Source organism: Bradyrhizobium sp. AUGA SZCCT0176, assembly GCF_018130145.1.
GTDB lineage: Bacteria > Pseudomonadota > Alphaproteobacteria > Rhizobiales > Xanthobacteraceae > Bradyrhizobium.
Window position 1 is genome coordinate 286,465 of sequence record NZ_JAFCMB010000004.1, and the last position, 113,771, is coordinate 400,235.

Here is a 113,771-nt window from a genome sequence, read left to right on the forward strand (position 1 = left end):
AAGGCCGATTGGCCCGCGAAAGTGCGCGGCGCTCTGGCGATGGTCGGCCTCGCCGGTTACGAGGAACGCGGCGTGGCGCAGCTCTCCGGCGGCCAGCGCCAGCGCGTGGCACTGGCTCGCGCGATGATCTTCGAGCCGCGTTTGATCCTGATGGACGAGCCGCTTTCCGCACTCGACAAGCAGCTGCGGGAATCGATGCAGATCGAGCTGCGCCAGCTCCACAAGCGTATCGGCGCCACCATCATCTACGTTACCCACGACCAGCGCGAAGCGCTGACGATGAGCGACCGCGTCGCCATTCTCAAAGACGGCCGCCTGATCCAGATCGACCAGCCCGCGCGGCTGCACGATCATCCCGCGGATTCCTTCGTCGCGAGTTTCATCGGCGAGGCAAGCCTGTTGCCGGTCCGGCGCATCGATTCCGGCAGCGTTGCGCTAGGCCCCTCCACCCTGCGCAGCGCGAGGGCGATCCCGAATGGCGAGGCGCTGATGCTGGCGGTGCACAGCGAAAAACTGCTGATCGACGACGGCGCTGGTGATGCCGCGCTCAACCGGCTGACGGGCACCGTCACCGACGTCGTCTACCAGGGCGAAAGCCTGCGCATTTTTATCGCCCTGCCGGACGGTACCGCGCTGAGCCTGCGCCAGCCCAGCCATCACGAAGCCTATCGCCGCATCCCGCCGGTCGGCGGCCCCCTCACCGTGACCCTCCACCCCGAGGACACGATCATCGTGCCGAAAGCACCGGAATGAACGTCCACCACCAACGCAGTTCCAACACCAGAGAAGAAACGCCCATGTCGTTCAGCAATTTCAAGGTTCTCACTTTCGATGTCGTCGGCACCCTGATCGACTTCGAAACCGGCGTGCTCGACGCCGTCCGCAAGATATCCGGAAGGAGCGCCGCTGAACTCAGCGACGACAAGATCTTTGCCTCCTACAAGCGCGGCCGCGATGCGCATCCGGAGCGGTCCAGCGAAGTGATGTTCGACGTCTATCGCTATCTCGCCAAGGAACTCGGTCTGCCGGCTGATGATGCAGCCTGCGATTCCTTCCAGCTCGCCGTGCTGCGCTGGCAGCCGTTTTCGGATTCGGTCGAGGCGCTGAAGCGGCTGCGCACAAAGTTCCGGCTGGTGGCGATGACCAATGCCGACCGCGTCGCACTGTCCTGCTACGCCCACGCGCTCGGCGACCCCTTCGATGACAGCGTCTGCGCCGACGAGACCGGCGTCGCCAAGCCGAATCCGGAATTCTTCGCCTATAATAAAGGACGGCAATCGGCCTTCGGCTACAAGCAGTCCGACATCCTGCATGTGGCGCAGAGCCAGCACCATGATATCGGGATCGCACGCAAGCTCGGCTATAAAGTGTGCTGGATCGAGCGCCGCCAGGGTATGGCCGGATTCGGCGGCACGCCCGAAGTGCCCGTTCTGACAAAACCCGATTTTCATTTCGCCACCATGAAGGCCTTCGCCGACGCGGCGGTCGGGCACTGAGAGGCACGCGGATGGCTGAGGTCTGGACCCCAATGGCATCGGCGAACTCGCTATGGGCGAGCACGGCGACGCCGTTGCGGACCTTTCCTGTGCTGTCGGGCGAGGCTCAGGCCGACGTCGTGATCATCGGCGCCGGCTATACCGGACTCTCCGCCGCGCATCACATCGCCAAGAGCGGCCTCGTGCCTGTCGTGCTCGAAGCCAACCGTCCCGGCTGGGGCGCGAGCGGCCGCAATGGTGGCGTCATCACCGCAAAGTTCCGGCAGTCGTTCCGCGGCATCGATGCGGCCCATGGCCGCGCGATGGCCAAGCGCATGTACGAGATCGCGTATGAATCGACCGAGATCGTCGAGGAACTGGTTTCGGAATTCGGCATCACCGCCGCACGGCTGACGCGGACCGGGCAGGTCAAGGCCGCGCATAACCACGCGACGCTGAAAGCTGCGATCGATGAAGCCGAATGGATGAAGCGCGAGATGGGCGATGCGGATGTTCGCATCCTTGACGCCCATGAAGTACGCGAGGAAACCGGTTCGCAGGCGTTCGTCGGCGGCGTGCTCAATCCGGGCTCCGGCGGCATCCATCCGCTGAACTATCTGCATGGCCTCGCCGAAGGCTTGGCGCAGCGCGGCGTCAGCATCTTCCAGGAGAGCCCTGCACTTCGGCTACGGCGGGAGAATGAGCGCGCTGTCGTTGAGACACCTGCAGGCGCGGTGCGCGCGCGGCAAGTCATCATCGCCACCAACAGCTATTCCGACCTGACCGACGCAACGCGCCATATGCAGCACACTTTGGTGCCGTTCCGCAGCGCCATCATCGCCACCGACCGGCTGCCGCATAACCTCGCGGGCAGCCTGATGCCGACCGGGCGAACCTATACCGAGACCAAGCGCATGATGCGCTGGTTCCGCATGGTCGACGATCGCGTGATCTTCGGCGGCCGCGGCGCCTTCGGCAAACAGGATTCGGAAGCCGCCTTCGACGCGCTGCGCAAGGCCATGGTGGGCATCTTCCCGGAACTGAACGACACGCCGCTGGGGTTCAAATGGTCGGGCCTCGTCGGCATGACGCTGGATTCCATGCCGCATATCGGCCGGCTCGACGACCACACCCTGTTCTCGATGGGCTACAACGGCGCCGGTGTCGCGATGTCGAGCCTGATGGGGCGTTACCTCGCGGCCTTCGTGCGCGGCGAGCAGCCGGATGTCGGCCTGCTCGATGCCAGCCGCCTCAAGGTCATTCCATTTTATCCGCTGCGCGAACCGGCCGTCCGAATGGTGGCCGGCTGGTATCAGTTTTTGGACGCGATCGGGCAATAGCAAGGACTAAGCCCGGTCATAACAGGAGGGAACGGAAGATGGCAGTTGCATCCAACACAGGACTAGGACGCGCGTTGTTCGGCGCAGCGCTCGGGCTCTTCGCGTCAACCAGCATCGCGGCCAACGCCGCCGAGCAGATCACCTTCGTGTCACAGGGCGGCGCCTATCAGAAGGCGCAGACGGTTGCGATCCTCGATCCCTCGGCCAAGAAGCTCGGCATCACCATCAACCAGGACAGCATTCCCGACGCCTGGCCGGTGATCAAATCGCAGGTCGCCAGCGGCAAGCCGATCTGGGACGTGGTTGACGTTCCGACCGGCTATTGCCTGCGCGGCGGCGAACAGGGGCTGATCGAAAAACTCGATTTCTCCAAGATCCCCAATGCCGCCGCCATGCCTGAAGCCTATCGCAATCCGTATTCGGTGGCGTACGAGTTCTATTCCAGCGTTCTGGCCTACAGCCAGAAGAAATATCCTGAAGGCGCCACGCCGAACAGCTGGGCCGACTTCTGGGACGTGAAGAAATTCCCCGGCCGCCGCGCGCTGCGCAACCACCCCATTGCAACGCTGGAAGCAGCGCTAATGGCCGACGGCGTCGCACCGGACAAGCTCTATCCGCTCGACGTCGACCGCGCCTTCAAGAAGCTCGAGGAGATCAAGCCCAACATCACGGTGTGGTGGACCTCGGGCGCGCAATCCGCGCAGCTCCTGAACGACGGCGAGGTCGACATGGTGATGGCCTGGAACGGCCGCGTCAGCGCGCTCACCAAGGAAGGCGCCAAGGTCGCCTATACCTATAATCAGGGCATCCTGCAGAGCACGTCCCTCTGCATCCTCAAGGGCGCGCCGAATCTGGCGACGGCGGTCAAGTTCCTCAACGAGGCCGTCGATCCCGTCCATCAAGCCAATCTGCCGCTGCACATCGACTACGGCCCGGCGAACCCGAAGGCGTTCGATACCGGCGTGGTCAAGCCGGAGCGCGTCGCGCAGCTGCCGAGCGCGCCCGACAACGCCAAAAAGCAGGCGCTGATGTCCTATGCGTGGTGGGCGTCGCCGGACGGCGAAGCCGCCGAGAAGCGCTGGGTCTCGTTCGTGCAGAAATAGACGGAATCAACTGGAGCGGGGTTCGACCGGCGCGCCCCGCTCCAGCCATCCGGCAATGACAGGAAAACGGCATTGACCCATTCCACACCAGACCTCTCGTTGCGTCACCATCGCCGCGAACAGGGCCTGATGCTGGCATTGGCGTCGCCGGCGCTGCTGGTGATCCTGCTGCTGATCGTGCTCCCGGTAGGCTGGCTCGCCTGGCAATCGATCTATCATGACGGCTTCACGCTGGAGAACTACCGCCGCATCTTCAGCGAAGCCATCTACTGGCGCAGCTTCTCGCTGACCTTCCAGATCAGCCTGCTGGTGACGCTGCTGGCGCTGCTGCTCGGCTATCCCATCGCCTATGCCGCCAGCGTGGTGCCGAAGGGATGGAGCGTATTGATTCTGGCGCTGGTGATCCTGCCGTTCTGGACCAGCGTGCTGGTGCGGGCCTATGCCTGGCTGGCGCTGCTGCAGCGGACCGGGGTGATCAACCAGTTCCTGCAATATTTGGGGATTATCGACGAGCCGCTGGCGCTGGTGCACAACACGTTCGGCACTGTGGTGGCGACCGTGCATATCCTGCTGCCGTTCATGGTGCTGCCGCTCTACGCCACCATGCAGAAGATCCCGCACGATTTGATGCAGGCGGGCGCCAGCTTAGGGGGCAGTCCTTCGCATACATTCTGGCGGATCTTCCTGCCGCTGTCGCTGCCCGGCGTGCTCGCGGGCACCACGCTGGTGTTCGTGCTGTGCCTCGGCTTCTACATTACGCCCGAACTGCTCGGCGGCGGTCGTACCGTGATGGTGTCGCTGCTGGTCAGCCGCAACGTCGAGCTCTATGACCAATGGGGCGCCGCAAGCGCCGTCGGCGTGGTGCTGCTGCTCGGCGTTCTCGTCATTTTCCTCATCGTCGGCCGGTTCATTCCGCTCGACCGAATCTTGGGGCAAAAATGAAGACGTTCTCGCTTGGCCGCATCGTCTTCGTCGTGTTCTGCGCGCTGGTGCTGCTGTATCTGATCCTGCCGGTGCTGATCATCGTGCCGATGTCGTTTTCGAGCACGCGTTTCCTGACTTTCCCGCCGCCGGCGCTGTCGCTGCGCTGGTATGAGGAATATATCGGCAATGCCGCCTGGATGCAGGCGACCCGCGTCACCTTTGCGGTGGCCACCCTCACCGTCCTGATCGCAACGCCGCTCGGCGTCGCCGCGGCCTACGCCATCAGCAATTCGAAAATGCGCCTCATGCGCATCGTCCACATGATGCTGATGCTGCCTTTGGTGGTGCCGATCATCATCACGGCGGTCGGCATCTTCTTTGTCTATGCCAAGGTCGGGCTGGTTGCGACGATGTCGGGACTGGTGCTCGCCAATGTCATGCTCGGCCTGCCCTATGTCATCACGTCAGTGGTGGCGGGCCTGCAGAGTTTCGACCCGGCACAGGAGATGGTGGCGCGCAGCCTCGGCATGAACCGCTTGCGCAGCTTCTTCGCCGTCACGCTGCCGCAGATCAAGGCCAGCGTGCTCACGGGCGCCATCTTCGCCTTCATTTCGGCAATGGACGAGACGGTCGTCGGCCTGTTCATATCAGGCGGCCAGTATCAGCCGCTGACAAAACGGATGTTCACCGCGCTGCGCGACGAGATCGATCCGACGATCGCCGCGATCAGCACGCTGATGACGGCGGCCTCGTTCCTGCTGGTGCTGATCGCCAGCACCCGGCAGAAGAAGAGCGGCTGACGGCGTTCTGTTACTTCTCCAGGCCGAAGGGGTCGTCGACCGAATGGGCCGGCTGGGTGAACCAGCGCGCGCCGGTTTCCGTGATGACCATGTGGTCCTCGAGCCGCACGCCGAATTCGCCGTAGATGCAGATGGTCGGCTCGTTGGAGAAGGTCATGCCGGGCTTCAGTACGGTCTTGTCGCCCTTCACGAGATAGGGCCATTCGTGCACGTCGAGGCCAATGCCGTGGCCGGTGCGGTGCGGCAGGCCCGGCGTGGCATAGCCGGGGCCGAAACCGGCGCCGTTGATGACGCCGCGCGCGGCGATGTCGATATCCTCGCATCGGTTGCCCGGCTTGGCGGCGGCAAAGCCGGCGGCCTGCGCCTCCTTCTCCAGGTTCCAGACGTCGCGCTGGCGCTTGCTCGGTTCGCCGAACACGTAGGAGCGCGTGATGTCGGAGAGATAGCCATCGACCGGCGCGCCGGTGTCGATCAGGATCATGTCGCCCTCCTTCAGCGTCTGCGGATAGGGCACGCCGTGCGGATATGCCGTCGCCTCGCCGAACAGCACCGCGTTGAACGGCGGATCGCCTTCCGAGCCGAGCTTGCGGTGCGCGGCGGTGAGGAAGGCCTGCACTTCGGTGGTGGTGATGCCTTCGCGCATGATGCGGGCAGTCAGCCTGTGGGCTTCGAGCGTGATGTTCTTGGCCGTCTGCATCAGCGCGAGCTCCTGCTCGGACTTGATCATGCGGCATCCGGCGGTCACGTCGATCGAATTGATGAAGGTGTAGGCGTTGCCGGCGCGGCGCAGCCCGTCAAAGGTGAAAAACGGCGTCGCTTCATCGACCGCGATGGTGCCGGAGGGATAGCCGAGTGAACGCACGGTCTCGGTGACGGTGGCGGTCGGGTCCTCGTCCTCCTCCCAGACCGCGATCTTTTCGCCGAACGTAGTCATGGTTTTGAGTTTCTCGACCTCGAAGGCCGGCGAGATATAGACGATCTCGCCCCTGGCCGGCAGCACCGCGCTGTGCATGCGCTCGGTGCGGCGGAACTTCAATCCGGTGAAATAGGTCATGCTCGAGGAGACATCGAGATAGAGCGCGTCGATGCCCTTCTCGCGCATGATGGCCTGGGCGCGGGCGATGCGCTGCAGCCGCTCCTCGACGCCGATCGGCGGCACGTCGCCGCGCATGTTCTTGATGGCGGCGAGTTCCGCCTCCGCAGTCGAACCGCCAACACCAATTGTCATGCCAAGTCCCCTTCAGTCTTCATCGCCGAAACCGGCGCTGTATCAGGATATTTGCCGCCGCCGTCAATCCGAGGGTAGCCGTCATCAGGACGAACGCGACGGACGCGCCGAACGGCCAGTTGTTGAGCTGAAACTGTCCGTACACCAGCGGCGCCATCATCTTGAATTTGGGGCCGCCGAGCAGCACCGGCGTCGCATAGGCATTCATGCCGAGGATGAAGGTCAGGATCGTGCCGGCGAGGATGCCCGGCAGCGACAGCGGCAGCAGCACGCGGCGAAACATCGTCGCCGGCCCGGCGCCGAGGCTGAAGGCCGCCTCCTCCACATTGCGGTTGATGCCCTCGATCACGCTCGAGAGCGTCAGCACCATGTAGGGCAGATTGACGGCAATGATGCCGGCAATGACGGCGCCCTCGGTAAACATGATCTGCAGCGGTTGGGTAATGATTCCGATCTGCATCAGGGTGACGTTGAGAAAGCCCTTGGAACCGAACAGGGTCATCCAGCCGGCGGCGCGCACCGCATTGCCGACGAACAGCGGCAGCACCACCAGCATGATCAGCACGTTCTTGTACCGCGACTGGGTGCGCGCCAGCACATAGGCCAGCGGCAGGCCCATGGCGAGGCAGATGACGGTGCAAAGCGCGGCCACCCGCAATGTCGTCGCCAGCACGCCGGTGTAATAGGGGTCAGAGAAGAACTTGACGTAATTATCGAACGAGAACGTATCGATCATGATGCGCCGCGCGTCGACCTTGTCGAAGCTGTAGCGGAACAGGATCGCCAGCGGCAGCAGCAGACCGGCGACCACGAACACCGTCGCTGGCCCAATCAATGTCGTCGCCGAGAGCACCGACGTTGGCTTCTCGTCGGACTGGAACTGTGCTGCAGCGGTCGTGGCCATCGGCTGCTTCGCTAATGCCCGCTCAGCCCTTCAGTTCCTTGTCCCACCATTCCTTGAGCGCGACGTCGTTCTTGTTGAGATAGTTGTAGTCGAGATCGACCAGTTTCTTGACCTCGTCCGGGGTGAAGCCGATGCGCTTGTTGAGATCGGGCGCGACCACGGCGTTGCTGACCGTGGGATTGTAACCCATGTCGACGGCGAAGGCCTCCTGCGCGCTCTTGTCCAGCATGGCGTCGAGATAGGCGTAGGCACCTTCCTTGTTGGGCGAGTTTTTCGGGATGACGAAGCCTGAGACATAGGCCAGTGCGCCTTCGGTCGGGGTCATTGACGTCACTGAAATACCCGCGTTCTGCCATTGCACGACGCGCGCTTTCCACATCACTCCGAGACCGAATTCCTCCGACTTCAGACCTTGGGCAAACGCCTCGTTGGTCGGATAGATCCGCATACCGGCCTTCTTGCACTCCAGCAGCAGTTTCTTGGCGGGCTCGAGATCATCGACCTTGCCGCCGGCGGCGAGCGCCGCGCAGACCAACGTGTACTGATACTGGATGTCGATGATGCCGAGCTTGTTGCCTTGCTTGGGATCGAACACGTCCTTGTAACTGACCGGTGCTGTTGTGATCACCTTCGGATTGTAGACGCCGACCTTGCCCGAATAGATATGGCCGACGCCGTAGGGATATTTCATCCCCGGCAGCAGATTGCCGGCATTCTTGAGCTTGCCGTAGTCGATCGGCAGCACACTGCCGGCGTCGTGCATCTGGAACATGTTGATGGCCGATAGACCCTGCACATCAGTCGTGCCGCGCGGCAGCCGCATCTCGGCGAGCATCTTCGAGCGCCGCTCGGGATCGCCGGCCTGGTCCTGCACCACCTCCCAGCCATCCTTGATCAGGATCGGCGCCTCGATATTCTTGTTGAGCAGGCGGGCGTAGTCGCCGCCCCAGGTACCGACAACGATGCGGCCTTTGGCCTGCGCCGACGCCATGCGTGGCAGGCTGGCGGTACCGGCAAGGGCTGCGGCACCGAGCAGGACTTCACGGCGGGATTTCGAGCTGGTCATGGTGGATGCCTCCGGGATGTTTATTGGCAGAGATATTATGATTGAAATACGCGGCCTGTCGATTTGCTCCAGCCGATACGGACCTGTTCTCCGATCACCGGTAGCGGCTGTTCCGGCCGGTTCTGGATCTGCACGATGACACGTTCCTTGGGCGACAGGCGGACATGCAGATCCACCTGCGAGCCGAGATAGGAGATGAACTCCACGGAGCCTGGAAAACTGTTGTCCATCGCAGGCGCCGCAGCCGACATCAGTGCAAGCCGTTCGGGGCGCAGCGCCAGCGAGGCGCTGCCGGTAGCGGTCCCTTCGCAGGTGACGACGAGGCCGCCGGCCGAGACGAAGCGCCCGGGGCCGTCCATACGGCCATCGATGAAGGTGGAACGGCCGACGAAATCCGCGACGAATTTTTCCGAAGGCCGCTCATAGAGATCCTGCTGCGAGCCGATCTGGCGGATGCGGCCCTCGCTCATGACGACGAGGCGGTCGGCCATGGTGAGCGCCTCCTCCTGGTCGTGGGTGACCATGACGGTGGTCAGGCCGAGCTTGCGCTGCAGTTCGCGGATTTCGACGCGCACGTCCTGGCGCAGCTTGGCGTCGAGATTGGACAATGGTTCGTCGAGCAGCAGCACATCGGGGTGGAACACCAGCGCCCGGGCCAGCGCCACGCGCTGCTGCTGGCCGCCGGACAATTGCCGCGGCAGCCGGTCGCTGAGATGATCGAGCCGCACCAGGCGCAAGGCTTCCGTGATCTTCGGCGCCATCTCCGCCTTCGGTATCTTGCGCATCTCGAGCCCGAACGCGACGTTCTCGGCCACCGTCATATGCGGAAACAGCGCATAACTCTGGAACACGAGGCCGGTGTTGCGCTTCCATGGCGGCAGCGAAGTAACATCGCGATCGCCCACGCGCACGCTGCCCGATGTCGGCTCGATGAAGCCGGCAATGATGCGCAAGGTCGTGGTCTTGCCGCAGCCGGACGGGCCGAGCAGAACCAGGAACTCGCCATCGGCGATGTCGAGCGAGACGTCATCGGCGGCCTTGAAGTCGCCATAGCGCTTGGTGATGCCGGTTAATTGCAGACGCGCCATGGTCAGACCACACGACCGATCTTGACGAAGCGATCGGTCAGCAGCATGGCCCCGCCGATAAACAGGATCTGCAGCACCGATACCGCGGCAATCGTCGGATCGATCTTCCATTCGAGATACTGCAGGATCGCGATCGGCAGCGTGGTGCGGCCGGGGCCGACCAGGAACAGACTCATTTCCAGATTCCCGAACGAGGCGATGAATCCGAACAGTGCCGCCGCAACAATGCCCGGCAAAATGCCGGGCAGCGTGATGCGCCGGAACGTGGTCAGGCGGTCGGCGCCGAGGCTCTGCGCGGCTTCCTCGACGGCGCGATCCATCCCGACGAGGCTCGCGGTGATCAGGCGCACCGTCCAGGGGATCGCGATCAGGACGTGACCGGCGACCAGGCCGCCGAGCGAACCGAGGATCGGCCAGCCGGTCACGATCTCGGTTTCGACATGGAAGACGTAAAGCGCGATGCCGAGCACGATGCCCGGCACGATCAGCGGCAGCAACAGCAGATTGTTCACCGCCTCACGCCCGGCAAAACGCCCGCGCACCAGGCAGACGGCGGCAGGAACGCCGATCGCCAAACCGATCGACGTGGCGAGCACGGCGACCTGCAGACTAAGGAAGAATCCCTTGACGAACCTGTCATTGCCGGGAACAGCGCGAAACCATTTCAGCGAATAGCCTTCCGGGGGAAATGACGGAATTTCCTGTGCGAAGAATGCCAGCCAGATCACGAAGAACATCGGCAGCAGGATATATGCAAGCGACACGCCAGCCGCCGTCCCGAGCGCCATCCGGCCGACAACGCGTGATGAGGTCCATCGGGGTACGACGGTCAAGATCGCCTCTTTATGGGAGCCTTCGATTAGTTCAGCCGGTTCTTATGCAAAATGCCGGCCTTCATGATCAGGGAGAGATGTTTGCCTTGATCGCCAAGCAGCGCAAGGTCTTTCAGCGGATTGCCGTCGACCAGGATGGCGTCGGAGAAGGCACCTGCCTGCAACGTACCCACCCTGCCCGGCATGCGCAGCACGTCGGCGCCGATCGTGGTCGCCGAACGGATGATCTCGATCGGCGAGACCACCTCCTGGCGGATGGTGAACTCCTTGGACTGGTCCCAGTGCAGCTCGCCCAGGAGGTCGCTGCCATAGGCGACGGGAATGTTGTGGCGCTTGCAGATCTCCAGCGATTTCAGCCCGCCCTGCAGCACGATTTCGTTTTTGGCGAGGCTTTCGCCGATCATGCCGAACTGTTTTGCGCGATCCTTCATGGCATAATAAGTGACGAGGTTGGCCACCAGGAACATGCCTTTTTCGGCCATCAGCTTGGCGGAAGCATCATCGATCAGATTGCCATGCTCGATGGTGCGGACGCCGAGGCGCGCGGCGCGGGTGATGGATTCGGCGGAATAGGCATGCGCGCAGACGTAGCGGCCGAAGGCGGTCGCCTCCTCCACCGCCGCGCTGACCTCGCCATCCGAGAATTGCTGGCTGTCGAGCGGATCGTAAGGTGACGCGACGCCGCCGGACATCATGATCTTCACATGGTCGGCGCCCTGGCGCATCTGCTCGCGCGCGGATTTGCGGACCTCGTCAACGCCATCGGCGATCGCGGACTTGAACTGCAGGCCGTTGCAGCAGACGCACTCGTTGTTGCTGCTGTTGAAGCGGTTGGTGCGCCGGCGCGAATCCGAATGGCCGCCGGTGGGGCCGATCGACTGGCCGGCGATGTAGAGCCGTGGGCCGGTGATATGCCCGGTTTCGATCGCGGTCTTGATGCCCCAATCGGCGCCGCCGGTGTCGCGCACGGTGGTGAAGCCGCGGTCGAGCATGGCGCGAAGCCGCGTCGCCGCACGCGCGGTGACCAGCGTCAGCGGTAACGCCTCCATGAAGCGGACATTGACTTCGCTATGGATGGCGTGGACGTGGCAGTCGATCAGTCCCGGCATCAAGGTGCGCTTGCCGCAGTCGATCACCGTAGCCTCGGCCGCCTTAATCGGCGTTGTGCTGAGTTCCTTGATGGTATCGCCCTCGACCAGCAGCTGATAGCCGCCGCGGAGCTCGCCGAACGAAGGCTCGAGTAACTCAAAATTCTTGAACAGGATTTGTTGGGACACTGGCAGGCTCACTGCAGCCGGTTCTTGTGGAAGCGCCCTGCCTTCATGATGATTGAAAGGTGCCGGCCTTCCTCCCCGAACAGTTTCAGGTTCTTCAAGGGATCGCCGTCGACGACGAGCAGGTCGGCAAACGCACCCGGCTTCAGGCAGCCGATCTTGCCCTCCATGCGGGTGACCTGGGCGCCGATCGTGGTCGCGGAGCGGATGATCTCCGCCGGCGACAGCACCTGCGCCCGTAGCGAAAACTCCTCCGACTGCGCGACCTGCAATTCGCCGAGCAGATCGGTGCCGTAGGCGACCGGGACGCCGTGGCGCTTGCAGATTTCGAGCGATTTTAGAGCGCCATCGATCACGAGGTCGTTCTTGGCCAGCATGTCCGAATTCATGCCGTACTCTGCCGCATGCTTCTTCATCTCGAAGTAAGTGACGAGATTGGCGACCAGGAACATGCCCTTCTCGGCCATCAGCTTTGCCGAGGCATCGTCGATCAGATTGCCGTGCTCGATGGTGCGAACCCCGGCATGCGCCGCGCGCGTAATCGCTTCAGGCGTATAGGCGTGCGCACAGACATAGCGGCCAAAGGCGTGCGCTTCCTGCACGGCGGCCTCGACCTCGCCGACCGAGAACTGCAGGCTGTCGAGCGGATCGTAGGGTGACGCCACGCCGCCGGACATCATGATCTTGACCTGGTCGCAGCCCTGGCGCATTTCCTCGCGCACGGCGCGGCGGACCTCGGTGATACCGTCCGCGACGCCCATGGAAAACGACATGGCGTTGCAGCAATGGCAGCGCGAACCGAAATCGGTGCGACGACGTGCATCGCTATGGCCACCGGTCGGACCGATCGCACGCCCGGCGATAAACAGCCGCGGCCCTGGTATCAGCCCCTTGTCCGTCGCCTCCTTCAGGCCCCAATCGGCGCCGCCGGTGTCGCGCACACTGGTGAAGCCGCGGTCGAGCATCCTGTGCATCAAACGGGCCGCGCGCGCCGTCATCAACGTCAGGGGTACACTTTCCATGTTGCGGATCACGACCTCGGACAGCACCACATGGACATGGCTGTCAATCAGGCCGGGCATCAGCGTGCGCCCGCCGCAGTCGATCACGCTGGCGTTTTCGAGCTTGACCGGTTTGGCCGAGACTTCCCGGATCGTGTCGCCTTCGACCACCAGTTCATGGCCACCGCGTAACTCCCCGACCTCCGGGTCGAGCATTTCGAAATTCTTGAAATGGGTGACGTTCATGGCCGGCTTCCGATCGCTCGCACGTTGATCGGAATGTCCTATGCCGACTTGCCGGCGTCAATGGGCAAGCCATGCGCTCACGTGGTGAGCGCTGTGCCTTGGGCGATGTGGCTTTCCGGCGAATCGTGACCGCTGACGAAAGCAAGCGCGTCGTGATGCAAATTCACGCGCCAACGTTCGCGAAGTCACGATCATGAATCATGCCGTCCGCGCGCTTCAGCGCTTGGGCGGGTGCGAAAAGACGAACGACATATCCTCGAACTCCTCGATCGGGAGCTTGTTCGCGGCAGTCGAAAGGGAACGTTGCTGCGATGACGCCAGGCCGGTTGTCCCGGCGCGATGGCCCCAAAGCGAGTGCGACGGCAACATAGTGATGGTAACGGCAAGCAGAGCGACCGCAATGAATCCAGAGATCATCAAACGGTTCATGGGAAACCTCCGTTCGGAGAAGCCCACCCCGTGTGTGCCTTAGCGTGAAGCCCGGCGCGCGGATGTGAACTGCGTCACAGACGGCGTTCACGCTTTCTCTAGCGCTTCGTGGCGCGCTCCAGGAACTGCACCAAATCGGCACGGTCCTGTTCGGAACCGATGCGCTGCACTGGTTCCTGTTGCCGTCAGCGCCAAGGCAGACTTCACTGAGGGACGAGATCACGGCTCCGGCCTTGTTGCCAAACAAGGATCCAGAAGTACGTGATCGGCATCGCGCCGTCGGTATCCGCCTTTCACGATAATCCTGTCACCCGTCTCCATGCCATTGGACTGGTAGGTCACGCACATAATCCGGACATCGGGTGGAGAACACAGCACGAGATACCACAACACTCCATCTGTCTTCACCGCCGTGAGACTGCCAGCCACGGAAAGATCGATCCGGTAGTCGAGTTCCGGAATGCCATCCGACATCGGCCTCACCTCTCTGCACTCGGCGGCCATCCGCACAGGCTGGTCCGCCTCCGAGAACGCGGGCCGCTTGGCGAACATCCCGTTCGAGGCAAGCGATGGAACCGAACTCGGCATCACAAGGCATACGGCGACGACGGCTATCGATAGTGCGCCGGTCGTTTTCGCTGAAGGATTTGCCGCCATTCCGCACCTAGCCCAGTCTCATCGCCGCGACGGCGCGCGCGATCGAGGCGATGGTGGCGTTTTGTTGCGCGCTGGGAATGCTGGCGCCCGTCAGATAGGCCGCGACGATGACAGGGGCGCCGTCGGGAGGCCACACCACGGCAACGTCATTGTTCGTGCCATGGTCACCGGCGCCGGTCTTGTCACCGACACGCCAGCCTTTCGCAAACCCTGCGCGCAATCGTGTGTCGCCCGTCTTGTTGGCAACTAACCATGCCGTCAATTGCTCGCGCGATGCCGCCGACAGCGCCCCAGTCCCAAGGACGAGTGCCTGGAAATCCGAAGCCATCGCATTCGGTGTCGTGGTATCGCGGAGATCGTCGGGCAGTGCCTGGTTGAGCGACGGTTCATCCCGGTCCAGCCGCGTGACCTGATCGCCGAGCCCTCGCGCGAAGGCCGTCAGCCCCGGAGGTCCGCCGATACTGGCGAGCAGCAGGTTGCCCGCAGTGTTGTCGCTCCGTGTCATCGCCGCGTCGCAAATTTCAGCGAGCGTCATGCCATCGCCCCCGGCGTGCTTTTCAGTTACCGGCGAATTCACCACGATTGCTGATGCGTCGAAGGTTATGCGCCGCGTCAATTGCTCCTTCCTGGCATCCACCCGCGCCAGCACCGCCGCTGTCGCCAGCGCCTTGAAGGTGCTGCACATCGGGAAACGCTCGTCGCCCCGGTGGACATGACGCGCGCCGGTTGCCGTCTCCAGCACACAAACGCCGAGCCGGCCACCGCTCTCGCTCTCCAGACGCTTGATCTCGGCGATCAGTCGTTGATCCGCGGCCGCAGCGCGAGCCGTTTTTGGCAGACCGCTCAGATCAGCGGCTATCAGTGCTGCGCCGAAACCAAGGTGAAATTGTCTCCTGCTGATCATTTCGAATCCCTCCGGGTTGCGGGCAGGAACGTGCCCAGAAGGCCCTGTCTTGACAAACGATCAGTTTTGAATGCAGGCATTAGAAAAACTAGGGTCGAACGAATGCGCCGCAGGACGAAGCTTTCCCACCTTCCGCTGAATGCATTACGGGCCTTTGAGGCGACGGCGCGCAACCTGAGTTTCACCCGTGCCGGCCTTGAACTCCGCGTTACGCAGGCCGCCGTCAGTCAGCAAGTGAAAGCACTGGAGGACAGGCTTGGCGCGCAGCTGTTTCGCCGGCTACCGCGCGGCGTCGCGCTGACCGACGAAGGACAAGCACTGCTGCCCAGCATCGTCGAAGCTTTCGGGCGGCTCAACGAAGCGGTCAATCGTTTTGAAGACGGTCGCTACCAGGACGTCATCACGATCGGCGTAGTCGGCACCTTCGCGTCGGGATGGCTGCTGCCGCGGCTCGACACTTTCAAGAAGGCGTATCCGCGGATCGACTTGCGTCTGTTCGCCAATAATAATCGCGTCGACATAGCGGGCGAAGGCCTCGATTACGCCATCAGGTTTGGCGACGGCCTCTGGCACGGTACGGACGCCACCCGCCTGATGGGGGCGTCGTTTACTCCGTTCTGCGCGCCGGCACTGGCCCGCAGGCTGAGCCGGCCGGCCGATCTCAAACGCGAGGTGCTGCTGCGTTCCTATCGACAGGACGAATGGTCGCGCTGGTTTGCCGCGGCGGGACTGCTTAGTCCCGTTATCAAGGGAATGGTGTTCGACTCATCGATCACGATCGCAAGCGTTGCAGCGCGCGGTACCGGCGTTGCGTTGTTGCCGGCGGAGATGTTTCAGGACGAGATCCGTCAACGGCGACTGGTACGCCCGTTCAAGACTGAAGTGACGCTCGGCGACTACTGGATTACGTCGCTGCATTCGCGGCAACCATCATCTGCGATGCTCTCGTTCAAGAACTGGTTGCTTGAAACGATCGCAGCGAAAGCAGAAGCTCCGGCTCGGAATACACGTAGCCGATAGCCGTGCGAACGCCGCCACTTGGCCCTGCAGCCGCGGTCGGCGGGCAAGGCGCGATAGAGTGTTCTCTAGCGCTTCGTGGCGCGCTCCAGGAACTGCACCAAAGCGGCACGGTCCTGTTCGGAGCCGATGCGCTGCTCGGGCATCTTGGTGCCCGGCGTGTAGGCCGCAGGCCCGATCTCGAACAATTTCGAAACCGTTTCCGGCGTCCAGACGATATCGAGCCGCTTGAGCGCGTCGGAAAAATCATATCCCGGCAAGGTCGCGATGCGCCGGCCGAACAGGCCGGCCAGTGTCGGCCCTGCCCGGTTGGCCTGATCGGCGCCGAGCGTGTGGCAGGCGACGCAGGCACGAAAAATATCCGCGCCGCGGTCGCCGGCATACGCGGCCAGCGGGTCTGCCGTGTGTTCAAACAGCAAGGGATCGACGGGATCTCCGGTCACCGCGTTCCAGCGGCGGATGGTGCTGTCAGCACCGCCGGTGAGCAGCGTGCGACTATCCGGCAGAAACGCCACCGACCAGACCGGCAGCCCGGGACCTACCAATGTGCGCGCGAGATTGCGCGTCTTGCGATCGATCACCGCGACAGCGCCGCCAATGCCGGCGGCCGCGACCCACGCGCCGTCGGGCGAGATCGCCATCGAGATCACGGGCCTCGGTCCGGCTTCAACGTCACCGGCGCGCGCACCGTCGCTGCCCAGAAAATACAGTCTGCCGTCGGCGCCTCCGGCCGCGATTTCGCCATCACGGCCAATCGCGACGGCGTTGAGCGGGGTCGGCATCGCAATGACTGACGGCGGCGACGTGCCCGCCAGCGGCCAGATGCGAACGCTCTGATCATAGCTGACGCTGACCAGCGTGCGGCCGTCGGGCGAAAAAGCGACGCCATTGACGTTCTGGGTATGCCCTTCCAGCACGCGCGGCGCGCCGCCCGCGAGCGGCCACAGGCGCACGGTTTGATCCCACGACACGGAGGCCAATGTTGCGCCATCGGGCGAAACCACAAGGGCTGCGATCGGCGCGGTATGGCCTTCCAGCACCGCGTCAGGCCGGGTGTTGCCGGCGGTCCAGATCGCAATGCGGCCATCGGCGCCCGCGGTCGCGGCCCGTCCATCCCGGAGCAATGCCACCGCGTTGACGGCGTCGGCGTGGAAACGAAGCACCTGCTCGGCCGCATTTGATGTCAGCGACCAGCGGATCGCGGTTGAATCGAAGCTGCCTGAAATGGCGCTCGCACCGTCAGGTGAAATCGCCAAGGCCCGCACCGGCCCGCCATGGCCGCGCAACTGCGCGTGGGCGGCGCTGGTTCCAAGCGCCGTCAGGACCAGCAAAGCGATCCAGGTCAGCGCTACGAGGCGGCGGATGGTATGAGCACGGAGCATTCGCGGCGATCGTTTCGTCGGTTCGTGTCGCCGTCAAGGCAGAGGAAGAAGGATCAGCGCATGCCCGGTTTGTCGCGATCGAGGGCCTTGGCCTGGAGCTCGTCGAGATAATCCTGAAAACGCCGCTCGGCGTTGCTGCCGAGATCGTGCAGGAACGCCCAGGAATAGATGCCGGTATTGTGCATGTCGTCGAAGCCGAGCCGCACGGCGTAATTGCCGACGGGATCGACGGAGAGAATGGTCACGTTGCGCTTGCCGCCGACCGTCTTGCGCTGCGCTTCGGAATGCCCCTGCACCTCGGCGGACGGACTGGTCACCCGGAGCAGTTCGGCCGACAGGTTGAAATCCGCACCGTCGTCAAAGGTGACGTGAAGGGCGCGGCGGTCCTTCACCAGCCGGATTTCCACCGGCCACGCCGCAACTGCCTTAACTTGCTTGGGCGCGCTCAACATCCGATCCAGAAATCAGTTCGGCCCGATCAGATTCTTGCCGGGATCGCCGACCCTCGCCCCGGTGGTGGTGTAGGCAACCGAACTCGACTGCTGAATGGTGTCGAGCACGGACGACACACAGAACGCGGCGATCGCCGCAAACGCCAAAGCCGCCAGAAAGCTCTTCATCGTATTTCCCTCGAACTGTTCTGTACTCGCATCGTCATTCGGCCGCCACGGCGTGCGTGCCATCTTTCGACGGCGCGCGGCCCTTGGCCTGCTCCTCCGCGACCCAGAGCGCGTGATGCTCCTTGGCCCAGTTGAGGTCGACCTCGCCGGTGCCCATCGCATCGAACGCGCCCTCCATCCCGACCGAACCGATATAGATGTGGGCCAGCATGACCGCGATGAAGAGCATCGCGATCACGGCATGGATCACGGTCCAGAACTGCAACGCCGTGACGTTGGCCGGAAGATACGGGAACAGCATGAACCAGCCCGACACCGACATCAGCACGCCGCCGATGATGACGATCCAGAAAATGCCTTTCTGACCGGCGTTGAATCGTTTGGCCGGCGGATGTTTGCCGTTGGGCAGGATGCCGCCACCCTGCTTAATCCATTGCCAGTCGAGCTTCCCTGGGATGTTATCCTTGATCCAGATCAGGAACATGATCGCGAGGCCAAGCATGAACGGAAACGCCAGGTAATCGTGCGCGATCTTGGCCCAGCCCGACATGGTCGCAAATGCCTGGGCGCCGAACAGCGGCATGATCAGGACCCGCCCGAAGCTGATGTTGAGGCCCGACAGCGCCAGCACGACGAAACAGCTCGCCGTCAGCCAATGGGTGAAGCGTTCGAAGCTCGCAAAACGCAGGATCTTGGTGCCGGAAAAACCGTGATCGACGCGAATCCGGCCGCGCACCATCAGGAAGATCGCCAGCAGCGCGATCATTCCAAGGATGGCGACGCCGCCGATGATCGGCAGCTTGCTGCGTTGAAAATCGCGCCAGTCGCGGCCCGCGGGCTGGATCAGGCTGGAGGCCATGGTATCCGGGATCGATATCCGCCCGGTGATCTTGTCGCCCTCCTTCAGCGCGTTCAGGAGTTTGTCTTCCTGAACCGCTTCGGCGGTCGGCTTGAACGTCAGCTGCGCGGCGGCGGGATGCGCGAACACAAACAGCAGCGCGATGGCGGCGCATAGCGCCCGGAGGTGTGAAAGAGAGCTTGGCATAGGCCCGTGACCTTCCCGTTTCTCGTGACATGTGCGCCGCCGCGCGCCGCGCGACGGCCAAGGCATCAGCCGGTCGGTGAATCCGCGTAAGCCGTTTTCCAGCCCCACATGCCCGAACCGTAACCGCGCTTCATCACGCGCTCCTTGTAGATTTCGGCGATGATGGCGCCGTCGCCGGCGAGCAGCGACTTGGTCGAGCACATCTCTGCGCAAATCGGCAGCTTGCCCTCGGCCAGACGATTGGCGCCGTATTTGGCGTATTCGGCCGGGCTGGAGTCCGCTTCCGGCCCGCCCGCGCAATAGGTGCACTTGTCCATCTTGCCGCGCGAGCCGAAATTGCCGACTTTCGGATATTGCGGCGCGCCGAACGGACACGCGTAGAAGCAGTAGCCGCAGCCGATGCACAGGTCCTTGGAGTGGAGCACCACGCCGTCGGCGGTGGTGTAGAAGCACGACACCGGACAAACCGCGGCGCATGGCGCATCGGTGCAATGCATGCAGGCCATCGACACCGAGCGTTCGCCGGGCTTGCCGTCATTGATGGTGACGACGCGGCGGCGATTGATGCCCCACGGCACTTCATGTTCGTTCTTGCAGGCCGTCACGCAGGCGTTGCACTCAATGCAACGGTCGGCATCACAGAGAAATTTGACGCGAGCCATGATCTATTCTCCCCTCACGCCGATTGAATCTGGCACAGGGTCACCTTGCCCTCGTGCATGCCGGTGACCGGATCGTAGCCGTAGCTCGTGATCGAGTTCACGCTTTCGCCGAGCACGATCGGATCGCTGCCCTTTGGATATTTGCTGCGCTGGTCGACGCCCTGGAACCAGCCGGAGAAGTGGAACGGCATGAATGCGACGCCCTTGCCGACGCGGTCGGTGACGAGCGCCTTGACCCGAGCCTTCGATGAGTTCTCCGGGCCATAGACCCAGACCCAGCCGCCATCCTTGATGCCGCGTTCGGCAGCATCTGATGTGTTGACCTCGACGAACATGTCCTGCTGCAATTCGGCAAGCCATTTGTTCGACCGGGTTTCCTCGCCGCCGCCTTCATATTCGACGAGACGACCCGACGTGAGGATGATCGGGAATTGCTTGGCAAGCCCCTTGTCCACCGCGGCCTTTTGAACCGAAAAGCCGAGATTGGCCATCCGGAACTGGCGGCCGTCCGGACGCGTCGGGTATTTGGCGACGAGTTCGGGGCGAGAGGTGTAGATCGGCTCGCGATGAACCGGCACCGGATCCGGCAGGTTCCACGCCACCGCGCGTGCCTTGCCGTTGCCATAGGCCATCACGCCGTGTTCGAGCGTAACGCGGATGATGCCGCCCGACAGGTCGACGGCCCAGCCGACGCCGTCGGGATTGTTGCCGCCGATCTTGTTGATCGTCGCCAGTTCGGCCGCGGTGAGGTCCTTGTCCCAGCCGAGCTTCTTCAGCACGCCGTAGGTAAACTCCGGATAGCCATCGGTGAGTTCCGAACCCTTGCTGTAGGAACCTTCCGACAGCAGGTTGACGTTCTTCACCGAACCGTCCGGCTGCTTCTCTTCATAGACGACGCCGAACCGCGCCCGGAACGTGCCGCCGCCGTCCTTGACGTGCAGGTTGGTGTTGTAGAGCGTATGCGTTCCCGGATGCTTGATCTCCGGCGTGCCCCAGCACGGCCACGGCAGGCCGTAATAGTCGCCGCCGATTTCGGGCTCGTCGGCCTTGGCGCGCAGGGTCACGAGGTCGAACTTGCCCTGGTTCTTCATGTGCGCCTTCAGCCGCTCCGGCGACTGGCCGGAATAGCCGGTCGAGAATCCGCCGCGGTTGATTTCGCGCAGCAGCTCTTCCGGCGACGGACGGTTGTTCTCCACCTTGAGGTTCTTGAACATCGGATCGGCGAAGCCGAGCTTCTTGGAAAGCAGGTAGATGATCTCGTAATCGTCCTTGGATTCGAAGATCGGCTTGACGACCTGCTCGCCCCACTGCAGCGAGCGGTTGGAAGCGGTGCGCGAGCCCGAGGTTTCGAACTGGGTGCAGGCCGGCAACAGATAGGTGCCGTTCTTGCGCTCCGAGATCGCCGCGAACGTGGTCGGATGCGGATCGGCAACCACAAGCAGTTCGAGCTTCTCGAGACCCTTCACCATCTCGGTCATGCGCGGGATGGTATTGCCGCCATGCCCCATGATGAGCACGCCCTTGATGGTGTCGCGTTGATCGACATCATCAGGATTGGCCAGCGTCGCATCGAACCAGCGGGTCCACGGGATGCCCGGCAATTCCATGTTCTGCTTGCGGGTGCGGGCCGGACGGCCCGCCTTGGCCGGCACTTCGTCGAAGCGCGCCTGCAGATAATCGTATTCGACCTCCCAGACCCGCGCCCAGTGCTTCCAGGCGCCTTCGACCAGGCCGTAATAGAGCGGCAGCGTCACGATATCGAGGCCGATATCGGTGGCGCCCTGCACGTTGCAATGGCCGCGGAAAATGTTGGCGCCGCCGCCGAAGGTGCCGACATTGCCGGTCGCCAGCAGCAGCGTGCAATAGGCGCGGACGTTGGCGGTGCCGACGGTGTGCTGGGTGCCGCCCATGCACCAGACAAAGGCCGACGGCTTCTGCTTGGCGAAGGTCTCGGCGACCTTCTTCAACTGCTCGCCGGGAATCCCCGACACGCGCTCGACCTCTTCCGGCGTCCACTTCGCGACTTCGGCGCGGATCTGGTCCATGCCGTAAACGCGCTGCTTGATGTATTCCTTGTCTTCCCAGCCATTGTTGAAGATGTGGTGCAGCATGCCCCAGATCACCGCGATGTCGGTGCCGCTGCGGAAGCGCACATATTCGGTGGCGTGGGCCGCGGTCCGGGTGAAGCGCGGATCGAGCACGAATACGTTGGCGCGGTTGATCTCCTTGCCGGTCAGGATGTGCTGCAGCGACACCGGATGCGCTTCGGCGGCATTCGAACCCATGAAGATAACGGTCTTCGAGTTGCGCATGTCGTTGTAGGAATTGGTCATCGCGCCGTAGCCCCAGGTATTGGCGACGCCGGCGACGGTGGTGGAGTGGCAGATGCGGGCCTGGTGGTCGATGGAGTTGGTGCCCCAGAACGCCGCGAATTTGCGGAACAGATAGCCACCCTCATTGGAGAATTTCGCGGAACCGAGCAGATAGACGGAATCGGCGCCCGACTTGGCGCGGATCTCCAGCATCTTGTCGCCGATCTCGTTGATGGCGACGTCCCACGATATTTTCTGCCACTCGCCGTTGACGAGCTTCATCGGGTATTTCAGGCGGCGATCGCCATGCACGAGCTCGCGCACTGACGCACCCTTGGCGCAATGCGAGCCGCGGTTGATCGGGCTGTCCCAGGCCGGCTCCTGGCCGACCCAGACGCCGTTCTGCACTTCGGCGATCACGGTGCAGCCGACCGAACAATGCGTGCAGATGTTCTTTTTGATTTCCGTCGGCGCGCCGACGATTTTCGGACCGGCCTCCGCCTTGCGCACCGAGCCGAGCGGCATCAAGCCGAGCGCGGCGCCGGCGCCTGCAGCCAGACCGGACCGGCGCAGGAACGTGCGGCGGTCGAGAACCCCTGAAGCCAGGCCGGCGGCGACACCTTGCAAACGCGCCTTGCCTGCGGATCCGTCTTTTCGCTTCATCAACATGTGCGTGTTCCCATCAATAGCGGTTGACGCGGTAGAAATTCTTGACGTGATCGGTTTCCTTGTAGCGGGCCTTGACGCGCTCGGCCTGCGACTCGTCCGCGACCGCCTCGCCGCCCGCCAGCGGCACCACGGCGGCTGCAGCGACTGCCGATCCGCCCATCATGAACAAACGGCGGCGATCGAGCCCCTTGGCATCGAGCGGCTTGTCGGCCGGCGCCTTGTTGGATGGTTTGCTCATCGCGGTCTCCTCCACTTCAAACTTTCGATTACCTTTGCGCGTCACTCGGACAGCGTGAAGGCCTCGGCTTCCAGTTCCATAAACACGCGGCCGACGCGGCCGACGGCACGGTAGAATTTGGCTGTCCCGGACATCTCCAGATCAGCGAACATCCGCGCCGCCCACGGCTTGAGATGCCGGTCGAAGAAGCGCGCCTGTTCGGCGAATGGAGCCACAAAGTCGCCGCGCGCCAGACCCGCCATCACCTCAAGCAGAATCGCGATGTGGTCTTCCGGCTCGCGCGAGGGGCCGGCACGCTCGATGCCGAGCAGGTCCAGATCCTCGCGGACGCGCGCCAGCGGGCGCTCGTGCAGGAAGCCGGTCAGGTAATAGGAGGCATAGGGCAGCAGCTCGCCGCGCCCGAGCCCGATGAACAGGTCGAAGAATTCCTTGCTGGCGGCGCGGTCGTCCATAGCTGACGCAGCCACAGCGAGCTCGACATGCGCCATGCCGAGATCGGAAGCGTCGCCCTTCAACTGCGCGACGCGCGCCAGCGTGCCCGCGTCCGGCGCCTTGCCGAGCAGCAACGACAGCAAGCCGTATTCCGCGGCGCGCAGCTGATCGATCTCGTCGAGTTCCGGTTTCGCTGACACGTTGGACGACACCTGGGATGACACCTGAGCCTCGGATGATCCGTAGAGATCGGGGCGAAGCACGGAACGCTCGACGCGCGTCAAGGCCTCGACCGCGAGAACCCGCTCGGCGGGAATCCGCGACCATGATGAAACCGAAGGCTGCGCAATGCCGATCGCTCGCGCTAACGATGCGACGCCACCCGCTGCCCTGATTGCCTGTTCCAGTCCGGCGTCACGCATGGTGAACCCGACTTCTCCCCAGCCTCGCGCCCAGTGTCCCGTATCCTGTGTCCGATGCCTCTTAATCGGGCATACAAATTAGAACTGGAATTATTCCAGTCCTAAATTTGTATCATAGGCTTTGCCTATGTCTCGAAAACTTTTGTCTAAACAAGAGGTTTTGCCGAGCCATGGCGTCGCACCGGCTGCTGCGGTGCAACAGAATCGGAAGGCACGGAGACTGATTCCTGCACTGGTTCGAGGCCGGCTTCCGCGTCGCCGCCCGCAGGATTCGGCTCTATTGCCGCCGGCTGGCCGCTCAATCTCAGCGGTTGATCCGGCAGATCAGGCTTTGGCTGGCCGGAAGATTCAGGGTCGTTCGCGATCTCTGTCGGGACCTCGGCGGCCGCAATCGGCGGCTCGGACGGGGGTTCGCCGGTGCCCATGATCTGGTTGACCATCCGGGCGATATCGATGCCCGCGCCGAGTTCGCTGTTGCCCGGCACGCCGCCCGGCGTGTTCCAGTCATAAGCGTATTCGAGCGCGGGGTTGACGTAGTTGCGGATCGCGGGATCCAGCGCCCAGGATTTTCTCAAAGCCGCATTGCGCAGATGTTCGGGAACGCCCTTGCGCAGAAAGCCGGTGATATCCGTCTCCGAGGTCAATTCTTCGAGCGATGGCAGGCTGGAGAGATCGAACTCCGGCGCAGCCTCCGTCTCAGCCTCGGCCTCGGTCGCCGGAGCAGCAGCGATTTCGGCGTCGGCAACGGGCGCTTCGCGCTCGGGCTGCTTTATCTCTTCCTTGGCCTCCTGTTTGCGCTGCGACCATCGCGCCAAAAAGCCTTTGTCGTCGCCCTGGTCCTGACCACTCATGCGCGCCCTGTCCCTTCGTCCGGGCCGCGATCCTTCGGTCCACGCGGGCGGTCGCCGCCGGCACGATCGCGCTTGCGTTTGTGGAACACCCGCTCGACATGAAACTCGTCGACAAAGGCGGCGATCCAGGCCGCGATCTCCGGCGACATCGGAACCGTGCCGATGACGTCGCAACCGCTTTCGAAGATCGCCTCCCCTTCGGTCGGATCGGCCGTCACCTTGGTCAGTTCAAGTTCGGATCCGCCAGCCTGTCGCCGCAGCGCGATCCAGATGCGCGGTTCGCCGTCGGCGAGATTGTCGCGGTAATTGGCGGTGTCGGAACTGAACAGGTCGATGCTGGCGGCGCCCGCGTAATACATCGTCGCATCCGACTCCGTGGACAGCACGGTCCATGGCGCGGTTGCCGGCACCTCGTCGAGCACCATCGCCGGCGACCACATATGATCGATCCATGGATTATCGACGGCGCGGCGCCGCACCACCACACCCACTTCGCGGGATGCGGTCATCGCCATGCGCGATCCTCCGTGCACCGGCCGATCATGCCACATTCGCCTTTGGCGCGAGCGGCAGCCCGGCGACCAGGTTTTGCGGCTTCAGCCGCACGACCTTGTCCGCGCCCATCGCCAGGATGAGGTAAACCGGTTTGCTGCCGACGCGCTCATCCACCAGCCGCGTATCCGCGATGGTCAGGCGCATCAGCGCGACGATGCGCTCGGCGGCGTTGGCGTCCACCGACGTGCCGTTCCACAGCGCATTGCCGATTTTAGTGCCCTCGCTGTCGAGACCGACAAACCAGCGCCAATCGCGGTCTTCGATACTGGGAACCGTCTCGACGCTGACGGTTACATCGAGCAGATGGGCGATCCATCGTTCGATCACCCGGCAAAGCCCGGCGCGCGCCTTCGGATTGCCGCCGATGTTCATGACCATCGCATGCGCATCCGAACGCGACCAATAGGTCCAGGCGTTCTCGTCGTCCATCACATCCATCTCGCCGAACGCCTTAGGCGGCGCCAGCATCGCCGTCAGCGGCGACGCATGCAGGTCATGTTCGGCCTGTTGCTGCGCCTCGACGATTTCGGCGTCCGCAAGCAACAGCGTACCCTCGTGAAACGCCGCCTGCTGGCTGCGATAGAACAGTTCGGCCGCGCGCAGCATGTAAGGGTCGTCGCAACCCTCAAGCGCGTTGCGCAGGATCAGATGGCAGAGCTGCGAGACAAAAATCGGCGGCAGGTCGCCGGCGCCATTGCGGGCCAGGTTGATATAGACCGCCTCGAGTGACGGAGCCGCGACCAGCCGCTCGCGAAAATTCATCATAAAGGTCCAGTTCTCGCGCGCATCGGGATCGGCGAGCGCCGCGATATCGGCTTTGGAAACCGAACGGAGCGGATCGGCCAACAGGCCCGCGTGCAGGTTCCGCTCGGCCTCGCAGGCGTCCTCCGGCGGCATCAATTCGGGCCGCGCCAGATAGGCCATGATCAGTTCGGGTGTCGCGATCAACCCGCCGTGATCGGCGCGCCGTGTCAGATGATGGCCGGACGCTACCCAGAATTCTCTCATTTGCGATTTCCGGTTTTCTGTTCAGTTCCCATCAAACCCAGCAGATCGACCTCCTCGGCAGGTTCATCGTCGCCTTCGATCTCATGAAAGGTAAAGGCGCTGGCATGCGCGTGCAACCGGTCGGCATCGCCTGCGGCTTCGCGCGGCTTGAGGGTGCGAAAGCGCTCGCGGATTTCACCATCCTCGATGCTGCGTTGCACGGCGAGCAAGGTCTGCGCCGGGTGATCGCACAGCGAGGCCGCAAACGCGACCTCTTCTTCGGCGGCGCCGCGCGCGGCTCTAAGATCCGGCGCGCCGAATTTTTCCAGCAATTGTGCAGCAAGCCGATCGACCGCGGCTTGCCGCTCCGCGTCCGTCGCCTCGGTCACGATCGCAAGCGTCGACCAGCCCAGACTTTCGACCCCGAGAAATCCGGACCGCAGCGCCACGCGCTGCTTCTGCGCCAGCGTCGCCGGATCCTGGTTCCAGAACACGAACGCGCCGGAAACCGCCCATTCCCCGGGTTCCGCGGCACGCTCGAATACGAACGTATCCGATGGGTCGAGCCTGATGGTTCGCGGCAGCTTCAGCATGTCAGCCTCATCCGAACTTTGGACCGCGCGATTGCGGATCATACCAGTCCGCTTTCGCCAGCGCATCCACGAGGCTGGATCGATCGGGCGGCCCGCTGCCGGCCGGCAGCTTGATCAGGAGATCGCCGTTGACGTCGATGGCCCTGATCTCGCCGGCCTTGCGCCTCGGAAGCCGTTCCAGATAATCTCGGGCGATGGCCTCAAAACCGCGCTCGTTCCAGCGATCGAACGCGGTCATCAGATGGCGGGCGAAGCTGCCGATGATCGCGTCGGTATCGACCATCTCAAAGCCTGCGCCCAGCATCGAAACGCCGGACGCGGCCTGCACCTCGTCGAGATGCACCATGTCGGCGGCGCGCAGGATCACAGCGAAGACCAGCCAGTTCGGCACGTCGGTCTCCGCGCAATCGGCGGGCCAGCCGAGCCGCGCGCCGCCCAGCAATCCCGCGTCGAACCGGATCGTATCGGGCCAGTCGAAACTGACATCCCGCTCGGGCGGACAATGGGCGGCAATCGCGTCCGCCAGCGCGTTCATGCCGGCGAACAGCGCCCGGCGCGCCGAGTTCAAGGGTTCGTCGGGTTCGAGCACCACGGCGAATTCGACCAGGTCGTAGCGCCGCACCCAGACCAGCGTTCCGGCACCCGCTTCGGCCGCGATCTCGCATCCATGGGCAAACGCGTCGCCGAGTTCGCGTAACGCGACCAAAGTATAACCGGGGGGCAGATCGGGTGCCTGATCCACTTCCCCGCGACGCGACATCATCGAAAAGCTCATCCTGCGTTGCTTTGCTAAATTGCTTTGCAATCCGCCGGTGTATGCTATCCCCGTCGGGCTCGCAACGCGAGCGGAACCAGAAAAACGAGCCGTGCGATGTGCGCGCCGGTTCAGGAAGTTAACGATGGCTACGGCGTCTCATCTTCTGATTTGCAGCTGCGAGAAGACCATGCCGCTCGACGTGCCGGCGATCAGCCGTGGCTGCGCCGGGAAGATCACGCAAGCCAACCAGCTCTGCGGCCTCGAACTCGACCGCTTCAAGCAAGCGCTTGCCGACGGCGCGCCGATCACGGTGGCCTGCACGCAGGAAGCGCCGCTGTTCCGCGAAGTCGCCGAAGATTTCCCGCAAGCCCAGCTCACCTTTGCCAACATCCGCGAAGCGGGCGGCTGGTCGAATGATGCGGCTGCGGCCGGTCCGAAAGCTGCGGCGCTGATCGCAGCCGCCCAGGAAGACATGCCGCCGATTTCGCTGGTGACGATGGAGAGCAGCGGCGTCGCGCTGATCTATGGAAGCGACGAACTCGCCATCGACGCCGCGCAGCGCCTCGCCGACCGTCTCGACATCACCGTGCTGCTCAGCAAGCCCGGCGACGTCATGCCGCGCCGGAGCAATGAGTTTCCGGTGCTCAAGGGCACCATCCGCAACGCGCGCGGTCATCTCGGCGCGTTTGAGCTTGCGGTCGACGACTACGCGCTGCCGCTGCCGTCTTCGCGCGCCAAGCTCCTGTTCGGCCCCGCACGCAACGGCGCGACGTCGACCTGCGATTTGATCCTCGATCTCAGCGGCGGTACGCCGCTGTTTCCCGCACACGAACTGCGTCCGGGATATCTGCGCGCCGATCCGCGCGACCGCGGCGCCGTCGAGCGCGCGATCGCGGATGCGGGCAATCTGGTCGGCACCTTCGACAAGCCGCGCTTCATACAGTTCGAGGAAGCGCTGTGCGCCCATTCGCGCTCCGGCATTACCGGATGCACGCGCTGCCTCGATCTCTGTCCGACCGGGGCGATCACGCCGAACGGAAAGGCCGTCGCGATCGACGCCAACGTATGCGCCGGCTGCGGCGCCTGCGCCTCGGTGTGTCCGACCGGTGCGGCTTCATATGCACTGCCCAGTGCAGACGCGCTGATGCGGCGATTGCGCACGCTGCTGCAGACCTATCGTAAAGCCGGCGGCAACAACGCGATCGTGCTGTTCCACGACGGCGAGCACGGCGACGCGCTGATCGACGCGTTGGCAAGGTTCGGCGCCGGACTGCCGGCCCATGTGCTGCCGCTGCGCGTCAATGAAGTGACGCAACTCGGACCGGAGAGTATCGCGGCGGTGTTCGCCTATGGCGGCAGTGGTGTCGCGATCCTGACGCGGGCCAAACCCAGGCACGATATTACCGGACTGCGCCGGACCGCCGGAACATCCGACACCGTGGTTGCCGCGCTCGGCTTCGGCGCAGGCTTGGTGCGTATCCTCGAGATCGACGATCCGGACCAGCTGCGCGCAATGCTCGATGCGGCGCCAGGCGGCGTCGCGACGCCAAAGCCGGCCGGCTTCGTGCCGCGCGGCGCCAAACGCGGCGTGCTCGAAACGACGTTTCGCGAACTTCACCTCGCGGCACCCGCGCCGGTCGATAGCGTACCGCTTGCGCCGGGCGCACCATTCGGCGGCGTCAATCTCAATGTCGAAGGCTGCACGCTCTGTCACGCCTGCGTCACCGCCTGCCCGACCGGCGCGCTATCGGACAATCCTGATCGTGCCATGCTGCGCTTCACCGAAAGCCTGTGCGTACAGTGCGGGCTTTGCGAAGCGACCTGCCCGGAAAAAGTCATCACACTCGAGCCGCGGCTGGATTTTGCAGCATGGAATGCGCCGCTGCGCGTTCTGAAGGAGGAAGAACCGTTCAACTGCATCGCCTGCGGCAAGCCGTTCGGGACCAAAAGTTCGATAGAACGCGTACTGGCAAAACTCGGCGAGAAGCACTGGATGTTCCAGGGCGCCAACGCCAAACGGATCGATGTCATCAAGATGTGCGCGGATTGCCGCGTCGAAGCCGTGGTCAATGAGGGTTTTGACCCGCACGGGGCGCCGCAGCGGCCGCCGGTGATGTCGACGGAAGATTATTTGCGCGCGCGCGATGGCAAGAAGGGCGATCCCGTTGGATCGTAAGGAGCCCGCCGTGTCCGCCACCCAGCCTGCCCCTGCAGCCCGCGCGACGTCGCGCGCGTCAGGCATTCCCGGCGTCAAGCACGTCATCGCCGTCGCGTCCGGCAAGGGCGGCGTCGGCAAGTCCACCACCGCGTGCAATCTCGCGCTCGGCTTTGCCGCCCTCGGGCTGAAAGCCGGCATTCTCGACGCCGATATTTATGGCCCATCGCAGCCAAAACTATTCGGGCTGCGCGGCAAGCCGCGCCAGGTCGGCCCGCGCATGCTGGAGCCGCTGGAGCGGTTTGGCGTCAAGGTGATGTCGATCGGCTTTCTGGTCGAGGAAGACCTCGCGATGATCTGGCGCGGGGCGATGGTGATCTCGGCGATCACGCAATTGCTGCGCGAGGTGGCGTGGGGCGATCTCGATATTTTGGTCATCGACCTGCCGCCGGGCACCGGAGACGCGCAGCTCACGATGGCCCAGCAGGCGCCGCTGGCCGGAGCGGTGATCGTCTCCACGCCGCAGGACATCGCGCTGATCGACGCGCGGCGCGGCATCGCGATGTTCGAGAAGGTGAACATCCCGATCCTGGGTCTGATCGAAAACATGTCGGCGTTCTGCTGCCCGGCCTGCCAGAAGCTCACGCCGATCTTCGGCCATGGCGGCGCACGCCAGGAGGCCGAACGGCGCGGGATTCCGTATCTCGGCGAGATACCGCTCGATATCAAGATTCGCGAGACCTCAGACGATGGCCGCCCGGTGGTGGCGACCGAACCGGACGGCGTTCATGCGCGCCACTACATCGCGATCGCCCGCGAAGTCTGGACGACGATCACCTCCGGCGCGGCAAGCCGGCCGCCACCTCGCATTATCATTGAGTGAACGAGTTCATTGCATCGCAGCGAAGCTGCGGGATCGCCACGCGATTGTGCCGCCCGGATTTTCGAGATACGAGAGAGTCATAATTTTTTCTTCAAAGCATTTAGGGGAGCAAATCGTGCGCATATTGAGACATCTGGGATTAATGACCGCGATCCTCATGTTCGCTGTGACGGCCCACGCACCCGCAGCCCATGCCGACAGCTTGAAGGAAGCCACGGCCGCGTTTGCGAAAAAGCAGTATGCGGCGGCGATCAAGCTGTTCCGGCCGCTCGCGGAAAAAGGCAACGCCATCGCGCAATACAAGGTCGCGGTGATGCACAGGATGGGTCTCGGCGTTCCCAAGAGCGAAAAGGAAGCGCGGAAGTGGAGCCGGCTCGCCGCCAAGCAAGGCAACCCCCAAGCCCAGACGTTGCTCGGCAGCCTCTACTACAAGGCCAGCGGCGAGGAATCGCCCGACACCGTTCGTGCCTACATGTGGTATGAAGTGGCGGCTGCGCAGGGCAATGCCGAGGCCAAGAAGGATCTCGCTTTGCTCACCAAGGAGCTGACCCCGCAACAGGTCACGGAAGCGCGCGAGAAGGCGCAGAAATGCAAATCGTCCGGCTACGAGCAGTGCGATTGATCGAACGTACTTCTCACGACAGGCAGGCCGGCATCATCCTCGCGCCGACTCTTTAGCGAAGGCAGAACGAACATTCGCAAGGCGCGTCGATGCGCTCATCCCTTCGGTTTGGAATCCGGCGGGCAGTCCTTTCGGACCACCAGGGGCTTGCCGCCGCTCTGCACGGTGGGCGCGGCCGAATCGGCGCCGCCGGCGTCGGGCAGGATCGCGCTCTTTTCCACGGCCATCGAATTCGACGTCTTTTCGTCGCCGTGTCCCGAGGTCGCGGACCCGCTTGTCGTGCAACTGGTCTCCGGCTTTTCGCTCGACGGCGTCGTCGATTGCGCGGCCGCAGGTCCAATGACCAACGATCCCACGAGAATTGCTGCGGCAGCACGAATCATTTTGCTCTCCCGTGAAAAAAACAGGCTTTCGAAATTCGGAAGACAAACGTTCTGCGGCAGCGATGGTTCCCGGCCCCCTCTCAGAATGGCAGCGCGACGTCGCACTTGATCTCCTTGAGGATGACGTTGGTCCGGACGTGACGGATGCCCGGAATCTTGAACATGAATTCGTCGAGAAACCGGTTGTAGGCGGCCATGTCGGCGACGACGACGCGCAGGTGATAATCGGCATCCCCCGTCGTCGCAAAACACTCGAGCACCTCGGGGCGCCGTTTCACGCGCGCGACGAACTGGGTGACGAAAGTGGCGTCGTGGCGATCGAGCGACACATGCAGAATGGCTGAAGTCAGGAAGCCGGCCCGCTCGCGGTCGACCAGCGCCGCATAGCCGGTAATGACGCCGGACTCTTCGAGCGCCCGCACCCGGCGCCAGCACGCCGAAGACGACATGCCGACATCGTCAGCCAGATCCTGGTTGCTGCGGCGGCCATCTTTCTGGAGGTGGGTCAGCAATCGTCGATCCTGTCCTTCAATCATGATGAGCCTTTCCTGGACTGCCGTGGCAGATCATACCGAATGATACGTCACTGCTGGTAATTTCTACCATAACAGACGGAAATACCGAACAATTAGAACAGCTCTTCCACCCGATCGGGTCGACACTTTCACCGACCTGATACGGCGGGAGGCCGACATGACCCTGACCCTGACGACAGGCAGAGACCTCGACGATTACGCCTTGATGGACCGATACACGCGCCAGACCGGGCGTGTGCTGCTGACGGGCACGCAGGCGCTGGTGCGCATCCTGCTCGACCAGCGCGACCGCGATTCTGCCGACGGCATCAACTCGGCCGGATTCGTCTCCGGTTATCGCGGCTCGCCGCTCGGCGGCGTCGATCTGGAACTCTGGCGCGCCAAAAAACTCCTGAGCCAACGGCGCATCGAATTCCTGCCCGCCGTCAACGAAGACCTCGCCGCCACCGCCGTGCTGGGATCGCAGCAGGTCGAAACCAACCCGGCGCGCGAAGTCGATGGCGTGTTCGGCCTCTGGTACGGCAAGGGCCCCGGCGTCGATCGATCCGGCGATGCCTTGAAGCACGGCAACGCCTACGGCTCCTCGCCGCATGGCGGCGTGCTGGTCGTTGCCGGCGACGATCATGGCTGCGTGTCGTCATCGATGCCGCATCAGTCGGACGTCGCCTTCATGGCATGGTTCATGCCGACGCTTAGCCCGTCGAGCGTGGCCGAATATCTTTCCTTCGGCGAATATGGTTACGCGCTGAGCCGCTTTTCCGGCATGTGGGTCGGCTTCAAGGCGATATCGGAAACGGTCGAGTCCTGCGCCTCGGTCGAACTGCCGCCGCGCCGCCTGTTCAACCCGCCGGCATTCGAACCGCCCGCGGGCGGCCTGCACTACCGCTGGCCGGACCTTCCCGGGCCGCAGATCGAGCAGCGGCTGGAAGCCAAGAAGAACGCAGTGCTCGCCTTTGCCGCCGCCAACCCGATCGATCGCCGGATTTACGACATCCCCGACGCCACCTACGGCATCGTCACGACAGGCAAGGCTCATCTCGACCTGATGGAGGCCTTGCAACTCCTGGGCTTAACCGAATTCGAATGCCGGCGGATTGGCATCGATATCTACAAGGTCGGGATGGTGTGGCCGCTGGCGCATCACGACGCACTGGAATTCGTCCGGGAGAAGCGCGAGATCCTCGTGATCGAGGAAAAACGCGGCATCATCGAAAGCCAGTTCAAGGAATATTTCTACGACTATCCCGGCCACAAGCCCGAACACATGGCCGGCAAGAGCGATGAAAACAATGATCCGCTGGTGCCCTGGGTCGGCGAGTTGTCGCCGCGGCTGCTGGCGCCGATCGTCGCCAAGCGGCTTGACCTGATTTTCCCCGGCCTCGACCTCACATCGCGCGCCGAAAAACTGCTCCGCCCAAGTGCGGAGATCATCAACATATCAGGCGCAACGCGCACACCCTATTTTTGCTCGGGCTGTCCGCACAACACGTCAACGAAGGTGCCTGCGGGATCGCAGGCGCTGGCCGGCATCGGCTGTCATTTCATGGCGAGCTGGATGGACCGCGATACGAGTTCGCTGATCCAGATGGGCGGCGAAGGCGTCAACTGGATCGCCTCCTCGCGCTTTACCGGCGGCAAGCACGTGTTCCAGAATCTCGGCGAAGGCACCTACTATCATTCCGGATCGATGGCGATCCGCCAGGCCGTGGCCGCCAAGGCCAACATCACCTACAAGATTCTGTTCAACGATGCGGTCGCCATGACCGGCGGCCAGCCCGTCGACGGGCCGATCAGCGTCACCGCCATCGCCCACGAAGTTCGTGCCAACGGCGTGGCGCGGATTGCGATCGTGTCCGACGCGCCCGATCAATTGCACGAAAGCGATTTCCCCAAAGGCGTAACGATCCATCCCCGCGCGCAGCTGGATGCCGTGCAGCGCGAACTGCGGCAGATCATCGGCGTATCCGTCCTGATTTATGAACAGGAATGCGCCACCGAGCGGCGACGCAAGCGCAAGCGCGGCCAGGCGCCCGAGCTGAAGAAGTTCGCCGTCATCAATGATCTCGTCTGCGAAGGCTGCGGCGATTGTTCGGTCGAGTCCAACTGTCTGAGCGTCGAGCCAAAGGAGACGCCGTTCGGCCGCAAGCGCCAGATCAATCTCTCGACCTGCAACCAGGACTTTTCCTGCGTCAACGGCTTTTGCCCGAGCTTTGTCACTGTCGAAGGCGCGACCCGCCGCAACAAACGGGGAGCCGGCATCGATGCGATGGCGCGTACGACGGCGCTGCCCGAGCCAAACTTCGTTTCCCTCGAAAAACCGTTCAACCTGCTGGTGACCGGCGTCGGCGGCACCGGCGTCATCACCGTCGGCGCGTTGATCACGATGGCGGCGCATCTGGAGGGCAAGGGTGCGTCGGTGCTCGACTTCACCGGCTTCGCGCAGAAATTCGGCCCGGTGCTGAGTTTCATCCGGCTCTCGAACAGGCCCGACGATATCCATCAGGTCCGGATTGATCAGGGTGCGGCGAACGCGCTGATCGGATGCGACATCGTGGTGAGTTCCTCGCCGAAGGCGTCCGGCACCTATGGACCGGGCATGCGCGCTGTCGTCAACACGGCCGAGATGCCGACCGGCGACATCGTGCGCAATCGCGACGCCAGCCTGGAGGCGGTGGCGAGACTTCGGCACCTCGAACGTGTTGTCGGGTTGGACAATATGAGCAGCCTCGACGCAAACCGGCTGGCCGACGCCCTGTTCGGCGACACGGTTTTTGCCAATGTGATCATGCTCGGAGCGGCGTGGCAGCAGGGCCTGGTGCCGGTGAGTTCGGAAGCGCTGATGCGCGCGATCGAGTTGAATGGCGTTGCGATCGAACAGAACAAGCAGGCTTTTGCCAGCGGACGCCTCGCCGCATCGGATCGTGATTTTGTGACGTCGCTATTAGGGCAGGCCAAAAAGGAAGAGACGCTGGACGAAGTCATCTCTCGCCGTGTCGAGTCCCTCACCGCCTATCAGGATGCAGCCTATGCCGATCGTTACCTCAAATTCGTAGGTCAAGTCCGCGCCGCCGAGGAACGCCACGTACCCGGCTCGCAGGCGCTAACGACCGCCGTCGCTCGGTCCCTCTTCAAGCTGATGGCCTACAAGGACGAGTACGAGGTGGCGCGGCTGCACATGGAGACCGGGTTTCAGGAAAAGCTGCGGCAGGAGTTCGAGGGCGACTTCGCGATCATGTATCATCTGGCGCCGCCGGTCCTGTCGTCCGGAAAGGACGCCCGCGGCCGGCCGCTCAAGCGTCAATTCGGGCAATGGATACAGACACCATTCCGGATTCTGGCGCGGCTCAAATTCCTGCGCGGCACCGCGTTGGACGTGTTCGGCTATACGCACGAGCGCCAGATGGAGCGCGGCCTGATCGACTGGTACGAAAGGCTCGTGACCGATCTCACGCCGTGGATTTCACCTGACACCATCGAACGCTTGGCCAAGATCGCGGCCGCACCGATGGACATTCGCGGCTATGGCCCGGTGAAGCTGGAAGCGGTGGCGAAAGTACAAAAGGAGACGGAAGATTTATTCCGTCTCCTGAAGTCGTCGATATCGGAAAGGCGCGCGGCCTAGCGGGCTTCTTCGAAGCCGGCGAGAACGGATGTCAGGTTGGCGCCTAGAATGTCGGAGAGGTATCCGCCCTCCTGAACGAACACGGTCGGGAGCCCGAGCCGCGCGATGGCGGCGCCAATGCGCCGGAAGCCGGGCGTGGTCACGGCGAGGCCTGCCAACGGATCATGCTCCGATGCGTCGAGGCCAAGTGCAACGACCAGCGCGCCGGGCGCGAAGGCATCGATGGCTTTCTTTGCAACGCCAAGCCCGCCCATGTAGCCGTCATCGCCGGTGCCGATCGGCAAAGGAATATTGAGGTTGGCGCCGAGGCCGGGACCCGCGCCGCGCTCATGCGCATAACCCCAGACGAACGGATAATACGACGTGGGATCGGCATGGATCGAAACCGTAAACACGTCGGGTTGTTCGTAGAAAATGCCCTGCGTACCGTTGCCGTGGTGGACATCGACATCGAGTATGACAACACGTTCATGGCGCTGGCGCAGATGCGCAGCCGCGATCGCGCTGTTGTTGAAGAAGCAGAAGCCGCCCGCCATATCGCGGTAGGCGTGATGACCGGGCGGACGGCAGAGCGCATAGGTCGCGTCTTCGCCGTCGAGGACAAGCTGGGCCGCCGTCGTCGCCACATCCGTTGCCGCGCAAGCCGCAGCAAAGGTACCCGGACCGATCGGAGCGGCAGTATCGGCGGTATGCCAGCCGAGCCGGCCGACGATATGGGTCGGGTAGGTCGCGGCGTGGCGCACCGGATGGATGTTGGCGATCATTTCCGGACCGGCATTGCCGAGCGCGGACCAGGCCTCCCAGGCTTCGGCGAGAAAGCCGAGATATTCCGGACTGTGAATCCTTGCACGCGGGCCCTGCCCGAACATGGTGGGCGCAACCAGTTCGTGCTTGCCGGCCTTCAATCCCGCGAGCAGCCGGTCGGCGCGTTCGGGCTGTTCGGTGGTGCGCTGGATGATACCGCGCACCAGAAAGAATTGCGGATCGTGACTGCGGTGCAGTTCAGTGTAGACGGCCTTCACGCGAATACTCCTGTTTTCTGTAAATGAAATCTGGCGCGCCAGCTTGCGTCGCCGGCTAAGCGGGAATCTCCCGCACGAGTTTTCCGACTTCGCGCCACGCATGACCGATGTGATAGTCGATATGCGCCACGATACGTTCGGGATGGCCTTGTTCGATGGCCGCGAGCACGGGTTCGTGTGTCCGGGCGATTTCATGCGGATCGTCGTACAGCCGGCCGATCAGGCCGATCACCATGCGCATTTCCGACGCGAGATCGTCGAACAACCGCAACAGCCGCCGGTTCGCCGCGATCTCGCAGATCAGGCGGTGAAAGCGGTAGTCCTCCTCGACCTGCCTTGCGGGATCTTCGAGATCAGCGGTCTGGTGCAGCACGTCGATCTGCCGCCGCAGCATGTCGCGCGTCTCCGGTGTGAGATTGCGCGCGGCGAGCACGGCCGCGTGCCGCTCGACGCACAGCCGCAAGTCATAGATGTCGTCGATATCGTCGGCGGCGAATTTGCGCACGAAGAAGCCGCGGCGCGGACTGGCCACCAGAAGCCCCTGCTGTTCCAAGAGCCGCGCGGCCTCGCGCACCGGCGCCCGGCTCACGCCAAGCTCCCGCGCGATCCCCGCTTCCACGACTTTGGAACCCGGCGCCAGCCGGCCTTCGACCACCGCCTGGGTCAGAAGACGGGCGACCTGGCCGACGAGATCGGTGTCGGCGAGGGCGGGCAATCCGACCGGCGGGGACAATGTGCGCATCAAAATGGGTCCATTTTGGCCGATTCTTACCGATTTTAGCCGATTTTACCACTTGTACATAATTTAAGCGTCGATTGTCGACAGTTTAGTCTTGTCATGAGCCTGGTTGCGATGCAACCCTTAGACCTGTTCAAAAAGGGTGCATTCCAATAATGACAGCGCACGTACCGCCTCCGGCCATCAAGGACGGAACCCGGCAAGCCCGAATCGATCTCGCCGCCGCCTACCGGCTGATTCACCGGCTCGGCCTCGACGACAGCATCTACACCCATATCTCGGCCCGGCTGCCGGGCGCCCATGACCGTTTTCTGATCAACCCGTACGGCCTGCGGTTTGAAGAGGTCACCGCGTCCAATCTGGTCACCGTCGATATCGACGGCAACGTCATCGACGACCCGATGAACCTCGGCATCAACCCGGCCGGATTCACCATTCACAGCGCCGTGCATGCGGCGCGAACGGATGCTGCCTGCGTACTGCACACCCACACCGTCGCCGGCGTCGCGGTGTCCTGCCAGAAGCAGGGACTGCTGCCGCTCAATCAATGGTCGATGCAGTTCACCGATCGCCTCGCCTATCACGACTACGAAGGCATCGCGCTCGATCTGGATGAGCGCGAGCGGCTGGTCGCCGACCTCGGCGACAAGTTCGTCATGGTTTTGCGCAACCACGGCATGCTCACCTGCGGACGTTCCGTCGCCGAGGCGTTCAAGCTGATGCACAATCTGGAACGCTCGTGCCGCGCCCAGCTCGCGATCCAGGGCGCCAATGCCGAGATCGTGCCGCTCTCGGCAAGCGTCGCCCGCAAGACCGCGGGTCAATATGGGACCTTCTATGACAGCATCGAACTCAACGGTGTTCCCGATATCGAATGGGTCGCCTTCAAGCGGATGCTGGAACGGTCAGATCCGGATTTCATGAACTAGCCGCACACTCAAACTTCAACGCAACGCGCGCCGCTCAGGCGATCAAGAGAGAGATGTCATGCTAAAGCAATTTGTTATGGGTCTTGCTGTGGTAGGCGGCCTTTCCGGAGGCGCCCTTGCGCTCTTCGGCGCAGCCCTTTCGAGCACAGCCTTTACCAGCACAGCCTTTGCGCAAGAGCCGAAGGCAGGCGGCGTCGTCAATGCCGTAATCCAGCCCGAACCGCCGGGCCTGATGATGGGCATCGTGCAGAACGGCCCGACCCAGATGGTATCAGGCAATATTTACGAAGGCCTGCTGCGCTATAGCCCGAAGCTGGAGCCGCAGCCGGGTCTGGCCGAGAGCTGGAGCGTCAGCGAAGACGGCAAGGTCTACTCGTTCAAGCTCAGGAAGGGTGTCACCTGGCATGACGGCAAACCGTTCACGTCGGCCGACGTGGCGTTCTCGATCGAATTCCTCAAGCAGACCCATCCGCGTGGGCGCAACAATCTGGTCCAGGTCGACAAGGTCGAAACACCAGACGAATCCACCGTCGTGTTCACGCTGAAGCAGCCGTTCGGGCCGTTCCTCGGTATCTTCGAAGTCGGCTCGATGCCGATGATTCCGAAGCACATCTATGAAGGAACCGATTTCAAGACCAACCCGGCCAACAACACGCCCATCGGCACCGGCCCCTTCATGTTCAAGGAATGGCAGAAGGGCTCCTTCATCCGGCTGGTCAAGAACCCGAACTACTACATCAAGGGCAAGCCCAACCTCGACGAAATCTACTGGCACGTCATTCCCGACGCCGCGGCGCGATCGGTGGCGTTCGAAACCGGCAAGGTCGACGTGCTGCCGGGCGGCTCGGTCGAGAATTTCGACGTTCCGCGCCTGAGCAAACTCAAGAACGTGTGCGTCACCGGCGCTGGCTGGGAATTCTTCAGCCCGCATTCCTGGCTGTGGCTCAACAACCGCTCCGGCCCGACCGCCAACAAGAAATTCCGTCAGGCCGTGATGTTCGCGATCGACCGCAATTTTGCAAAGGACGTGATCTGGAACGGTCTCGGCAAGGTCGCCACCGGGCCATCCGGCTCTTCGATCAAGTACTACACGGACGCGGTGACGAAATACGATTTCAATCCGACGAAGGCGAAGGCACTGCTGAAGGAGGCCGGCTACAATGGCGAGAAGGTTCGCCTGCTGCCGCTGCCTTATGGAGAAACCTGGCAGCGTTGGGCCGAGGCCGTGAAGCAAAATCTGCAGGACGTCGGCATCAATATCGAAATGGTGGCGACCGATGTCCCCGGCTGGAATCAGAAAACCGCCGACTGGGACTACGATATCGCCTTCACCTATCTGTACCAGTACGGCGACCCCGCGCTCGGCGTCGGCCGCAATTACGTCTCGAGCCAGATAACGAAGGGCTCGCCGTTCAACAACGTCGAGGGCTATTCGAATCCGGAGATCGATCAACTGTTCGCGGACGGCGCCGTCGCCTTCCCGGATTCTAAGCGCCAGGAGATCTACACCAAGGCGCAGAAGATCCTGACCGACGACGTGCCGGTGGCATGGCTGCTCGAACTGCAGTTCCCCACCATCACCCGCTGCAACGTCAAGAACCTCGTCACGACCGCGATCGGCGTCAATGACGGCTTCCGGGACGCGTGGATCGAAAAGTAACTCCGTAACATCCAGATCGCGGCGGCGGCGCTCCGGCGTCTCGCCGCGATCGGAAATTCCAACACCACGCCTCGAACGCAGCGGAAATTCACACGATGCTCGCATTCATTGCCCAGCGCATTGGCAAGGCCGTCATCGTCCTGCTGGCAATCGTCGTCCTCAACTTTTTCCTGATCCGGCTGGCGCCGGGCGATCCAGCGCTGGTGATGGCCGGTGAAGCCGGCGCCGGCGACCAGATCTTCCTGGCGCAGCTCCGCGAAAAATTCGGCCTCGACCAGCCTCTGCCGGTGCAACTGTTTCTCTACGTCAAGGGCATCGTCAGTCTCGATCTCGGCTTTTCGTTCCGCCAGCAAATGCCGGTTTCAAAGCTGATCCTCGACCGGCTTCCCGCCACCCTGCTGCTGACCGGCACCGCGTTTGCGATCTCGCTCGCGTTCGGCGTCCTGTTCGGAACGCTGGCGGCGCGCCGCGCCGGCAGCTGGACCGACACCCTTATCACGGTGCTGGCGCTGATCTTCTACGCCACGCCGCTGTTCTGGGTCGCGCTGATGGCGATCCTGCTGTTCTCGGTGACGATGGATTGGCTGCCGAGCTTTGGCTACGAGACGGTGGGTGCTGGTTACACCGGGCTCGCTCACGTGCTGGATGTCGGCGCCCACCTGATCATGCCGGCGACCACGATCGGCCTGTTCTTCATGGCCACCTACGCCCGCATGACCCGCGCCTCGATGCTCGAGGTCAAGCGTCTCGACTTCGTCAAGACCGCGCGCGCCAAGGGGTTGCGCGATGCCGTGATCCAGCGCCGTCACGTGCTGCGCAACGCGCTGCTGCCGGTGGTGACGCTGGCGGGATTGCAGGCGGGCACGCTGGTCGGCGGCGCCGTGCTGACCGAAACCGTGTTCGCCTGGCCCGGCATCGGCCGGCTGATGTACGAGGCGCTACTGCAGCGCGACTATAATCTGCTGCTGGGCGTATTCGTGGTCTGTTCGGCGATGGTACTGGCGTTCAACCTGATCACCGACCTGATCTACCGTTCGGTCGATCCCCGCATCGAGTTTGCCGCATGAGACAGTTCTGGAGATTGATGCTCCGCAATCCCGGTGGCCTGATCGGCCTCGTGATCCTGACGGTCGCGATCGTAATTGCTGTGTTCGGTCCCCTGCTGTTTCCGACCTCGCCCTGGCGCATGGTGCAGCGGCCGTTCCTGCCGCCGTTCACGCTGGCCGGCCTGCCGCTCGGCACCGACGCGCTCGGTCGCGACGTGATGGCGGGCATCATCTATGGCGCCCGCGTCTCGCTGCTGGTCGGTCTCGTCTCGACGCTGGCGGCGCTAGCGGTCGGCATTCCCGTGGGCGCTGCGGCCGGCTATTTCGGCGGCCGGATCGGTGACGCCCTGATGCGCTTCACCGAATTCTTCCAGACCGTGCCGAGCTTTGCGCTCGCGATCGTGCTGGTCGCCGTGCTGCAGCCGTCGATCGTCTCGATCGTGATCGCGATTGCCATCGTCAGCTGGCCGCCGGTGGCGCGCCTCGTCCGCGGCGAGGTGCTGTCACTGCGCACCCGTGAATATGTCCAGGCCGCGATCGTGACCGGGCAGACCAATAGCTGGATCATCTGGCGCGAGATCCTGCCCAACGCCCTCTCCCCGGTGATCGTATTGGCGTCGTTGATGGTTGCCACCGCGATCCTGCTCGAATCCTCGCTGTCGTTTCTCGGCCTTGGCGATCCCAATCTGATGTCGTGGGGCTACATGGTCGGCGCCGGCCGCACCGTCATTCGCCAGGCCTGGTGGATCACGGTGTTTCCCGGCGTCGCCATCCTGATCTCGGTGCTGGCGCTGAACCTGATCGGCGAAGGCCTCAACGATGCGCTCAACCCGCGTCTCAACAAGGACGGGCGCTGAGCATGTCTGAAGCCGCTGTAGTCATCAAGGACCTCAAGCTGGCGCTACCGCCCGGCAGCGACCGCGCTTACGCCGTGGATGGCGTGTCGTTCGAGCTCACCGCCGGCAAGATCCTTTGCGTCGTCGGCGAATCCGGCTCGGGCAAGTCGATGTGCGCGCATGCCCTGATGGGTCTGCTGCCCGACACCGTGATCGCCGAGGCCGGCGAAATCACCTTTGGCGGCCAAAACCTGCTGACCCTCGACGCGGATGGCTGGCTCGGTCTGCGCGGCCGCCGCGTTGCGATGGTCTTCCAGGAGCCGATGACGGCGCTCAACCCTTTGATGCGGATCGGCGACCAGATCGCCGAGATGTTCGAGGCGCATGGCCTGCTAACGCCGAAAGAACGGAAGCAAAAGGCCCTCGGCCTGCTGCGCGAAGTCGGCCTGCCCGACCCCGAACGCAGCGTGCGGGCCTATCCGCACCAGCTCTCGGGCGGCCAGCGGCAACGCGCGATGATCGCGATGGCGCTGGCGCTCGAACCGGCGGTGCTGGTGGCTGATGAACCGACGACCGCACTCGACGTCACCACGCAGGCACAGATCCTCAAACTGATCCGCGACCTGCAACGCAGCCGCAACATGGCGGTGATGTTCATCACCCATGATTTCGGCGTCGTCACCGATATCGCCGATCGCGTTGTCGTGCTCCAGCACGGCAAGGTGGTCGAACAGGGCGCAGCCGACGACGTGCTGCAGCGTCCGCAACATCCCTATACAAGGGCGCTGCTGGCCGCCGTACCAAAACTGCAGCCGCCGGCGCGCGTTTCCCGGCTCGATCGGCCGAAAGTGGTCGAGGTAATCGGTATCGAAAAAACCTATGTCAGCGGCGGCGGCTGGTTTCAGCCGACCCGCAGCGTCCAGGCCGCCAAGGAAGTCAGCTTTGACATTTTTCAGGGCGAGACGCTTGGCCTGGTCGGCGAATCCGGGTCCGGCAAATCTTCCATCGCGCGCCTGATCATGCGGCTGATCGAGCCGGATGGCGGCACCGTGCGGCTCGGTGTAACCGACCTGACGCGCATCAATGGAAAGGCGTTGCGCGAACAGCGCAAGCGCATCCAGATGGTGTTTCAGGATCCATTCGCTTCGCTCAATCCGCGCCGCAAGGTCGGCAACATCATCACCGATGGCCCGATCGCGCACGGTGCGGACCCGGCGGCCGCACGAAAGCGGGCGCATGAATTGCTGGGTCTGGTGGGCCTCAATGCAAGTGCCATGGAACGTTTTCCGCACGAATTCTCCGGTGGCCAGCGGCAGCGGATCGGAATCGCGCGAGCGCTGGCGCTCGACCCCGAAATCCTGGTGGCGGATGAAGCCGTCTCCGCGCTCGACGTCTCCGTGCAGGCGCAGGTTCTGAACCTGCTCGAAGACCTCAAGACGCGTCTGGGCCTGTCGATGTTGTTCATTACCCATGATTTGCGGGTGGCAGCGCAGATCTGCGATCGCATCGCGGTGATGCAGCGCGGCTCGATCGTCGAGCTCAGGCCTGCCGCGGCGCTGTTCTCCGCTCCCGAGCACCCCTATACGCGCGAACTTCTTGCCGCGGTGCCCGGCCAGATATCATCTTCCAAGGCGGCGTGAACGATGCGTTGTGCGCTTGTCAGCAGCAGCCTCGATATCAGAGGCTACCTCGGTGCGGAGTTCGCGCGCATAGCCGACCGTATCGAAATCGTCGATCATCGCCGCAATGGGTCGGACGCGGACATCAGCCTTGCGATCGCGTGGCACCCGCCGGCTGACGCCTTCGAGCGTTACCCGAACCTGAAGGCGGTCTGTTCGCTCGGCGCCGGCGTCGACAATATTGTCGCCTGCCCGAGCCTGCGGCCGGATATCGACGTCGTTCGCATCGTCGATCCCCTGCAGGCGCAGACGATGTCAGGCTTTGTCATCTGGCATGTGATCTCGCACCAGCGACGTTTTGCAACTTATCTGGCCCAGCAGCGTGGCAGAATCTGGAAGCGCCTCCCGCAGCGTGCCGCACAGGACGTGCCGGTCGGCATCCTCGGTTACGGCGAAATCGGCCAGCGCGTTGCCGCCGACCTTGCGCAGCTCGGTTTCCCCGTCATGGCGTGGAGCCGGACGGCGAAGCCGACGCCCGCCTCCGTTCGGGGATTCCATGGCCCCGCCGGCCTTGGCGCCATGCTTGGTGAAAGCGAGGTGCTGGTGAACCTGCTGCCGTTGACGCAGGAGACTCAGGGCATTCTCAACGCGGAACTGTTCGCCCGCATGCGCCGCGGCGGCTACCTCATCCAGGTCGGACGCGGCGAACATCTGGTCGATGCGGACCTGCTAGCTGCGCTGGAGAGCGGTCAGCTCGACGGCGCCGCGCTCGACGTGTTCGCGGCCGAACCGCTGGCGCCGGCGCACCCGTTCTGGCATCATCCCAAAATCGTCGTGACGCCACACGACGCCTGCGAAGTCCGGGTCGAGGCCGTTGCGACCACGGTCGTCGCAACCGCCGACGCGATACAAACCGGCCGACGGCCGCCGAACGCCATCGACCGCCAACGCGGCTATTGACCGGTCGTACGCCCCCAAAGGATCACGGCCTAAAGGACACTGCGGTGCCAGACTCCTCTCCCGCGATTGACGCGGCACATCCGATCGATGGCCTGCGCGCCGCATCAAGCATTCCGGAATCGCTTGCCAAGGAACTGGCGGCCGAACATTACGGCCTGCCCGTCACGGTGCGTCGCCTCGACAGCGAGCGCGATCAGAATCTCCGGCTGCGGACGCCGGATGGCCGCGAATATGTGCTGAAGATCGCGAACCCCACGGAGGATCGCGCGGTCACGAATCTGCAGACCGAAGCCCTGGTTCAGCTGGCCGCCGCCGACCCCGGCCTGCCGGTGCCGCGCATCTTCCCCGCGTTGAACGGCGCAACGGAACTCGAGATCGGCTTCGACGACGGCTCGACGCGGGTCGTGCGTCTCTTGTCGTTTCTTGCCGGAACACCATTCCACACCGTCGAGAGTTCAGCGGCGCTGCGGCGCGACCTCGGTCAGTGCGCGGCACGGATGGCACGGGGGCTTCGCGACTTCCGGCATCCCGGCGCCAACCACAAGCTGCTGTGGGATCTTCAGCACGCCGCCGAATTGCGTCCATTGATCGACGCCGTCCCGGCCGACCGACGCACTCTCGTCGAGCGCACCCTCGACCGGTTCGAGACGCACGCCCTTCCCGTGCTCTCGAGCCTGCCCAAACAGCCGCTTCACAACGATCTCAACCCGCACAACATCGTCGTCGATTCCGCCAACAGCGAGCGCATCGCGGGAATCATCGACTTCGGCGACATGACGTCGACCGCCCGGGTCGTCGACCTTGCCGTGACCGCGGCGTACCAGGTCGTCGATGGCGACGATCCGCTCGCGCCCGCCTGCGATATGATCGCGGCTTACCATGCGGTCACGCCGCTCGACGGAATCGAGTTCGAGATCTTGTTCGACCTGATCGCGACGCGCATGGTGATGACCATCGTGATCAGCAGCTGGCGGGCCATCCGCTATCCCGGGAATCGGGATTATATTCTACGCAACAATCCGGCGGCCTGGGGCAGACTGCAGCGAATCGCTGGTATCCCCCGGGCACAGGCCCGGCAGCAGATTCAGTCTGCCTGCAATTCGGAGTAAAACAGATGTCCACCAACCATGAGGCTGCTTCGGCCAACGACTTGATCGCACGGCGCAAGCGGCTGCTCGGTCCGGCCTACCGTCTGTTCTACGAACAACCGGTGCAATTTGTCCGCGGCGAAGGCGTGTGGCTCTACGATCCCGCCGGCAATGCCTATCTGGACGCCTATAACAATGTCGCGTCGGTCGGACACTCGCATCCCCGCGTCGTGCAGGCGATCGCACGGCAGGCCGCGGTGCTGAACACCCATACGCGCTATCTGCACGAGACCGTGCTCGACTATGCCGAAAAACTGCTAGCCACCTTCCCGGCCGAGATCAGCCAGATCATGTTCACCTGCACCGGCAGCGAGGCCAACGACCTCGCGCTGCGTGTGGCCCGCACCTGCACCGGCGGCACCGGCTTCATCGTGACGGAAACCGCCTATCACGGCGTCACCAGCGCGCTGGCCGAGCTGTCGCCTTCGCTCGGGCTGCCGCTGGCAAAGGACAGCCACGCCCGGTTGGTGCCGGCGCCGCGTTCTGCCGGCGACGATACCGGCGAGACCTTTGCGCGGCACGTTCGCGGCGCGCTCGACGACATGCGCAAAAACGGAATTCGTCCGGCCGGACTGTTGGTCGACACGATCTTCTCCAGCGACGGGGTGTTCGCGGACCCTGCGGGCTTCCTGCGCCCCGCCGTCGAAGCGGTGCGTGCGGCCGGCGGCATCTTTATCGCCGACGAGGTGCAGCCAGGCTTCGGGCGCACCGGCGAGCAGATGTGGGGTTTTGCCCGCCACGGTCTCATTCCCGATCTGGTCACGATGGGCAAGCCGATGGGCAATGGCCATCCAGTCGCCGGAATGGCGGCGCGTCCGGAAGTGCTGGCCGAATTCGGCGCGCGGTCACGCTATTTCAACACCTTTGGCGGCAATCCCGTCTCGGCGGCGGCCGGAATAGCCGTGCTTGAAGTGATCGAGTCCGAAGGCTTGCTTGCGAATGCACAGCGCGTCGGCGCCTATCTGCGTGAACAGTTTCGGCAGCTGCAGGCGCGCCATCCATTGATATCAGAGGTGCGCGGCGCCGGATTGTTCTTTGGCGTGGAGCTGCGGCACGGCGGTCCCACCGGAACGCCGGCCGCCAGCGAAACAGCAGCCATCGTCAATATGCTGCGCGAGCGGCACGTGCTGATCAGCGCCGCCGGACCGCAAGCCAACGTTCTCAAGATCCGGCCGCAGCTGGTGTTCACCACTGCGCATGCGGACGTGCTGGTGGAGAAACTCGATCAGGTTTTGCAGGCGCTGAAATAGCCGCAAAGCAACTAGGTAAGCGCGCGGACGGCCTTGAAGCCGTGCGAGGCCGCCTCCAGCGCCGCGTCGATATCGGCGGCCTGATGGGCCGACGACAGGAACATGTTGTGCACGGGATGAAAGAACGCGCCGTGGCGCTAAGCCGCTGAACAGAACGCCCGGCCCTTCTTCACATCCGGATCGGCGTCGAACAGCATCAGCGGCATCTGCGGCGGGCCACTCTGCCGGATCGCGACGCCGTACTGGTTCGCCAGCGACGCCAGCCCCTCGCGCAGCCGCAAGCCCATGGTGCGGAGTTGCCCGGGCACATCGGTTTCACGCGCGATCCGCAGCGTCGTCCGAGCCGCTGCCATCGCCACGGTGCCGCACCAGAACGAGCCGGTCACGAACACCTTTGTTGCCGCCTCGCGGAATTTGTCATTGCCGGTCACGGCCGCCAGCGCGTAGCCGTTGGCGATTGCCTTGCTCCAGGCGGCCAGATCCGGCCGCACCCCGAGCGCCTCCCAGCTTCCCCTGATATCGAGCCGCAGCCCGGTGCGCACCTCGTCGAGAATGAGCGCGGCGTCAGCGGCGTCGCACGCGGCGCGTGCAGCGGCGGCGAATTCGCGCGTCGGCAATTCGAGATCGCGGGCGATGTCATGCCGGAAGCCGGTGACCAGGATCGCCGCAAGATCCTTTCCCGCTTCATCGACCGCCGCCTGCAGGCTCGCGACGTCGTTGTATTCGAAGTGCAGCAGATGCGCGCGGTCTTCGCTGGTGACGCCGGCCACGCTCGGCGAGCACCAGGGCAGCGCGCCGTGATAGCTGCCCTTGGCGACCAGCACCTTGCGCCGACCGGTGCCGGCCCGCGCGATGGTCACGCAAGCCGTGGTGGCGTCACCGCCGTTCTTCTGGAACATCGCCCAATCCGCATGCGGCACCATCGCAACGAAATCTTCGGCCAGATCCACCATCACCTCGCCCGGGCCGTTCAGACAATCGCCCAGGGCAGCCTGCGCCTCGGCCGCGGCCTGCACTTCGGGGTGGCGATGGCCGAGCAGCACCGGTCCCCAGCTGCACATGAAGTCGATATATTCGCGCCCGTCGACGTCGCGCACCCGGCATCCCTCGGCGGAGGCGAAGAACTGCGGATAGCCTTCCGGCAGCCGCGCGGCGTTGAGATGTCCCCACATGCCGCCGGGCACCACGCGCTGGGCTCGCGCCCGCAACATCGCATCCGCGCTCTGTGTTTCACTCAATACCGCTGCCTGCTTGTTCATGGGCGTCCTCTTGGTGTGCGCTTATTGTTTTTCTCGCGTGCCGCAGACGTGGTAGCTCCCCGCTTCGATGAAGAGGGAGGCTCCATCCCGCCATCAAAGCATCGCACGCGAACAACGGCAAGATGCCGACGAAATGCGAGCCCGTTCCGGCGCAGCTATCAGGCATGGCTTTGCATGCGCGCTTGCGTATGATGCCTCCGCCGCAAGAACAACAAATCAGAAAAACTCGGGAGCGCCCTTTGACCGCAACCACCACCCGGATCAACCCAGCCGATCACCTGCCGGACTATGTCAGCCCGGCGCAGGTGAAGGGGCTGCTCGGCCATGTCGACATCTGGCGCGACGCGTGGGGCATCCCGCATGTCCGCGCCGGCACCTATCAGGATGCGTTCGCCGGGCTTGGATTTGCGCAGGCGCAAGACCGGCTCTGGCAGATGGAGGCGTTGTTGCGGCGTGGCACCGGCCGCTATGCCGAATGGCTCGGCGCCCGCGCTGTTGCCGGCGATGTGATTGCCCGGCAGATGAATGGCGACGCCGCCTCGCGCCGTGACTACGCCCTGCTCGGCGACGAGGCCAAGGCGATGCTGGTGGCGTACGCGCGCGGCGTCAACGCGTTCATCGCGCTGCGCCGATGGCCGGTCGAATACAAAATCCTCGGCTGCGAACCGATGGCCTGGGAGCCCTGGCATTCCATCGCTGTCATGCGGCAGATCGGATTCCTGATGGGATCGGTGTGGTGGAAGCTCTGGCGGGCCGCGGCGCTGCCGATCGTCGGCGCCGACAACATCGCAAAGCTGCGCTTCGATGATGGCGGCAGCGATCTGCTGTGCGTGCCGCCGGGCGTCGAAGGCAAGCGGCTCGCGGCAGCCCTTGCCGATCTCAAGCCCGGCATCTCTGCGCTGCTGGCGACCGCACAGGAGCAGATGGGCGCCGAACTCGACGGCGGCAGCAACAATTGGGCGATCTCCGCCGAGCGTACATCGACCGGCCGGGCGATCGTCGCCGGCGATCCGCATCGCGTACTGGAAATGCCGAACATGTACGCGCAGGCGCATCTCACCTGCGACGAGTTCGACGTCATCGGCCTCACCGTGCCCGGCGTGCCCGGCTTCCCGCATTTCGGGCACACGGCCAATGTCGCCTGGTGCGTGACGCATGCCTTTGTCGACATCCACGATCTCTATGTCGAGCAATTCGACGCCGACGCCCGCCACTATCGCTTCAAAGGAGAGATGCTGCCGGCGACGCATCGCCCCGAGACCATCAAGGTGCGCAACGGCAAGGACGTCGCGATCAACGTGGTCGAAACCCAGCATGGTCCCGTCATCGCGGGCGACCCGACAAAGGGCACCGCGCTGGCGCTCAAGTCTGTGCAGTTCGCGGTGCCCGACGCCTCATTCGATTGCATGGTGCGGATGCTGCGCGCCAAATCGGTCGAGCAACTATACGAGGCGACGCGCGGCTTTGCGCTGTTGGATCACAATGTCGTCGCCGGCGACACATCAGGCAAAATCGGCCATCGTGTGCGCGCCTTGGTGCCGAAGCGGCCGCGCTCCAATGGCTGGTTGCCGGTGCCGGGCTGGACCGGCGAGCACGAATGGGACGGCATGGTGCCGTTCGAAGACATGCCGCATACGATCGCGCCGGATAAGGGGATGATCGTGACCGCCAACAACCGCGTGGTGGAGCCCGAGCGCGAACCATATCTCTCGACCGACCCGATGCCGCCGCACCGCACCCGCCGCATCTGGCTGCGGCTCAAGGAACTGAAGCGGCCCTCGCCCGAGCAGATGCCGGCCATTCACCGCGACCTCCTGAGCATTCCCGCCATCGAAATCCGCGAACGCCTACGCGCGGTCGGGCTGCCGGCGGAGACGAAGCATTTGTGCGACCTGATCCTCGGCTGGGACGGCGAGATGCGCGGCGATTCGGTCGCGGCCGCGGCCTATTCCGCCGTTCGGCTGGAATTGACAAAGCTCGCGCTTCGCCGATCGGGCCTCGACAAGACCGCCGACAGCGATTTCACCAAGGTGGCACCGGGACTGTTTCCGGAAGTCCAATTCTGGTGGACGCTGCCGCAACTGCTGCGCAGCAATGACGAGAGCCTCTTGAACGGCGCGACATGGAATGAGCTGCTGCGCGAGGCCGTTGTCACGGTGGCGAAGAATGCGCCGACCGCCGATTGGGGCACGCTGCATACACCGAAGCTCAAGCACGCGCTCTCGGTCGCTTTCCCCGACTATGCCGGTCAGCTCGACAAGGACTGCGCCAAGATTTCCGGCGACAATGATTGCGTGTTCATGGCGGGATATTCGATGAAGTTTGGCTTCCAGGCCACCTCGTCCGCATTGTCCCGTTACGTCTTCGACGTCGGCGCATGGAACAACTGCCGGTGGATCGTCTTCCATGGCGCGTCGGGCCATCCGGCCAGTCCGCATTACGCGAACCAGAACGCGACATGGGCAAAAGGCGAAATGGTGCCGATGCTCTACGATTGGGAGGCGATCAAGCGCGGGGCGAGTTCACACCAGACGCTCAGCAGGTGAGTTACCTCGGCACCACGGCGGTCGCCTCGATCTCGACCCGTGCGGCCTTCTCGACAAGCCGCACCACCTGCACCAGCGCCATCGCCGGATAATGCGCGCCAAAAGTTTCGCGATAGACTTTTCCGAGCGCTTTCAGGTTCGCCAGATATTCCTCGATGTCGACGACGTACCAGGTCAGCCGCACGAGGTGTTCGGGCTTCGCGCCGCCCTCGCTAAGGATCGCGGCTATGTTCTCCAGCGTCTGGCGCACCTGCGCGATGAAGCCATCGGCCAGAACGTTGCTGGCGTCCCAGCCGATCACGCCGCCGGTCACCACCAGCCGGCCGTCGGCGGCCATGCCGTTGGCGTAACCTTTCGGCACCGGCCAGCCGCTCGGCTGCAGGATCTGCAAGCCCGAGGCCGGCACCTCATCCTTCGCCACCGGCAACACCGCCAGCGTGGGCCCTTTTTGCGTGCTCACAAAAATCTCTCCATCACTTCCAAATTGTTGTTTGACGCGTTTTCTTTACGCGAACCGGTATCCACTTCGCTCGAAAACGCTATGCGCTTCATTCCGCAGCCATGCCGGCCGAGGCCGAACCGGTCTGCGCCATCTGCCGCAAGGCGAACCGCCGCAACTTGCCGGTCTCGGTCTTGGGCAGTTGCGCGACGAATTCGATCGCGCGCGGATATTTGTAGGGCGCGATCTCGCGCTTGACGTGCTCCTGCAACGCGGTCACCAGCGCCGCATCGGCGTCGATGCCGGAGGCGACCACGATGTAAGCCTTGACGATCATGCCGCGCGCCTCGTCGGGCGCGCCGACGACGCCGCACTCGGCGACCGCCGGATGCGTCAGCAGTGCGGCCTCGATCTCGGGGCCCGCGATGTTGTAGCCGGAGGAGACAATCATATCGTCCGACCGCGCCACGAACGACAAGCGTCCCGTCTCGTCGCGGACGAAGGAATCGCCGGTCAGGTTCCAGCCGTCGCGGACGTAATTCGATTGCCTGCTATCCGCGAGATAGCGGCATCCGGTCGGGCCGCGAACCGCGAGCTTGCCGACCGTGCCCGCCGGCAACTCGTTCATGTCATCGTCAACGATCTTGGCCTCGTAACCTGAGACCGGGAGCCCGGTCGTTCCCGCGACGGCCTCTCCAACCCGGTTGGTGATGAAGATATGCAGCAATTCGGTGCTGCCTATGCCGTCGAGAATTGGCTTTCCGGTCTTGCGGGTCCAGCTGTCGAACACCGGCGCAGGCAAGGTCTCGCCGGCCGACACCGCCAGCCGCAACGACGACAGATCCGCGCCCTTGTCCATCGCGGCCAGCATCGCGCGATATGCCGTCGGCGAGGTAAAGCAGATCGTGGCTTTGTAGGTCTCGATGATCTTGACCATCTCGGGAGGTGAAGCGTTTTCCAGCAAAGTCGCCGTCGCGCCGAACCGCAGCGGAAAGATCGCAAGGCCGCCGAGGCCGAACGTAAAGGCCAGCGGCGGCGAGCCGACGAACACGTCGTCTTTGGTGACGTTGAGGACTTCGCGCGCATAGCCATCGGCCACGATCAGGAGATCGCGATGGAAATGCATCGTCGCCTTCGGCTCGCCCGTGGTGCCCGAGGTAAATCCCAGCAGCGCAACATCATCCCGTCCGGTCTTGACGGCGTCGAAGCGGACCGGCTTGTTGAGCGCCACCCGGTCGAGCTCGGCGTCATGGTTCGACGTACCGTCGAAATTCACCACCTGCCTGAGAAACTTGCTGGTCTTGGCGCAGGCAACCAGTTCGTCGGCGATGCGGCTGTCGGTCAGCGCCAGCGCGATCTCAGCCTTGTCGACGATTTTGGACAACTCGCCGGCACGCAGCATCGGCATGGTGTTGACGACAACGGCGCCCGCTTTGGTCGCCGCGAGCCATGCCGCCACCAGCGCGGGATTGTTGCCGGAGCGGATCAGCACGCGGTTGCCGGGCTTGACGCCGTAATTCTCCACCAGCGCATGCGCCAGGCGGTTCGACCAATCGGCGAGTTCCTTGTAGGTCCGCTGGCGGCCATTGCCGATCAGCGCCGTGCGGTCACCGAAGCCCTTCTCTACGATCCGGTCGGTCAGCTCGACCGCGGCGTTGAGATATTCGGGGTATTGAAATTCCGGTCGGTCGAGAACCAGTTCCGGCCATTGCTCCGGCGGCGGCAGGTTGCGCCGCGCAAAATCATCGACGTGACCCGATGGGCCAAGGTCTAAATTTCTACCTGACATTTCCATCGCCCTCGCGTTCGGGATGAAAGGCTTGTGAAGACCGTCCGGCAGTGCTCCATTGGCAATCATTTTATACTTAAAGTAATTTGGCGCAAGGGCCCAGATCAGGGCCGTTCCACTCTTTTTTGGAAGCCGGCGCGCCGGCAGGTCCAGGCTGCGCCTACGCCGTCCGCGCCTTCGCGGATTTCTGCGCCGATGCTTTGGTCTTGGCCAGGAGCCGCATCAGTTCGCGGACATCCTTCGGTGTCAAATCCCCGAAGATGTCGGCGATCCACAACTCATGCTCGGCAGCCATCTTGCGGAACTCGACACGGCCGGCCTTGGTCAGGCGGATCACCTGGACGCGGCGGTCGGCATCCGAGGTGCGCCGGTCGAGATGGCCGGATTCGACGAGGCGCTCGACCAGTCCGGTGACGTTGCCGTTCGACACCATCATCCGCTTCGAAACGTCTGATAGCGTCATGCCGTCGGGCACCTTGTCGAGCTGGGCCATCAGGTCGAAGCGCGGCAGCGTCACATCGAAGCGTTCGCGCAGCCGGCTGCGAACCTCGCCCTCGATCAGGGTGGTACAGGTCAGAAGGCGGAGCCACAGCCTGATTTCATCCCCGTGATCCTCGGGGAGTTCGACAGCCTTGGTCTCTGAATCAAGCATCATGACGCCAATTTGTCTGATTTGCGCGTGCGGGGAATCGAGCAGACCGCAGCTTGCTATCATGGTCCAGATTTCTTTAGGGTTCAAGCATTTGGCGCGCAGCTTGCATGGCTTTCTTACATGGATTCTTATTTGCGGGCTTGTTGCTTGCGGCCGAAGTCATCCTCAGAATAAGCTGGATCTGAGGATTTGGTGGGTTGGTTTCGGCTGCGGCCGAATGAAGGAGTTGGTGATGATGCAGCCGTTGAAATTGGCGGGACCTAAGTTAGCCTTGCTTGCGGTCTTGCTGAGTGCCGCCGCAGGACAAGCCGCGGCACAGGAGAAGATCAAAATCGGCGTCATCGTGACGTTGTCCGGCCCTCCGGCGGCACTCGGCCAGCAGGTCCGCGACGGTTTCGCACTCGCGGTCAAGGACCTCGGCGGCAAGATGGCAGGCAAGGACGTCGAACTCGTCGTGGTCGATGACGAGCTCAAGCCGGACGGGGCCGTGACCAAGGTCAAGGGCCTCCTGGAACGCGAAAAGGTCGATTTTGTCGTAGGCCCGATCTTCTCCAACATCCTCCAGGCCATCCACAGGCCGGTCACAGAAAACAAGACGTTCCTGATCAGCCCTAACGCGGGTCCGTCGACCTATGCCGGCAAGGAGTGCAGCCCGTTTTTCTACGTCACCTCCTACCAGAACGATCAGGTCCATCAGGTCCTCGGCAAGGTTGCCCAGGATCGCGGCTACAAGCGTGTCTATGTGCTGGTGCCGAACTATCAGGCCGGCAAGGATTCCGCCGCCGGATTCAAGATCGACTACAAGGGCGAGATCGTCGAGGAAAGCTACTTGCCGCTGAACACCTCCGATTTCCAGGTTGAGCTGACCAAGATCTCCTCCTCGAAGCCCGACGCGCTGTTCACCTTCATGCCGGGTGGCCTCGGTGTCGGCCTTGTCAAGCAATACCGGCAGGCCGGCCTTGCCGATCGCATTCCCGTGCTGTCCGCCTTCACCGTCGATGAATCGACGCTGCCGGCACAGCAGGACGCCGCCGTCGGCATGTTCGGCGGTTCCAACTGGGCGCCCAATCTCGACAATCCGCAGAACAAGAAATTCGTGGCCGGCTATGAAGCGGCCTACAACATCGTGCCCGGCACCTACGCCTTCCAGGCCTATGATGCGGCGATGCTGATCGACAGCGCCGTCAAGGCGGTGAAGGGCGATCTCGCCAACAAGGACGCGGTGTCGGCGGCGCTGAAGAAGGCCGACTTCACCTCGCTGCGCGGCGACTTCAAGTTCAACGTCAACGGCTATCCGATCCAGAATTTCTACCTGACCAAGGTGGCAAAACGCCCGGACGGCAAGTTCCAGACCGAGATCGTCGAAAAGGTCTTTTCGAATTACGGCGACCGCTACGCCAAGGATTGCGCATCCGGCAAATAACCGGGCGAAGAAGACGCTGGCAAGAAAATCTGGGAGGAAACAACACAATGAAAACTGAAATCGCCGGCATCACGCGCGCCAATGAAGGCATCCAGGGAATCTCCTGGAGCATCCTTGGCCAAACCTATGTGCCGAAAAGCGTCACCGAGCATTCCTTCTCATGGCACGCGACCTTCCCGCCCGACACCTTCGTGCCGCCGCACATCCACCCCGACCAGGACGAATATCTCTACATCCTGGAAGGCAAGCTCGACTTCTTCCTCGACGGTGCCGAGACGCAGGCCTCGCCGGGCGATCTGGTGCGCCTGCCGATGGGCAAGCCGCACGGCATCTTCAACAAATCGGGCCGGACCTCGAAGGTGCTGTTCTGGGTCTCGCCGACGCGGCGGCTCTATGACCTGTTCTGGGGCATCCACAACATGAAAGAGCAGACGCCCGACGCCGTCGTGGCGCTGGCGGCCGAGCACAACATCCACTTCCTGCCGCCGCCCCCGGGAGCGTGAGGTTGTCATGCCCCGCCACCGGGTCGGCCGAATGGCCGCCCGATGACAGGCTCCAGCGGGGCATCCAGTACGCCGCGGCTTCTCGATTCAACCACTGACGTCTCTGGAATACTGGATCGCCCGCTTTCGCGGGCGATGACAGTTTAGCGTGTGGCGCTTACGCTGGCCCTACCGCACGGCCGCCAATGACGGCGCGGCAAAACCGGCCTTTGACGCATAGCCGCGTACGATGGCTTCGCGCTGGCCGTAGCTCAGCACCTTCTCGATATCAGTAAAACCATCCGGCGCCAGTTGCTCGACCGCGTCGATGACGCCCTCGGGACCGCCGCGGCGGTTCGCGCGCACGATCTCCGCCGTCATCGGCAGCCGCTTCTGCTCGTAGGCCAGCAGCGCCTGGCGCGGATGCTCGGCATGGGCCAGCGAATCCGCAAGCGCCCGCGCATCGAGGATCGCCTGCGAGGCGCCGTTGGAGCCGACCGGATACATCGGATGCGCGGCGTCGCCGAGCAGCGTCACCCGCCCCCAGGTCCAGTATGGCAGGGGATCGCGATCGCAGCAGGGGTATTCATAAAATTCCGGCGTCGCCGAGATCAGGTTGCGGACGTCGACATGCGGCACCGAGAAGCGTGCCACATGCGGCATCAATTCCTCGCGCTTGCCCGGCCGCGACCAATCCTCGCGGCGCGGCGGCGGCGCATTGCCTTCGCCAACCCGCACCATCACGGCCCAATTGGTCAGCCGGCTGGCGGGGCTCGATCCCTCCGCGATCGGATAGACCACAACCTTGGCATTGAGCCCACCGGCCACGATCATCGAACTGCCGGTCAGGAACATCGGCCAGTCGCGCGCGCCGCGCCACAGCATCAACCCGTTCCAGCATGGCGGCCCCTCGTCCGGAAACAGCATTTCGCGCACGCGCGAATGGATGCCGTCGGCTCCGATCAGGACATCGCCGCGTGCGGTCTTGATATGCGCGCCTGTGCGGTCGAAGAAATGCGCGATCACGCCGCCTTCGTGCTGCGCGAATGCGCCAAGCCGGCAGCCGGTGTGGATCGCCTCCTTGCCGAGCCGCTCCTCGACGGCGCGATGGATGACGCTCTGCAGGCGGCCGCGATGAACCGAGAATTGCGGAACGTCGTGACCGGCGCCGAGGCCGCGCGGTTCGCGCCAGACTTCCTGGCCGTGACGGTTCAGATAATACAAATCATCGGTACGAACAGCGGCCGCATCCAGCCGGTCCAACAGGCCAAGGCCAGCGAGTTCGCGGATCGCATGCGGCAGCGTGTTGATGCCGACGCCGAGCTCGCGAATGCTGTCGGCCTGTTCGAACAATTCGCAGTCGATGCCTCGGGCGCGCAGCATCAGCGCGGTGGTGAGGCCTCCGATGCCGCCTCCGACGATGATCGCCTTCATCCGCTCAAACTCCACTCAACTGTCTTCCCCTCTCCCCGCAAGGGCGGGGCGAGGGAGAGATAGAGCGTGCCATCCAGCCTATTCGGCCGCAAGCGGCTTTGTCGCCTCGGCCTTGAGCTCGGCGCGGGTTTTCGGCTTACCCTTAATTTTGAGGTCGTCGAAATCCTGCCGGTCGCGGACAGAGTTGCGGAAAATCTGCTCTTTTCCGGGAAGATATTGCGGCGGACAGGCGATATCGGAGGCGCCATACCAGGCCGCCGCCCGCATGGTGAAGGAAGGATCAACCAGATGCGGACGGCCCAGCGCCACCAGGTCGGCGCGGCCGGCGGCCAAGATCGTATTGACCTGATCTGACGTCGTGATGTTCCCGACGCACATGGTCGCAACCCTTGCCTCGTTGCGGACCTGTTCGGAGAACGGCGTCTGGAACATGCGGCCGTAAATCGGCTGCGCGTCGCGCACGGTCTGTCCGGTGGAGACGTCCACGAGATCGACGCCGGCCTCGCCGAACGCGCGGGCAATCGCCACCGCATCGTCGCCGGTGACGCCGCCTTCGGCCCAGTCGGTGGCGGAGATGCGCACCGACATCGGCTTGTGCGCCGGCCACGCCGCGCGCATCGCCTCGAATATTTCGAGCGGATAACGCAACCGGTTCTCGAGCGTGCCGCCATATTCATCCGTCCGGGTGTTGGTCAGCGGCGAGATGAAACTTGCGAGCAGATAACCGTGGGCGCAGTGCAGCTCCAGCATGTCGAAGCCGCAGGCGTCGCCGCGCTGCGCGGAGGCCACGAATTCGGCCTTGACGCGATCCATCGCTGATCGGTCCATCTCGCGCGGCACCTGGCTGTCCGGGAAGTAGGGAATCGGCGACGCCGACAGCGTGTCCCAGCCGCCCTGCTCCAGCGGACGGTCCATGCCATCCCACATCAGCTTGGTGGCGCCCTTGCGCCCGGCATGGCCGAGCTGCAGGCAGATCTTGGCGGCCGAATTGGTGTGCACGAAATCCACGATCCGCGTCCATGCGGCCTGCTGCGTGTCGTTCCACAGTCCGGTGCAACCCGGCGTGATCCGGGCGTCGCGGCCGACGCAGGTCATTTCGGTGAAGATCAGACCTGCGCCGCCGATCGCGCGCGAGCCGTAATGCACCAGATGGAAATCGCCGGGCACGCCCTCCTCGGCCGAATACATGCACATCGGCGACACCACCGCGCGGTTGGCCACCACCATCTCGCGCAGTTTGAACGGCTGGAACATCGGCGCGACAGGTTTTTCGATGTCGACGTCAAACCCTTTGGTACGGACGGTCTTCGCAAACGCCTTGTCGACCTCGCTGACAAAGCCCGGCGCGCGCAGCGTAAGGTTATCGTAGGTGATCGCCTTGGCGCGGGTCATGACGCCGAACGCGAACTGCACGGGATCGAAATCCCAGAAGCGGTCGACATGCTCGAACCAGACAAGCGACACGTCGGCGGCGTGCTGGGTCTTCTCGACCTCCTCGCGCCGTCCCTGCTCGTAGGTCTGCAAGGCTGCATCTACTGTCGGCGCCTGCGCCATCGCTTCGGCGAGCGCGATGGCGTCCTCCATCGCGAGCTTGGTGCCGGAGCCGATCGAGAAATGCGCGGTCGCCTTGGCGTCGCCAAGCAGCACCATGTTGTCCTTGACCCAGCGCTCGCTGCGGATCATCGGAAAATTCCGCCACATCGAACGGTTGATCAGCAGCTTGTGCTCGCCGAGGAACCATCCGAAGATTTCCGCCATGCGATCGGCGGATTGCTGCTCGCTCAGGCCTTCCAGGCCGGCGCGCGCAAAGGTCTCGGCATCGGTCTCGAATATCCAGGTCGAGCGGCCGGCTTCATATTGGTAGGCGTGGGCGATGAACGGTCCCCACTCCGTCTCCTGGAAGATGAAGGTGAAGGCGTCGAGCGGCCGGGTCGAGCCCATCCAGGTGAACTTGTTGGAGCGTAGATCGATCTCGGGGCGGAAATGCCCGATATGTTTGTCGCGAAAACGGCTGTTGATGCCGTCGGCGAGCACGATCAGATCGGCATCGGCAAAACGGGTCTCGTCGTCGACATCGGTTTCGAACAGCAGCGTGACGCCGAGTTCGCGGGCGCGTTCCTGAAGGATCAGCAGCAGCATGCGGCGCGAACAGCCGCAAAAGCCGTTGCCGCCCACCCGGTGCACGGTGCCGCGGAAATGCACCGCGATATCGTCCCAATAGGCGAATTCCTGGGTGATGCGGCGGTAGCTCGGCGGGTCGTACTTTTCGAAGTTGTCCAGCGTCGCGTCGGAGAACACCACGCCGAAGCCGAACGTGTCGTCGGCGCGGTTGCGCTCGTACACCGTGATCTCGGCCTGCGGCCGCTGCTTCTTCAAAAGGATCGCGGCATAGAGACCCGCCGGTCCCCCGCCGATTATCGCCACCTTCATCAGCGCCTCCGAAGCAAGCTAACGGGCCATCCGGAAATTACTTTAAACCTAAAGCAATTTTCCCGCAAGGGCCACCTGTAGCCCGGATGAGCGGAGCGACATCCGGGATCGGGCTGAACGGAGAATTCCCCGGGTATCGCTGCGCTCACCCGGGCTACATCCTTGCCTAATTCCCCTGGAACACCGGTGACCGCTTGTTGGAAAACGCCTCGAACGCCCGGGCAAAATCCTCCGTGGTCATGCACAGTGCCTGGGCGACGGCTTCCGCCTCGATCGCCTCCTCCACCGACATCGCCCATTCCATCGCCAGCATCCGCTTGGTCATGGTGTTGGCGTAGGTCGGCCCGTCGGACACCTGTTTCGCCAGCGCTTGCGCCTGCGCCAGCACCTGGTCGGCGGCCACGATCCGGCTGAAGAAGCCCCAGCGTTCGCCCTCCTCCGCGGTCATGAAGCGGCCGGTGTAGAGCAGTTCCGACGCCCGCGACTGACCGATGATGCGCGGCAGGATCGCACAGGCGCCCATGTCGCAGCCGGAGAGCCCGACCTTGTTGAAGAGGAAGGCGACCTTGGCGCCGGGCGCTGCCAGGCGCATATCCGAGGCCATCGCGATGATCGCGCCGGCACCGGCGCAGATGCCGTCGACAGCGGCGATGATGGGTTGCGGGCAAGCGCGCATCGCCTTCACGAGATCGCCGGTCATCCGCGTGAAGGCGGTGAGGCCCTTGGTGTCCATCTGCACCAGCGGACCGATGATCTCGAAGACGTCGCCGCCCGAAGAGAAGTTCCCGCCAGCGCCTGACACCACGATGGTCTTGACTTCATCATCCATCGCGCAGGCGCGGAAGAAATCCGTCAGTTCGCGGTAGCTGTCGAAGGTCAGCGGATTTTTCCGCTCCGGACGGTTCAGCGTCACGGTGGCGATCTTGCCGTCAACGGCGAGCAAGAAATGCTTCGGCGAATATTCTGATAGCGGCAGCGTGACGGGGTTGGCGGGTCTGCTCATGGGATCTCCCTTGTCTTGCTATTCGTCATTGCGAGCGCAGCGAAGCAATCCATTCTTTCTTTTTGCGGCGAGATGGATTGCTTCGCTTCGCTCGCAATGACGGTTTCAATTTCAAACTTCGCCGCCGGCGACCGCGACCGCCTGTCCGGTAATGGCGCCGGCGCCCGCGCCGCACAACCACAGCACGGCATCGGCGACTTCCGACGGCGCAACGAGGCGGCCCTGCGGATTGTGCTTCGAGAGCTCGGCGACCGCCTGCTCGCGGCTGCGCCCGGTCTTCTTGATGATGTTGTCGATCGAGCCTTCGAGCAGATCGGTCTCGGTGAATCCGGGACATACCGCATTGACGGTGACGCCGCTCTTGGCCGTTTCCAGCGCCAGCGAACGGACCAGACCAATCACCGCGTGTTTTGCAGCGCTGTAGGCGCTGACATAGGCGTAGCCCTTCAGGCCGGCGGTAGAGGCGATCGCGACCACCCGCCCCTGGCGGCGCTCCAGCATCCCCGGCAACACAGCCTGCGTGGCATGCACCACGCCCATGAAATTGACGTCCATCATGCGCTGGAACAGCGCAGCGTCGGAGCGGCCGAACGGCGCGGATTCCGCAGCGCCCGCATTCGCGATCAGGATATCGATCGGTTGCCGGCCCGCGGCCTCCGCAACGGCTGATTTCACGGAAGCTGCATCGGCGACATCTGCTGTAACAGCAAATTGCGCGGCGCCTGACGCAACGGCTTCATCCAGCGTGGCGCGATTGCGGCCGAGCACGGTGACGACAGCGCCGGCGTCGGACAGTGCTGCGGCGACTGCGCGGCCAATGCCACGCCCGCCGCCGGTGACGAGCGCATGCTGGGAATGCAACGGTTTGGACATCGGTCGGCCTCCCGGAACTGACCTCCGACATTTATTTTAAACTTCAAGCTTTTGCAAGGAAGCAAGTTGCGGAAGCGTTCGCGTGCCTGCCACACCCGCTTGACAGAAGGCCGGCCGGGGGTAGCGTCGTCGCGACAGCCAAAGAGGGGTCAACAACATGGCGGCGCTCGAAAAAGGCATCACGCAGAACGGCACCGGCTATTCCGGCAAGACCTGGAACATCCTCGGACAGGTATACTTCCCAAAGGCCGTGACGGATTCGACCTTTGCGTTCGAAACCAACAGTGATCCCGGCCAGTTCGTACCGGTCCACATCCACCCCACGCAGGACGAATTCATCCTGGTGCAGGACGGCATGCTCGATCTGAAGCTCGATGGCGTCTGGGTGCAGGCCAAGGCCGGCGACCTGGTGCGGTTGCCGCGCGGGATCCCGCACGGCTATTTCAACAAGTCGGACAAACCGGCGCGGGCGCTGTTCTGGGTTTCACCGACCCAGAAGCTGGAAGCACTTTTCAACCAGCTGCACAATCTGAGCGATGTCGCCGAGATCGTGCGCATCTCGGCCGAGCATGAAGTGAATTTTCTGCCGCCGGAAGCCAATGACTAAAACTCTTCGCGAAATTTAGCTGAGCCCGCGCGCAATGTGCCGCGCGGGCGACGATGGCAAAGCTCTGAGGCTGCGCGAAAGTATTTACGCCAGACATAGCGCGACAAACCCGGTATCCGCGAACCGCAGGTTCGCGCGATGACGAGCTTTCGATGTTCAAATTGACGTAAGCGGCCTTAAGCCCCGGCAGCCGGCAGGCTGGCAGCGGCAATCGCGACGATCTGGGCCAGGCGACGTCCGATCCGGGACGGCGCGTTGCGCAGAAATGTACCTACCTGTCGCATTTCATCTTCCATCGTGCCCGGCGGAACGGTTGTTCCCAGAAACGGGGCGCACTACGGAAAATGGTCGTAACGGGCTAACTAGTCGAGATGCCTACGAAAATAGCAATGCGCGCGTCGTCCGGGCGCCCTTTGGCAGTGGAATTATTGCCATGATCGCGCCCGCCGCGGGGGAAATTTTCTCCGCAGATTTGAGCCGCACTTTCGGCACTGAACCCGCCCCGGAGAGGACGGGTTCCAGGCCGCCTCGCCCTACTTCGGCATCACGATCCAGGACGTGCCGTCAAAGCGCGCCAGCCGCATCTGCTTGATGGGGAAAAAATCCTTGGCACTGGTGCTGAGGTCTATGCCCGGCAGCAGCATCGGAAGCTCCAGATCCTTCATGGAAGCCGCCTGCTGCATGACGTTCTCGCGCGTCAGCACGTCGCCGCATTGCCTGAGGACTTGGACGATGGTCTGGGCCATGGAGTAGCCATAGACATTGCTGCCGTCGATCAGGCTCCCGCGCGGATACCATTGCTTCATGAAGGCGAGCCAGTCCTGAAAGCCCTTGTCGCTTTCCCACACCTTGTCGGTGGGATCCTTCATATAGGCCGCCGTCACGGCGCCGATCGATTTCTCCAGACCGGCCGGAGCCAGAGCCGCGCCGACCGACGCGCCAACGCTCGGCAGGATGATCGCGGGCTTCCAGGTCAGCTCAAACGTCCGGCGGATCGCCTGGGCGACGAATCTCGGATTCGCGTGCAGGAAAAACACGTCGGCGCCGGCAGTCTTCAACGTGATGACTTGCGAGTCGACCGTAGGATCCGACAATTCATACGAGGTCTCGGCCACGATCAGCTTGGCGGCGTCACCGAGGCCCGCCTTGAAACCCTTGATGTAATCCTTTCCGGAATCATCGTTCTGATACAGCACGCCGATTTTTGCCGTCGGATACGTGGCAGCCGTGTAACGACCGAGAATGGCGCCTTCGATCTGGTAGCTGGGCTGCCATCCCATGGTCCACGGAAAATGTTCCGGATCGCCCCACCGCGTCGCGCCGGTCGCGACGAAAAGCTGCGGCACCTTTTTGATGTTCAGATATTTCTGAACCGCGGCGTTCGGCGCCGTGCCGAGCGAGCCGGCGATGAACAGAACATCATCCTGCTCGACCAGCTTGCGCGTGGCTTCCACCGTCTTGGACGAAACAAACCCGTCGTCTTGCGACAGCAGCGTGATCTTGCGGCCGTTGACGCCGCCCTCCGCATTGATCTTGTCAAAATAGGCCTTCATCACAAGGCCGATCGTTGCATAGGACGAAGCCGGCCCGCTGTACGGCATGGTCTGGCCGATCTTGATCTCGGTGTCGGATGCGCCGGGATCGTATTTCTTCTGTGCGGACGCTGCTCCCGTCCAGACGATGGCACTGACTACACCGGCAACAAGGGCCGGCCACAACGACTTGCTCAACATACGCTCACTCCCCTGTTTTCACTTTTCTTTCCGGCACGAGAAGAGCCGGCTATTGATTGACCCGTTGCCTCGCCGTGCTCAAAGCCCGGTGATGCCGCTGTCGACCGCCAGCGTCTGCGCGTTGACGTAAACGCTCTCGTCGGACATGAAGAACAGCGCGGCGTAGGCGATCTCCCACCCCGTCGCCATCCGCCCGAACGGCGCGCCGGACGCACTGCGCGACGGCCGGCCGGCGCTGGTGTGGCGGCCAAGCGGCGTATCGACCAGTCCGGGGCAGATGATGTTGGCGCGGATGCCGCGGCGCGCGCCTTCCTTGGCGACGTTGCGCATCAGGCCGCCAAGCGCCGCCTTCGACGTGTCATAGGCAATCAGCCGCGAGCCCGAGCGAAGCCCGGCGATCGACGAGATGAACACGATCGACGCCCCATCGGCGATATGCTTCAGCGCCTTGCGGCAACAGAGCATTGGACCGGTCAAATTGACCGCGAACGTGTCATTCCACTCCTTGAGATCGACACCGTCGAGCCCCAGCGCCCCGACGCCGATGCCGACATTGAGCACCATGCCGTCGAGTCCACCGAGACCGTCAACGGCCTCGTCGATCATCCTGTTCACATCGGCCTCGCGCGCAATATCCGCCTTGATCGAAAAAGCGAGACCGCCCTCGCCGGCAATGCGCTTTACGGTGTCATCGGCGCTGGCGCGGTGCAGGTCGGCGACCGCGACATGGGCGCCTTCCCTGGCAAACAGCATGGACATGGCCCGGCCGTTTCCGACCGGATCGGTCGCGGCGTCGAACGTCCGCTGACCGCCACCGACGACCAGGATCCTGCGGCCCCGAAGCCGGCCGCGGCCCGGAGCCTGACCTTCGGACGCCGCGCTAAGCTGGCGGACATAGCGCATTTTCTCTGTCATCTTTACCTCGACCCGTGTTGGCGCGCCGAGCCATTGCCGACCCGCATCGCCGGGATCACGCCGGCTTCGGCGTGCGCCATTATTTGAAAGATGCTCGGCTTGACCGCCATCCGGTCAAAGGATGCGCGGATGTCTCCGATCGTCGCGTCCGGATCAATCAGGGATAACCTTGCCACGCACTTCTCCCTTAGCTTTTCGTTTTTTTGTATTTGTTGGGTCTGCGACGTCGCTGATGGCGATCAACGAGAAGAAGAAACCGAGAAACCGCTCGATGGCTTCCATCACCTTGTCGCGCGGTGACGACTGCGCGCCCATCACATAGTGCTCGAGGCGGATGTAGATCAGGCCGGCCGCGAACAGCCGCGCCGTCTCGCGCGGATCCGGTGTCTTGACGAGACCGGCCAGCGTGAAACCGCGGAAATAGTCCGTCATCAGGCGCTGCTCGCGCGCATAGAACTGATCGGCGAATTTCGCGCGAATACCCGGGACACGGTTTCGTTCCGCCGTGATGACCTTCTGGAATTGATGCTCGCGCGGGTCCGACCATTGGTCGACGAGGTCGAGGGCAAACTGCCGGCAAAACGCCGCGGGCTGGTCGCGCAACTGGCGATAGCGCGGCTGCTCGAGGCGGCTCGCCGAACTCGCCGGCCCGTGCTCGCTGACGATCGCTTCCAGGATCGCCGCCTTGCCCGGGAAGTGGTTGTAAAGGCTGCTTTCACGGACACCGACCCGGCGCGCCAGTTCGCGCATCGAGGAGCCGCCATAGCCGCTCTCGGCAAACAGGCTGAGCGCTTCGGCAAGAATGCGCTCGCGGGTGGAGGTCGCGACCGTTTCGGCCGCACTGGAAGCAGAGGAAATCATGCACATTGACTAACGAACGATCGTTCGATAGTCAACCAAACGAACGATCGTTCGTACGCCGAACGACCGGAAAGCCCGCCCGAAGAGGCGGGAAAACTGGGAGGAGTTACAAAGTGCGCCGTTTTCCTGGATCCCGACTTCACGCCCTCGGCATCGCCCTGTCGGTGCTGGCGGCCATCCCCGCGCAGGCGCAAGGCGCCGCGAAATACGACACGGGCGCTGACGACAAGACGATCAAGATCGGCACCACGGCCCCCCTCAGCGGGCCGGTTTCCGCCTTCGCGCAGATCGCGAAATCCGCCGAAGCCTATTTTCGCAAGATCAATGACGAAGGCGGCGTCAACGGGCGACGGATCCAGATGATCATCGCGGACGACGCCTACAGTCCCCCAAAGACCGTCGAACAGACCCGCCGCCTGGTCGAAAGCGATGAGGTGCTGTTGATCTTCGGCGGCGTCGGAACGCCGACCAACAACGCCGTGCACAAATATCTCAACGACAAGAAGGTGCCGCAACTCTTCCTCGGCTCCGGCGCCGCGAAGTGGGACGATCCGAAGAGTTTCCCGTGGACGGTCGGCTGGCAGCCGACCTATCGCGACGAGGCTCTCGCCTATTCCAAATACATCAGGGACAGCCACCCGAGGGCAAAGATCGGCGTTCTCTATCAAAACGACGATCTAGGAAAAGACTATCTGAAGGCGCTGGAGGAAGGTCTCGGCGGCAGCGATCAGATCGTCTCCAAGGCGCCCTATGAAACCACCTCCCCCACCATCGATACCCAGATACTGCTCTTGAAGAGCAGCGGCGCCGATGTCGTACTGGTGGCGGCCACACCGAAATTCGCCGCGCAAGCGATCCGGAAGATCGCCGAGATCGGATGGAAGCCGACCACGATTATTTCAAACGTATCTGCCTCCATCAGCGGCGTGCTCGAACCGGCGGGGCGCGAGAATTCGGTCGGCGTCGTCTCCAGCCAGTATCTGAAAGACAGCACCGATCCCGGCCTGAAGGACGACCCTGGCTACGAGGAATGGCTGGCCTTCATGGAGAAATATCTGCCGGACGCCAACAAGAGCGACTGGCTGAACGTGTATGGCTACACCATCGCCCAGACATTGGTAACGACGCTCAAGGCCGCCGGTAACGATCTGACCCGCGCCAATGTGATGAAGCAGGCGACCAACCTGAAAGACGTTCGCCTGCCGATGCTGATCAACGGCACCGCGGTGAGTAATTCGCCGGAACGCTATACGCCGATGACGAGCATGCGGCTGATCCGCTATGACGGAACACGCTGGGTGCCGTTCGGCGATTTGTTGCGGAACTGACAAACCCGGCATGGAGACGTTGAAAATTGGCAGCATGCGGATCGACCGGCTGGTCGAGATTGCCAGCCTGCCGTTTGAAAAGACCTGGTTGTTCGCCAACGTCGATGACGAGGTGATCGCGGCCAATCGCGGCTGGCTGGACGAGCGATACATCGAGCCCGACACCGGGCGGATGATCCTCAGCCACCACTCCTATGTGGTCCGCACCGAGCGATGGACAGCCCTGGTCGACACCTGCTGCGGCAATCACAAGCCGCGGCCGCGCGTCCCGGTATGGAACCAGCTCAACCAGCCTTATCTGGAAAACATGCAAGCACTCGGCGTTCGTCCCGAAGACGTCGACTTCGTGATGTGCACCCATCTGCACGTCGATCACGTCGGCTGGAACACGCGGCTCATCGACGGTCGCTGGGTCCCGACCTTCCCGAACGCACGCTACCTGATGGGCCGCGCCGAGTATCGCCATTGGGAGCAGGCACACGCCACCAACCCCACAAATCCGGTCAATCACGGATCCTTCGCAGATTCGGTGTTGCCGGTGGTTGCCGCCGGACAGGCGGAATTCGTGGAAACCGACCATCTGCTGTTCGACGATCGAAACGCGATGGTGCACTTTGAGCCCGCCCCCGGCCATACGATCGGCAATATGCAGATCCATTTGAATGGCAGGCATGATCACGCGGTGATGTCCGGCGACATCATCCATCATCCGATCCAGTGCGCGGCGCCCTGGCTGTCGAACGCGGCGGATTTCGATCGGGAGGCCGCGCGGGCCACCCGTATCAAACTGCTCGAGCGGCTCGCGGACACGCCGAGCATCCTGCTTGCGGCGCACTTTCCGGCACCGACCGCCGGCCGCGTGGTATCGAAGGGATCCGCCTTCCGGTTCGTTTTCCTGTAGGCCTATTTCGGCGCAAACCCAAACGTCTTCTCGAAGCGCTTGGCATAGGCCGGCCAGACCTCGGGATTGACGATACGCGGCGGCCGCTTGCCGTCGAGCGCGTCGAGGATCTGTTCGGCGGCGATCCTGCCCATGTTGACGCGGGCTTCCCTGGTGACACCAGCGGTATGTGGGCTCGCCAGCACATTGTCGAACTGCAGCAGCGGGTGGTCCGGCGGCGGCGGCTCCTTGTCCCAGACGTCGAGCCCGGCACCGGCGATCCGCTTGTCGCGCAGCGCGTTGTACAACGCGGCCTCGTCGTGAATGAAGCCGCGCGCGGTGGTGATGAAGAACGCATGCGGCTGCATCAGCGCGAACTGTTTTGCGCCGATCATACGGCGATTGTCTTTTGTCAGTGGGCAGGAAATCGAAACGAAGTCCGAGCGGCGCATCAGATCGTCGAGCTCCACCTTCTCGGCGCCCCGCGCCGCGATTTCCTCCGCCGTCAGATAGGGATCATAGGCGATCACCTTCATGTGCAGCAGGCCCTTGCAGAGCTCGGCGATGCGACGGCCGACATTGCCTATCCCGACAACGCCGATGGTCTTGCCCTGCGCTTCGTTGCCGATCAGCGCATTGCGATTGACATTGGCCTCGCGCCGCAATGCGCGGTCGGATTCCAGAATGCGCTTCGACAGCGTCAGCAGCATGCCAAGCGCGTGCTCAGCCACGGAATTGGCGTTGCCACCGGTCTGGTTGACCACCAGCACGCCGGCCGCGGTGCAGGCGTCGACATCAACGGGGTCAAAGCCCGCGCCGTTGCTGGAGACGATGAGCAAATTCGGCGCCCGCTTCAGAAGATCTGCATGGGCATGGAAATGCGGCGCCAGTTCATCGCGCGCTGCCCCGATCTGATAGGCGTGCGCCGCGGCCAGAATCGGCGCCGCGACGGATTCAGGGCTCTCGTTTTCCAGCTTGTCGAGCCGCACATCGGCCCTGGCCTTCAGGATCTCGGTGTAGATCTCGTGGGCGAGATATTTGACGTAGAACACGCGCTTGTTGTTGACGGTCATCTTGTTGTGCAACTTTCAGTTCGGGAAGTCATAGAGTTTGGCGGGATTGGTGACGAGGATGCGCTGCTGCGTTGCCTTATCAGGCGTCCACATCTGAAACAATTCGAGAAGGTGTCCGGCGTCCGGCATTTCGCCCTCGACCCGCGGATGCGGCCAGTCGCCGCCCCAGACCAGGCGCTCCGGATTCATCTTGACCAGCATCTCGTGGAACGGCCGCGCTTCGGGATAGTCAGGCGCGTTTTGGCTCAGCCGATGCGCGCCCGACAATTTCGCCCAGCACCAGCCCTCGCCGACCGCACGCAACAGGCTCTGGAAACCTTCGGTGCCTGTGCCGGCGCGCGCATCGGTGCGGCCCATGTGATCGATCACGACAGGCAGGCCGAGTTTTTTGAGGATCGGAATCGTCTGCGGCAGATCCTTGACATCGATCCAGAGCTGCAGGTGCCAGCCAAGCTCGGCCATGACAGGCGCAAGCTTCTCGGCCTTCGTCAACGGCACGCCGCCGCGATAGTGCAACTGACCATCACGAAAGAAGTGATTGAAGCGCAGGCCTCGGACGCCGGCGCCGTGCCACGCGCGCAGTTCGTCAGGCGAGACATTGGCGTCGGCCACCGCGACGCCGCGCAGGCGGCCGGGCTCTCGCCGCAGCGCATCGAGCATCGCCGCATTGTCGCGGCCGTGCGCACTGCCCTGCACCAGCACGCCGCGCGCAAAGCCGAGCGTGTCGAGCATGCCGAGATATTTTTCCAGCGGCGCATCCGGCGGGGTGTAGCTGCGATCATCCGCATAGGGAAAGCGATCCGATGGGCCGAATACATGGGCATGGGTATCGCAGGCGCCAGGCGGCAACGGCACCTTGGGACGGCTGACAGGTCGGGGCGGAAGGCAGGCTGGAATCATCGGAGGCACCACATCGTTATTCCGCCTTCATCCCGGAAGCTTTGATGATCGGCTCCCATTTTTCGTAATCGGCACGGATCCTGGCGTCGAATTGTTGCGGTGAGCTGCCGATCGGCTGCGCGCCGAGCTTGCCGAGGCGCTCCTTCACGGCCTCCGTGTTCAAGGCCGCGACGAAATCATGTGAGAGTTTTGTGAGTATCTCGGGCGGCATGCCGGCCGGTCCAAGCAGGCCCCACCACACGCCGGTGTCATAGCCCGGTACGGCTTCCGACATGCTCGGGACGTTGGGCAGGAGCGGCGCGCGATCGGCCGTGGTGACGGCGAGCGCACGAAGCGTGCCGGCTTGAAGCTGCCCGACCGATTCCGGGCCGTTGTTGAACGACATCGGAATTTGCCCGCCGAGCAGATCGTTGATCGCGGGTGCCCCACCCTTGTACGGAATGGCGTTGAGATCGACTTTCGCGAGATTCTTCAGGAGTTCGCCAGCCAGATGCGTCGACGTGCCGGTGCCGGCATGGGCAAATGACAGACTGCCCGGCTTTGCCTTCGCCGCCGCGATCACATCGGCCACCGCCTTGAACGGAGAATCCGCACGCACCAGCAGGATATTGGGCGACGACCCGAGTAGCGAAATCGGCGTGAAGTCCTTGAAGGTGTCGTAGGGAATTTTGGGATACAGCAACGGATTGGTGGCATGACCGCTCGCCACCATGATCAGCGTGTAGCCGTCAGGCGGCGAGGTCACGACCGCCTGCGAGGCAATGACGCCGCCGGCGCCCGGACGGTTCTCGACCACGACCGACTGGCCCCATTGCTTGGACACCACCTCACCCAGCGTGCGCGTCAGGACATCGACGCCGCCGCCGGCGGGATAGGGCACGAAAATACGCACGGGCTTTGAAGGGAACGATTGCGCGGATGCCGCGCCCACCGCAGCGAGCATCAATGCCGCAACCGCAGCCATCCGGAACCAAACTCCCACGGCAGCCCTCCCGATGTTCTCGTTATCTCACATTGTCGCATGCCGGCGCGTTGAAGCCATCGCCAAGTCTGCAGATCACGGTAACGATGAAGGCATGTTGACAATCCCGCCCACGGCGTCAAGTTTCGGCGCAGCAAAATGCTGCGCGAAGGCACCACGTCGCGAACGCGAATTTTTCGGAAGATCGAGGGAGAAGACAGTATGGCGGTTGCGGAGGAAAAAACCTCGCCCGAGATCTCGCAGGAGAAGAGCTGGCACGGCATCGTGCTGCAATCTCTCAAGCGCAACGATATCAGTCTGGTGCCCTATGTGCCCGATCGCATCCTGACGACGCTGATCAAGAACCTGCATGCCGATCCGTTTTTCACGACCTTTCCGACCGCGCGCGAGGAAGAAGCCGTCGGCATCGTCTCCGGCGCCTGGATGGGCGGGCGGCGGGGCGCGGTGCTGATGCAGACGTCGGGCTTTGCAACGCTCGCCAACGTGCTGGCCTCACTGGCGATGCCCTACCAGATCCCGCTGATCTTGTTCGTGACCGAACGCGGCACGCTCGGCGAGTTCAACTACGGCCAGTCGCTGGTATGCCGCACCATGCGCCCGGTGCTGGATTCGCTGGCGATGGAGCATCACACCTGCACACGCCTCGACGAGTTCGAATTCATCTGCGACCGCTCGATCAAGCAGGCCATCACCACGCAGGCGCCGGTGGCGCTGATCCTTTCGCCGCTTTTGACCGGCGGCAAGACCTTCGACAAGTGAGCGATGTCATGAACAACACCCCTGCCCGCAATACCAAGGTCATGAACCGCTTCGATCTCACCTCGCGGCTGGTCGCCAAGCTGAAGAACGAGGAAGCCGTGGTCGGCGGTATCGGCAACACCAATTTCGACCTGTGGGCCGCCGGCCACCGGCCGCAGAACTTTTACATGCTCGGCAGCATGGGTCTCGCCTTTCCGATCGCGCTCGGCGTCGCACTGGCGCAACCGAAGCGCCGCATCTTCGCGCTCGAAGGCGACGGCTCGCTGTTGATGCAACTGGGCGCGCTGTCGACGATCGCGACCCTAGCGCCGAAGAATCTTACGATGGTGGTGATGGACAACGGCGTCTACCAGATCACCGGCGCGCAGCCGACGCCAGGCGCTGTTGTGGCCGACATCGTTGCGATCGCGATCGCCAGCGGTCTCGGCAACAGCGCCTGGGCCGCCGACGAGGACGATTTCGAGCGCCTGATCGATCAATCCATGTCCACCGCGGGGCCGACCCTGATCGGCGTGCGGATCGACGACAAACCGGGCGTCGGCATCACCCGGCGCGATCCCGTGCAGATCAGGGAACGGTTCATGCACGGGCTGGGTGTGCGGGAACCGCTCTAGCTTTTTGTTTTGACGCGTTTTCTTCACGCGAACCGGGCTCCATCCCGCATCAAGTGCGGGACAGGCTTTCGCTCGAAAACGCTCTAGTATTAGGCATTAACCACACGACATCGTGGCTGTTCGCAGGTGCAATATTCGCGTCCTGAACATGCTAAGCCGGGCTCATGTCAATTGCCCTCAAGCTCTTCGCCTGGTGTCTTGCCGCAGCCGTCGCATTCGCAACCCTGGGGCCGCCGGGTTATCGGCCGCACGCCAGTATTCTCGGACAGGACGGCGAACATGCGCTCGCCTTCGTATTGCTTGGCCTCGCGTTCGGCCTGGCCTACACGCGAAACCGTTTGTTTACGGCGGCCACCGGCGTCGGCCTGACCGGCGTGATCGAGATCCTGCAATTCTGGGCGCCGGGGCGGCACGCGCGGCTGGAGGATTTTCTGGTCGACGCGTTTGCAGTCTGCGTTGGCCTCGCCGCTGCGGCGGCCTTCGATCTGGTCGTCAAGCGAACGCAACGATCGAGCGCCGGCGCGTCGTGACGGCCGGTGCGTCCTGACGCAACAATCCCCGCGGGAGGATTGCCCCCGCGAGGATCAATTGCAAGCTGTGCGCTTAGTCGATGATCTTGATGACCCGGCGCGTGCGCGGCTCCACAATCACGCGGCGATCATTGACGATCGCATAGCGATATTCGGTGTGGCTCGGCACCGTGCGCAATTCGACGGTCGCCGGCAGCGGCTCGCCCACGACGACCCGCTCACGCACCACGACCGACGGCCCGCGCTCGGCCTGGATCGACGTGATCACGGCATTCGGAATTTCCAATCCAAGGCCTACGGCCGCACCCACGGTGCCGCCAACGACCTCGCCGACCGGACCTCCGACCTGACCACCCGCTCGGGCGCCGTCCTGCGCGCCCTGAACGGTGGTGGATTGGGCAAACGCCGCGCCCGAAGTCAGCAGCGAAGCGGCAATCAGCGAAACAGCTAAACGATTGTTCATCATGTCCTCCAGTGAATTGATGGTGCGTTTCAACCATCGGAGGCATCGGATGTTCCGGTTCCACGCGCGCCAATAAAGGGCACATGGAACAGGAAGTTCCGCATCAGGTTCCGCGTTCGATCAAGTCTTTCCAATCTCGTGGTTAGCCATCATCTCCAGCGCCTTCACCATGCCGGAATGATCCCACGCCTTGCCGCCATGCGCCGCGCAGGAACTGAACAGCTGCTGTGCGATCGCCGTGTTCGGCAAGGATATGCCGAGCGAGCGCGCGCCTTCGAGGGCGAGGTTGAGATCCTTCTGATGCAGCTCGATGCGGAAACCCGGATCGAAATTGCGCTTGATCATGCGCTCGCCATGCACCTCGAGAATCCGCGACGACGCAAAGCCGCCCATCAGCGCCTGCCGCACCAGGGCCGGATCGGCACCGGCCTTCGATGCGAACAACAGCGCTTCGCCGACCGCCTCGATCGTCAGCGCGACGATGATCTGGTTGGCGACCTTGGTGGTCTGGCCGTCGCCATTGCCGCCGACCAGCGTGACGTTCTTGCCCATCTTGTCGAACACCGGCTTCATGGTGTTGAACGCGCGCTCGGGTCCACCCACCATGATGGTCAGGCTCGCCGCCTTGGCGCCGACCTCGCCGCCGGAAACCGGGGCATCGAGATAATCGGCGCCGAGCGCCTCGATCTTTTTGGCGAATTCTTTCGTGGCAAGCGGCGAGATCGAACTCATGTCGACCACGATCTGGCCCTTTGAAATCCCCTGCGCGACGCCGCCCTCGGAGAACAACACCGCTTCGACATGCGGCGTGTCCGGCACCATGATGATGACGACGTCGGATTTTTCCGCGACCTCCTTGCCCGATTTGCAGGCCACCCCACCCTCAGCAACAAGCTCGGGCGGGATCGGCGCAACGTCGTGCAGGAACAGGCGATGGCCGGCAGTCTGGAGATGCTTCGCCATCGGGCGACCCATGGTGCCGAGGCCGATAAAGCCGATATCGATCATTTGGATTTTCCCTTGTTATTGACCAATCAGGTATCGAGCGTCAGGGCCGCGTGCCAGCCGAGGCCGTCGACGGTCGTCGTCCTCGGTTTATACTCGCATCCGACCCAGCCGCGATAGCCGATCGCGTCGAGATGCCGGAACAGGAACGGATAATTGATTTCACCGGTGCCGGGCTCGTTGCGGCCGGGGTTGTCGGCGAGCTGGACATGAGCGATGCGCGGCAGATGCTTCTGCAGGCTGCGCGCGATGTCCCCTTCCATGATCTGCATGTGGTAGATGTCGTACTGCACGAACAGGTTGCTCGATCGCACGTCTGATATGAGCTGGATCGCCTGTTTGGTACCGCTCAGGAAAAAGCCCGGAATGTCTGTTGTGTTGATCGGCTCGACCAGAAGCCTGATCCGTTCCTTGGCCAGCGCGTCGGCGGCAAAGCGCAAATTTCCGATCAGTACCTTGTTCAGTTCGTGCGCATCGGCGCCATCAGGCGCGATGCCGACCAGGCAATTGAGCTGACGGCAATCCAGCGCCTTGGCGTAATCGATGGCGCGCGCGACGCCGTCGCGGAATTCCTCGACCCGGTCAGGAAAAATCGCGATGCCGCGCTCGCCCGTCGCCCAGTTGCCGGCGGGCAGATTGTGCAGCACCTGGGTCAATCCGTGCTTCTGCAATTGCTCGCTGAGCTCGGCCTTGTCGAAATCATAGGGAAACAGATATTCGACGCCGCTGAAGCCGGCGGCCTTGGCCGCCGCAAAGCGATCTGGGAATGGCAGTTCGCCGAACAGCATGGTGAGGTTGGCGGCAAATTTGGGCATCGTCGATCTCCCCCTAAGCCGGCAACAATGTGCCAGATGTGTTCGACTTCGCCGGCGCATCGTCCAGCGGCAGATCGAGCACTTCCTCGAACTCGATGATGTTGTCGATCTCGGTGCCCATGGAGATGTTGGTGACGCGCTCGAGGATGAACTCGACCACCACAGGCACCTTGTGCTCCGCCATCCATTCGCGCGCGGTCGCGAACGCCGCCTGCGCGTCGTGCGGATCGGTGACGCGGATCGCCTTGCAGCCGAGGCCTTGCGCGACCGCGACGTGGTCGACGCCGTAGGCGCCAAGCTCCGGCGCGTTGATATTCTCGAACGACAACTGCACCTGATAGTCCATCTCGAATCCGCGCTGCGCCTGACGGATCAGGCCGAGATAGGAGTTGTTCACGACGACGTGGATGTAGGGCAGCTTGAACTGCGCGCCGACCGCGAGCTCCTCGATCAGGAACTGGAAGTCATAGTCGCCCGACAGCGCCACGATCTCGCGGGTCGGATCGGCGGCGCGCACGCCGAGCGCCGCGGGCAGCGTCCAGCCGAGCGGACCGGCCTGCCCGGCATTGATCCAGTTGCGCGGACCGTAGACGCCGAGGAATTGCGCGCCGGCGATCTGCGACAGGCCGATTACGCTGACGTAACAGGTGTCGCGGCCAAACGCGCGGCTCATCTCCTCGTAGACCCGCTGCGGCTTGATCGGGATGTCGTCAAAGCGGCTCCGGCGCAGCATGGTCCGCTTGCGGTCCTGGCAGGCGGCCGGCCAAGCCTGACGCTCTTTGAGTTTGCCGGTCTTGCGCCACTCCTTTGCAACGGTGACGAACAGTTCCAGTGCCGCCTTGGCGTCGGACACGATGCCGAAATCCGGGTTGAAGACACGGCCGATCTGCGTCGGCTCGATGTCGACATGCACGAAGGTGCGGCCCTTGGTGTAGGTCTCGATCGAGCCGGTGTGGCGGTTGGCCCAGCGATTGCCGATCCCGAGCACGAAGTCGGATTGCAGCATGGTGGCGTTGCCGTAGCGGTGGCTGGTCTGCAGCCCGACCATGCCCGCCATCAGCACGTGGTCATCGGGGATGGCGCCCCACCCCATCAGCGTCGGCACCACGGGAACGTTGACAGCCTCGGCAAACGCCACCAGCAATTCGGATGCGTCGGCATTGATGACGCCGCCGCCCGCCACGATCAGCGGACGCTCCGCGGCGTTGAGCATCGCCAGCGCCTTCTCGATCTGCCTGCGCGTCGCTGATGGTTTGTAGACCGGCAGCGGCTCATAGGTCTCGTCGTCGAACTCGATCTCGGCCAGCTGCACGTCGAGCGGCAGGTCGATCAGCACAGGCCCGGGACGGCCCGAACGCATGATGTGAAAGGCCTGGCTGAACACGCGCGGTACCAGCGCGGGCTCGCGCACCGTGACAGCCCATTTCGTCACAGGCTTTGCGATCGATTCAATATCGACCGCCTGGAAGTCTTCCTTGTAGAGCCGCGCGCGCGGCGCCTGCCCGGTGATGCACAGGATCGGGATCGAATCCGCAATCGCCGAATAAAGCCCGGTGATCATGTCGGTGCCGGCAGGACCTGACGTGCCGATGCAGACGCCGATATTGCCGGCTTTGGCGCGGGTATAGCCCTCGGCCATGTGGGACGCGCCCTCGACATGGCGCGCCAGGATGTGGCTGATCGAACCGCGCCGCTTCAGCGCGGAGTAAAGCGGGTTGATCGCCGCACCGGGAACCCCGAAAGCGGTCACCACGCCCTCCTTTTCGAGGATACGTACCGCGGCATCGATTGCGCGCATCTTCGCCATTCTGCACCTCGTTTGACCGTGTTGCTCTGGCGCGATCATCACGGCTGCCACCTTCGATCTCAACGACGTCGCATTTGTTTCCCGCGATGTGGGAGGAATTGGGAAAAGCACGGTGGATCATGTGGTTGGATGGAAGGATCGGTGAAACGATGAGATCGGCGAACGAGAGTCGAAGCTCTATCAGCCGTCGTCCCGGCCTAGTGCGCAATTGCGCACGGGGGCTGGGACCCATAACCACCAGCGATCATTGTTTTGCACGCTGGTCGTCATCTTCCTTTTTTAGCAACGGAGGCCGCGGCGTATGGGTCCCGGCCTTCGCCGGGACGACGCAAACACACCTTCGCGATCTCGCGGCGCGATGCGCCCGAGGTTTGCCAGAACTTCCTTGCCCTCTCATAGAGAGGGCGCAGGGAAGACCGGGTGCGCGCTGCACCCGCGGTCTCGCGTGCGGTTTGCACTAAAAAGGCTGCACACGAGCATACAGGGCAGCGGAGAACACCCGGCCTTCCCTGCGCAATGGCTTTACGGCTTATGCCGTGATCTCCCCGGAGACGAGTTCTTGGTTGACTCCGTCACCGCCGGTTCAGCTTGCGCTTAGCCGACGGCTTGACGCCAGCAACGGGCGCCAGGACCACACGGTTTTGCCGTACGCCCGTCCACGCCGTCGTCTCAGCGCAAACCAGCGTCCACCGCAACCCGCCCAACGTCCGTGACGACGGCCGACGCCCTTCTGAGTAGGACGGGATGGCCAAACACATACCCCTGATTTGTATTCTGGTAAACAGAAATATTTTTTATTTCAGGACTTGACACACTTTCCGAAAATCGGAACTGATTTGCCCGTCGGGCAGCCCCCACGGCAAGCGAACACGACGCAGTAAGATCCTAGATCATCCGGTAGCCCCTGTAAGCTACTCCACCGTCGCCCAAATAACCCGTCCCAACGGGGGCAATCCATGCTTCCCTTGCGCGGCGCGATGGATTGTTTCGCGGAGCCTGTCATCGGGCGCGCATTCGCGCGACCCGGTGGCTCGCAATCCGGTGGCTCGCAATGACGAGGAAATGGCTTCGCATCCCGCAGCGCGATGCACCGAGCTGTGAATGGTTTGACCCGCACCTTCCACAAGCCTGCAACTACAGATACACTGCACCGGCGCTACCGAGAGTGGAAAGGACGTACGATGGCCGATGTCACCGTCAACGCCGGCACCCCGTCAAGCAGCGTCGAACCTAGCCTTCACAGGGTCATGGGCCCCTGGCTGCTCCTCCTGTTTATCGTCGGCGACATTCTCGGCACCGGGATCTATGCGCTGACGGGCCAGGTCGCCAAGCAGGTAGGCGGGGTGGTCTGGCTGCCCTTCGTGGTGGCATTCGTGGTCGCGCTGGTGACCGCGTTCAGCTATCTCGAACTGGTCACGAAATATCCGAAAGCGGCGGGCGCCGCCCTCTATACCCACAAGGCTTTCGGCATCCATTTCATCACGTTCATCGTCGCGTTTGCGGTGATGTGCTCGGGGATCACCTCGGCATCGACGGCTTCCCGGGCGTTCGCTGCGAACATGTCGCATGCGATGGGGCTCGGTCTGACGGGGTTTGGCATCACCGTCACGGGTCTTGCTTTCATGGCGGTCGTTGCAGCGGTCAATTTCCGTGGCGTCGGCGAAAGCGTGAAAGCCAATGTGGTGCTCACCTGCGTCGAGCTGACCGGACTGCTGATCATTATCGTCATCGGCCTTTGGGCCATCGGCCTCGGCCAGGGCGATGTGTCGCGCGTGATGCAGTTTCGCTCAACCCCGGACGGCGGCATGTTCTGGCCGGTGGTCGCAGCGACCACGCTCGCGTTCTTTGCCATGGTGGGCTTTGAGGATTCGGTCAACATGGCCGAGGAATGCAAGGATCCAACCCGCCACTTCCCAAAAGTGCTGCTTGCGGGCCTTGCGATTACCGGTGTCATCTATGTTCTGGTCTCGATTTCCGCGATCACGCTGGTGGCTCCGGAGCAATTGGGCGAAGGCGAGACCCCTCTTCTGCAAGTGGTTCAAAAAGGCGCGCCCGGTTTCCCGCTCTGGATCTTCGGCTTCATCACCATGTTCGCGGTGGCGAACAGCGCGCTCATCAACATGCTGATGGCCAGCCGCCTTGTGTATGGCATGAGCCGCGAGCATGTGCTTCCGCCCACCCTCGGCAAGGTGCACCAGACGCGGCGCACGCCCTATGTCGCGATTGGCTTCACGACGCTCCTGGCATTCGGACTGATCACCTTTGTCGGCGAGGTGCCGGCGCTCGGAGGCACCACGGCGCTGCTTTTGTTGTGCGTGTTCACGGTGGTCAATGTTGCGGTGCTGGTGCTTCGGCGCGACCCTGTCGATCATCAGCATTTCCGCACGCCGACCATTCTGCCGATCCTGGGGGCGGTGTTCTGCGCCTTCCTGACCGGTCCCTGGACCGGCCGTGACCCTGTGCAGTACCGCATCGCCGGCGTTCTGCTCGCGGTCGGCGTCGTTCTCTGGTTCGTCACGGTCATGGTCAACCGCGCGACCGGGGTGAAGCGCGCGGACCCGGATGTGGAAAATCTGGGTCGCGGCGGGCCCGTCAACTAAGCGGCGAGCGCCATCGACGATTTGCGGATCCGGCCGCTGCCGCAGGCCGGAACTGGCCTCGCCGACCACGCCGGGCATTCAGGTTCCAACGCCTGGAAAGAAGGCATTCGCACGCCTACATTGGCGGTGACCAGATCGAAATGAAGGATGACCCGATGTCGGCGGTGCCGGAAGTAAAATCCGCGGACGCAAGCATCCAGGCAACCGTCATCAGCACCATCGTGCTCGGCTTTGCAGCCGACCCGATGACGCGCTGGGTTTGGCCCGACCCGTCCGAATACCTCAAGGTGATGCCGCGATTCGTCAAAGCCTTTGGCGGCCGCGCATTCGACCATGGCACAGCCGACATCACGGAGCACGCTCGCGCCGCCGCTTTATGGCTGCCGCCGGGCGTCGAGCCCGACGAAGCGGCGATGGACGCGGCCATGGAAGGGGCGCTGCGCCCGGAGATCGCCGAGGATGTTGGCGCCGTGATGAAGGCCATGGCCGAGCATCATCCGCACGAGCCGCATTGGTACCTGCCGCTTTTTGCCGCCGATCCGAAATGGATCGGGCAAGGGCTCGGCGCGCTACTGATGAAACACGCGCTTCGACGCTGCGACGAGCAGGGCACCGCCGCCTACCTCGAAAGCTCGAACCCGCGCAACATTTCCCTGTACGAACGCCACGGCTTCAAGATCATCGGCAGGATACAGAGCGGCTCGTCCCCCGCATTGACGCCGATGCTGCGGGCGCGGCGGTGAGCCACAGGGCTGATTGGTTCAACGGATCCGCGCACACCCTGCAGAGTTCGTGACGTGGATCACACCCTCGGCTGAGCGCCCGTTCTAGCCTCCCCGGCACGGTGGATGAGGCGTCCATCGCTTGAGAGGAGATCACGGATGCAAAACGATCAAGAGTTGAACATCGAGGAGCTGTCCGCGGTGTACGGAGGCATGGCTACGTCAAAGGACGGCACGATGCCCTATCCAAAGCCTTCGCCGATGGATCAGCTCATCAAGTGGATTCTCGGCATGTTCAAATGACAACGGTCCGCGGAGCGGACTGAATCAACAGTCCGCCCTGCGGCCCTTGGCCGGCTTCACGGCGTCATTCCGTCGATCGCTGGTTGGGCTGCCGGTTGCGGCGGCCCATTTCCTGTTTCCCCAACGACGCTTTTGCACATTCAGCGCGATAGTGATCACCGCCCCTGTCCACGGTGGCGCGGCAGCGTGCTAGCCTTGCTCCGGCATCGCTGGAAACTGTCGGAGGAAACCCTTGATGGGCAAGCGGATCAGTCGCTGCATCGAACTGCTGGAGCAGGATCAGGCGATCTATTATGACGGCCCGCACAGCGGCCATGTGCTGACCCATGCGCAGGGCCGCATCGATGCCGGGACCTGGGCCGACTACATGAATGTCGGCATGGAGCACGGCGCATTCGATATGACCGGCCTTGCCGAGTACATGCGCGGCATGATCGATGCCGGGCCGACACGTTCGGGGCACCGCACGCCGACTGTCATTGTCGAGGCGCCGGTGAATGGCATCGACGCCGCACATGTGCGTTACAACGCCTGGCAGTTCCGCCAGATCCTCGGCCGCGGCGTGCATGGCATCCTGCTGTGCCAGGCGGAAACCGCCGACGCGGTGCGGGCCTTCGTTGAATCCTGCCGCTATCCGCACAACACTGATGGCGTCGATCCCGAAATCCCCTCGCCGCTGGCACGGATGGCGGGAGCGATACGCGCAAAAGACGGCGGCACCGACGCCGCCGGTCGCAAGCTGCTCGGCATCGGCACACGGGGGCGCGGATCGGAGACAACGGCCGCCCCGGTCTGGGGCCTGACCACCGAGGAATATATGGCGCGCTGCGATCCCTGGCCGCTCAATCCGAAAGGTGAGTTGCTGCTGGGCGTGAAGCTGGAAAGCCCCGAGGGCGTCGCCAATTGCGAGGAGATCCTTGGCGTGCCCGGACTGGGATTTGCCGAGATCGGTCCGGGCGACCTCAGTCTTTCGCTCGGCTATCGCGAGATTCCTCGCGAGCCCTTTCCGCGGGAAATGCAGGCGGCGCGGAATCGCATTCTGGCGGCCTGCCGCAACAACGGCGTCGCATTCCTGCAAGGCTGCACGGCTGACAACATCACGACACGGATTGACGAGGGCGTGCGCGTGATCGCGGGGCATAGCGAGGCCGCCGCCATCAAGGGCCGGGCACACCAGGGGCGGAGGCTGCCGGTGTAGCCGGAGCGGATTAGGGCGGGCCCTGGATCACGCCGGAGGGCGGGCTTTCGGCAATGGCCCCATGCGCGCAAGCACCTCGTTCGGCACCCCGTAGAGCTTGATCACGTGGTCGATCTTGTTGAGACCGCAGGCCTCGCGCTGCACGACGAAGAGCCAGAGCGCATACCCCGCCTGTTCGACGAGACCATCGCGGATTTTCCGATCGGGATTCGCCGTCCGCGGACATGCGGCAAGTTCCGTCAGCGCGGCCTCGAGCCGCCGTCCAAGTCGTCCGAGCGCTGACGCCCTTTCCTCGGCGATCTCGTACTGGAGAGTTGCGAATCCGGATTGAAGTAAATTCAACGCCATATCGGCTCGCTCCGAAACATGGCCTGCCAACTATATTTTATTGGCCAGTACCGGCATGTTCAAGACAAGCCCGCCCCTAATCCTCGTTCGCCTTGAACCGGCCCAGCCCCTGCATCACGAACGGCGCTACCAGCGCGATCAGCGCGATGCCGAGCAGCGTCGCCGACATCGGGCTTTGCAGCAGCGCCATGGGATCGCCGAGGCTGATCGACATCGCGCGGCGCAACTGGCTTTCGGCGATCGGCCCCAGGATCAGACCAACGACGACAGGCGCGATCGGAAAATCGAACCGGCGCATCAGGAAGCCCATCACGCCGAAACCCGCCAGCATCGACAGTTCGACCACCGACGGTTTTGCTGCGATGGTGCCGGTGGTCGCAAACACCAGAATGCCGGCGTAAAGCCACGGCTGCGGGATCGCGAGCAGTTTCACCCACAGGCCGACCAGCGGCAGGTTGAGCACCAGCAGCATGACGTTGGCGATGAACAGGCTGGCGATCAGGCCCCACACCAGATCGGGCCGCTCGGCGAACAGCAGCGGTCCCGGGTTCAGGCCGTATTGCTGAAAGCCCGCCAGCATCATCGCGGCGGTAGCCGAGGTCGGAAGCCCCAGCGTCAAGAGCGGCACGAGGGTGCCGGCGGCGGAAGCGTTGTTGGCGGCTTCCGGCCCGGCGACGCCTTCGATCGCGCCCTTGCCGAATTCCTCGGGGTGTTTCGACAGCCTCTTTTCAGTTGAATAAGACAGAAAAGTTGGAATCTCCGCGCCGCCGGCGGGCAGCGCGCCGATCGGAAAACCGAACATGGTGCCGCGCAGCCACGGTTTCCACGACCGTTGCCAGTCCTCTTTGGTCATCCATAGCGAGCCGCGCACCGGCTCGAGCTTTTCTTCGGAGTGATGACGGCGCGAGACGACGTAGAGCGCCTCCCCCACCGCGAACAGGCCGACCGCCAGCGTCGTCACTTCGACGCCGTCGAGCAGTTCGGGGATGCCGAAGGCGAGCCGGGGCTGGCCGGTGAGCTTGTCGATGCCGACGAGCCCGAGCGTCAGCCCGATGAACAGGCTGGTCAGTCCGCGAATCGGCGAACTTCCGAAGGTTGCCGACACTGTGACGAAAGCCACGCACATCAACGCAAAATAATCTTCCGGCCCGAAGTGCACCGCGAAGTCGACCAGCCAAGGCGCCAGAAAGGCGAGACCAATGGTGGCGATGGTGCCGGCGACAAACGAGCCGATGGCGGCGGTCGCCAGTGCAGGCCCGCCGCGGCCGGCCTTGGCCATCTTGTTGCCCTCCAGCGCGGTCGCCATCGATGCGCTCTCGCCGGGCGTGTTGATGAGGATGGCGGTAGTGGATCCGCCATACATGCCACCGTAATAGATGCCGGCGAACATGATCAGCGAACCGCCGGGATCGAGCTTGTAGGTCACCGGCAGCAGCAAGGCGACGGTGAGCGCAGGCCCTATGCCGGGCAACACGCCAACCGCGGTGCCGAGCAGCACGCCGATCAGCGCATAGAGCATGTTCATGGGCTGGATGGCGACAGCCATGCCGTTGGCGAGCGCGACGAAGGCGTCCATCAAAACAGCCTTTCCAGGGGGCCGGCGGGAAGGCTCAACGTCAGCAGCCGACTGAAGGCGACATAGATCAGGGTGGTCATTACGAAGCCGATGGCGAGATCGGCGAGAATGGCACGCCGCCCGAAGGCCGTCGCCGTGGCGACGAACAATGCCGTGGTCGCCGGGATAAAGCCGCCGCCAAGACCGATGATGGCGATCAGCAGCGCCAACCCGCCGAGAATCAGCCACACCGCTTTGGCATCGGCACTCTCGCGTGCCGGCAGATTGCCGCGCAACGCCTCGACCAGATTGCCTATCGCGAGAATGCCGAGCCCCACGGCGATGACAACAGGCATCACGTGAGGCCCCATGCCGTAGGGATTGTTGGATTGCAGCTGGCTCGCGTCCCACACCAGCACCGCTGCCAGGCCTGCGAGCGCGAGCGCAATGACAACGCCCGCGGAATCGATGCGCCGCTCCGCCGCCCCCTGCGGAAGGTCGCTCATGATTTGACCAGGCCGACCGACTTCAGCACGTCGGTGACGCGAACCGTTTCCTTCTTCAGGAAATCCGCGAACGCGTCGCCGGAAAGATAGGCGTTATCCCAGCCCTTCTGCTTGAGAACCTCTTTCCAGGCGTCGGACTTGACCATCTTCTCCACCGCATCGCTCAGCGTCTTCTTCTGTTCCGCCGTGATACCGGGAGGCGCCATCACCGCGCGCCAGTTGGCCAGCACGAGGTCAATGCCCTGCTCCTTGAAGGTCGGAATATCGCTGCCGGGAAGACGCTTTTCCGAGGTCACGCCGATCGCGCGCAGTTTGCCGGACTTGATCTGACCGTCGTATTCGCTCATTCCCGAAATGCCCGCGGTGACCTTCCCGCCAAGGATGGCCGCCAGTGACTCGCCGCCTCCGGAAAACGGGATGTAGTTGACCTTCTTGGCGTCGGCGCCGACGGCGCCCGCGAACAGTGCCGCCATCACATGGTCGACGCCGCCGGCCGAGCCGCCGGCAAAGGTGACCTTGGCGATATCGGCCTTGAGCGCGGCGGCCAGATCCTGTGCCGTCTTGATCGGCGAATTCGCCGGCACGACGATGACCTGGATTTCCTCGGTGAGGCGCGCAATCGGCGTCACCTGTTCGAGCGTGACCGGCGATTTGTTCATGGCGAGCGCGCCGACCATGACGAAGCCGTTCACCATCATCTGGTTACCGTCACCCTTGGCGCCGTTGACGAACTGCGCGATGCCGACGCTGCCGCCCGCGCCGGCAACGTTGGTGACCTGGACGCTGCGTGCGATACCGGCGGCGACAAACGCCTGCTGCATCGCCCGGGCGGTCTGATCCCATCCGCCGCCAGGCGCTGCGGGCGCCATCAGCTTGAGTTCGAGCTGCTGCGACAGCGCCGGGCTGCCTGCCGCGAGCGTCAGCGCGACCGCCGCGCCGAACAGGCGCGTATGAAACGGGATCATGGGAGTTCCTCCAGGCTGATGCAGATGACTACGCATTTGCCGCATCGTGTCATTTCGTCGCATATCAGCCGGAAAAGCCGCCGCTGTCCAGACGGACTGTTCGCCGTGGTGATGTTCCGCTGCAAAAACGTGGGGGCGGTATTGCCTGCCGACCCGCCCTGGACGTCCGGCCGCGTTTTCGCCGAAACTTCCGCCGCTCAGTCCGGTTTCCCCGCCGGCATCACGCCGCCGAGCGCCACCGTCAGTTCGGCCGCCACCTCGCGCACGGTCTGGCCCAGCGACGGCAGGCGATCGTCGGTGAGACGGCCGGTCATGCCGGAAACCGAGATCGCGGCCAGCGGCTCGCTGCAATCGTTGTAGACCACGGCGGCGATGCAGCGCAGGCCCATGCAGGCTTCCTCGTCGTCGATGGCAAAACCCTGGCGGCGGACTTTTTCGAGCTCCTTGAACAGATCGCTCGGCCGCACGATCGACTTTTCGGTCAGGCGCGGCATGCCGTGATGGCGGATGATCGCGTTGACGTCCTCGTCGGACCAGGTCGCGAGCACGGCCTTGCCGACGCCGGACGCCACCATCGCGACGCGGCCGCCGACTTGTGTCAATGACCGCATGATTTCGCGGCTTTCCATCCGCGTCAGCACGACGATGAACTCGTCATCGACGACCGCAAGATTGGCGGTCTCGCGCGTCAGGTCGCGCAATTTGCGCAAATACGGCACGGCCTGCGCGGAAAAATTGCGGCGGCGGGCGAAGGTCGCGCCGACGGTAAAGGCGCGCGCGCCGACATGCCATTTCGATTCGGTGCGGTCGAACTGCACGAAGCGCCGGCTTTCCAGCGTCGACAGCAACCGGTGCACGGTCGAAGTCGACAACCCCGTGCGGATCGCAAGATCGCTCAGGCGATAGCCCTCGTCGTCCTCGGCGAGCGTTTCGATGATCGAGAGCGCGCGATCGACGGACTGCACGCCGCCGTCCCTCGACTCGGCCTCACTGTCCAAGCCCGATTTCGGCTCGAGTGGTTTGCGCCGGATCACGTTTCGCTTCATCGCGACCTGCCCGTTCTCCCTCGCCCCGCTTGCGGGGAGAGGGTCGGGGTGAGGGGGAGCTTCCACAAGGACGGTGAGAATTGGACTCGCGGAGAATCCCCTCACCCGAATTCGAGCTCCGCTCGAATTCGACCTCTCCCCGCAAGCGGGGAGAGGTTAACAGTCGTCGCCAGCTCAGAGCAGGCCTGCGCCGCGCGCCCATTTGTACTTGGCGCCCAGCACTTCGACCGGCAGTTCGGTCGAGTAGGCATAGGCCGGGATGCCGTTCTGGTAGAGATATTCGGCGGCCTCCTCGACCTCGACATCGCCGGCGAGCGAGGCGACGATCGGCTTCACAAAGCCCTTGGCCTCCATCTCCTTCTTCACCTCGACCATGTTGCGGGCGAACACCATCGGCGGCGTGACGATGGTGTGCCAGTAGCCGAGGATCAGCGAGTGGATGCGATCGTCCGACAGGCCGAGCTTGACGGTGTTGACGTAGGTGATCGGCGGCTCGCCACCGGTGATATCTACAGGATTTCCGGCCGCGCCGAACGGCGGAATGAATTTCCGGAACGCCGTATCGAGATCCGGCGGCATCGCCATCAGCGACAGGCCATTATCGACACAGGAGTCCGACAGCAGCACGCCGGAGCCGCCGGCACCGGTGATGATCAGGATGTTTTCGCCCTTCGGCGTCGGCAACACAGGCACGCCGCGCGCGAATTCGAGCAACTGGCGCAGCGAGCGGGCACGGATCACGCCTGATTGCGCGAACACGTCCTCGTAGATCTTGTCGTTGCCGGCGAGCGCGCCGGTGTGCGACGAGGCCGCCTTGGCGCCGGCCGAGGTACGGCCGGCCTTGAGCACCACCACAGGCTTCTTCTTGGAGACGCGCTTGGCGGCTTCCGCGAAGGCGCGGCCGTCTTTCAAATCCTCGCAATGCTGCGCGATGATCGCGGTGTTCGGATCCTGCTCGAAGAAGGCGAGCAGATCGTCCTCGTCGATGTCGGACTTGTTGCCGAGGCCGACGATCGCGGAGACGCCCATCTTGGCCGAGCGCGAAAAGCCGATGATCGCCATGCCGATGCCGCCGGATTGCGACGACAGTGCCGCCGAACCCTTGACGTCATAGGCGGTACAGAACGTGGCGCAGAGATTGGCGGGCGTATAATAGAAGCCGTAGATGTTCGGCCCCATCAAGCGGACATTATACTTCTTGCCGATCTCGACGATTTCTTCCTGGAGCTCGGGCGCGCCGGCTTCGGCAAAGCCCGACGGAATCAGCACCGCGCCGGGAATTTTCTTCTCGCCGCATTCGACCAATGCGCCGGCGACGAACTTTGCCGGGATCGCGAACACAGCGGTGTCGATCACGCCGGGAACGTCCTTGACGCTCTTATAGGCCTTGTAACCCAGGATCTCCGCGGCCTTGGGATGGATCGGATAGATATCGCCTTTATAGCCGCCGTTGATCAGGTTCTTCATCACGGAGTTGCCGATCTTGCCGTCCTCGGCGGAGGCGCCGATCACGGCGACCGCCTTTGGCTGCATGATGCGGTTCATCGCGGTGACGATTTCTTCGGTCGGGCGCGGCGCCGGACGCGGCTTGTAGTCGAAGTCGACGACGATACGCACGTCAGCGGCGATCGCGTCGTTCTTGGTGGCGAATACCGGATTGAGATCGAGTTCGACGATTTCGGGGAAGTCGCTGACGAGCTGCGATACTTTGACGATGACTGCGGCCAGCGCTTCGCGGTTGACCGGATCGCCGCCGCGCACGCCCTTCAGCATGTCATGGGCCTGGATGCCGTCGAGCATCGACAGCGCGTCGTCCTTGGTGGCAGGCGCCAGACGGAAAGTGATGTCTTTCAAAACTTCGACCAGCACGCCGCCGAGGCCGAAGGCCACCAGCTTGCCGAACGAGCCGTCGGTGATCGAGCCGACGATGACCTCGGTGCCGCCGGCCAGCATCTGCTGGACCTGGATGCCCTCGATCTTGGCGTCCGCCTTGTACTTCTTTGCGTTGGCGAGAATGGTCTCGTAATTCTTTTCCGCATCCGCCGCGGTCTTGACGCCGACCATGACGCCGCCGGCCTCGGTCTTGTGGAGAATGTCCGGCGAGACGATCTTCATCACGACCGGGAAGCCCATGTCGGCCGCGAGCTTGGCGGCCTCGGCCGCCGATTTGGCGACGCCCTCCTTCGGAACCGGAATTCCGTAGGCATCGCAGACCAGTTTGCCCTCCGGGGCCGTCAGGCTGGTGCGCTTATCGGCCTTCACCGCATCGAGAACTTTGCGGACCGCATCTTTGGGATTCGACATGGACTTCCTCCTGGGGCATATTTTATGGCATTTGGTATGCCAGCGCGGAGAAAGTCAAGTCACCTGATACCCCGGAAACGCTGAAAATACTGTCAACTTGACATGGTGGTATTTGGTATGCCAAAAATATTAGACGTTATTCCTGTTACAACTGGTCTCCCACCGGAGGAGACGAATCGTGCCCGCACGCAAACAACCCAAGGCCACGCCTGCCATGGCTGATGCAGATATCGCAATCGTTCGGATTGCACCTGAGACGAGCTTCAAGAACAAGGCCTATGAAGCCTTGAAGGAAGCTATTCTCAAGATGGATATCTATGCGACGCCCGAGCAGGTGATGCTCGACGAACGCGCGTTGTCCGAACGCCTCGGCGTCAGCCGCACCCCTATCCGCGAAGCGATCGCGATGCTGGAACAGGACGGTTTCGTCAAAACCGTGCCACGCCGCGGCATCGTCGTGGTCCGGCGCACCAAGACCGAGATCGTCGACATGATCCGCGCCTGGGCCGCGCTCGAAAGCATGGCCGCGCGCTTGATCACCACCACCGCGCGCAAGAAGGACATCACGGCGCTGCGCGATTTCTTCAAGGATTTCGGCAAGGACCGCCTGCCGCAGGACCACGTCGAGGAATATTCCAAGGCCAATATCGCCTTCCACCAGGCGCTGATCTCGCTCTCGGAATCGCCGGTGCTGGTCGATATGACCAACGACATCCTGCTGCATGTGCGCGGCTACCGGCAATTGACGATCGGCCGCACCGATCGCACCGCGACCTCGCTGCCCGAGCATCTGGCCATCATCGAAGCGCTGGAAGCGCGCGACACTGAGCTTGCCGAGAAGCGCGCGCGCGATCACACGCTGGGCCTTGCTTCGTATGTCGAAGCGCATGGCCAAGAACTCTTTAGCTAGAGGACTGTTTAGTTAGAGAATTACCTAGTTAGAACGACTTCACAGCAGAAGACGATCAACTCGTCCGAACCACACACGATCAGGGAGAAAGTGGAATGTCCGTAACCGCAGCCAAGAGCATCGATACCAATCAAGCCGAGCGCGAGCTCACCGACGGCTTTAATCTCATGATCGATGCGCTGAAGCTCAACGGCCTTACCACGATCTACGGCGTGCCCGGCATTCCGATCACGGATTTCGGCCGCATGGCGCAGGCCGCGGGCATTCGCGTGATCTCGTTCCGCCACGAACAGAATGCCGGCAACGCCGCCTCGATCGCCGGCTACCTGACCAAGAAGCCCGGCGTCTGCCTCACGGTTTCGGCGCCCGGTTTTCTCAACGGCCTCACGGCCCTCGCCCACGCCACCACCAACTGCTTCCCGATGATCCTGATATCCGGTTCGTCCGAGCGCGAGATCGTCGACCTGCAGCAGGGCGACTATGAAGAGATGGATCAGCTCGCGATCGCAAAGCCGCTGTGCAAGGCCGCCTTCCGCGTGTTGCATGCGCAGGACATCGGCATTGGCCTGGCACGTGCGATCCGCGCCGCGGTCTCGGGCCGTCCGGGCGGTGTCTATCTCGATCTGCCCGCGAAACTGTTCGGCCAGGTGATGGATGCCGAGGCCGGACAGAAGTCGCTGGTCAAGGTGATCGACGCCGCTCCGGCGCAGATCCCCGCCCCGTCAGCGGTGAAACGCGCGCTCGACGTGCTCAAGGGCGCAAAGCGTCCGCTGATCATCCTCGGCAAGGGTGCGGCCTACGCGCAAGCCGATGATGAGATCAAGAGCTTCGTCGAGAAGAGCGGCATTCCGTTCCTGCCCATGAGCATGGCCAAGGGACTGTTGCCCGACACCCATCCGCAGTGCGCAGGCGCTGCGCGCTCGACCGTTCTGAAAGACGCCGACGTCGTGATGCTGATCGGTGCGCGCCTCAACTGGCTGTTGTCGCACGGCAAGGGCAAGTCCTGGGGCGAAGCGCCGAAGAAGTTCATCCAGATCGACATCGAGCCGAAGGAAATGGATTCCAACGTCGAGATCGTCGCTCCCGTGGTCGGCGACATCGGCTCCTGCGTCTCGGCGCTGCTCGAAGGCATGGGCGCGAACTGGGCGGCGGCGCCTTCCGACTGGACCGGCGCGGTGACCAAGAAGCGCGAAGAGAACGTCGCCAAGATGGCGCCGCGGCTGATGAACAACAATTCGCCGATGGATTATCACGGCGCGCTCGGCGTGCTCAGAACCATCATCAAGGAACGGCCCGACGCCATCCTCGTCAACGAAGGCGCCAACACGCTCGATCTCGCCCGCGGCGTCATCGATATGTATCAGCCGCGCAAGCGGATCGACGTCGGCACCTGGGGCGTGATGGGCATCGGCATGGGATATTGCATCGCCGCCGCGATCGAAACCGGCAAGCCGGTGCTCGCGGTCGAAGGCGACTCGGCATTCGGTTTCTCGGGCATGGAGGTCGAGACCATCTGCCGCTACAACCTTCCGGTCTGCATCGTGATCTTCAACAATGACGGCATCTATCGCGGCACCGACGTCAACTCGGTCGGCACGGATCCGGCGCCCACGGTGTTCGTCAAGGGCTCGCGCTACGACAAGATGATGGAAGCGTTCGGCGGCGTCGGCGTCCACGCCACCTCGCCGGATGAACTGAAGCGCGCGGTCAACGCCGCGATGGATTCCGGCAAGCCGACGCTGATCAACGCGGTGATCGATCCCGCGGCCGGCTCCGAAAGCGGCCGCATCGGCAACCTCAATCCGCAAAGCGTGCTGAAGAAGAAATAAATTTCGATTTCCACCCAATCCATCCTGCGCGTTGCAGGGCAGACAGAGTACGGAGCATAGACGATGACAAAGGCGCTGAAGGGCGTTCGCATTCTCGATTTCACCCACGTTCAGTCGGGACCGACCTGCACGCAGTTGCTGGCCTGGTTCGGCGCCGACGTGATCAAGGTCGAGCGTCCCGGCGTCGGCGACATCACGCGCGGCCAGCTGCAGGACATCCCCAATGTGGACAGCCTGTATTTCACCATGCTGAACCACAACAAGCGTTCGATCACGCTCGACACCAAGAACCCGAAGGGCAAGGAAGTCCTCACGGCGTTGATCAAGAGCTGCGACGTGCTGGTTGAGAATTTCGGCCCCGGCGTGCTCGATCGCATGGGCTTCCCCTGGGAGAAGATCCACGCCATCAACCCGAAGATGATCGTGGCCTCGATCAAGGGCTTTGGCCCCGGACCTTACGAAGATTGCAAGGTGTATGAGAACGTAGCCCAGTGCACGGGCGGCGCGGCGTCGACCACCGGCTTCCGCGACGGCTTGCCGCTGGTCACCGGCGCGCAGATCGGCGACAGCGGCACCGGGTTGCATCTCGCACTCGGCATCGTCACCGCGCTCTATCAGCGCACCGTCACCGGCCAGGGCCAGAAGGTCACCGCGGCGATGCAGGATGGTGTGTTGAATCTGGCGCGCGTCAAGCTGCGCGACCAGCAGCGCCTCGCCCATGGCCCGCTGAAGGAATACAGCCAGTTCGGCGAAGGCATTCCGTTCGGCGACGCGGTGCCGCGCGCCGGCAATGATTCCGGCGGCGGCCAGCCCGGCCGCATCCTCAAGTGCAAGGGCTGGGAGACCGATCCCAACGCCTACATCTATTTCATCACCCAGGCGCCGGTGTGGGAGAAGATCTGCGACGTGATCGGCGAGCCGACCTGGAAGACCCACGCCGATTACGCCAAGCCGCCTGCCCGGCTGTCGCGGTTGAATGAGATCTTCGCGCGCATCGAACAGTGGACCATGACCAAGACCAAATTCGAGGCGATGGAGATCCTGAACAAGGACGACATCCCCTGCGGCCCGATCCTGTCGATGAAGGAGATCATCGAGGACCAGTCGCTGCGCGCAACCGGCACCGTGGTCGAGGTCGATCACCCGACCCGCGGCAAGTATTTTTCGGTCGGCAATCCGATCAAGATGTCGGACTCCCCGAGCGAGGTCACGCGCTCGCCGCTGCTCGGCGAGCACACCGACGAAATCCTGCGCCAGGTGCTCGGCTTCAGCGATCACCAGGTGGCCGAGATCCACGACTCCGGCGCGCTCGATCCGCCGCGCAAGCAGGCGGCCGAATAAACCGTCTCATCTCTCAAATTTCGCCAAAGGCCGCCGGTTTCCGGCGGCCTTTTTGTTTGGGAACCCGAATAGCTTTCTTTATGCTGCAATGCAGAAGACAAATTGCTGCCATGCAAACAAAAGCGTTGTTTCTGGCATCTGGTATACATAAATTCACGGCAGATCACGAAGCGGAGCTACTCCGCGAAAGAGAAAAGGGGACCAAATGTCCAAAACCGCCTCCATCAGCCTCGCACCTTCCAGCACATTCTTCGGCCGGCTGATGACCTCGATCGACCGCCTGCTGACCGCGAGCGCCCGCATCGCCATTCGCAACGGCGACCTCCCCCGTTTCGGTCTCTGAGCCCGCTAAGGCGCAGTACAGACTTCGTTTTCAGGCTCGAGCACTTCAGGTTTCCTCCCAGACTAAGGGCCCCGGTTTTCCGGGGCCTCTTTTTTTGGCGCCGCCTTTAAGCACTCCGGGCCAGGCGCCAACTGCGACAAATTAGCCTGAGCTATGCTCTGGCATCATTATTCGTTTGCAGTATTGGCATATCGCATACCAATATGTCTTCCAAGCGTTCCGGCCCAACAACGAACGGAGGCGATCAGGAGGATGGCGGCAGGCTCTTCGGCGCCTAGGCGGCGATATCAGCAGGCGGTGCCGCGGTTCGCAGTTCAGACTTATCCGAAAGACGCGGATGCTGCGCCGAGCAGTCAGGCTTACAGTTCACAAAGGTCTGCAACCCTGACCTGCAATGCCATCTGACCAAACCTCATGAGATAATTGGACAAATGGGGAAATCCGGCTGGATCAGAAGTGTTCAGTTAAGAGTTGAGTTAAAGACAAAGCCGGCAAAGAACGGCATTTGAATTTTACGGGGAGTACGTCAAATGAAGCATTCTGTCTTGCATACCGCGTTAGCCGCGATTGCCATCTTCGGCGCGGGCAATATGACCGCCTCCGCCGCCTGGGAGCCGGTTCGCCCGGTCGAATTCATCGTACCCGCCGGCACCGGCGGCGGCGCCGACCAGATGGCCCGCACCATCCAGGGCATCGTGACAAAACACAGCCTGATGAAGCAGCCGATGGTCGTCATCAACAAGTCAGGTGGCGCCGGCGGCGAAGGCTTTCTCGACGTCAAGGGTTCGGGAAACAATCCCCACAAGATCATCATCACCCTGTCCAACCTGTTCACGACACCGCTTGCGACAGGCATTCCCTTCAGCTGGAAGGACATGACGCCGGTCGCGATGCTGGCGCTCGACGAGTTCGTGCTCTGGGTCAATGCCGAGAAGCCTTACACCACCGTCAAGGACTACGTCGATGCCGTGAAGCAGGCACCCGCCGGCGGCATGAAGATGGGCGGCACCGGATCGAAGCAGGAAGACCAGATCATCACGGTCGCGCTCGAGAAGGCGACCGGCACCAAGTTCACCTACATTCCCTACAAGGGCGGCGGAGAAGTCGCGGTCCAGCTGGTCGGCAACCACGTCGATTCAACGGTCAACAATCCCATCGAGGCAGTCGCGCAATGGCGCGGCGGCAAACTTCGTCCGCTCTGCGTGTTCGACGGCAAGCAGATGGCCTATGACGAAGTCGTCGCGGACGGCAAAGGCTGGAAGGATATTCCGACCTGCAAGTCGCAGGGCCTCGACATCGAATATCTGATGCTCCGCGGCATCTTCATGTCGCCCAAAGCCACCAAGGATCAGGTCGAATATTACGTCGAGCTGTTCAAGAAGGTGCGGGCCACGCCGGAGTGGCAGGATTTCATGAAGAGCGGCGCCTTCAACACCACGTTCCTGACCGGGCCTGAATACGCCAAATGGGTCGAGACGGAAGAGAAGCGCCACGAAACCCTGATGAAAGAAGCCGGTTTCCTCGCTACCCCCGGAAACTGACCTTTAGTCACGTCGCGTACACCGGCGAATGCGCAGCGCATGAAGCGCTGCGAACCCAGAACCGTGATTCCGGATGGAGTTTGAATGACTACGAATAGCCCGCACGCCGGCCCGACCCACAAGGCCGTGGAAGCCGGCGTCACGCTGCTGATCGCGTTGTTCGGCGCGATCGTCGTCTACGGCAGCCTGAAGGCCGGAATCAATTGGGGTGCGGAGGGACCGCGTGCCGGTTTCTTCCCGTTCTACATCGGGATCTTCATTATCGCCTCCAGCGCGATCAATCTGTGGAACGGGCTGCGTGACGGGGACGACGGGCTGTTCGCGGAATGGGGACAGCTGCGCCAGGTCCTGAGCGTCGTCATACCGACCGCGATCTATGTCGGCGTGATGCCGTTCACCGGCCTCTATCTCGCCTCCATCATCTTCATCGGCTGGTTCATGCGATGGCTCGGCAAATACAGCTGGCTCGTGGTCACCGCCGTGGCGCTCGGCATGCCCATCGTGACCTACCTGATTTTCGAGCGCTGGTTTCTGGTCCCGCTTCCCAAGGGACCGATCGAGGAATGGCTTGGTCTCTAGAGCATGATCCGGAAAAGTGGATACCGGTTTTCCGAAAAGATCATGCTCAAATAAAAATAGAATTCTCGTGTCGTTAGAATTGTCACGTCGTTAGCTCAACGCTTGCAGGACTTGAAGCATGGAAGAACTCGTCAATCTTTTTCACGGCTTTGCGGTCGCCCTGCAGCCATTCAACATCATGGTGATGGTCCTGGGCATCGTGCTCGGCGTCATCATCGGCGTGCTTCCGGGATTGGGCGGCGCCAACGGCGTCGCGATCCTGTTGCCGCTGACCTTCAGCATGCCGCCGACATCGGCGATCATCATGCTGTCCTGCATCTACTGGGGCGCGTTATTCGGCGGCGCCATCACGTCCATCCTATTCAACATACCCGGTGAACCCTGGTCGGTGGCGACCACGTTCGACGGCTATCCGATGGCGCAGAAGGGCAAGGCCGGCGAAGCGCTGACCGCCGCCTTCACCTCCTCGTTCGTCGGCGCGCTGTTCGCCGTCATCATGATCACGCTGGTCGCGCCGCTGGTCGCAAGTTTTGCGTTACGCTTCGGTCCAGCGGAAAAATTCGCGGTCTATTTCCTGGCGTTCTGCAGTTTCGTCGGCTTGAGCAAGGAGCCGCCGTTCAAGACCATCGCCGCGATGATGATCGGCTTTGCGCTCGCGGCCGTCGGCCTCGATTCCATCACCGGACAATTGCGGCTGACATTCGGGTCGACTGAACTGCTCAACGGCTTCGACTTCCTGATCGCCGTCATCGGCCTGTTCGGCATCGGCGAGATCCTGCTGACCATGGAAGAGGGTTTGGCCTTCCGTGGCGGCAAGGCGAAGATCGACCTGCGCGTCGTCCTGCAGACCTGGAAGGAGATGCCGCAGTATTGGGTGACCTCGCTGCGCTCCTGCCTGATCGGCTGCTGGATGGGCATCACGCCCGCGGGCGCCACGCCGGCGTCATTCATGAGTTACGGCATCGCCAAGCGGGTCTCCAAGAACGGCCATAATTTCGGCAAGGGCGAGGTCGAGGGCGTGGTCGCGCCGGAGACCGCGGCGCATGCCGCCGGTACCGCGGCATTGCTGCCGATGCTTTCGCTCGGCGTGCCGGGATCGCCGACCGCGGCCGTGCTGCTCGGCGGCCTCTTGATCTGGGGCCTGCAGCCGGGTCCGATGCTGTTCGTCGAGCAGAAGGAATTCGTCTGGGGACTGATCGCCTCGATGTATCTCGGCAATCTCGTCGGCCTGATCGTCGTGCTGACCTGCGTGCCGATCTTCGCGGCCATCCTGCGCGTGCCGTTCAGCATCATTGCGCCGCTCATTCTGGTGCTGTGCGCGATCGGCGCCTATTCGGTCCACAGCTCAACCTTCGACGTCGTGCTGATGCTGGTGTTCGGCGTGGTCGGCTATCTCCTGAAGAAGTGCAACTATCCCCTCGCCCCTCTCGTGCTTGCCATCGTGCTCGGTGACAAGGCGGAGGAAGCCTTCCGGCAATCGCTGCTGGGATCGCAAGGTTCGCTCGGCGTGTTCTTCTCGAACTCGCTGGTCGGCACGATCATGGTGCTTGGACTGATCGCCCTGTTCTGGTCGGCCATCCAGGAAGGCTATAGCCGCTTGCGTCCCCATTCGGTCGCCTGACGGCTAAAAATACCAGACACAAAAATTTTTCGACCTAGTAAAGCCGCCGGATCGCAAAGCGATCCGGCGGCTAAGTCTTTTTATATCCAGCATTTTCTAAAAGCATCGAGAAAGAGACATCCACGAAAAAATCGGGTAGCCTGCGACATCTAGTCAAGATTTCTCTTGTCTACTGGCATATCATATACCAAACTCCTTCCTTAGAGCTGTCGGGCGATAGAACAGCGCACATAGGAGGGAAGATGACGGACACAGTTCAAGGAGCGGCCCCTGCAGTAGCCCGCGTCAGCGATACCTACCGCTGGACACAATTGGCGATCGGCGTCGCCGCCATGGTGATGATCGCGAACTACCAATACGGCTGGACATTCTTCGTCCCCGACATCCAGAAAAAATTCGGTTGGGATCGCGCGTCGATCCAGTGGGCGTTCACGCTCTTCGTCTTGTTCGAAACCTGGCTGGTGCCGGTCGAAGGCTGGTTCGTCGATAAATACGGCCCGCGCATCGTGGTTCTCGTCGGCGGCGTCCTTTGCGCCGTCGGTTGGGCGATCAACGCGCAGGCAGAAACACTCAACGGTTTCTATCTCGGCATGATCATCGCGGGCATCGGCGCCGGTGGCGTCTACGGCACCTGCGTCGGCAACGCGCTGAAATGGTTTCCCGACAAGCGCGGCCTTGCCGCCGGCATCACCGCTGCCGGCTTCGGCGCAGGCTCCGCGCTGACGGTCGCCCCGATCCAGGCGATGATCAAGGATTCCGGCTTCCAGACCACCTTCCTCTATTTCGGTCTCGGACAAGGCATCATCATCGTGCTGCTCGCCTTCCTGATGTTCTCGCCGAAAGCAGGCCAAGTCCCGGCCGTGATCCAGAACGCCAACGTGATCCAGAGCCGCCGCAACTATGCGCCGACCGAGGTGATCCGTCAGCCGATCTTCTGGTTGATGTATTTCATGTTCGTGATCGTGGGCGCCGGCGGATTGATGGTCACCGCCAACCTCAAGCCGATCGCCGTTGACTGGAAGGTCGACAGCGTACCGGTGACGCTGATGGCGGTAACGATGACCGCGGTGACGTTTGCCGCGACCATCGACCGCGTCCTCAACGGTCTGACCAGGCCGTTCTTCGGCTGGATCTCCGACATGATCGGCCGCGAGAACACCATGTTCATCGCCTTCGGCATGGAAGGCGTCGGCATCTGGGCGCTGTACATGTGGGGCCACGATCCGATCTGGTTCGTGCTGCTGTCGGGCTTCGTGTTCTTTGCCTGGGGCGAGATCTACTCCCTGTTCCCCTCGACCTGCACGGACACGTTCGGCGCCAAGTTCGCAACCACCAATGCCGGCCTGCTCTATACCGCCAAGGGCACGGCAGCCTTGCTGGTGCCGATCGCGAACTACATGCAGCAATCGTCCGGCACCTGGGACAGCGTGTTCATCATCGCGGCGGGCGCCAACATCCTCGCCTCGCTGCTGGCGATATTCGTGCTCAAGCCATGGCGCAAGGTGGTGGTCGCGAACGCGAAGGCGTCCACCTAACCTGCACTACCCGATCCGACGACAGGCGCGCTCATCCCTGCGGGATGGGCGCGCTTTCGCTTTGTGGGCTCCTGAACCTGCATACCTGACGGTGGCTTCGCGCTAACGTGTCCACATCCTGGTCAAACCGTGCTCAGCAAGAGACTGGTCTCGCTGTTGGCGATGCCATCGATCATCCGCACCTCGCGAAGAAGCCTGTCAAAATCCGCGAGGCTCGCCGCCCGGATATCGGCGACAAGGTCCCAGTTGCCGTTGGTCGTGTGCAGCGCTGAAATTTCCGTCAGGCCGCGTAGCTTTCGAACGACCTGGGTGGTGGATTTGCCGACGACCTCGACCATCATCACGGCACGTATGGTATTGACGTCGTAATCCTCCCGTACGCGGACGGTGAAGCCGAGCAGCGTACCGGTCTCGATCAAGCGATCCAGCCGGTTTTGCACCGTGCCGCGCGCGACCCCGAGTGCGTCGGAAAGCTTGGTCAGTGAAGCGCGTCCATCGGTCCGAAGGTGGGCGATGATCCGGCGATCCAGATCATCCGGTGCATACTTTGCTGCGGCCATCTCTGCTCCAGTGTACAATTCGCGCAATAGAACTGTACAAATTGCCCGATTTTTTGACCGAAATAGCACAAAACTGATATTTCGGCCAACATGTAAGGTCCCTATCCTTCGCCATCAAACATGTGCGATCGGAACCCGACAATGACTTCGCCCCTTCCATCGGAAAAAGCGTTTGTGCCGTTCGTCAGTGTCGCGAACATGATGCGCCTCGTGCATCACATCGGCATCGAGACCCTGCTCAGCGAACTCACTGACGTCATCGAGGCAGATTTCCGTCGCTGGGAGTCGTTCGACAAGACGCCGCGCGTTGCATCTCATTCCGGCGAAGGCGTGATCGAGTTGATGCCGACCTCCGATGGCGAAATCTACAGCTTCAAATATGTGAACGGCCACCCGAAGAACATGGCGCACGGCCTGCAAACCGTGACGGCCTTTGGCCTACTGGCGAAAGTCTCGACCGGCTATCCCGTGCTGCTCGCGGAAATGACGCTGCTGACGGCGCTACGGACCGCAGCCACTTCGGCCATGGCGGCGCGGCATCTCGCGCCCAGGGGTACCCGCACGATGGCGATGATAGGGAATGGCGCGCAAGCCGAGTTTCAGGCGCTCGCCATGAAAGCCGCGGTCGGCATCGATCATATCCGGCTCTACGACATCGATCCGCAGGCGACGGCAAAGACGGTTCGCAACCTTTCCGGTATGGGTCTGACTGTCACCGCCTGCACATCATCGCAATCCGCGATCGAAGGTGCAGGGATCATCACCACCTGCACTGCCGACAAGTCGTATGCGACGATCCTGACGGACAACATGGTTGCGGCCGGGGTTCACATCAATGCCATCGGCGGCGACTGCCCGGGCAAGACCGAACTGCATCGCGATATCTTGCTGCGCGCCGATACCTTTGTGGAATATCCACCGCAGACCCGCATCGAGGGCGAAATCCAGCAGATGGATGCAGATTACCCCGTCACTGAGTTCTGGCAGGTTATCACGGGACACGCGACCGGCCGCCGCGATGCAAACCAGATCACCCTGTTCGACAGCGTCGGCTTCGCGGTCGAGGATTTCTCCGCCCTTCGCTATGTCCGTGACAAGCTCAGAGGCACGGGGTTTTACCAGGACCTCGACATTATCGCCGATCCCGATGAGCCCCGCGACCTGTTTGGCATGTTGCTGCGCGCAGAGCAGGCCTAGGATGGCAAGATACATTCCATACTCCGTCCAGGCGCCTTCTGCGGTGATCATGGTTCGTCCGCACCACTTCACGGTGAATACCGAGACCGCCACCGACAATTTCTTCCAGGCCTGCCCGGACCCGAAGGATGACCTCTCGTTGACGGCCTACGCTGAGATCACCCAAGCGGCCGATACGCTTCGCAGCCATGGTGTGAACGTGCATCTGTTCGACAGCACCGGCACCGACACGCCGGATGCGGTCTTTCCAAACAACTGGTTCTCCACCCACGCCGGCGGTCATGTGGCGATCTATCCGATGAAGGCTGCCAGCCGCAGGCGCGAGCGTCGCATCGACGTCATCGAAATGCTGAAGAGCCATTATCGGGTGCAGGAAGTTATCGACTATTCGGGTCTCGAGCCCGACGGGCTGTTTCTTGAGGGGACCGGCGCCATGGTTCTCGATCATATCGACCGTGTGGCCTATGCGGTCCGCTCCGATCGCACCAATCCGATTGCGCTTGAGCGCTTTTCGACCCAATTCAATTTCGAGCCGATGGTCTTCGATGCGCGGGACGATAATGGAGTCGCGATCTATCACACCAACGTCCTGATGTGCATCGCGACCGACTTCGCCCTGATGGGACTGGACATGATGACTGACCTCACAAAACGGCGGGAGGTCGTTACGAGGCTGGAGCGTTCCGGCCGCAATGTTATCGCGCTCGCGAACGAACAGATTGCAAAATTCGCCGGCAACGCCCTGGAACTTCAGGGAAACGACGGTCGAATCCTGGCCCTCTCGACGACGGCGCTTGCCTCGCTTAACCAGGATCAACTGGGCATGATCTCGGAAAGCGCCAAACCCGTCGCACTCGATATCCCCACGATCGAAAGAGCCGGTGGTTCGGTCCGCTGCACGCTTGCGGGAGTTCATCTGGCGCCGAGATAGACTGGCCTCTGGTATACCTGATCGCCTCAGACCAAATCTTCGTCGCTGCCGGATCGTCTCGCCATCCCGCGCTAGATCTTCGATAATGTCAGCAATACTGCCCATTTCCGTGCACAACGCGTGCGCGGATGCCCGACTTTTCCGTGTTGACTTATGGTATTATGTATACCAGAATTGCGCATAATCCACCCCAAGGAGGTTGCCATGCAAGTCGGAGATATCCTGCGCAAGAAAGCCGCCCGTGTCGCAACGGTTCGCATGAACGAGACGGTTGCCATCGCCGCGCAATTGATGCGCTCCAGCAATATCAGCGCGCTGGTGGTCAAGGATGTCGTTCGCACCGAGGGCAATACGGCCGTCGGCATGTTCACCGAGCGCGACGTGGTTCGCGCAATCGCCGAGTACGGCGCAGCCGGCGCCAATCTCAAGGTTTCGCAATTCATCTCGGTGCAGCAGCTGGTGTCGTGCAGTTCGCAGGATTCGCTCGAGCACGTTCGCCATCTCATGAACAGGCACCACATCCGCCATGTGCCGGTGCTCGAGAATTACAGCCTGATCGGCGTCGTCAGCATCCGTGACATCTCGACCGCGTTTGACGAGGAAGCCAACGCTCAGCTGGCCATTTCGGCCTGACAACGACTTCGAGCGTCGCACCGCACCACAGATTGTAACTCTTCGCAAACGGCGCCACCCGCGCCGGAGGAGTGGTGCGCCCACGAAAAGGACTGGAAGAGAGAGTATGGCGCGCAACATTCTGATACTTGGAGCCTCTTATGGCTCATTGCTGGCGACAAAGTTTTTGATGGCGGGTCACAACGTGACCCTGGTTTGCCGAAGCAATACCGCCGAACTCATCAATCGCGACGGCACCGAAGTCCGTATCAAGCTGCGTGAGGAGGCGACGCACCGGGCGATCTTTTCGCGCGATCTGCCTGGAAATCTGGACGCGGTTGCACCCGCCGACGTCGACCTGTCGCGTTATGATCTGGTCGGCCTTGCGATGCAGGAACCGCAATACGCCGACCATGCGATCGAGGTCTTGATGATCGAGATCGCCGATGCGAAGCTGCCCTGCCTGTCGATCATGAACATGCCGCCGCTGCCTTATCTCAAGCGGATCCCGGCGCTGGCGAAAGCGAACCTGGAAGCGGCCTATACCAATGCGCTTGTATGGGAGCGGTTCGAGCCGGGACTGGTATCGCTCTGCTCGCCCGATCCGCAGGCCTTCCGCCCGCCGGAAGAGCCGGCGAATGTCCTTCATGTTGGCCTGCCGACAAACTTCAAGGCCACAACCTTCGAAGACGAGAAGCACAATGTCCTGTTGCGTGAGCTGGAAGCCGACATCGACGCGGTGAGGCTCGATGGGCTGGACGTTCCGGTGAAGCTCAAGGTGTTCGATTCACTTTTCGTCCCGCTGGCAAAGTGGTCGATGCTGCTAACCGGGAATTACCGCTGCGTCACACTGAACGGACCGAGGTCGATCCGCGACGCGGTGTACGATGATCTGACGCTCTCGCAGTCGATCTATGACCACGTCGATGCCATTGCTCAACGTCTGGGGGCGGACCCGAAGGACCAGGTGCCTTTCGCAAAATATGCCAAGGCGGCCGAAAGCCTTCTCAAACCATCGTCGGCAGCGCGTGCGGTGTCCAGCGGCGCGCCGTTCATCGAGCGGGTCGACCTCCTGGTGAAGTTGATTTCGCATCAGCTCGGCATACCCAATGCCGAGATCGACCGCACGGTTCAGACCGTGGATCAAAAACTGAACGAGAGGATCAAGCTGCCGGAGCCGGCTCGCAGTGACGCGCTCCAAACCTAGTTCGAGAAAGCCCTCAGCCACGTGTGGCACTCTTCAGCAAGATCTCGCACGACATGACGGTGTCGCCGGGCGACCTGATCGCCTGCGGAACGTCAGTCGGCGGCGGCGTCATGAAGGAGCCGGTCGACACCGTGACCGTCGCGATCGACGGCATTGGCGAACTGACCAATGAATTCCGGCGGTAAACGGCGGCACCTCGGGGCCCAATTGGCATTTGTAATGCCAGCCGACTTGCGATAAGCACGGCCGCTCCTCGCCAGAAGGGGCTGCCCCGGGTGACATAAGGCCTACCCCGTCTCTCCGCCTCCAAACGTGGATCGTGGACGGGAAATTCTCGAAGGCCAGGCGTGGGGCGAAACGTCAAAACATAACCCAGCACAACCGGTGGAAGAGAGAGAGTATGGCGCGCAACATTCTGATCCTTGGAGCTTCCTACGGCTCGTTGCTGGGAACAAAGCTATTGATGGCCGGTCACAACGTGACCCTGGTTTGCCGGAAGAAGACGGCCGAACTGATCAACCGCGACGGCACCGAGGTTCGCATCAAGCTGCGCGACGAGAAGGCGCACCGGGCGATCTTTTCGCGCGACCTGCCGGGCAAGCTGGACGCAGTCACGCCTGCCGAGGTCGACCTGTCCCGCTACGACCTGGTTGGCCTTGCGATGCAGGAGCCGCAATACACCAACCACACCATCCGGGTGCTGATGATCAAGATCGCCGAGGCGAAGCTGCCTTGTCTGTCGATCATGAACATGCCGCCGCTGCCCTATCTCAAACGGATTCCCGCACTGGCGGACATGGACCTCGAAGAGGCCTACACCAACGCGCTGGTATGGGAGCGGTTCAAGCCGGGACTGGTGTCGCTGTGCTCGCCCGATCCGCAGGCCTTCCGCCCGCCGGACGAGGCGGCGAACATCCTTCATGTCGGCCTGCCGACAAACTTCAAGGCAGCGGCATTCGAAGACGAGAAACACAATAAGCTGCTGCGCGAGCTGGAAGCCGACATCGATGCGGTGAAGCTGGATGGCCAGGACGTTCCGGTAAAGCTCAAGGTGTTCGACTCGCTGTTCGTGCCGCTGGCCAAATGGTCGATGCTGCTGACCGGCAATTACCGCTGCATCACGCCGAACGAACCGCAGTCGATCCGCGACGCGGTGCATGGTGATCTGAAACTGTCGCGATCGATCTATGAGCATGTCGACGGCATCGCGCGGCGTCTCGGCGCCGACCCGATAGATCAGGTGCCGTTCGAGAAATATGCCAAGGCGGCGGAAAGCCTGCTCAAGCCCTCATCGGCGGCCCGCGCCGTGGCCGCTGGCGCGCCGTTCATTGAGAGGGTCGACCTGCTGGTGAAGCTGATTTCGCATCAGCTCGGCGCGCCCAACGCCGAGATCGACAACACGGTGCAGGTGGTCGATCAGAAGCTGAGCGAGAAGATCGTGGGGGCCGGATCCGGCTCGGCGTGACCGGCGCCGGCGCAGGCTCAGCCGGCACGCTTTGAGCGTGCGGCTTCGTCAGGCCCGTAGCGGCAGCCGGATGCCAACAACCGGCATCGGCTGCCTCATTGCCTTAGAAAATCGGCGTGGGATACGGCTGGCCGATCCAGGGATTCCAGGTGACCGTTCCCGGGGGATAGCCGCCGAACGGGGGCTGCGTCGTGCAGCCGATGATGACGACCTTGTCGCCGAAGAGGCCGCCGCCGATGCGGCCGCCGCTGACGGCTTCGAGTTGCGCGAGGCTGAGGATTTCGCAGTCAGCGCCCGTGTTCTGATTCAGGGAATTGCTCATGATCATCCAATCCGTTCGCTAGAGGGGTTGATGTTCCGGGCATAAGCGGCCCGTGATGGCAACCTGCCTCAGCGCTCCCGGACGTACCGTGATTTTGATCACCTACGAATTGAAGGCGGTTGGCCGGGCTCCGGTGGTCGCCCTTCAAGGAATAAGCGCCGCCGGCATCGGTCCAGTCGGCAGGGGTTTGAATTGGCGCTGATGCCCCTGCACCATCGCCAGGAGCGCTACAGCAAACGTAACAGCCATCAAGAGCTTGAACATGAGCATCAGAAGCCGATTGGGTCCGCCAACTCTTCCTGATTCAGTTTTGCCGAATGGCGGTCAATACATGCACGCGGAGGAGATCAGAACCGTAAACATGTCGAGCTCAAATTCCGATTCCAGGCTCGTTCCAAGCCGCTTTAGCCATTTGTCCTGTGCCATGTAGGCGACCTTCTCGCGCGCCATCGGACATTCAAACCTGAGCCCGGCGAGATTTTGAAGGTGATGAACCATTTCATGAACCAGCACGGATTGGCTCGCCGGTGATTTTCCGGTCCAATCATCGGGGAGAAAGATCGTTTTCAGATTGTTGTCGTAGACGGCAACGACACGACGCGGAGCTGGTTCATCGCCCACGGCACCCTGCGTCAAGCCTCGCGAAAACGCACGGTCCTCGGCGCGCATCGTTTCAAGCTTCGATTGCGAGACGAAAGCGACGGCCGGATGATCTGCCGCGGCGGGCAGATCAAAGTTCGAACCGAGCCAGGTCACAATTTCATCGAGCAGATCTCTTGTCGCCCGGGTTGCTTCAGACTGAGGCTGAACAGCGGAAGAGTCAGCGGCCACTCTCGCGGCCGGGTCAGCATGACAAGCGGATTGAAAGCAACCAATAAGAGCCGCAACCAAAAGGAATTGCTTGAACATAAGCGCCTCCGGTCTCTGACTTGTTTTTAATCAAATTGCTCTTCTTCAGAGCAGTCGTTCAATATCTGCAACGCTAACACGGGGAACGCGACGCGGCTGTGAAGCCACTCACAGTCGTGTCGCGCGCATCGCGCAACGAACAGCCTTCATCGCACTCTCGCGTGTTTGTGATCGCGAACCGACGCGATGACGCAACAAACACCTTCGGCATGTGAGCCAGATTACGTTCGCATGCGGATTGCAGGCGTAATGAGTTGATGATGATCCAGCGTCGATTGGACCGCAGGCAATGCGCTGTTGCGGACGATGGGGACAGCCGACATGAATCTATCGTTGATCGATTTGTCGTTGATTGACTTTCTCGGCTTCGTGGCAGCGCTCAGCGTTCTCGCGAGCTTCTGCATGACGACCATACTGTCGCTTCGTTCGTTTGCGTTGCTGAGCAACGTGCTTTTTATCGTCTACGGATTGTTGTCTCAGGTTTACCCGGTGTTTTTCCTGCACCTTGTGCTGCTGCCGGTTAACATCACCAAGCTCTGTCGGCTTCAGATGGAAACCAGATCGCTGCCGGACCAGCGCAACGGCATCCAGCGGAACAAATGGCCTGCCCGATGAAACCAGGCAACACCCGCGCCCCGGCGCGAGAAGCCGCAAATTGTCCGCCCGACGGACAAAAGCCCGCTTTTGCATGCTTGCGATGCCCCGCCTTGTGCCGTCCCCCGGTAGACTTTTGCGCCTGCTGACGGCATCCTGCCCCTCGAATTCCAACAAAAACGCGCGTGGCTCCGCCCGCGCCCGGAAAACAAAGGGCAGGACATGATCAAGACGCGGTTCACCGAAATGTTTGGCGTTGAGCACCCGATCGTCCAGGGCGGGATGCAATGGGTCGGGCGGGCGGAGCTCGTCGCGGCCGTCGCCAATGCCGGCGCACTCGGCCTGATCACCGCGCTGACGCAGCCCACCCCGGAAGACCTCACAAAAGAAATCGCGCGCTGCCGCGGCCTCACCGACAAGCCGTTCGGCGTCAACCTCACCATCCTGCCCGCGATCAAGCCGCCGCCTTACGCCGAATACCGCCAGGCCATCATCGAGGCCGGCATCAAGATCGTGGAAACCGCCGGCAACAAGCCGCAGGAGCACGTCACCGAATTCAGGAAGCACGGCATCAAAGTAATTCACAAATGCACCAGCGTCCGCCACGGGCTGTCGGCGGAGCGGATGGGCGTCGATGCGCTTTCGATCGACGGCTTTGAATGCGCCGGCCATCCCGGCGAGGACGATACCCCGGGCCTGATCCTGATTCCGGCGGCCGCCGACAAGATCAAGATCCCGATGATCGCCTCCGGCGGCTTTGGCGACGGCCGCGGTCTGGTCGCAGCGCTCGCGCTCGGCGCCGAGGGCATCAACATGGGCACGCGCTTCATGTGCACCAAGGAAAGCCCGATCCACCAGCTGGTGAAGGAGCGCATCGTCGCCAATGACGAGCGCGAGACCGAGCTGATCTTCCGCACCATGCGCAACACCTCGCGCGTCGCCAAGAACATGATCTCGACCAAGGTGGTGCAGATGGAAAAGGAAGGCGCAAAATTCGAGGATGTGCGCGAACTCGTCGCCGGCGCGCGCGGCAAGATGGTCTATGCCACCGGCGATGCCGATGAGGGCATCTGGTCGGCCGGCCAGGTCCAGGGCCTGATCCACGACATCCCGACCTGCGCCGAACTGGTGTCGCGCATCATGCGCGATGCGGAGGCCATCATCCGCCGCCGCCTCGAAGGCATGATGTCGGGCGCGGCGCGTCAGGCGGCGGAATAAGGCGCGGCTAGCGCCACGAACTCGGTCACCTCTCCCGCTTGCGGGGGAGGTCGGCGCGCAGCGCCGGGTGGGGGCTCTTTCCTCACGAAGACTCTGACTCGCGGCAACACCCCCACCCCAACCCTCCCCCGCAAGCGCGGGAGAGGGAGAAAAAGAGAAGCCCATGAAAGCTTACGTGTACGGCGCCAACGGCGCTGAAATCGCCGACGTCGCAAAGCCCTCGCCAAAGGGCACGCAGGTGCTGGTCAAGGTCAGCGCCTGCGGCCTCAACCGCGCCGATCTCGGCATGACCAAGGGCCATGTGCATGGCGCGGCCGGCGGCGTCGGCACCGTGCTCGGCATGGAATGGGCCGGCGAAGTCGCCGAGCTCGGGCCTGACGCCAGGGGCGTCAAAATCGGCGACAAGATCATGGGCTCGGGCGGCGCGGCGTTCGCCGAATACACGCTGGCCGATCACGGAAGGTTGTTCCGCGCGCCCTCCAACATGAATTTCGAGGAGGCCGCTACGCTGCCCGTCGCGCTCGCCACCATGCACAACGCTGTCGTCACCAACGGCGCGCTGCAGGCGGGCCAGACCGTGCTGATCCAGGGCGCCTCCTCCGGCGTCGGGCTGATGGCGATGCAGATCGCAAAATTCAAGGGTGCCAAACTCGTGATCGGCTCCTCCACGGATGCGATGCGCCGCGGCCGGTTGAAGGAATTCGGCGCCGACCTCGCGGTGGATTCTTCTGATCCTGCCTGGGTCGATGAAGTGCTGAAGGCGACGGGCGGCGAAGGCGTCGATCTGATCGTCGATCAGGTCTCGGGGTCGGTCGCGAACCAGAACCTCAAGGCGACCAAGGTCAAGGGCCGCATCGTCAATGTCGGCCGGCTCGGCGGCACCCATGCCGATTTCAACTTCGACCTCCACGCCGCGCGCCGCATCCACTATATCGGCGTCACCTTCCGCACCCGCACCATCGAGGAAGTCCGCGAGATCTTTGACGAGGTCCGGAAAGACATCTGGCCGGCGGTGGAATCCCGAAAGCTGCAGCTGCCGATCGACAAGGTTTTTCCCTTTGCCGAGATCGGCGCGGCGTTCGCGCACATGGAAGCCAACAAGCATCTCGGCAAGATCGTGGTGACGCTGTAATCTCGTGTCCCGGACGCGGTGCAGCACGCAGTGCTGCTCCGCAGAGCCGGGACCCACGCGCCGATGGACCCCGGCTCTGCAGCGCACCACTTCGTGCTGCGCAGCGTCCGGGGACCGCGGGCCTCAGGTCCTTCGCACAGGCGAACGCAATGACCTCATCCACCCCCCACACCATCCACGACGGCGGCCGCTACTTCGAAGGGCCGCGCTGGCATGCGGGCTGGCTGTGGTTCGTCGACTGCATGGAACGGACGCTGCTCAGCCTTGCGCCCTCAGGCGAATGCCGGCAGCACGCGAAATTCGATGACACGCCGTGCGGCCTCGGTGTGCTGCCGGACGGCAGGCTGATCGTGCTGACGATGTTTCAAAAACGCCTGCTGGCCTTTTCCGACGGCGAGCTGTCGCTCTACGCCGACCTGTCCGATATCGCGACTGGCACGATCGACGACATGATCGTCGACGGGCTCGGGCGCGCCTATGTCGGCGATCTCGGCTTCGACCTGCCGCCGCCGCCGGATCGCGGCGCGCGCGGCCGCATCATCCTGGTGATGCCTGACGGCGCGCGGCGCGTGGTGGCCGACGGATTGCGGTTTCCCAACGGCATCGCGGTCTCGCCCCAAAACGACCGGCTCGTCGTGGCCGAGATGGATGGCGCCTGCCTTGCCGATTACGACATCGCCCCCGATGGCGGTTTGAAGCTTCGCAGCTGCCTCGGCGGCATGAAATCGCCTGACGGCATTTGCCTCGACGCTGATGGCGCGGTGTGGGTCGCGGCCTTCGAGGAGGACGCCTTCATCCGGCTCGACCGCGAGGGCCGCGAACTGCAGCGCATCGAAGTGCCCGGCCGCCGGGCGCTTGCCTGCGTGCTCGGCGGCCCCGAGCGCAAAACCCTGTTCTGCCTGAGCGCCGCGACGTCGTACGAGGAACTGCGGCAACGGAAATCGTCGTCGCGGGTCGATGCGGCCAAAGTGGAGATTCCGGGCGCGGGTAATCCCTGAGCGCAGACGCGCGCACCGAACCAACGTTCAAGTGGGCCCGCAACCTGGATCAGGCCCTTGGATCAAACCACCGGAGTGGCGATTCTGTCCTTGAGCTCGGTGCAGGTCCTGCGGACCTCCGCCGTCATCAGCGAACAGTCCTCGATCTGAACGAAGATGCGCTTGGCCTCCTCGCGGTAGCGGGCTGCGGTTTCCCTCATCTCCAGGGTCACGGCGAGCGCATCGCGGGTCATCGCTTCGCATTGCTTGACGCGCTCGATCAGTTCCGCGCCCATCGACTCGATGTCTTTCGCGGCAGCTTCGTATTCGCGGACAATGGCTTCCGCCGTCAGCTTGCCGATTTCCGTGGCTCCCTCGCGGTGCTCGACATAATCTGGCATCGACCCGGTGTCCGCGATGGACACGGTGGGCTCACGTACCCTTGGCGGCGAGAAAATGGCGGGCCGCGGCTCGTGAACTGGCGGCCTTCTTCGAAACTCGGCCTCGATTTCGCCCTCCAGATCAATGACGCTCGAGACCCGTTCAACTATAGACTGTACCATCACTACTACTCCCTTTGTCCAAAAGTGAGTCTTCGTAATCGAGTTTAATCAGACTCCACCTCTTTGGGCGCTGCGCGCCCGCGCTCTTGCTTGAGGGCGAAGAGAATATCGCCAAAATTCAAGCAGTTCTACTGCAACCGATACCCTTTGTTCACTAAACGTTCCTACTCCTGAATTGCCGACTACGTTGCTCACCTTGGGTTTCGGCGGCACTGGATTTGCAGAAGCTCCTGCATTCCCCGCGAATGCCTTGCAGGCTTGCCGTGACCTTGGCGGCACGCGCTTCCCGGTTGCCGGACACGCGAAACCGCGCCCGACGCTGCCGCCTGGAACCACACCACGGGCAAGACATTGACCTTCCATGAAAATGGCCAAGGCCATCCGTCAGCAGGCAGCCACCGCGGAGCGGGTCGCGGCGAGCGCCGTTGACGCCTATGCCGCCGAACAGATGCGATCGCTGGCGCACGCCTTTCGAGCCCAGGCCGAGATCATCAAGAAGAAGCAGAAGAAAAAGAAGAAGAAATGAGCTTTTCCATCAAAGCCAAGTGCCAGCACGGCGAACTGATCCATCGCAGGAAGACTGCCGAAGCCGCGCTCAAGAAAGCGCGGGAAATGTCGCGAACCGGCTGTTACGACATCTACATCACCACGCCCGAAGGACGCGATTACCACTCGTCCGAGTTCGCGGAGTTGCCTCGCACGCCCAAAGTGCGACCCGTTCGGAAATCGCATCCAACTCACAAGCCGGATACGCCGTGATGTGCCCGATCGATGACTCCGAATCCTTTGGCTCGCCCGCTGCGATGAGGAACCAATAGCCGGCTGATCGATTGGCTGGGAATGATCCGGAGTTCAAACCATGACCGACGACGCCCCCACCCAGCCGTTTATCTACGAAGGCCTGGATCCGATCCCCGAATCCAAATCCACGATCGAGGAAGTCTCTGACGCCGTCAAAGGCGCGGCCAGCCGGGTCAGTGACGCCATCGAGACCGGCCGAAAACCCGGTATGCCGCTAAGCATCCTTAGCAACATTGCACGCGAAGCTCCGCTCGGATCTCTCCTGGTCGCCTTCTTGCTCGGCGTCGCAGTAGCCAGGCGACGGTGAGGAGAAAATTCATGGCCGACAAATCGACCTTTACCGCCGACGAATGGAAAACGCTTCTGGAAAGCGTAATGGCGCCCGGCCTTGCCGTAACGGCCGCCGAGCCAAGCGGGCTTTGGGGCCTGCTCCAGGAGAGTTTCGCAAGCGGAAAAATGCTGGCGAAGACGAAGATGGACACGGGCTCCAATCCGCTCATCAAGGCCGTGGTCGATGATTTCGCAACAAGCGAGGGGCGAGCCGTGGCGCGCGACGGTTTGAAGGAAAGCCTCAGCGGCAAAAAGCCCTCCGAGGTCAAGACCGCCTGCATCGAAATCCTGCAAAAAGTCGACGGCGTCCTAAGCGCCAAAGCGCCCGGCGACGCTGCTGCATTCAAGAACTGGTTGCGCGAGATCAGCGAAAATGTCGCCGAGGCATCCACCGAGGGTGGATTTCTCGGTATTGGCGGTGTTGTGGTCAGCGATACCGAGAAGGCGACGCTTGCTGAAATCTCCAGCGCGCTCAAACTGGCGGGTTAGCGCACGTCGGCGGATTGGCGTAGTGTCATCCGGCATCTTGTTTGAAATGCAGCGGCGGACTACGCCTTTGCCCTACGCACTGGTAGTATAACATTCCTGGAGTCAGGCCGGCTTCCGGCGAAGCCATGCAGATCCCGCCCAGGCATCCTGCGTTATGAAGAATCTGTTCGTCGTCTCCCACCCGGAATCTGTTCACCACGTCGAACACCTCGTGGGGGGCTGGTACGATACGGCATTAACCGCAAATGGGCGCGCGGCGGCGAAACTGCTCGCGGAGCGTCTGTCATCGCTCGTCGGTGCTCAGCAAACTGAAATTTACAGCTCTGATCTTCTTCGTTGCTCCCAGACGGTCGACATCGTCGCCGAGCGGATCGCTGGCCCGGTTGTTCGGACGTCGGACCTGCGCGAGATCAGCTATGGAGTGGCCGAAGGCAAGCCGCAAGCCTGGCTCGATGCTCACCAGACCGTCGCCCCGGACGACAACCGCCTCGACCATCGAGGCGGCATCGAGAATGCCGAGACGCGTCGAGAGTTTGCAAATCGCATTTACCGGGCAACCGAGATGATCGTGGGCCGCCCATGCAGCACCCAGATCATCGTGACCCACGGTTTCGCCCTGACCTTCGTCGTCGCGGCATGGATCAAAATGCCGATCGACGCCGCCGGCTACGTAAACTTCGCAAGCAAGCCCGGCAGCATCACCCATCTGCAGCAGGACCAGTTTTGGAAGAGCCGGACGGTGCGGACGCTCGGTGACGTCGCACATTTTGCGGATGGCGGGGATGGGATCGGCAGGGCGGATTAGCGTAGCGTAATCCGCCGTCTTGGTTTGAATGCTAGATAAAGCTAGGCCGCAGCTTAAGAAGAATAAAAAGCATTCGAGCGATTCAAAGAAACCGCTCGAATGCGAGGGCTTTGATGAGAGCGGGAAAGAGTTTGAGAAGGCAGTGAAAAAGGCCCTAACCGTCGGACCCAAATAGTTTGCTGGTTGGATCAGGAAGCGTCATGACATTCCCGCCTCGGAAGAAGGGAATTGTTTTACGCATGAAGTCGATATCCCTCTCACTCATCGCTCTGCAAACGTGCTCTCTGCTCAACAAGAGTTCGAAGATTTCGTTTTTGTATTCTGGGTTGCCTTTCGCTGTACCCGCCGGTTCGCGACCAAGCTTACGATGATTCTCCTACCCGACCGATGGTAACCATCGGCGAGTGCACATCGGGAAAATATTCCCTTCTCACCACGCCTTTCCGCGTGATTAAACGCACTCCAATACTCTCAAGCGAGGCTCAGCAGCCCACCAGCGTCGACAAAATTCCGTTTTCCAGAAATTCCGCTTGACGCCACCCCCAAATCACCTGCACACCTCATCCATCCCGTCCCAATGAGAGGGGCGCTCGCGATCGTCACGAACGTGGGACGGGGTGCGGTGGACGCAGCAGCGTCGCGCGCGATAGGTGGCTGCAGGGTGAGATGAACCTCATGAGCGGCACACGGCGCGCAGGACGAGCGATGCCAACGCCCGAATGGACCTGAAAGCGAAGACGGGCCCTGCCCGGCGAAGCCAAAGGCGAAGACGGGAATGCTGCGTACGGCAAAACCGTGTGGTCCTGGCACCCGTTGCTGGTGTCAAGTTTGCGGAGGCAAGTCGAACCCGACCGGGTCTCGATGAGCCGTCAATTCGCAGACGACGGTGACAAAAAGGAACTCGTTCACCGGGGAGAGCACGGCATAAGCCGTAAAGCCATTGCGCAGGGAATGTCGGATCGCCTCCGCTGCCCTGTATGCTAGTGTGCACTTTCCTTTGTGCAAACCGCACACGAGACCGCGGGTGCAGCGTGCATCCGGCATTCCCTGCGCCCTCTTGATTGAGAGGGTGGGAAGATTTCAAGCAAGACTCGGGCGCAATGCGTCGCGAGATCGCGGAGTTATATGTTGCCGTCGTCCCGGCGAAGGCCGGGACCCATAACCATAGGGAGAAGTTTTGCGAAAAGTCTCTGCTACCGAGGCTTCACCGAGAGATCACGCGGTATGGGTCCCGGCCTTCGTCGGGACGACAAGACGGATAATCCTTCGCATGTCAGCAAATTCAACTCGGAACAATTCGCAACAAACCTGCTTCTGCAAACCAGTTGCGACTAGCGCTGTGGATGGCGGCTTGATGTTGACGGACGCCCTGCTAAACCGCCGGTCATGACATTAACCCACGCCCGCGTTTCCAACCTCAAGACCAACGTCGCCGCGATCTCGATTTTTGCCAGCGCCGGCATGGCCGCGGCGAAATTCGCGGTCGGGATCGCGATCGGCAGTCTGGCGCTGATTTCGGAGGCCCTGCACTCCTCGGTCGACGTGGTCGCGACCATCATCACCTGGCTGGTGGTGCGCGTTTCCGAC

Annotated in this window: 109 protein-coding genes and 3 pseudogenes (2 of these 112 only partly in view); 56 read left to right on the forward strand and 56 right to left on the reverse strand. The window is 62.7% G+C overall.

Annotation, left to right across the window (positions count from 1 at the left end; translation table 11 throughout):
* From JQ600_RS12535 to JQ600_RS12560, 6 genes are all read left to right on the forward strand, one after another.
* Positions 1-753: the 3' portion of an ABC transporter ATP-binding protein gene (locus JQ600_RS12535; protein WP_212269124.1), read on the forward strand. The gene continues 330 nt to the left of window position 1, outside the view; the window shows 753 of its 1,083 coding nt (coding positions 331-1,083); its start codon lies beyond the left edge, outside the window; its stop codon occupies positions 751-753.
* Between the two features lie 44 nt (positions 754-797).
* On the forward strand, positions 798-1,496 hold the full coding sequence (locus JQ600_RS12540; protein WP_212391162.1) for an HAD family hydrolase: 699 nt from the start codon (positions 798-800) through the stop codon (positions 1,494-1,496).
* Between the two features lie 11 nt (positions 1,497-1,507).
* Positions 1,508-2,815 carry an FAD-binding oxidoreductase gene (locus JQ600_RS12545; RefSeq protein ID WP_212489934.1) on the forward strand — a complete coding sequence of 436 codons (1,308 nt, stop codon included), beginning with the start codon at positions 1,508-1,510 and terminating at the stop codon, positions 2,813-2,815.
* A 38-nt stretch (positions 2,816-2,853) separates the two neighbouring features.
* Entirely contained in the window at positions 2,854-3,918 is a 1,065-nt protein-coding gene (locus tag JQ600_RS12550; protein WP_212391158.1) for an ABC transporter substrate-binding protein, read from the forward strand.
* A 129-nt stretch (positions 3,919-4,047) separates the two neighbouring features.
* Entirely contained in the window at positions 4,048-4,860 is an 813-nt protein-coding gene (locus tag JQ600_RS12555) for an ABC transporter permease (protein ID WP_212391183.1), read from the forward strand.
* A complete protein-coding gene (locus JQ600_RS12560) occupies positions 4,857-5,642 on the forward strand; it encodes an ABC transporter permease (RefSeq protein ID WP_212391156.1) in 786 nt (261 codons plus the stop codon). Before JQ600_RS12555 ends, JQ600_RS12560 begins: the two co-directional genes overlap by 4 nt.
* A 10-nt stretch (positions 5,643-5,652) precedes the next feature.
* Here JQ600_RS12560 and JQ600_RS12565 read toward each other — a convergent pair whose 3' ends face one another.
* The 10 genes from JQ600_RS12565 to bla form a co-directional block, all read right to left on the reverse strand.
* Complete coding sequence (locus JQ600_RS12565) at positions 5,653-6,870, reverse strand: Xaa-Pro peptidase family protein (protein ID WP_212489935.1); 1,218 nt, start codon at positions 6,868-6,870, stop codon at positions 5,653-5,655.
* Positions 6,871-6,889: 19 nt separating this feature from the next.
* Positions 6,890-7,774 (reverse strand): ABC transporter permease, encoded by an 885-nt coding sequence (locus JQ600_RS12570; protein WP_212489936.1) that lies wholly within the window; start codon positions 7,772-7,774, stop codon positions 6,890-6,892.
* A gap of 22 nt (positions 7,775-7,796) precedes the next feature.
* Positions 7,797-8,840, reverse strand: coding sequence for a PotD/PotF family extracellular solute-binding protein (locus JQ600_RS12575; RefSeq protein ID WP_212035243.1), 1,044 nt, complete (start codon positions 8,838-8,840; stop codon positions 7,797-7,799).
* A 35-nt stretch (positions 8,841-8,875) separates the two neighbouring features.
* Positions 8,876-9,928 (reverse strand): ABC transporter ATP-binding protein, encoded by a 1,053-nt coding sequence (locus JQ600_RS12580; protein ID WP_212489937.1) that lies wholly within the window; start codon positions 9,926-9,928, stop codon positions 8,876-8,878.
* Between the two features lie 2 nt (positions 9,929-9,930).
* The gene (locus JQ600_RS12585; protein ID WP_249133558.1) at positions 9,931-10,761 is read right to left on the reverse strand and encodes an ABC transporter permease; all 831 of its coding nucleotides are present in this window, start codon (positions 10,759-10,761) and stop codon (positions 9,931-9,933) included.
* A gap of 26 nt (positions 10,762-10,787) precedes the next feature.
* On the reverse strand, positions 10,788-12,038 hold the full coding sequence (locus JQ600_RS12590) for an amidohydrolase family protein (protein ID WP_312011096.1): 1,251 nt from the start codon (positions 12,036-12,038) through the stop codon (positions 10,788-10,790).
* Positions 12,039-12,046: 8 nt separating this feature from the next.
* Complete coding sequence (locus tag JQ600_RS12595) at positions 12,047-13,282, reverse strand: amidohydrolase family protein (protein WP_212269116.1); 1,236 nt, start codon at positions 13,280-13,282, stop codon at positions 12,047-12,049.
* 216 nt (positions 13,283-13,498) lie between these two features.
* Entirely contained in the window at positions 13,499-13,711 is a 213-nt protein-coding gene (locus tag JQ600_RS12600) for a hypothetical protein (protein WP_212269115.1), read from the reverse strand.
* Between the two features lie 219 nt (positions 13,712-13,930).
* Positions 13,931-14,368 (reverse strand): hypothetical protein, encoded by a 438-nt coding sequence (locus tag JQ600_RS12605; RefSeq protein WP_212391150.1) that lies wholly within the window; start codon positions 14,366-14,368, stop codon positions 13,931-13,933.
* Positions 14,369-14,375: 7 nt separating this feature from the next.
* Positions 14,376-15,272, reverse strand: coding sequence for a class A beta-lactamase (gene bla, locus JQ600_RS12610; protein WP_212391148.1), 897 nt, complete (start codon positions 15,270-15,272; stop codon positions 14,376-14,378).
* A gap of 102 nt (positions 15,273-15,374) precedes the next feature.
* Here bla and JQ600_RS12615 point away from each other — a divergent pair, with 102 nt between their 5' ends.
* Complete coding sequence (locus JQ600_RS12615) at positions 15,375-16,292, forward strand: LysR family transcriptional regulator (protein WP_212391146.1); 918 nt, start codon at positions 15,375-15,377, stop codon at positions 16,290-16,292.
* Positions 16,293-16,357: 65 nt separating this feature from the next.
* Here the strand turns inward: JQ600_RS12615 and JQ600_RS12620 are convergent, their stop codons facing one another.
* The 13 genes from JQ600_RS12620 to JQ600_RS12680 form a co-directional block, all read right to left on the reverse strand.
* A complete protein-coding gene (locus tag JQ600_RS12620) occupies positions 16,358-17,671 on the reverse strand; it encodes a c-type cytochrome (protein WP_212391144.1) in 1,314 nt (437 codons plus the stop codon).
* 53 nt (positions 17,672-17,724) lie between these two features.
* Positions 17,725-18,120 (reverse strand): gamma-butyrobetaine hydroxylase-like domain-containing protein, encoded by a 396-nt coding sequence (locus JQ600_RS12625; RefSeq protein ID WP_249135850.1) that lies wholly within the window; start codon positions 18,118-18,120, stop codon positions 17,725-17,727.
* A 15-nt stretch (positions 18,121-18,135) separates the two neighbouring features.
* Positions 18,136-18,291: a hypothetical protein gene (locus JQ600_RS12630; protein WP_212269109.1), complete on the reverse strand. Its 156-nt coding sequence runs from the start codon at positions 18,289-18,291 to the stop codon at positions 18,136-18,138.
* A 34-nt stretch (positions 18,292-18,325) separates the two neighbouring features.
* Complete coding sequence (locus tag JQ600_RS12635; protein ID WP_212391140.1) at positions 18,326-19,336, reverse strand: formate dehydrogenase subunit gamma; 1,011 nt, start codon at positions 19,334-19,336, stop codon at positions 18,326-18,328.
* A gap of 65 nt (positions 19,337-19,401) precedes the next feature.
* Positions 19,402-19,998 (reverse strand): formate dehydrogenase FDH3 subunit beta, encoded by a 597-nt coding sequence (fdh3B, locus tag JQ600_RS12640; protein WP_192734407.1) that lies wholly within the window; start codon positions 19,996-19,998, stop codon positions 19,402-19,404.
* A gap of 14 nt (positions 19,999-20,012) precedes the next feature.
* Positions 20,013-22,979: a formate dehydrogenase subunit alpha gene (locus JQ600_RS12645; protein ID WP_212391138.1), complete on the reverse strand. Its 2,967-nt coding sequence runs from the start codon at positions 22,977-22,979 to the stop codon at positions 20,013-20,015.
* A 13-nt stretch (positions 22,980-22,992) separates the two neighbouring features.
* A complete protein-coding gene (locus JQ600_RS12650; RefSeq protein WP_212269106.1) occupies positions 22,993-23,217 on the reverse strand; it encodes a hypothetical protein in 225 nt (74 codons plus the stop codon).
* A gap of 41 nt (positions 23,218-23,258) precedes the next feature.
* Positions 23,259-24,071 carry a Cro/CI family transcriptional regulator gene (locus tag JQ600_RS12655; RefSeq protein WP_212391136.1) on the reverse strand — a complete coding sequence of 271 codons (813 nt, stop codon included), beginning with the start codon at positions 24,069-24,071 and terminating at the stop codon, positions 23,259-23,261.
* A gap of 146 nt (positions 24,072-24,217) precedes the next feature.
* Positions 24,218-24,922 carry a DUF3306 domain-containing protein gene (locus JQ600_RS12660; RefSeq protein WP_212391134.1) on the reverse strand — a complete coding sequence of 235 codons (705 nt, stop codon included), beginning with the start codon at positions 24,920-24,922 and terminating at the stop codon, positions 24,218-24,220.
* Positions 24,919-25,437, reverse strand: coding sequence for a DUF3305 domain-containing protein (locus tag JQ600_RS12665; protein WP_249133556.1), 519 nt, complete (start codon positions 25,435-25,437; stop codon positions 24,919-24,921). Before JQ600_RS12665 ends, JQ600_RS12660 begins: the two co-directional genes overlap by 4 nt.
* 25 nt (positions 25,438-25,462) lie before the next feature.
* Positions 25,463-26,485 (reverse strand): DUF6352 family protein, encoded by a 1,023-nt coding sequence (locus JQ600_RS12670; RefSeq protein WP_212391123.1) that lies wholly within the window; start codon positions 26,483-26,485, stop codon positions 25,463-25,465.
* Positions 26,482-27,057, reverse strand: a complete 576-nt coding sequence (locus tag JQ600_RS12675) for a DUF6505 family protein (protein WP_212391121.1) — start codon at positions 27,055-27,057, stop codon at positions 26,482-26,484. Before JQ600_RS12675 ends, JQ600_RS12670 begins: the two co-directional genes overlap by 4 nt.
* A gap of 7 nt (positions 27,058-27,064) precedes the next feature.
* The gene (locus tag JQ600_RS12680) at positions 27,065-27,820 is read right to left on the reverse strand and encodes a biotin/lipoate--protein ligase family protein (protein WP_212391119.1); all 756 of its coding nucleotides are present in this window, start codon (positions 27,818-27,820) and stop codon (positions 27,065-27,067) included.
* A gap of 136 nt (positions 27,821-27,956) precedes the next feature.
* Between JQ600_RS12680 and JQ600_RS12685 the strand changes: the two genes are divergently transcribed.
* The 3 genes and pseudogenes from JQ600_RS12685 to JQ600_RS12695 all read left to right on the forward strand — a co-directional run bounded on the left by JQ600_RS12685 (position 27,957) and on the right by JQ600_RS12695 (position 31,474).
* Entirely contained in the window at positions 27,957-29,990 is a 2,034-nt protein-coding gene (locus JQ600_RS12685; RefSeq protein WP_249135851.1) for a 4Fe-4S binding protein, read from the forward strand.
* Positions 29,953-30,852: pseudogene (locus JQ600_RS12690) on the forward strand (Mrp/NBP35 family ATP-binding protein); the annotation flags it as partial. The gene JQ600_RS12685 and the pseudogene JQ600_RS12690, both read left to right, overlap by 38 nt.
* Positions 30,853-30,967: 115 nt before the next feature.
* Positions 30,968-31,474, forward strand: coding sequence for a tetratricopeptide repeat protein (locus JQ600_RS12695; protein ID WP_312011095.1), 507 nt, complete (start codon positions 30,968-30,970; stop codon positions 31,472-31,474).
* 95 nt (positions 31,475-31,569) lie between these two features.
* On the opposite strand, the gene JQ600_RS12700 is transcribed toward JQ600_RS12695, so the two are convergent.
* Together JQ600_RS12700 and JQ600_RS12705 are read right to left on the reverse strand one after the other, a co-directional pair.
* Positions 31,570-31,857, reverse strand: a complete 288-nt coding sequence (locus JQ600_RS12700; protein ID WP_212391115.1) for a hypothetical protein — start codon at positions 31,855-31,857, stop codon at positions 31,570-31,572.
* Positions 31,858-31,937: 80 nt separating this feature from the next.
* Positions 31,938-32,393, reverse strand: coding sequence for an Lrp/AsnC family transcriptional regulator (locus JQ600_RS12705; protein WP_192734397.1), 456 nt, complete (start codon positions 32,391-32,393; stop codon positions 31,938-31,940).
* A gap of 157 nt (positions 32,394-32,550) precedes the next feature.
* Between JQ600_RS12705 and JQ600_RS12710 the strand changes: the two genes are divergently transcribed.
* Positions 32,551-36,015 carry an indolepyruvate ferredoxin oxidoreductase family protein gene (locus tag JQ600_RS12710; protein WP_212391113.1) on the forward strand — a complete coding sequence of 1,155 codons (3,465 nt, stop codon included), beginning with the start codon at positions 32,551-32,553 and terminating at the stop codon, positions 36,013-36,015.
* Here the strand turns inward: JQ600_RS12710 and JQ600_RS12715 are convergent.
* Together JQ600_RS12715 and JQ600_RS12720 are read right to left on the reverse strand one after the other, a co-directional pair.
* Positions 36,012-37,037 carry a histone deacetylase family protein gene (locus JQ600_RS12715; protein WP_212391111.1) on the reverse strand — a complete coding sequence of 342 codons (1,026 nt, stop codon included), beginning with the start codon at positions 37,035-37,037 and terminating at the stop codon, positions 36,012-36,014. The genes JQ600_RS12710 and JQ600_RS12715 overlap by 4 nt on opposite strands.
* A 55-nt stretch (positions 37,038-37,092) precedes the next feature.
* On the reverse strand, positions 37,093-37,779 hold the full coding sequence (locus JQ600_RS12720) for a GntR family transcriptional regulator (protein WP_212205668.1): 687 nt from the start codon (positions 37,777-37,779) through the stop codon (positions 37,093-37,095).
* Positions 37,780-37,931: 152 nt separating this feature from the next.
* Here JQ600_RS12720 and JQ600_RS12725 point away from each other — a divergent pair, with 152 nt between their 5' ends.
* The 8 genes from JQ600_RS12725 to JQ600_RS12760 all read left to right on the forward strand — a co-directional run bounded on the left by JQ600_RS12725 (position 37,932) and on the right by JQ600_RS12760 (position 47,224).
* Positions 37,932-38,705, forward strand: coding sequence for a class II aldolase/adducin family protein (locus tag JQ600_RS12725; protein ID WP_212391109.1), 774 nt, complete (start codon positions 37,932-37,934; stop codon positions 38,703-38,705).
* Between the two features lie 58 nt (positions 38,706-38,763).
* Positions 38,764-40,365 (forward strand): ABC transporter substrate-binding protein, encoded by a 1,602-nt coding sequence (locus tag JQ600_RS12730; protein WP_212391107.1) that lies wholly within the window; start codon positions 38,764-38,766, stop codon positions 40,363-40,365.
* Between the two features lie 95 nt (positions 40,366-40,460).
* On the forward strand, positions 40,461-41,432 hold the full coding sequence (locus tag JQ600_RS12735) for an ABC transporter permease (RefSeq protein ID WP_212269094.1): 972 nt from the start codon (positions 40,461-40,463) through the stop codon (positions 41,430-41,432).
* Positions 41,429-42,268 carry an ABC transporter permease gene (locus JQ600_RS12740; protein ID WP_212269093.1) on the forward strand — a complete coding sequence of 280 codons (840 nt, stop codon included), beginning with the start codon at positions 41,429-41,431 and terminating at the stop codon, positions 42,266-42,268. Before JQ600_RS12735 ends, JQ600_RS12740 begins: the two co-directional genes overlap by 4 nt.
* Before the next feature lie 2 nt (positions 42,269-42,270).
* Complete coding sequence (locus tag JQ600_RS12745) at positions 42,271-43,887, forward strand: ABC transporter ATP-binding protein (RefSeq protein ID WP_212391105.1); 1,617 nt, start codon at positions 42,271-42,273, stop codon at positions 43,885-43,887.
* A gap of 3 nt (positions 43,888-43,890) precedes the next feature.
* Positions 43,891-44,826: a glyoxylate/hydroxypyruvate reductase A gene (locus JQ600_RS12750; RefSeq protein WP_212391103.1), complete on the forward strand. Its 936-nt coding sequence runs from the start codon at positions 43,891-43,893 to the stop codon at positions 44,824-44,826.
* 167 nt (positions 44,827-44,993) lie between these two features.
* The gene (locus JQ600_RS12755) at positions 44,994-45,935 is read left to right on the forward strand and encodes a phosphotransferase (RefSeq protein WP_212391101.1); all 942 of its coding nucleotides are present in this window, start codon (positions 44,994-44,996) and stop codon (positions 45,933-45,935) included.
* A gap of 5 nt (positions 45,936-45,940) precedes the next feature.
* The gene (locus JQ600_RS12760) at positions 45,941-47,224 is read left to right on the forward strand and encodes an aspartate aminotransferase family protein (protein WP_212391099.1); all 1,284 of its coding nucleotides are present in this window, start codon (positions 45,941-45,943) and stop codon (positions 47,222-47,224) included.
* Positions 47,225-47,235: 11 nt separating this feature from the next.
* Here JQ600_RS12760 and JQ600_RS12765 read toward each other — a convergent pair.
* Positions 47,236-48,483, reverse strand: a pseudogene (locus JQ600_RS12765) (aminotransferase class III-fold pyridoxal phosphate-dependent enzyme).
* A 239-nt stretch (positions 48,484-48,722) separates the two neighbouring features.
* On the opposite strand from JQ600_RS12765, the gene JQ600_RS12770 reads away from it, so the two are divergent.
* Positions 48,723-51,029: a penicillin acylase family protein gene (locus JQ600_RS12770; protein ID WP_249135853.1), complete on the forward strand. Its 2,307-nt coding sequence runs from the start codon at positions 48,723-48,725 to the stop codon at positions 51,027-51,029.
* 1 nt (position 51,030) lies between these two features.
* Here the strand turns inward: JQ600_RS12770 and JQ600_RS12775 are convergent, their stop codons facing one another.
* The 3 genes from JQ600_RS12775 to JQ600_RS12785 all read right to left on the reverse strand — a co-directional run bounded on the left by JQ600_RS12775 (position 51,031) and on the right by JQ600_RS12785 (position 53,912).
* A complete protein-coding gene (locus JQ600_RS12775; protein ID WP_212391096.1) occupies positions 51,031-51,489 on the reverse strand; it encodes a RidA family protein in 459 nt (152 codons plus the stop codon).
* A gap of 88 nt (positions 51,490-51,577) precedes the next feature.
* Complete coding sequence (locus JQ600_RS12780; RefSeq protein ID WP_212489939.1) at positions 51,578-53,257, reverse strand: benzoate-CoA ligase family protein; 1,680 nt, start codon at positions 53,255-53,257, stop codon at positions 51,578-51,580.
* Positions 53,258-53,417: 160 nt separating this feature from the next.
* A complete protein-coding gene (locus tag JQ600_RS12785) occupies positions 53,418-53,912 on the reverse strand; it encodes a MarR family winged helix-turn-helix transcriptional regulator (protein WP_192734383.1) in 495 nt (164 codons plus the stop codon).
* A 229-nt stretch (positions 53,913-54,141) separates the two neighbouring features.
* Between JQ600_RS12785 and JQ600_RS12790 the strand changes: the two genes are divergently transcribed.
* A complete protein-coding gene (locus JQ600_RS12790) occupies positions 54,142-55,332 on the forward strand; it encodes an ABC transporter substrate-binding protein (protein WP_212391092.1) in 1,191 nt (396 codons plus the stop codon).
* A 47-nt stretch (positions 55,333-55,379) separates the two neighbouring features.
* Positions 55,380-55,835, forward strand: coding sequence for a cupin domain-containing protein (locus tag JQ600_RS12795; RefSeq protein ID WP_212269083.1), 456 nt, complete (start codon positions 55,380-55,382; stop codon positions 55,833-55,835).
* A 168-nt stretch (positions 55,836-56,003) separates the two neighbouring features.
* Here the strand turns inward: JQ600_RS12795 and JQ600_RS12800 are convergent, their stop codons facing one another.
* The 4 genes from JQ600_RS12800 to JQ600_RS12815 form a co-directional block, all read right to left on the reverse strand.
* Entirely contained in the window at positions 56,004-57,248 is a 1,245-nt protein-coding gene (locus tag JQ600_RS12800) for a flavin-dependent oxidoreductase (RefSeq protein ID WP_212391090.1), read from the reverse strand.
* Between the two features lie 78 nt (positions 57,249-57,326).
* Complete coding sequence (locus tag JQ600_RS12805) at positions 57,327-59,678, reverse strand: bifunctional salicylyl-CoA 5-hydroxylase/oxidoreductase (protein ID WP_212391089.1); 2,352 nt, start codon at positions 59,676-59,678, stop codon at positions 57,327-57,329.
* Positions 59,679-59,844: 166 nt separating this feature from the next.
* Positions 59,845-60,681 (reverse strand): enoyl-CoA hydratase family protein, encoded by an 837-nt coding sequence (locus JQ600_RS12810; RefSeq protein ID WP_212269080.1) that lies wholly within the window; start codon positions 60,679-60,681, stop codon positions 59,845-59,847.
* 111 nt (positions 60,682-60,792) lie between these two features.
* Positions 60,793-61,554, reverse strand: a complete 762-nt coding sequence (locus JQ600_RS12815) for an SDR family NAD(P)-dependent oxidoreductase (protein WP_212391087.1) — start codon at positions 61,552-61,554, stop codon at positions 60,793-60,795.
* Positions 61,555-61,711: 157 nt separating this feature from the next.
* On the opposite strand from JQ600_RS12815, the gene JQ600_RS12820 reads away from it, so the two are divergent.
* The gene (locus tag JQ600_RS12820) at positions 61,712-62,161 is read left to right on the forward strand and encodes a cupin domain-containing protein (RefSeq protein ID WP_211996955.1); all 450 of its coding nucleotides are present in this window, start codon (positions 61,712-61,714) and stop codon (positions 62,159-62,161) included.
* Positions 62,162-62,694: 533 nt separating this feature from the next.
* Here JQ600_RS12820 and JQ600_RS12825 read toward each other — a convergent pair.
* From JQ600_RS12825 to JQ600_RS12840, 4 genes are all read right to left on the reverse strand, one after another.
* Positions 62,695-63,894: an ABC transporter substrate-binding protein gene (locus tag JQ600_RS12825; RefSeq protein ID WP_212391085.1), complete on the reverse strand. Its 1,200-nt coding sequence runs from the start codon at positions 63,892-63,894 to the stop codon at positions 62,695-62,697.
* 78 nt (positions 63,895-63,972) lie between these two features.
* A complete protein-coding gene (locus JQ600_RS12830) occupies positions 63,973-64,809 on the reverse strand; it encodes an SDR family NAD(P)-dependent oxidoreductase (protein WP_212269076.1) in 837 nt (278 codons plus the stop codon).
* A 2-nt stretch (positions 64,810-64,811) separates the two neighbouring features.
* A complete protein-coding gene (locus JQ600_RS12835) occupies positions 64,812-64,985 on the reverse strand; it encodes a hypothetical protein (protein ID WP_409410655.1) in 174 nt (57 codons plus the stop codon).
* Complete coding sequence (locus JQ600_RS12840) at positions 64,963-65,670, reverse strand: TetR/AcrR family transcriptional regulator (protein WP_212391083.1); 708 nt, start codon at positions 65,668-65,670, stop codon at positions 64,963-64,965. Before JQ600_RS12840 ends, JQ600_RS12835 begins: the two co-directional genes overlap by 23 nt.
* Before the next feature lie 113 nt (positions 65,671-65,783).
* Here JQ600_RS12840 and JQ600_RS12845 point away from each other — a divergent pair, with 113 nt between their 5' ends.
* Positions 65,784-66,998, forward strand: a complete 1,215-nt coding sequence (locus tag JQ600_RS12845) for an ABC transporter substrate-binding protein (RefSeq protein WP_212391081.1) — start codon at positions 65,784-65,786, stop codon at positions 66,996-66,998.
* Positions 66,999-67,008: 10 nt separating this feature from the next.
* Complete coding sequence (locus tag JQ600_RS12850) at positions 67,009-67,899, forward strand: MBL fold metallo-hydrolase (protein WP_212391079.1); 891 nt, start codon at positions 67,009-67,011, stop codon at positions 67,897-67,899.
* 2 nt (positions 67,900-67,901) lie between these two features.
* Here JQ600_RS12850 and JQ600_RS12855 read toward each other — a convergent pair whose 3' ends face one another.
* From JQ600_RS12855 to JQ600_RS12865, 3 genes are read right to left on the reverse strand one after another with little or no spacing between them, the layout of a single operon-like run.
* The gene (locus tag JQ600_RS12855) at positions 67,902-68,951 is read right to left on the reverse strand and encodes a hydroxyacid dehydrogenase (RefSeq protein WP_212391077.1); all 1,050 of its coding nucleotides are present in this window, start codon (positions 68,949-68,951) and stop codon (positions 67,902-67,904) included.
* 15 nt (positions 68,952-68,966) lie between these two features.
* Complete coding sequence (locus JQ600_RS12860; protein WP_212391075.1) at positions 68,967-69,851, reverse strand: amidohydrolase; 885 nt, start codon at positions 69,849-69,851, stop codon at positions 68,967-68,969.
* Between the two features lie 16 nt (positions 69,852-69,867).
* Positions 69,868-70,815: a tripartite tricarboxylate transporter substrate binding protein gene (locus JQ600_RS12865; RefSeq protein ID WP_212467469.1), complete on the reverse strand. Its 948-nt coding sequence runs from the start codon at positions 70,813-70,815 to the stop codon at positions 69,868-69,870.
* Between the two features lie 219 nt (positions 70,816-71,034).
* Here JQ600_RS12865 and JQ600_RS12870 point away from each other — a divergent pair, with 219 nt between their 5' ends.
* The 3 genes from JQ600_RS12870 (at position 71,035) to JQ600_RS12880 (ending at position 72,736) form a co-directional block, all read left to right on the forward strand.
* Positions 71,035-71,592, forward strand: a complete 558-nt coding sequence (locus JQ600_RS12870; protein ID WP_212391073.1) for a thiamine pyrophosphate-binding protein — start codon at positions 71,035-71,037, stop codon at positions 71,590-71,592.
* 8 nt (positions 71,593-71,600) lie between these two features.
* Positions 71,601-72,206: a thiamine pyrophosphate-dependent enzyme gene (locus JQ600_RS12875; RefSeq protein WP_212391071.1), complete on the forward strand. Its 606-nt coding sequence runs from the start codon at positions 71,601-71,603 to the stop codon at positions 72,204-72,206.
* A gap of 164 nt (positions 72,207-72,370) precedes the next feature.
* Positions 72,371-72,736, forward strand: a complete 366-nt coding sequence (locus tag JQ600_RS12880; RefSeq protein WP_212391069.1) for a VanZ family protein — start codon at positions 72,371-72,373, stop codon at positions 72,734-72,736.
* 73 nt (positions 72,737-72,809) lie between these two features.
* Here the strand turns inward: JQ600_RS12880 and JQ600_RS12885 are convergent, their stop codons facing one another.
* From JQ600_RS12885 to gcl, 4 genes are all read right to left on the reverse strand, one after another.
* A complete protein-coding gene (locus JQ600_RS12885; protein WP_212489940.1) occupies positions 72,810-73,199 on the reverse strand; it encodes a DUF1236 domain-containing protein in 390 nt (129 codons plus the stop codon).
* 120 nt (positions 73,200-73,319) lie between these two features.
* Positions 73,320-74,207 carry a 2-hydroxy-3-oxopropionate reductase gene (locus tag JQ600_RS12890; RefSeq protein WP_212269066.1) on the reverse strand — a complete coding sequence of 296 codons (888 nt, stop codon included), beginning with the start codon at positions 74,205-74,207 and terminating at the stop codon, positions 73,320-73,322.
* Positions 74,208-74,233: 26 nt separating this feature from the next.
* Positions 74,234-75,019, reverse strand: a complete 786-nt coding sequence (hyi, locus tag JQ600_RS12895) for a hydroxypyruvate isomerase (protein WP_212391065.1) — start codon at positions 75,017-75,019, stop codon at positions 74,234-74,236.
* A gap of 13 nt (positions 75,020-75,032) precedes the next feature.
* Positions 75,033-76,826 carry a glyoxylate carboligase gene (gcl, locus tag JQ600_RS12900; RefSeq protein ID WP_212391063.1) on the reverse strand — a complete coding sequence of 598 codons (1,794 nt, stop codon included), beginning with the start codon at positions 76,824-76,826 and terminating at the stop codon, positions 75,033-75,035.
* Positions 76,827-78,007: 1,181 nt separating this feature from the next.
* Here gcl and JQ600_RS12905 point away from each other — a divergent pair.
* From JQ600_RS12905 to JQ600_RS12920, 4 genes are all read left to right on the forward strand, one after another.
* The gene (locus JQ600_RS12905) at positions 78,008-79,426 is read left to right on the forward strand and encodes an APC family permease (protein ID WP_249135854.1); all 1,419 of its coding nucleotides are present in this window, start codon (positions 78,008-78,010) and stop codon (positions 79,424-79,426) included.
* Positions 79,427-79,581: 155 nt separating this feature from the next.
* Positions 79,582-80,169, forward strand: a complete 588-nt coding sequence (locus tag JQ600_RS12910; RefSeq protein WP_212386751.1) for an N-acetyltransferase — start codon at positions 79,582-79,584, stop codon at positions 80,167-80,169.
* A 138-nt stretch (positions 80,170-80,307) separates the two neighbouring features.
* Complete coding sequence (locus tag JQ600_RS12915) at positions 80,308-80,451, forward strand: bacteriocin (protein WP_212386753.1); 144 nt, start codon at positions 80,308-80,310, stop codon at positions 80,449-80,451.
* A gap of 235 nt (positions 80,452-80,686) precedes the next feature.
* Positions 80,687-81,649, forward strand: coding sequence for an aldolase/citrate lyase family protein (locus JQ600_RS12920; RefSeq protein WP_212386754.1), 963 nt, complete (start codon positions 80,687-80,689; stop codon positions 81,647-81,649).
* Positions 81,650-81,676: 27 nt separating this feature from the next.
* Here JQ600_RS12920 and JQ600_RS12925 read toward each other — a convergent pair whose 3' ends face one another.
* From JQ600_RS12925 to JQ600_RS12950, 6 genes are all read right to left on the reverse strand, one after another.
* Complete coding sequence (locus tag JQ600_RS12925) at positions 81,677-81,997, reverse strand: DUF6665 family protein (protein WP_212386756.1); 321 nt, start codon at positions 81,995-81,997, stop codon at positions 81,677-81,679.
* A gap of 76 nt (positions 81,998-82,073) precedes the next feature.
* Positions 82,074-83,573, reverse strand: coding sequence for a tripartite tricarboxylate transporter permease (locus JQ600_RS12930; protein WP_212035298.1), 1,500 nt, complete (start codon positions 83,571-83,573; stop codon positions 82,074-82,076).
* Positions 83,573-84,058, reverse strand: coding sequence for a tripartite tricarboxylate transporter TctB family protein (locus JQ600_RS12935; protein WP_212386758.1), 486 nt, complete (start codon positions 84,056-84,058; stop codon positions 83,573-83,575). The genes JQ600_RS12930 and JQ600_RS12935 overlap by 1 nt, the downstream gene beginning before the upstream one ends.
* A complete protein-coding gene (locus tag JQ600_RS12940; RefSeq protein WP_212386761.1) occupies positions 84,055-85,023 on the reverse strand; it encodes a tripartite tricarboxylate transporter substrate binding protein in 969 nt (322 codons plus the stop codon). The genes JQ600_RS12935 and JQ600_RS12940 overlap by 4 nt, the downstream gene beginning before the upstream one ends.
* A 197-nt stretch (positions 85,024-85,220) precedes the next feature.
* Positions 85,221-86,069, reverse strand: coding sequence for an IclR family transcriptional regulator (locus JQ600_RS12945; protein ID WP_212386763.1), 849 nt, complete (start codon positions 86,067-86,069; stop codon positions 85,221-85,223).
* A gap of 174 nt (positions 86,070-86,243) precedes the next feature.
* On the reverse strand, positions 86,244-88,373 hold the full coding sequence (locus tag JQ600_RS12950) for an acetate--CoA ligase family protein (protein WP_212386766.1): 2,130 nt from the start codon (positions 88,371-88,373) through the stop codon (positions 86,244-86,246).
* Between the two features lie 214 nt (positions 88,374-88,587).
* Between JQ600_RS12950 and JQ600_RS12955 the strand changes: the two genes are divergently transcribed.
* The 8 genes from JQ600_RS12955 (at position 88,588) to oxlT (ending at position 98,072) form a co-directional block, all read left to right on the forward strand.
* A complete protein-coding gene (locus JQ600_RS12955) occupies positions 88,588-89,283 on the forward strand; it encodes a GntR family transcriptional regulator (protein ID WP_192734726.1) in 696 nt (231 codons plus the stop codon).
* Between the two features lie 95 nt (positions 89,284-89,378).
* Complete coding sequence (gene oxc, locus JQ600_RS12960; RefSeq protein ID WP_212386767.1) at positions 89,379-91,112, forward strand: oxalyl-CoA decarboxylase; 1,734 nt, start codon at positions 89,379-89,381, stop codon at positions 91,110-91,112.
* Between the two features lie 63 nt (positions 91,113-91,175).
* Complete coding sequence (gene frc, locus JQ600_RS12965) at positions 91,176-92,453, forward strand: formyl-CoA transferase (RefSeq protein ID WP_212386776.1); 1,278 nt, start codon at positions 91,176-91,178, stop codon at positions 92,451-92,453.
* 205 nt (positions 92,454-92,658) lie between these two features.
* The gene (locus tag JQ600_RS12970) at positions 92,659-92,796 is read left to right on the forward strand and encodes a hypothetical protein (protein ID WP_212386779.1); all 138 of its coding nucleotides are present in this window, start codon (positions 92,659-92,661) and stop codon (positions 92,794-92,796) included.
* Between the two features lie 530 nt (positions 92,797-93,326).
* Positions 93,327-94,337, forward strand: a complete 1,011-nt coding sequence (locus JQ600_RS12975) for a tripartite tricarboxylate transporter substrate binding protein (protein ID WP_212386782.1) — start codon at positions 93,327-93,329, stop codon at positions 94,335-94,337.
* A gap of 84 nt (positions 94,338-94,421) precedes the next feature.
* On the forward strand, positions 94,422-94,916 hold the full coding sequence (locus JQ600_RS12980) for a tripartite tricarboxylate transporter TctB family protein (RefSeq protein WP_212263807.1): 495 nt from the start codon (positions 94,422-94,424) through the stop codon (positions 94,914-94,916).
* A 118-nt stretch (positions 94,917-95,034) separates the two neighbouring features.
* Positions 95,035-96,537 carry a tripartite tricarboxylate transporter permease gene (locus JQ600_RS12985; RefSeq protein ID WP_212035307.1) on the forward strand — a complete coding sequence of 501 codons (1,503 nt, stop codon included), beginning with the start codon at positions 95,035-95,037 and terminating at the stop codon, positions 96,535-96,537.
* Between the two features lie 242 nt (positions 96,538-96,779).
* Positions 96,780-98,072 carry an oxalate/formate MFS antiporter gene (oxlT, locus tag JQ600_RS12990; RefSeq protein WP_192734343.1) on the forward strand — a complete coding sequence of 431 codons (1,293 nt, stop codon included), beginning with the start codon at positions 96,780-96,782 and terminating at the stop codon, positions 98,070-98,072.
* A 122-nt stretch (positions 98,073-98,194) separates the two neighbouring features.
* Here oxlT and JQ600_RS12995 read toward each other — a convergent pair whose 3' ends face one another.
* Positions 98,195-98,632, reverse strand: coding sequence for an Lrp/AsnC family transcriptional regulator (locus tag JQ600_RS12995; protein WP_212386785.1), 438 nt, complete (start codon positions 98,630-98,632; stop codon positions 98,195-98,197).
* 141 nt (positions 98,633-98,773) lie between these two features.
* Between JQ600_RS12995 and JQ600_RS13000 the strand changes: the two genes are divergently transcribed.
* From JQ600_RS13000 to JQ600_RS13025, 6 genes and pseudogenes are all read left to right on the forward strand, one after another.
* Positions 98,774-99,829, forward strand: coding sequence for an ornithine cyclodeaminase (locus JQ600_RS13000; RefSeq protein ID WP_212263806.1), 1,056 nt, complete (start codon positions 98,774-98,776; stop codon positions 99,827-99,829).
* Position 99,830: 1 nt separating this feature from the next.
* The gene (gene ctlX / locus JQ600_RS13005) at positions 99,831-100,760 is read left to right on the forward strand and encodes a citrulline utilization hydrolase CtlX (RefSeq protein WP_212386788.1); all 930 of its coding nucleotides are present in this window, start codon (positions 99,831-99,833) and stop codon (positions 100,758-100,760) included.
* Positions 100,761-100,964: 204 nt separating this feature from the next.
* Positions 100,965-101,393: a CBS domain-containing protein gene (locus JQ600_RS13010; RefSeq protein WP_192734339.1), complete on the forward strand. Its 429-nt coding sequence runs from the start codon at positions 100,965-100,967 to the stop codon at positions 101,391-101,393.
* Between the two features lie 106 nt (positions 101,394-101,499).
* Positions 101,500-102,579, forward strand: coding sequence for a ketopantoate reductase family protein (locus JQ600_RS13015; protein ID WP_212263804.1), 1,080 nt, complete (start codon positions 101,500-101,502; stop codon positions 102,577-102,579).
* 29 nt (positions 102,580-102,608) lie between these two features.
* Positions 102,609-102,764 (forward strand): annotated as a pseudogene (locus tag JQ600_RS13020) (fumarylacetoacetate hydrolase family protein); the annotation flags it as partial.
* 215 nt (positions 102,765-102,979) lie between these two features.
* On the forward strand, positions 102,980-104,044 hold the full coding sequence (locus JQ600_RS13025; RefSeq protein ID WP_212386790.1) for a ketopantoate reductase family protein: 1,065 nt from the start codon (positions 102,980-102,982) through the stop codon (positions 104,042-104,044).
* Between the two features lie 103 nt (positions 104,045-104,147).
* On the opposite strand, the gene JQ600_RS13030 is transcribed toward JQ600_RS13025, so the two are convergent.
* Entirely contained in the window at positions 104,148-104,366 is a 219-nt protein-coding gene (locus tag JQ600_RS13030) for a hypothetical protein (RefSeq protein WP_212035313.1), read from the reverse strand.
* A 324-nt stretch (positions 104,367-104,690) separates the two neighbouring features.
* The gene (locus tag JQ600_RS13035; protein WP_212386793.1) at positions 104,691-105,275 is read right to left on the reverse strand and encodes a DUF6647 family protein; all 585 of its coding nucleotides are present in this window, start codon (positions 105,273-105,275) and stop codon (positions 104,691-104,693) included.
* Between the two features lie 333 nt (positions 105,276-105,608).
* On the opposite strand from JQ600_RS13035, the gene JQ600_RS13040 reads away from it, so the two are divergent.
* The 4 genes from JQ600_RS13040 (at position 105,609) to JQ600_RS13055 (ending at position 109,217) form a co-directional block, all read left to right on the forward strand.
* Positions 105,609-105,890 carry a hypothetical protein gene (locus tag JQ600_RS13040; RefSeq protein ID WP_212386796.1) on the forward strand — a complete coding sequence of 94 codons (282 nt, stop codon included), beginning with the start codon at positions 105,609-105,611 and terminating at the stop codon, positions 105,888-105,890.
* Between the two features lie 201 nt (positions 105,891-106,091).
* Positions 106,092-107,087, forward strand: coding sequence for a nitronate monooxygenase family protein (locus tag JQ600_RS13045; protein ID WP_212386799.1), 996 nt, complete (start codon positions 106,092-106,094; stop codon positions 107,085-107,087).
* Positions 107,088-107,250: 163 nt separating this feature from the next.
* Positions 107,251-108,219, forward strand: a complete 969-nt coding sequence (locus JQ600_RS13050) for a zinc-binding dehydrogenase (RefSeq protein ID WP_212386802.1) — start codon at positions 107,251-107,253, stop codon at positions 108,217-108,219.
* A gap of 149 nt (positions 108,220-108,368) precedes the next feature.
* A complete protein-coding gene (locus tag JQ600_RS13055; RefSeq protein WP_212386805.1) occupies positions 108,369-109,217 on the forward strand; it encodes an SMP-30/gluconolactonase/LRE family protein in 849 nt (282 codons plus the stop codon).
* Positions 109,218-109,279: 62 nt separating this feature from the next.
* Here JQ600_RS13055 and JQ600_RS13060 read toward each other — a convergent pair whose 3' ends face one another.
* Positions 109,280-109,597 (reverse strand): hypothetical protein, encoded by a 318-nt coding sequence (locus tag JQ600_RS13060; RefSeq protein ID WP_249133808.1) that lies wholly within the window; start codon positions 109,595-109,597, stop codon positions 109,280-109,282.
* A gap of 523 nt (positions 109,598-110,120) precedes the next feature.
* Here JQ600_RS13060 and JQ600_RS13065 point away from each other — a divergent pair.
* The 6 genes from JQ600_RS13065 to JQ600_RS13090 form a co-directional block, all read left to right on the forward strand.
* Entirely contained in the window at positions 110,121-110,285 is a 165-nt protein-coding gene (locus JQ600_RS13065; RefSeq protein WP_192734771.1) for a hypothetical protein, read from the forward strand.
* Positions 110,282-110,518 carry a hypothetical protein gene (locus JQ600_RS13070; RefSeq protein WP_192734329.1) on the forward strand — a complete coding sequence of 79 codons (237 nt, stop codon included), beginning with the start codon at positions 110,282-110,284 and terminating at the stop codon, positions 110,516-110,518. Before JQ600_RS13065 ends, JQ600_RS13070 begins: the two co-directional genes overlap by 4 nt.
* Positions 110,519-110,618: 100 nt before the next feature.
* Positions 110,619-110,867: a hypothetical protein gene (locus JQ600_RS13075; protein ID WP_212263795.1), complete on the forward strand. Its 249-nt coding sequence runs from the start codon at positions 110,619-110,621 to the stop codon at positions 110,865-110,867.
* 11 nt (positions 110,868-110,878) lie between these two features.
* On the forward strand, positions 110,879-111,379 hold the full coding sequence (locus tag JQ600_RS13080; protein WP_212386810.1) for a hypothetical protein: 501 nt from the start codon (positions 110,879-110,881) through the stop codon (positions 111,377-111,379).
* 154 nt (positions 111,380-111,533) lie between these two features.
* Positions 111,534-112,184: a histidine phosphatase family protein gene (locus tag JQ600_RS13085; RefSeq protein WP_212386813.1), complete on the forward strand. Its 651-nt coding sequence runs from the start codon at positions 111,534-111,536 to the stop codon at positions 112,182-112,184.
* A gap of 1,386 nt (positions 112,185-113,570) precedes the next feature.
* On the forward strand, positions 113,571-113,771 hold the 5' end (the start) of the coding sequence (locus JQ600_RS13090) for a cation diffusion facilitator family transporter (protein ID WP_212386817.1). Its footprint extends 1,188 nt past the window's final position; the window shows 201 of its 1,389 coding nt (coding positions 1-201); the start codon lies at positions 113,571-113,573; its stop codon lies beyond the right edge, outside the window.

Excerpts from the sequence above, each read along its gene's own strand:
- JQ600_RS12540 (WP_212391162.1), top strand. The coding sequence starts at position 798 with ATGTCGTTCAGCAATTTCAAGGTTCTCACTTTCGATGTCGTCGGCACC.
- JQ600_RS12545 (WP_212489934.1), top strand. The coding sequence starts at position 1,508 with ATGGCTGAGGTCTGGACCCCAATGGCATCGGCGAACTCGCTATGGGCG.
- JQ600_RS12550 (WP_212391158.1), top strand. The coding sequence starts at position 2,854 with ATGGCAGTTGCATCCAACACAGGACTAGGACGCGCGTTGTTCGGCGCA.
- JQ600_RS12555 (WP_212391183.1), top strand. The coding sequence starts at position 4,048 with ATGCTGGCATTGGCGTCGCCGGCGCTGCTGGTGATCCTGCTGCTGATC.
- JQ600_RS12560 (WP_212391156.1), top strand. The coding sequence starts at position 4,857 with ATGAAGACGTTCTCGCTTGGCCGCATCGTCTTCGTCGTGTTCTGCGCG.
- JQ600_RS12565 (WP_212489935.1), bottom strand. The coding sequence starts at position 6,870 with ATGACAATTGGTGTTGGCGGTTCGACTGCGGAGGCGGAACTCGCCGCC.
- JQ600_RS12570 (WP_212489936.1), bottom strand. The coding sequence starts at position 7,774 with ATGGCCACGACCGCTGCAGCACAGTTCCAGTCCGACGAGAAGCCAACG.
- JQ600_RS12575 (WP_212035243.1), bottom strand. The coding sequence starts at position 8,840 with ATGACCAGCTCGAAATCCCGCCGTGAAGTCCTGCTCGGTGCCGCAGCC.
- JQ600_RS12580 (WP_212489937.1), bottom strand. The coding sequence starts at position 9,928 with ATGGCGCGTCTGCAATTAACCGGCATCACCAAGCGCTATGGCGACTTC.
- JQ600_RS12595 (WP_212269116.1), bottom strand. The coding sequence starts at position 13,282 with ATGAACGTCACCCATTTCAAGAATTTCGAAATGCTCGACCCGGAGGTC.
- JQ600_RS12600 (WP_212269115.1), bottom strand. The coding sequence starts at position 13,711 with ATGAACCGTTTGATGATCTCTGGATTCATTGCGGTCGCTCTGCTTGCC.
- JQ600_RS12605 (WP_212391150.1), bottom strand. The coding sequence starts at position 14,368 with ATGGCGGCAAATCCTTCAGCGAAAACGACCGGCGCACTATCGATAGCC.
- bla (WP_212391148.1), bottom strand. The coding sequence starts at position 15,272 with ATGATCAGCAGGAGACAATTTCACCTTGGTTTCGGCGCAGCACTGATA.
- JQ600_RS12615 (WP_212391146.1), top strand. The coding sequence starts at position 15,375 with ATGCGCCGCAGGACGAAGCTTTCCCACCTTCCGCTGAATGCATTACGG.
- JQ600_RS12620 (WP_212391144.1), bottom strand. The coding sequence starts at position 17,671 with ATGCTCCGTGCTCATACCATCCGCCGCCTCGTAGCGCTGACCTGGATC.
- JQ600_RS12630 (WP_212269109.1), bottom strand. The coding sequence starts at position 18,291 with ATGAAGAGCTTTCTGGCGGCTTTGGCGTTTGCGGCGATCGCCGCGTTC.
- JQ600_RS12635 (WP_212391140.1), bottom strand. The coding sequence starts at position 19,336 with ATGCCAAGCTCTCTTTCACACCTCCGGGCGCTATGCGCCGCCATCGCG.
- fdh3B (WP_192734407.1), bottom strand. The coding sequence starts at position 19,998 with ATGGCTCGCGTCAAATTTCTCTGTGATGCCGACCGTTGCATTGAGTGC.
- JQ600_RS12645 (WP_212391138.1), bottom strand. The coding sequence starts at position 22,979 with ATGTTGATGAAGCGAAAAGACGGATCCGCAGGCAAGGCGCGTTTGCAA.
- JQ600_RS12650 (WP_212269106.1), bottom strand. The coding sequence starts at position 23,217 with ATGAGCAAACCATCCAACAAGGCGCCGGCCGACAAGCCGCTCGATGCC.
- JQ600_RS12655 (WP_212391136.1), bottom strand. The coding sequence starts at position 24,071 with ATGCGTGACGCCGGACTGGAACAGGCAATCAGGGCAGCGGGTGGCGTC.
- JQ600_RS12660 (WP_212391134.1), bottom strand. The coding sequence starts at position 24,922 with ATGAGTGGTCAGGACCAGGGCGACGACAAAGGCTTTTTGGCGCGATGG.
- JQ600_RS12665 (WP_249133556.1), bottom strand. The coding sequence starts at position 25,437 with ATGGCGATGACCGCATCCCGCGAAGTGGGTGTGGTGGTGCGGCGCCGC.
- JQ600_RS12670 (WP_212391123.1), bottom strand. The coding sequence starts at position 26,485 with ATGAGAGAATTCTGGGTAGCGTCCGGCCATCATCTGACACGGCGCGCC.
- JQ600_RS12675 (WP_212391121.1), bottom strand. The coding sequence starts at position 27,057 with ATGCTGAAGCTGCCGCGAACCATCAGGCTCGACCCATCGGATACGTTC.
- JQ600_RS12680 (WP_212391119.1), bottom strand. The coding sequence starts at position 27,820 with ATGATGTCGCGTCGCGGGGAAGTGGATCAGGCACCCGATCTGCCCCCC.
- JQ600_RS12685 (WP_249135851.1), top strand. The coding sequence starts at position 27,957 with ATGGCTACGGCGTCTCATCTTCTGATTTGCAGCTGCGAGAAGACCATG.
- JQ600_RS12700 (WP_212391115.1), bottom strand. The coding sequence starts at position 31,857 with ATGATTCGTGCTGCCGCAGCAATTCTCGTGGGATCGTTGGTCATTGGA.
- JQ600_RS12705 (WP_192734397.1), bottom strand. The coding sequence starts at position 32,393 with ATGATTGAAGGACAGGATCGACGATTGCTGACCCACCTCCAGAAAGAT.
- JQ600_RS12710 (WP_212391113.1), top strand. The coding sequence starts at position 32,551 with ATGACCCTGACCCTGACGACAGGCAGAGACCTCGACGATTACGCCTTG.
- JQ600_RS12720 (WP_212205668.1), bottom strand. The coding sequence starts at position 37,779 with ATGCGCACATTGTCCCCGCCGGTCGGATTGCCCGCCCTCGCCGACACC.
- JQ600_RS12725 (WP_212391109.1), top strand. The coding sequence starts at position 37,932 with ATGACAGCGCACGTACCGCCTCCGGCCATCAAGGACGGAACCCGGCAA.
- JQ600_RS12730 (WP_212391107.1), top strand. The coding sequence starts at position 38,764 with ATGCTAAAGCAATTTGTTATGGGTCTTGCTGTGGTAGGCGGCCTTTCC.
- JQ600_RS12735 (WP_212269094.1), top strand. The coding sequence starts at position 40,461 with ATGCTCGCATTCATTGCCCAGCGCATTGGCAAGGCCGTCATCGTCCTG.
- JQ600_RS12740 (WP_212269093.1), top strand. The coding sequence starts at position 41,429 with ATGAGACAGTTCTGGAGATTGATGCTCCGCAATCCCGGTGGCCTGATC.
- JQ600_RS12745 (WP_212391105.1), top strand. The coding sequence starts at position 42,271 with ATGTCTGAAGCCGCTGTAGTCATCAAGGACCTCAAGCTGGCGCTACCG.
- JQ600_RS12750 (WP_212391103.1), top strand. The coding sequence starts at position 43,891 with ATGCGTTGTGCGCTTGTCAGCAGCAGCCTCGATATCAGAGGCTACCTC.
- JQ600_RS12760 (WP_212391099.1), top strand. The coding sequence starts at position 45,941 with ATGTCCACCAACCATGAGGCTGCTTCGGCCAACGACTTGATCGCACGG.
- JQ600_RS12780 (WP_212489939.1), bottom strand. The coding sequence starts at position 53,257 with ATGTCAGGTAGAAATTTAGACCTTGGCCCATCGGGTCACGTCGATGAT.
- JQ600_RS12785 (WP_192734383.1), bottom strand. The coding sequence starts at position 53,912 with ATGATGCTTGATTCAGAGACCAAGGCTGTCGAACTCCCCGAGGATCAC.
- JQ600_RS12790 (WP_212391092.1), top strand. The coding sequence starts at position 54,142 with ATGATGCAGCCGTTGAAATTGGCGGGACCTAAGTTAGCCTTGCTTGCG.
- JQ600_RS12795 (WP_212269083.1), top strand. The coding sequence starts at position 55,380 with ATGAAAACTGAAATCGCCGGCATCACGCGCGCCAATGAAGGCATCCAG.
- JQ600_RS12800 (WP_212391090.1), bottom strand. The coding sequence starts at position 57,248 with ATGAAGGCGATCATCGTCGGAGGCGGCATCGGAGGCCTCACCACCGCG.
- JQ600_RS12805 (WP_212391089.1), bottom strand. The coding sequence starts at position 59,678 with ATGAAGGTGGCGATAATCGGCGGGGGACCGGCGGGTCTCTATGCCGCG.
- JQ600_RS12810 (WP_212269080.1), bottom strand. The coding sequence starts at position 60,681 with ATGAGCAGACCCGCCAACCCCGTCACGCTGCCGCTATCAGAATATTCG.
- JQ600_RS12815 (WP_212391087.1), bottom strand. The coding sequence starts at position 61,554 with ATGTCCAAACCGTTGCATTCCCAGCATGCGCTCGTCACCGGCGGCGGG.
- JQ600_RS12820 (WP_211996955.1), top strand. The coding sequence starts at position 61,712 with ATGGCGGCGCTCGAAAAAGGCATCACGCAGAACGGCACCGGCTATTCC.
- JQ600_RS12825 (WP_212391085.1), bottom strand. The coding sequence starts at position 63,894 with ATGTTGAGCAAGTCGTTGTGGCCGGCCCTTGTTGCCGGTGTAGTCAGT.
- JQ600_RS12830 (WP_212269076.1), bottom strand. The coding sequence starts at position 64,809 with ATGACAGAGAAAATGCGCTATGTCCGCCAGCTTAGCGCGGCGTCCGAA.
- JQ600_RS12840 (WP_212391083.1), bottom strand. The coding sequence starts at position 65,670 with ATGATTTCCTCTGCTTCCAGTGCGGCCGAAACGGTCGCGACCTCCACC.
- JQ600_RS12850 (WP_212391079.1), top strand. The coding sequence starts at position 67,009 with ATGGAGACGTTGAAAATTGGCAGCATGCGGATCGACCGGCTGGTCGAG.
- JQ600_RS12855 (WP_212391077.1), bottom strand. The coding sequence starts at position 68,951 with ATGACCGTCAACAACAAGCGCGTGTTCTACGTCAAATATCTCGCCCAC.
- JQ600_RS12860 (WP_212391075.1), bottom strand. The coding sequence starts at position 69,851 with ATGATTCCAGCCTGCCTTCCGCCCCGACCTGTCAGCCGTCCCAAGGTG.
- JQ600_RS12865 (WP_212467469.1), bottom strand. The coding sequence starts at position 70,815 with ATGGCTGCGGTTGCGGCATTGATGCTCGCTGCGGTGGGCGCGGCATCC.
- JQ600_RS12870 (WP_212391073.1), top strand. The coding sequence starts at position 71,035 with ATGGCGGTTGCGGAGGAAAAAACCTCGCCCGAGATCTCGCAGGAGAAG.
- JQ600_RS12875 (WP_212391071.1), top strand. The coding sequence starts at position 71,601 with ATGAACAACACCCCTGCCCGCAATACCAAGGTCATGAACCGCTTCGAT.
- JQ600_RS12880 (WP_212391069.1), top strand. The coding sequence starts at position 72,371 with ATGTCAATTGCCCTCAAGCTCTTCGCCTGGTGTCTTGCCGCAGCCGTC.
- JQ600_RS12885 (WP_212489940.1), bottom strand. The coding sequence starts at position 73,199 with ATGAACAATCGTTTAGCTGTTTCGCTGATTGCCGCTTCGCTGCTGACT.
- JQ600_RS12890 (WP_212269066.1), bottom strand. The coding sequence starts at position 74,207 with ATGATCGATATCGGCTTTATCGGCCTCGGCACCATGGGTCGCCCGATG.
- hyi (WP_212391065.1), bottom strand. The coding sequence starts at position 75,019 with ATGCCCAAATTTGCCGCCAACCTCACCATGCTGTTCGGCGAACTGCCA.
- gcl (WP_212391063.1), bottom strand. The coding sequence starts at position 76,826 with ATGGCGAAGATGCGCGCAATCGATGCCGCGGTACGTATCCTCGAAAAG.
- JQ600_RS12905 (WP_249135854.1), top strand. The coding sequence starts at position 78,008 with ATGGCCGATGTCACCGTCAACGCCGGCACCCCGTCAAGCAGCGTCGAA.
- JQ600_RS12910 (WP_212386751.1), top strand. The coding sequence starts at position 79,582 with ATGTCGGCGGTGCCGGAAGTAAAATCCGCGGACGCAAGCATCCAGGCA.
- JQ600_RS12915 (WP_212386753.1), top strand. The coding sequence starts at position 80,308 with ATGCAAAACGATCAAGAGTTGAACATCGAGGAGCTGTCCGCGGTGTAC.
- JQ600_RS12920 (WP_212386754.1), top strand. The coding sequence starts at position 80,687 with ATGGGCAAGCGGATCAGTCGCTGCATCGAACTGCTGGAGCAGGATCAG.
- JQ600_RS12925 (WP_212386756.1), bottom strand. The coding sequence starts at position 81,997 with ATGGCGTTGAATTTACTTCAATCCGGATTCGCAACTCTCCAGTACGAG.
- JQ600_RS12930 (WP_212035298.1), bottom strand. The coding sequence starts at position 83,573 with ATGGACGCCTTCGTCGCGCTCGCCAACGGCATGGCTGTCGCCATCCAG.
- JQ600_RS12935 (WP_212386758.1), bottom strand. The coding sequence starts at position 84,058 with ATGAGCGACCTTCCGCAGGGGGCGGCGGAGCGGCGCATCGATTCCGCG.
- JQ600_RS12940 (WP_212386761.1), bottom strand. The coding sequence starts at position 85,023 with ATGATCCCGTTTCATACGCGCCTGTTCGGCGCGGCGGTCGCGCTGACG.
- JQ600_RS12945 (WP_212386763.1), bottom strand. The coding sequence starts at position 86,069 with ATGAAGCGAAACGTGATCCGGCGCAAACCACTCGAGCCGAAATCGGGC.
- JQ600_RS12950 (WP_212386766.1), bottom strand. The coding sequence starts at position 88,373 with ATGTCGAATCCCAAAGATGCGGTCCGCAAAGTTCTCGATGCGGTGAAG.
- JQ600_RS12955 (WP_192734726.1), top strand. The coding sequence starts at position 88,588 with ATGGCTGATGCAGATATCGCAATCGTTCGGATTGCACCTGAGACGAGC.
- oxc (WP_212386767.1), top strand. The coding sequence starts at position 89,379 with ATGTCCGTAACCGCAGCCAAGAGCATCGATACCAATCAAGCCGAGCGC.
- frc (WP_212386776.1), top strand. The coding sequence starts at position 91,176 with ATGACAAAGGCGCTGAAGGGCGTTCGCATTCTCGATTTCACCCACGTT.
- JQ600_RS12970 (WP_212386779.1), top strand. The coding sequence starts at position 92,659 with ATGTCCAAAACCGCCTCCATCAGCCTCGCACCTTCCAGCACATTCTTC.
- JQ600_RS12975 (WP_212386782.1), top strand. The coding sequence starts at position 93,327 with ATGAAGCATTCTGTCTTGCATACCGCGTTAGCCGCGATTGCCATCTTC.
- JQ600_RS12980 (WP_212263807.1), top strand. The coding sequence starts at position 94,422 with ATGACTACGAATAGCCCGCACGCCGGCCCGACCCACAAGGCCGTGGAA.
- JQ600_RS12985 (WP_212035307.1), top strand. The coding sequence starts at position 95,035 with ATGGAAGAACTCGTCAATCTTTTTCACGGCTTTGCGGTCGCCCTGCAG.
- oxlT (WP_192734343.1), top strand. The coding sequence starts at position 96,780 with ATGACGGACACAGTTCAAGGAGCGGCCCCTGCAGTAGCCCGCGTCAGC.
- JQ600_RS12995 (WP_212386785.1), bottom strand. The coding sequence starts at position 98,632 with ATGGCCGCAGCAAAGTATGCACCGGATGATCTGGATCGCCGGATCATC.
- JQ600_RS13000 (WP_212263806.1), top strand. The coding sequence starts at position 98,774 with ATGACTTCGCCCCTTCCATCGGAAAAAGCGTTTGTGCCGTTCGTCAGT.
- ctlX (WP_212386788.1), top strand. The coding sequence starts at position 99,831 with ATGGCAAGATACATTCCATACTCCGTCCAGGCGCCTTCTGCGGTGATC.
- JQ600_RS13010 (WP_192734339.1), top strand. The coding sequence starts at position 100,965 with ATGCAAGTCGGAGATATCCTGCGCAAGAAAGCCGCCCGTGTCGCAACG.
- JQ600_RS13015 (WP_212263804.1), top strand. The coding sequence starts at position 101,500 with ATGGCGCGCAACATTCTGATACTTGGAGCCTCTTATGGCTCATTGCTG.
- JQ600_RS13025 (WP_212386790.1), top strand. The coding sequence starts at position 102,980 with ATGGCGCGCAACATTCTGATCCTTGGAGCTTCCTACGGCTCGTTGCTG.
- JQ600_RS13030 (WP_212035313.1), bottom strand. The coding sequence starts at position 104,366 with ATGAGCAATTCCCTGAATCAGAACACGGGCGCTGACTGCGAAATCCTC.
- JQ600_RS13035 (WP_212386793.1), bottom strand. The coding sequence starts at position 105,275 with ATGTTCAAGCAATTCCTTTTGGTTGCGGCTCTTATTGGTTGCTTTCAA.
- JQ600_RS13045 (WP_212386799.1), top strand. The coding sequence starts at position 106,092 with ATGATCAAGACGCGGTTCACCGAAATGTTTGGCGTTGAGCACCCGATC.
- JQ600_RS13050 (WP_212386802.1), top strand. The coding sequence starts at position 107,251 with ATGAAAGCTTACGTGTACGGCGCCAACGGCGCTGAAATCGCCGACGTC.
- JQ600_RS13055 (WP_212386805.1), top strand. The coding sequence starts at position 108,369 with ATGACCTCATCCACCCCCCACACCATCCACGACGGCGGCCGCTACTTC.
- JQ600_RS13060 (WP_249133808.1), bottom strand. The coding sequence starts at position 109,597 with ATGCCAGATTATGTCGAGCACCGCGAGGGAGCCACGGAAATCGGCAAG.
- JQ600_RS13065 (WP_192734771.1), top strand. The coding sequence starts at position 110,121 with ATGAAAATGGCCAAGGCCATCCGTCAGCAGGCAGCCACCGCGGAGCGG.
- JQ600_RS13070 (WP_192734329.1), top strand. The coding sequence starts at position 110,282 with ATGAGCTTTTCCATCAAAGCCAAGTGCCAGCACGGCGAACTGATCCAT.
- JQ600_RS13075 (WP_212263795.1), top strand. The coding sequence starts at position 110,619 with ATGACCGACGACGCCCCCACCCAGCCGTTTATCTACGAAGGCCTGGAT.
- JQ600_RS13080 (WP_212386810.1), top strand. The coding sequence starts at position 110,879 with ATGGCCGACAAATCGACCTTTACCGCCGACGAATGGAAAACGCTTCTG.
- JQ600_RS13085 (WP_212386813.1), top strand. The coding sequence starts at position 111,534 with ATGAAGAATCTGTTCGTCGTCTCCCACCCGGAATCTGTTCACCACGTC.